This is a genomic window from Ensifer sp. 22460 (assembly GCF_052044935.1).
Classification (GTDB): Bacteria; Pseudomonadota; Alphaproteobacteria; order Rhizobiales; family Rhizobiaceae; genus Ensifer.
Map to the genome: position 1 here is coordinate 55,648 of NZ_JBQENZ010000017.1, position 108,043 is coordinate 163,690.

88 protein-coding genes and 25 pseudogenes (1 of these 113 cut by a window edge) are annotated in these 108,043 nt (G+C 59.0%); 52 read left to right on the forward strand and 61 right to left on the reverse strand.

Annotated elements, in window-relative coordinates; all coding sequences use genetic code 11:
- The 8 genes from ACTJKM_RS20880 to ACTJKM_RS20915 form a co-directional block, all read left to right on the forward strand.
- Positions 1-363, forward strand: partial view of a protein-L-isoaspartate(D-aspartate) O-methyltransferase gene (locus ACTJKM_RS20880; protein WP_058327709.1) — the end only. It extends 384 nt beyond the left edge of the window; the window shows 363 of its 747 coding nt (coding positions 385-747); its start codon lies beyond the left edge, outside the window; it ends in the stop codon at positions 361-363.
- Positions 360-2,804, forward strand: a complete 2,445-nt coding sequence (locus ACTJKM_RS20885; RefSeq protein WP_058327708.1) for a class I SAM-dependent methyltransferase — start codon at positions 360-362, stop codon at positions 2,802-2,804. Before ACTJKM_RS20880 ends, ACTJKM_RS20885 begins: the two co-directional genes overlap by 4 nt.
- Positions 2,805-2,966: 162 nt before the next feature.
- Positions 2,967-3,320, forward strand: a complete 354-nt coding sequence (locus ACTJKM_RS20890) for a hypothetical protein (protein ID WP_440660762.1) — start codon at positions 2,967-2,969, stop codon at positions 3,318-3,320.
- A 96-nt stretch (positions 3,321-3,416) separates the two neighbouring features.
- Positions 3,417-4,070 (forward strand): ABC transporter ATP-binding protein, encoded by a 654-nt coding sequence (locus ACTJKM_RS20895; protein ID WP_058327737.1) that lies wholly within the window; start codon positions 3,417-3,419, stop codon positions 4,068-4,070.
- On the forward strand, positions 4,067-6,478 hold the full coding sequence (locus ACTJKM_RS20900; protein WP_440660764.1) for an FtsX-like permease family protein: 2,412 nt from the start codon (positions 4,067-4,069) through the stop codon (positions 6,476-6,478). The genes ACTJKM_RS20895 and ACTJKM_RS20900 overlap by 4 nt, the downstream gene beginning before the upstream one ends.
- Positions 6,468-7,541, forward strand: coding sequence for a lipocalin-like domain-containing protein (locus tag ACTJKM_RS20905; protein ID WP_058327705.1), 1,074 nt, complete (start codon positions 6,468-6,470; stop codon positions 7,539-7,541). The genes ACTJKM_RS20900 and ACTJKM_RS20905 overlap by 11 nt, the downstream gene beginning before the upstream one ends.
- Positions 7,542-7,749: 208 nt before the next feature.
- Entirely contained in the window at positions 7,750-8,295 is a 546-nt protein-coding gene (locus tag ACTJKM_RS20910; RefSeq protein ID WP_440637386.1) for an ATP-binding protein, read from the forward strand.
- Positions 8,273-10,117: a heavy metal translocating P-type ATPase gene (locus ACTJKM_RS20915; RefSeq protein WP_058327703.1), complete on the forward strand. Its 1,845-nt coding sequence runs from the start codon at positions 8,273-8,275 to the stop codon at positions 10,115-10,117. Before ACTJKM_RS20910 ends, ACTJKM_RS20915 begins: the two co-directional genes overlap by 23 nt.
- A gap of 566 nt (positions 10,118-10,683) precedes the next feature.
- On the opposite strand, the gene ACTJKM_RS20920 is transcribed toward ACTJKM_RS20915, so the two are convergent.
- Together ACTJKM_RS20920 and ACTJKM_RS20925 are read right to left on the reverse strand one after the other, a co-directional pair.
- The gene (locus tag ACTJKM_RS20920) at positions 10,684-11,082 is read right to left on the reverse strand and encodes a GNAT family N-acetyltransferase (RefSeq protein ID WP_440637499.1); all 399 of its coding nucleotides are present in this window, start codon (positions 11,080-11,082) and stop codon (positions 10,684-10,686) included.
- A 186-nt stretch (positions 11,083-11,268) separates the two neighbouring features.
- Positions 11,269-12,300 (reverse strand): annotated as a pseudogene (locus ACTJKM_RS20925) (zinc-dependent alcohol dehydrogenase family protein); the annotation flags it as partial.
- 370 nt (positions 12,301-12,670) lie between these two features.
- Between ACTJKM_RS20925 and ACTJKM_RS20930 the strand changes: the two are divergent.
- The gene (locus ACTJKM_RS20930) at positions 12,671-13,357 is read left to right on the forward strand and encodes a pentapeptide repeat-containing protein (protein WP_156436882.1); all 687 of its coding nucleotides are present in this window, start codon (positions 12,671-12,673) and stop codon (positions 13,355-13,357) included.
- A 322-nt stretch (positions 13,358-13,679) separates the two neighbouring features.
- On the opposite strand, the gene ACTJKM_RS20935 is transcribed toward ACTJKM_RS20930, so the two are convergent.
- The 3 genes and pseudogenes from ACTJKM_RS20935 to ACTJKM_RS20945 all read right to left on the reverse strand — a co-directional run bounded on the left by ACTJKM_RS20935 (position 13,680) and on the right by ACTJKM_RS20945 (position 16,654).
- Positions 13,680-15,032 carry an adenylate/guanylate cyclase domain-containing protein gene (locus tag ACTJKM_RS20935; RefSeq protein ID WP_113514603.1) on the reverse strand — a complete coding sequence of 451 codons (1,353 nt, stop codon included), beginning with the start codon at positions 15,030-15,032 and terminating at the stop codon, positions 13,680-13,682.
- A gap of 813 nt (positions 15,033-15,845) precedes the next feature.
- Positions 15,846-16,100, reverse strand: a pseudogene (locus tag ACTJKM_RS20940) (DUF3604 domain-containing protein); the annotation flags it as partial.
- Between the two features lie 56 nt (positions 16,101-16,156).
- Complete coding sequence (locus ACTJKM_RS20945) at positions 16,157-16,654, reverse strand: universal stress protein (protein WP_440660766.1); 498 nt, start codon at positions 16,652-16,654, stop codon at positions 16,157-16,159.
- Between the two features lie 138 nt (positions 16,655-16,792).
- Between ACTJKM_RS20945 and ACTJKM_RS20950 the strand changes: the two genes are divergently transcribed.
- Positions 16,793-18,043: an MgtC/SapB family protein gene (locus ACTJKM_RS20950; protein ID WP_440637393.1), complete on the forward strand. Its 1,251-nt coding sequence runs from the start codon at positions 16,793-16,795 to the stop codon at positions 18,041-18,043.
- Here the strand turns inward: ACTJKM_RS20950 and ACTJKM_RS20955 are convergent.
- Together ACTJKM_RS20955 and ACTJKM_RS20960 are read right to left on the reverse strand one after the other, a co-directional pair.
- Positions 18,033-20,708: a cation-translocating P-type ATPase gene (locus ACTJKM_RS20955; protein ID WP_440637395.1), complete on the reverse strand. Its 2,676-nt coding sequence runs from the start codon at positions 20,706-20,708 to the stop codon at positions 18,033-18,035. The two genes, ACTJKM_RS20950 and ACTJKM_RS20955, sit on opposite strands and share 11 nt — an antisense overlap.
- Positions 20,709-20,740: 32 nt before the next feature.
- The gene (locus ACTJKM_RS20960) at positions 20,741-21,397 is read right to left on the reverse strand and encodes a BON domain-containing protein (protein ID WP_113514612.1); all 657 of its coding nucleotides are present in this window, start codon (positions 21,395-21,397) and stop codon (positions 20,741-20,743) included.
- Positions 21,398-21,536: 139 nt separating this feature from the next.
- Here ACTJKM_RS20960 and ACTJKM_RS20965 point away from each other — a divergent pair.
- Positions 21,537-21,993 (forward strand): annotated as a pseudogene (locus ACTJKM_RS20965) (pyridoxamine 5'-phosphate oxidase family protein).
- 51 nt (positions 21,994-22,044) lie between these two features.
- On the opposite strand, the gene ACTJKM_RS20970 reads toward ACTJKM_RS20965, so the two are convergent.
- The 3 genes from ACTJKM_RS20970 to ACTJKM_RS20980 all read right to left on the reverse strand — a co-directional run bounded on the left by ACTJKM_RS20970 (position 22,045) and on the right by ACTJKM_RS20980 (position 25,926).
- Entirely contained in the window at positions 22,045-22,878 is an 834-nt protein-coding gene (locus ACTJKM_RS20970) for a universal stress protein (protein WP_113514616.1), read from the reverse strand.
- 400 nt (positions 22,879-23,278) lie between these two features.
- Positions 23,279-25,168, reverse strand: a complete 1,890-nt coding sequence (locus tag ACTJKM_RS20975) for a PAS domain S-box protein (protein WP_440637400.1) — start codon at positions 25,166-25,168, stop codon at positions 23,279-23,281.
- A 17-nt stretch (positions 25,169-25,185) separates the two neighbouring features.
- On the reverse strand, positions 25,186-25,926 hold the full coding sequence (locus tag ACTJKM_RS20980; protein WP_440637402.1) for a helix-turn-helix domain-containing protein: 741 nt from the start codon (positions 25,924-25,926) through the stop codon (positions 25,186-25,188).
- A gap of 122 nt (positions 25,927-26,048) precedes the next feature.
- On the opposite strand from ACTJKM_RS20980, the gene ACTJKM_RS20985 reads away from it, so the two are divergent.
- A complete protein-coding gene (locus ACTJKM_RS20985) occupies positions 26,049-26,789 on the forward strand; it encodes a response regulator (protein WP_440637404.1) in 741 nt (246 codons plus the stop codon).
- A gap of 33 nt (positions 26,790-26,822) precedes the next feature.
- On the opposite strand, the gene ACTJKM_RS20990 is transcribed toward ACTJKM_RS20985, so the two are convergent.
- Complete coding sequence (locus ACTJKM_RS20990; protein ID WP_245296130.1) at positions 26,823-27,428, reverse strand: hypothetical protein; 606 nt, start codon at positions 27,426-27,428, stop codon at positions 26,823-26,825.
- Between the two features lie 54 nt (positions 27,429-27,482).
- Between ACTJKM_RS20990 and argF the strand changes: the two genes are divergently transcribed.
- The 5 genes from argF (at position 27,483) to ACTJKM_RS21015 (ending at position 33,321) form a co-directional block, all read left to right on the forward strand.
- A complete protein-coding gene (gene argF, locus ACTJKM_RS20995) occupies positions 27,483-28,478 on the forward strand; it encodes an ornithine carbamoyltransferase (RefSeq protein ID WP_058327693.1) in 996 nt (331 codons plus the stop codon).
- Positions 28,479-28,567: 89 nt separating this feature from the next.
- Complete coding sequence (locus ACTJKM_RS21000) at positions 28,568-30,163, forward strand: MBL fold metallo-hydrolase (RefSeq protein WP_440637406.1); 1,596 nt, start codon at positions 28,568-28,570, stop codon at positions 30,161-30,163.
- Positions 30,160-30,762, forward strand: coding sequence for a hypothetical protein (locus tag ACTJKM_RS21005; RefSeq protein WP_440637408.1), 603 nt, complete (start codon positions 30,160-30,162; stop codon positions 30,760-30,762). The genes ACTJKM_RS21000 and ACTJKM_RS21005 overlap by 4 nt, the downstream gene beginning before the upstream one ends.
- Before the next feature lie 79 nt (positions 30,763-30,841).
- Entirely contained in the window at positions 30,842-32,164 is a 1,323-nt protein-coding gene (locus tag ACTJKM_RS21010) for a trypsin-like peptidase domain-containing protein (RefSeq protein ID WP_440660767.1), read from the forward strand.
- A gap of 44 nt (positions 32,165-32,208) precedes the next feature.
- A complete protein-coding gene (locus ACTJKM_RS21015) occupies positions 32,209-33,321 on the forward strand; it encodes a site-2 protease family protein (protein ID WP_058327691.1) in 1,113 nt (370 codons plus the stop codon).
- A gap of 19 nt (positions 33,322-33,340) precedes the next feature.
- On the opposite strand, the gene ACTJKM_RS21020 is transcribed toward ACTJKM_RS21015, so the two are convergent.
- From ACTJKM_RS21020 to ACTJKM_RS21050, 7 genes are all read right to left on the reverse strand, one after another.
- Positions 33,341-34,540: an efflux RND transporter periplasmic adaptor subunit gene (locus ACTJKM_RS21020; protein ID WP_058327690.1), complete on the reverse strand. Its 1,200-nt coding sequence runs from the start codon at positions 34,538-34,540 to the stop codon at positions 33,341-33,343.
- 3 nt (positions 34,541-34,543) lie between these two features.
- A complete protein-coding gene (locus ACTJKM_RS21025; protein ID WP_440660769.1) occupies positions 34,544-36,865 on the reverse strand; it encodes an ABC transporter permease in 2,322 nt (773 codons plus the stop codon).
- Positions 36,866-36,916: 51 nt separating this feature from the next.
- Positions 36,917-37,636, reverse strand: a complete 720-nt coding sequence (locus ACTJKM_RS21030; RefSeq protein ID WP_197423463.1) for an ABC transporter ATP-binding protein — start codon at positions 37,634-37,636, stop codon at positions 36,917-36,919.
- 59 nt (positions 37,637-37,695) lie between these two features.
- On the reverse strand, positions 37,696-38,139 hold the full coding sequence (locus ACTJKM_RS21035; protein WP_440637416.1) for a baeRF12 domain-containing protein: 444 nt from the start codon (positions 38,137-38,139) through the stop codon (positions 37,696-37,698).
- Positions 38,140-38,183: 44 nt separating this feature from the next.
- Positions 38,184-39,014 (reverse strand): universal stress protein, encoded by an 831-nt coding sequence (locus ACTJKM_RS21040; RefSeq protein ID WP_440660771.1) that lies wholly within the window; start codon positions 39,012-39,014, stop codon positions 38,184-38,186.
- A 68-nt stretch (positions 39,015-39,082) separates the two neighbouring features.
- Positions 39,083-39,610: an Hsp20/alpha crystallin family protein gene (locus tag ACTJKM_RS21045; RefSeq protein ID WP_058327687.1), complete on the reverse strand. Its 528-nt coding sequence runs from the start codon at positions 39,608-39,610 to the stop codon at positions 39,083-39,085.
- A 513-nt stretch (positions 39,611-40,123) separates the two neighbouring features.
- Positions 40,124-41,080: a glucokinase gene (locus tag ACTJKM_RS21050; protein WP_440660773.1), complete on the reverse strand. Its 957-nt coding sequence runs from the start codon at positions 41,078-41,080 to the stop codon at positions 40,124-40,126.
- A gap of 343 nt (positions 41,081-41,423) precedes the next feature.
- Here ACTJKM_RS21050 and ACTJKM_RS21055 point away from each other — a divergent pair, with 343 nt between their 5' ends.
- Entirely contained in the window at positions 41,424-41,714 is a 291-nt protein-coding gene (locus ACTJKM_RS21055) for a putative PEP-binding protein (RefSeq protein ID WP_440660775.1), read from the forward strand.
- A gap of 28 nt (positions 41,715-41,742) precedes the next feature.
- On the opposite strand, the gene ACTJKM_RS21060 is transcribed toward ACTJKM_RS21055, so the two are convergent.
- Both ACTJKM_RS21060 and groL (ACTJKM_RS21065) read right to left on the reverse strand, forming a co-directional pair.
- Complete coding sequence (locus ACTJKM_RS21060) at positions 41,743-42,060, reverse strand: ATPase inhibitor subunit zeta (protein WP_058327683.1); 318 nt, start codon at positions 42,058-42,060, stop codon at positions 41,743-41,745.
- A 25-nt stretch (positions 42,061-42,085) separates the two neighbouring features.
- On the reverse strand, positions 42,086-43,708 hold the full coding sequence (gene groL / locus ACTJKM_RS21065; protein ID WP_113514628.1) for a chaperonin GroEL: 1,623 nt from the start codon (positions 43,706-43,708) through the stop codon (positions 42,086-42,088).
- 202 nt (positions 43,709-43,910) lie between these two features.
- Between groL (ACTJKM_RS21065) and ACTJKM_RS21070 the strand changes: the two genes are divergently transcribed.
- Positions 43,911-44,684: a universal stress protein gene (locus ACTJKM_RS21070; RefSeq protein WP_245296127.1), complete on the forward strand. Its 774-nt coding sequence runs from the start codon at positions 43,911-43,913 to the stop codon at positions 44,682-44,684.
- Positions 44,685-45,121: 437 nt separating this feature from the next.
- A complete protein-coding gene (locus tag ACTJKM_RS21075; RefSeq protein ID WP_058327729.1) occupies positions 45,122-46,651 on the forward strand; it encodes an AAA family ATPase in 1,530 nt (509 codons plus the stop codon).
- A gap of 1,156 nt (positions 46,652-47,807) precedes the next feature.
- Here ACTJKM_RS21075 and ACTJKM_RS21080 read toward each other — a convergent pair.
- Positions 47,808-47,999: a hypothetical protein gene (locus tag ACTJKM_RS21080; RefSeq protein WP_440637502.1), complete on the reverse strand. Its 192-nt coding sequence runs from the start codon at positions 47,997-47,999 to the stop codon at positions 47,808-47,810.
- A gap of 141 nt (positions 48,000-48,140) precedes the next feature.
- Entirely contained in the window at positions 48,141-48,539 is a 399-nt protein-coding gene (locus ACTJKM_RS21085) for a hypothetical protein (protein WP_156436881.1), read from the reverse strand.
- Positions 48,540-48,802: 263 nt separating this feature from the next.
- On the opposite strand from ACTJKM_RS21085, the gene ACTJKM_RS21090 reads away from it, so the two are divergent.
- The 6 genes from ACTJKM_RS21090 (at position 48,803) to ACTJKM_RS21115 (ending at position 52,051) form a co-directional block, all read left to right on the forward strand.
- Complete coding sequence (locus ACTJKM_RS21090) at positions 48,803-49,492, forward strand: CBS domain-containing protein (protein ID WP_440637422.1); 690 nt, start codon at positions 48,803-48,805, stop codon at positions 49,490-49,492.
- An 83-nt stretch (positions 49,493-49,575) separates the two neighbouring features.
- On the forward strand, positions 49,576-49,794 hold the full coding sequence (locus ACTJKM_RS21095; RefSeq protein WP_113514632.1) for a ChaB family protein: 219 nt from the start codon (positions 49,576-49,578) through the stop codon (positions 49,792-49,794).
- Positions 49,795-49,799: 5 nt separating this feature from the next.
- A complete protein-coding gene (locus ACTJKM_RS21100; protein ID WP_440660777.1) occupies positions 49,800-50,141 on the forward strand; it encodes a DUF5335 family protein in 342 nt (113 codons plus the stop codon).
- A 74-nt stretch (positions 50,142-50,215) separates the two neighbouring features.
- Positions 50,216-51,199, forward strand: coding sequence for a zinc-dependent alcohol dehydrogenase family protein (locus tag ACTJKM_RS21105; protein ID WP_058327678.1), 984 nt, complete (start codon positions 50,216-50,218; stop codon positions 51,197-51,199).
- 106 nt (positions 51,200-51,305) lie between these two features.
- Positions 51,306-51,608 (forward strand): hypothetical protein, encoded by a 303-nt coding sequence (locus ACTJKM_RS21110; protein ID WP_058327677.1) that lies wholly within the window; start codon positions 51,306-51,308, stop codon positions 51,606-51,608.
- Complete coding sequence (locus ACTJKM_RS21115; RefSeq protein ID WP_440637425.1) at positions 51,605-52,051, forward strand: type II toxin-antitoxin system VapC family toxin; 447 nt, start codon at positions 51,605-51,607, stop codon at positions 52,049-52,051. Before ACTJKM_RS21110 ends, ACTJKM_RS21115 begins: the two co-directional genes overlap by 4 nt.
- A gap of 762 nt (positions 52,052-52,813) precedes the next feature.
- Here ACTJKM_RS21115 and ACTJKM_RS21120 read toward each other — a convergent pair.
- Positions 52,814-53,065: pseudogene (locus ACTJKM_RS21120) on the reverse strand (glutaredoxin domain-containing protein); the annotation flags it as partial.
- A gap of 54 nt (positions 53,066-53,119) precedes the next feature.
- On the opposite strand from ACTJKM_RS21120, the gene ACTJKM_RS21125 reads away from it, so the two are divergent.
- Positions 53,120-53,524 (forward strand): MerR family transcriptional regulator, encoded by a 405-nt coding sequence (locus tag ACTJKM_RS21125; protein ID WP_058327675.1) that lies wholly within the window; start codon positions 53,120-53,122, stop codon positions 53,522-53,524.
- An 81-nt stretch (positions 53,525-53,605) separates the two neighbouring features.
- Here ACTJKM_RS21125 and ACTJKM_RS21130 read toward each other — a convergent pair whose 3' ends face one another.
- The 4 genes from ACTJKM_RS21130 to ACTJKM_RS21145 form a co-directional block, all read right to left on the reverse strand.
- Positions 53,606-54,799, reverse strand: coding sequence for an efflux RND transporter periplasmic adaptor subunit (locus ACTJKM_RS21130; RefSeq protein ID WP_348627353.1), 1,194 nt, complete (start codon positions 54,797-54,799; stop codon positions 53,606-53,608).
- Positions 54,800-54,845: 46 nt separating this feature from the next.
- Entirely contained in the window at positions 54,846-57,209 is a 2,364-nt protein-coding gene (locus tag ACTJKM_RS21135; protein ID WP_440637428.1) for an ABC transporter permease, read from the reverse strand.
- A gap of 4 nt (positions 57,210-57,213) precedes the next feature.
- Positions 57,214-57,921 (reverse strand): ABC transporter ATP-binding protein, encoded by a 708-nt coding sequence (locus ACTJKM_RS21140; protein ID WP_058327672.1) that lies wholly within the window; start codon positions 57,919-57,921, stop codon positions 57,214-57,216.
- A gap of 88 nt (positions 57,922-58,009) precedes the next feature.
- Positions 58,010-58,618 (reverse strand): Spy/CpxP family protein refolding chaperone, encoded by a 609-nt coding sequence (locus tag ACTJKM_RS21145; protein WP_058327671.1) that lies wholly within the window; start codon positions 58,616-58,618, stop codon positions 58,010-58,012.
- A 224-nt stretch (positions 58,619-58,842) separates the two neighbouring features.
- On the opposite strand from ACTJKM_RS21145, the gene ACTJKM_RS21150 reads away from it, so the two are divergent.
- Positions 58,843-59,064, forward strand: a complete 222-nt coding sequence (locus tag ACTJKM_RS21150; RefSeq protein ID WP_058327670.1) for a heavy-metal-associated domain-containing protein — start codon at positions 58,843-58,845, stop codon at positions 59,062-59,064.
- A gap of 168 nt (positions 59,065-59,232) precedes the next feature.
- Positions 59,233-59,985: a multicopper oxidase domain-containing protein gene (locus tag ACTJKM_RS21155; RefSeq protein WP_440660779.1), complete on the forward strand. Its 753-nt coding sequence runs from the start codon at positions 59,233-59,235 to the stop codon at positions 59,983-59,985.
- A gap of 37 nt (positions 59,986-60,022) precedes the next feature.
- On the opposite strand, the gene ACTJKM_RS21160 is transcribed toward ACTJKM_RS21155, so the two are convergent.
- Positions 60,023-60,577 carry a cytochrome c gene (locus tag ACTJKM_RS21160; protein WP_440637433.1) on the reverse strand — a complete coding sequence of 185 codons (555 nt, stop codon included), beginning with the start codon at positions 60,575-60,577 and terminating at the stop codon, positions 60,023-60,025.
- A 311-nt stretch (positions 60,578-60,888) separates the two neighbouring features.
- Between ACTJKM_RS21160 and ACTJKM_RS21165 the strand changes: the two are divergent.
- Positions 60,889-61,128: pseudogene (locus ACTJKM_RS21165) on the forward strand (DUF736 domain-containing protein); the annotation flags it as partial.
- Positions 61,129-61,164: 36 nt separating this feature from the next.
- Here ACTJKM_RS21165 and ACTJKM_RS21170 read toward each other — a convergent pair.
- Positions 61,165-63,606: a TOTE conflict system archaeo-eukaryotic primase domain-containing protein gene (locus tag ACTJKM_RS21170; protein WP_440660780.1), complete on the reverse strand. Its 2,442-nt coding sequence runs from the start codon at positions 63,604-63,606 to the stop codon at positions 61,165-61,167.
- A 209-nt stretch (positions 63,607-63,815) separates the two neighbouring features.
- Between ACTJKM_RS21170 and ACTJKM_RS21175 the strand changes: the two are divergent.
- Positions 63,816-63,986 (forward strand): annotated as a pseudogene (locus tag ACTJKM_RS21175) (DUF736 domain-containing protein); the annotation flags it as partial.
- A 96-nt stretch (positions 63,987-64,082) separates the two neighbouring features.
- Here ACTJKM_RS21175 and ACTJKM_RS21180 read toward each other — a convergent pair.
- The 4 genes and pseudogenes from ACTJKM_RS21180 to ACTJKM_RS21195 form a co-directional block, all read right to left on the reverse strand.
- A complete protein-coding gene (locus tag ACTJKM_RS21180; RefSeq protein WP_113513721.1) occupies positions 64,083-64,415 on the reverse strand; it encodes a WGR domain-containing protein in 333 nt (110 codons plus the stop codon).
- A gap of 12 nt (positions 64,416-64,427) precedes the next feature.
- Positions 64,428-64,784: pseudogene (locus ACTJKM_RS21185) on the reverse strand (type IV secretory system conjugative DNA transfer family protein); the annotation flags it as partial.
- A gap of 161 nt (positions 64,785-64,945) precedes the next feature.
- Positions 64,946-65,368: a type II toxin-antitoxin system VapC family toxin gene (locus ACTJKM_RS21190; RefSeq protein WP_058327666.1), complete on the reverse strand. Its 423-nt coding sequence runs from the start codon at positions 65,366-65,368 to the stop codon at positions 64,946-64,948.
- Positions 65,369-65,379: 11 nt separating this feature from the next.
- On the reverse strand, positions 65,380-65,619 hold the full coding sequence (locus tag ACTJKM_RS21195; RefSeq protein ID WP_440637438.1) for a type II toxin-antitoxin system Phd/YefM family antitoxin: 240 nt from the start codon (positions 65,617-65,619) through the stop codon (positions 65,380-65,382).
- Positions 65,620-65,839: 220 nt separating this feature from the next.
- Here ACTJKM_RS21195 and ACTJKM_RS21200 point away from each other — a divergent pair, with 220 nt between their 5' ends.
- From ACTJKM_RS21200 to ACTJKM_RS21225, 6 genes and pseudogenes are all read left to right on the forward strand, one after another.
- Complete coding sequence (locus ACTJKM_RS21200; RefSeq protein ID WP_440660790.1) at positions 65,840-66,346, forward strand: YciE/YciF ferroxidase family protein; 507 nt, start codon at positions 65,840-65,842, stop codon at positions 66,344-66,346.
- A gap of 113 nt (positions 66,347-66,459) precedes the next feature.
- Positions 66,460-68,609, forward strand: a pseudogene (gene catE / locus ACTJKM_RS21205) (catalase C).
- A 467-nt stretch (positions 68,610-69,076) separates the two neighbouring features.
- Positions 69,077-70,300, forward strand: a complete 1,224-nt coding sequence (gene repA / locus ACTJKM_RS21210) for a plasmid partitioning protein RepA (RefSeq protein WP_058327662.1) — start codon at positions 69,077-69,079, stop codon at positions 70,298-70,300.
- The gene (gene repB, locus ACTJKM_RS21215) at positions 70,297-71,313 is read left to right on the forward strand and encodes a plasmid partitioning protein RepB (protein ID WP_113513725.1); all 1,017 of its coding nucleotides are present in this window, start codon (positions 70,297-70,299) and stop codon (positions 71,311-71,313) included. Before repA ends, repB begins: the two co-directional genes overlap by 4 nt.
- Before the next feature lie 207 nt (positions 71,314-71,520).
- Positions 71,521-72,735 carry a plasmid replication protein RepC gene (gene repC, locus ACTJKM_RS21220; RefSeq protein ID WP_058327660.1) on the forward strand — a complete coding sequence of 405 codons (1,215 nt, stop codon included), beginning with the start codon at positions 71,521-71,523 and terminating at the stop codon, positions 72,733-72,735.
- A 770-nt stretch (positions 72,736-73,505) separates the two neighbouring features.
- Positions 73,506-73,775, forward strand: a complete 270-nt coding sequence (locus ACTJKM_RS21225; protein ID WP_156436878.1) for a hypothetical protein — start codon at positions 73,506-73,508, stop codon at positions 73,773-73,775.
- Positions 73,776-73,880: 105 nt separating this feature from the next.
- Here ACTJKM_RS21225 and ACTJKM_RS21230 read toward each other — a convergent pair.
- A pseudogene (locus ACTJKM_RS21230) lies at positions 73,881-74,110 on the reverse strand (plasmid maintenance toxin (PemK-like)); the annotation flags it as partial.
- Positions 74,100-74,378, reverse strand: a pseudogene (locus ACTJKM_RS21235) (type II toxin-antitoxin system prevent-host-death family antitoxin). The pseudogenes ACTJKM_RS21230 and ACTJKM_RS21235, both read right to left, overlap by 11 nt.
- A gap of 33 nt (positions 74,379-74,411) precedes the next feature.
- Here ACTJKM_RS21235 and ACTJKM_RS21240 point away from each other — a divergent pair.
- Positions 74,412-75,288, forward strand: a pseudogene (locus ACTJKM_RS21240) (tyrosine-type recombinase/integrase); the annotation flags it as partial.
- 1,454 nt (positions 75,289-76,742) lie between these two features.
- On the opposite strand, the pseudogene ACTJKM_RS21245 reads toward ACTJKM_RS21240, so the two are convergent.
- The 6 genes and pseudogenes from ACTJKM_RS21245 to ACTJKM_RS21270 all read right to left on the reverse strand — a co-directional run bounded on the left by ACTJKM_RS21245 (position 76,743) and on the right by ACTJKM_RS21270 (position 84,584).
- Positions 76,743-77,707 (reverse strand): annotated as a pseudogene (locus ACTJKM_RS21245) (IS30 family transposase).
- An 879-nt stretch (positions 77,708-78,586) separates the two neighbouring features.
- On the reverse strand, positions 78,587-78,817 hold the full coding sequence (locus ACTJKM_RS21250; RefSeq protein WP_440660791.1) for an AAA family ATPase: 231 nt from the start codon (positions 78,815-78,817) through the stop codon (positions 78,587-78,589).
- Positions 78,818-79,111: 294 nt separating this feature from the next.
- Positions 79,112-79,542, reverse strand: a pseudogene (locus tag ACTJKM_RS21255) (integrase); the annotation flags it as partial.
- Positions 79,543-79,846: 304 nt separating this feature from the next.
- The gene (locus ACTJKM_RS21260) at positions 79,847-80,764 is read right to left on the reverse strand and encodes a recombinase family protein (protein WP_440637443.1); all 918 of its coding nucleotides are present in this window, start codon (positions 80,762-80,764) and stop codon (positions 79,847-79,849) included.
- Positions 80,765-81,404: 640 nt separating this feature from the next.
- Positions 81,405-84,209 (reverse strand): TrlF family AAA-like ATPase, encoded by a 2,805-nt coding sequence (locus tag ACTJKM_RS21265; protein WP_440660782.1) that lies wholly within the window; start codon positions 84,207-84,209, stop codon positions 81,405-81,407.
- 210 nt (positions 84,210-84,419) lie between these two features.
- Positions 84,420-84,584 carry a hypothetical protein gene (locus ACTJKM_RS21270; protein ID WP_192371538.1) on the reverse strand — a complete coding sequence of 55 codons (165 nt, stop codon included), beginning with the start codon at positions 84,582-84,584 and terminating at the stop codon, positions 84,420-84,422.
- A gap of 127 nt (positions 84,585-84,711) precedes the next feature.
- On the opposite strand from ACTJKM_RS21270, the gene ACTJKM_RS21275 reads away from it, so the two are divergent.
- From ACTJKM_RS21275 to ACTJKM_RS21290, 4 genes are all read left to right on the forward strand, one after another.
- On the forward strand, positions 84,712-85,437 hold the full coding sequence (locus ACTJKM_RS21275) for a DUF6602 domain-containing protein (RefSeq protein ID WP_192371539.1): 726 nt from the start codon (positions 84,712-84,714) through the stop codon (positions 85,435-85,437).
- A 155-nt stretch (positions 85,438-85,592) separates the two neighbouring features.
- Positions 85,593-86,717: a dsDNA nuclease domain-containing protein gene (locus ACTJKM_RS21280; protein ID WP_210339627.1), complete on the forward strand. Its 1,125-nt coding sequence runs from the start codon at positions 85,593-85,595 to the stop codon at positions 86,715-86,717.
- 212 nt (positions 86,718-86,929) lie between these two features.
- Positions 86,930-88,450: a hypothetical protein gene (locus ACTJKM_RS21285; RefSeq protein ID WP_440660783.1), complete on the forward strand. Its 1,521-nt coding sequence runs from the start codon at positions 86,930-86,932 to the stop codon at positions 88,448-88,450.
- Between the two features lie 188 nt (positions 88,451-88,638).
- The gene (locus ACTJKM_RS21290; protein WP_440660792.1) at positions 88,639-89,355 is read left to right on the forward strand and encodes an IS6 family transposase; all 717 of its coding nucleotides are present in this window, start codon (positions 88,639-88,641) and stop codon (positions 89,353-89,355) included.
- A 53-nt stretch (positions 89,356-89,408) separates the two neighbouring features.
- Here the strand turns inward: ACTJKM_RS21290 and ACTJKM_RS21295 are convergent.
- The 5 genes and pseudogenes from ACTJKM_RS21295 to ACTJKM_RS21315 form a co-directional block, all read right to left on the reverse strand.
- A pseudogene (locus ACTJKM_RS21295) lies at positions 89,409-89,816 on the reverse strand (IS110 family transposase); the annotation flags it as partial.
- A 136-nt stretch (positions 89,817-89,952) separates the two neighbouring features.
- Positions 89,953-90,756, reverse strand: a pseudogene (locus tag ACTJKM_RS21300) (ISKra4 family transposase); the annotation flags it as partial.
- Positions 90,757-90,877: 121 nt separating this feature from the next.
- A complete protein-coding gene (locus tag ACTJKM_RS21305) occupies positions 90,878-92,218 on the reverse strand; it encodes a Do family serine endopeptidase (protein ID WP_440660784.1) in 1,341 nt (446 codons plus the stop codon).
- Positions 92,219-92,436: 218 nt separating this feature from the next.
- Entirely contained in the window at positions 92,437-94,065 is a 1,629-nt protein-coding gene (gene groL / locus ACTJKM_RS21310) for a chaperonin GroEL (RefSeq protein ID WP_192371542.1), read from the reverse strand.
- 53 nt (positions 94,066-94,118) lie between these two features.
- Complete coding sequence (locus ACTJKM_RS21315; protein WP_058325139.1) at positions 94,119-94,433, reverse strand: co-chaperone GroES; 315 nt, start codon at positions 94,431-94,433, stop codon at positions 94,119-94,121.
- A gap of 341 nt (positions 94,434-94,774) precedes the next feature.
- Here ACTJKM_RS21315 and ACTJKM_RS21320 point away from each other — a divergent pair.
- A pseudogene (locus ACTJKM_RS21320) lies at positions 94,775-95,077 on the forward strand (Hsp20/alpha crystallin family protein); the annotation flags it as partial.
- A gap of 230 nt (positions 95,078-95,307) precedes the next feature.
- Here the strand turns inward: ACTJKM_RS21320 and ACTJKM_RS21325 are convergent.
- The 5 genes and pseudogenes from ACTJKM_RS21325 to ACTJKM_RS21345 all read right to left on the reverse strand — a co-directional run.
- Positions 95,308-95,451 (reverse strand): annotated as a pseudogene (locus ACTJKM_RS21325) (SPW repeat protein); the annotation flags it as partial.
- Positions 95,452-95,674: 223 nt separating this feature from the next.
- Positions 95,675-95,956 carry a hypothetical protein gene (locus tag ACTJKM_RS21330; RefSeq protein WP_192371544.1) on the reverse strand — a complete coding sequence of 94 codons (282 nt, stop codon included), beginning with the start codon at positions 95,954-95,956 and terminating at the stop codon, positions 95,675-95,677.
- Positions 95,957-95,965: 9 nt separating this feature from the next.
- On the reverse strand, positions 95,966-96,265 hold the full coding sequence (locus tag ACTJKM_RS21335) for a DUF982 domain-containing protein (RefSeq protein WP_218685735.1): 300 nt from the start codon (positions 96,263-96,265) through the stop codon (positions 95,966-95,968).
- Positions 96,266-96,333: 68 nt separating this feature from the next.
- Positions 96,334-96,810: an Hsp20 family protein gene (locus ACTJKM_RS21340; RefSeq protein ID WP_192371568.1), complete on the reverse strand. Its 477-nt coding sequence runs from the start codon at positions 96,808-96,810 to the stop codon at positions 96,334-96,336.
- Positions 96,811-96,960: 150 nt separating this feature from the next.
- Positions 96,961-97,074, reverse strand: a pseudogene (locus ACTJKM_RS21345) (protein usg); the annotation flags it as partial.
- Between the two features lie 86 nt (positions 97,075-97,160).
- Here ACTJKM_RS21345 and gatC point away from each other — a divergent pair.
- The 4 genes and pseudogenes from gatC to ACTJKM_RS21365 form a co-directional block, all read left to right on the forward strand.
- A complete protein-coding gene (gene gatC, locus ACTJKM_RS21350; protein ID WP_192371546.1) occupies positions 97,161-97,448 on the forward strand; it encodes an Asp-tRNA(Asn)/Glu-tRNA(Gln) amidotransferase subunit GatC in 288 nt (95 codons plus the stop codon).
- A gap of 246 nt (positions 97,449-97,694) precedes the next feature.
- Positions 97,695-98,197: pseudogene (locus ACTJKM_RS21355) on the forward strand (transposase family protein); the annotation flags it as partial.
- A 67-nt stretch (positions 98,198-98,264) separates the two neighbouring features.
- A pseudogene (locus tag ACTJKM_RS21360) lies at positions 98,265-98,698 on the forward strand (IS3 family transposase); the annotation flags it as partial.
- Between the two features lie 54 nt (positions 98,699-98,752).
- Positions 98,753-99,013: pseudogene (locus tag ACTJKM_RS21365) on the forward strand (transposase); the annotation flags it as partial.
- A 156-nt stretch (positions 99,014-99,169) separates the two neighbouring features.
- Here ACTJKM_RS21365 and ACTJKM_RS21370 read toward each other — a convergent pair.
- Positions 99,170-99,532, reverse strand: a complete 363-nt coding sequence (locus tag ACTJKM_RS21370; RefSeq protein WP_440660793.1) for an SPW repeat protein — start codon at positions 99,530-99,532, stop codon at positions 99,170-99,172.
- 402 nt (positions 99,533-99,934) lie between these two features.
- On the opposite strand from ACTJKM_RS21370, the gene ACTJKM_RS21375 reads away from it, so the two are divergent.
- On the forward strand, positions 99,935-100,237 hold the full coding sequence (locus ACTJKM_RS21375; protein ID WP_440660785.1) for a DUF982 domain-containing protein: 303 nt from the start codon (positions 99,935-99,937) through the stop codon (positions 100,235-100,237).
- Between the two features lie 76 nt (positions 100,238-100,313).
- On the opposite strand, the pseudogene ACTJKM_RS21380 reads toward ACTJKM_RS21375, so the two are convergent.
- Positions 100,314-100,515 (reverse strand): annotated as a pseudogene (locus tag ACTJKM_RS21380) (hypothetical protein); the annotation flags it as partial.
- A 342-nt stretch (positions 100,516-100,857) separates the two neighbouring features.
- A complete protein-coding gene (locus tag ACTJKM_RS21385; RefSeq protein ID WP_246733610.1) occupies positions 100,858-101,160 on the reverse strand; it encodes a DUF982 domain-containing protein in 303 nt (100 codons plus the stop codon).
- Between the two features lie 251 nt (positions 101,161-101,411).
- On the opposite strand from ACTJKM_RS21385, the pseudogene ACTJKM_RS21390 reads away from it, so the two are divergent.
- Positions 101,412-101,525 (forward strand): annotated as a pseudogene (locus ACTJKM_RS21390) (response regulator); the annotation flags it as partial.
- Between the two features lie 409 nt (positions 101,526-101,934).
- Here the strand turns inward: ACTJKM_RS21390 and ACTJKM_RS21395 are convergent.
- Positions 101,935-102,510 (reverse strand): hypothetical protein, encoded by a 576-nt coding sequence (locus ACTJKM_RS21395; protein ID WP_162763503.1) that lies wholly within the window; start codon positions 102,508-102,510, stop codon positions 101,935-101,937.
- A gap of 201 nt (positions 102,511-102,711) precedes the next feature.
- On the opposite strand from ACTJKM_RS21395, the gene ACTJKM_RS21400 reads away from it, so the two are divergent.
- Genes ACTJKM_RS21400 through ACTJKM_RS21410 form a run of 3 tightly spaced genes read left to right on the forward strand, consistent with a single transcriptional unit; the run spans position 102,712 to position 104,261 of the window.
- Positions 102,712-103,320: an Hsp20/alpha crystallin family protein gene (locus ACTJKM_RS21400; protein ID WP_440660786.1), complete on the forward strand. Its 609-nt coding sequence runs from the start codon at positions 102,712-102,714 to the stop codon at positions 103,318-103,320.
- Positions 103,321-103,330: 10 nt separating this feature from the next.
- The gene (locus ACTJKM_RS21405; RefSeq protein ID WP_218685740.1) at positions 103,331-103,735 is read left to right on the forward strand and encodes an Hsp20/alpha crystallin family protein; all 405 of its coding nucleotides are present in this window, start codon (positions 103,331-103,333) and stop codon (positions 103,733-103,735) included.
- Between the two features lie 25 nt (positions 103,736-103,760).
- Entirely contained in the window at positions 103,761-104,261 is a 501-nt protein-coding gene (locus ACTJKM_RS21410; RefSeq protein ID WP_169680753.1) for an Hsp20/alpha crystallin family protein, read from the forward strand.
- A gap of 55 nt (positions 104,262-104,316) precedes the next feature.
- Here ACTJKM_RS21410 and ACTJKM_RS21415 read toward each other — a convergent pair whose 3' ends face one another.
- From ACTJKM_RS21415 to ACTJKM_RS21440, 6 genes and pseudogenes are all read right to left on the reverse strand, one after another.
- Positions 104,317-104,580 (reverse strand): hypothetical protein, encoded by a 264-nt coding sequence (locus tag ACTJKM_RS21415; RefSeq protein WP_218685741.1) that lies wholly within the window; start codon positions 104,578-104,580, stop codon positions 104,317-104,319.
- A gap of 234 nt (positions 104,581-104,814) precedes the next feature.
- A complete protein-coding gene (locus tag ACTJKM_RS21420; protein ID WP_169680755.1) occupies positions 104,815-104,964 on the reverse strand; it encodes a hypothetical protein in 150 nt (49 codons plus the stop codon).
- 16 nt (positions 104,965-104,980) lie between these two features.
- Positions 104,981-105,337, reverse strand: coding sequence for a hypothetical protein (locus ACTJKM_RS21425; protein ID WP_226020876.1), 357 nt, complete (start codon positions 105,335-105,337; stop codon positions 104,981-104,983).
- A gap of 114 nt (positions 105,338-105,451) precedes the next feature.
- Positions 105,452-105,730, reverse strand: a pseudogene (locus ACTJKM_RS21430) (PRC-barrel domain-containing protein); the annotation flags it as partial.
- 47 nt (positions 105,731-105,777) lie between these two features.
- Positions 105,778-106,326, reverse strand: a pseudogene (locus tag ACTJKM_RS21435) (IS6 family transposase); the annotation flags it as partial.
- Between the two features lie 31 nt (positions 106,327-106,357).
- Positions 106,358-107,983: an ISL3 family transposase gene (locus tag ACTJKM_RS21440; RefSeq protein ID WP_246812924.1), complete on the reverse strand. Its 1,626-nt coding sequence runs from the start codon at positions 107,981-107,983 to the stop codon at positions 106,358-106,360.
- Positions 107,984-108,043: the final 60 nt, after the last annotated feature.

A 108,043-nucleotide genomic window follows, 5' to 3' on the forward strand; every position in this document is an offset into this window, starting at 1 on the left:
GTCTTGTCGCCGCTCGCAGCGAAGGTTTACTCGATTGAGATCCTACCGGAGCTGGGCGAAAGGGCGGCCGCCCGATTGGCGGAGCTCCGTTTCGACAATGTCGAGGTGAGGGTGGGAGACGGCTACTATGGTTGGCCTGCCCACGCGCCTTTCGACGGTATCGTGGTGACTGCCGCTGCCAGTCACATCCCGCCACCGCTGGTCGAGCAACTCGCCAAGGGCGGCCGGATGGTCGTCCCCGTTGGAGGCCCCTTTGCGACCCAGTTTCTCATGCTGGTCGAGAAGCGACGGGACGGAAGCATCACGACCCGTCAACTGCTGCCGGTGGCCTTTGTGCCGCTGAGGGGAGGTAGAGCCCAATGAGAGCGGGGCGCCTGCTGCCGGTTGGTCTCATATCGGCGGCAACCCTTGCTCACGAAGTGCTGCTGATGCGGCTCTTTTCGATCATTCAGTGGCATCAATTTGCCTATATGATCATAAGCATAGCACTCCTGGGCTTCGGCGCGAGCGGTACGTTCGTTGCATTGGCCCGCCGCCCTCTGGTGAAACAGTACCCGGCCGCCTTCGCAGCGTCGGCAGCGCTGTTCGGCATCACTGCGGTTGCCAGCTTCGCCGGTGCCGAACGCCTGCCGTTCAACGCGCTCGAGGTCGTCTGGAATCCGGGCCAGCTCGGTTGGCTCGCGGCTAGCTATGCTCTCCTGGTCCTGCCGTTCTTTTTTGGTGCCACCTGTATCGGCCTTGCCTTCAGCCGCCATCCCGGCCAGGTCGGACGCGTCTATGCCTTCGACCTGGTCGGCGCTGGGGTCGGTGCACTGGGCATCGTCGGGCTCATGTTCCTGGTCTTTCCGGCTGCGGCACTGCGCTTCGTCGCGACGTTGGGATTTGCGGCGGCTGCCCTTGCTGCGACGGGCATGGCTCGCCATCGGCGGCTAGCTGCGGGCAGCCTCGGGCTTGCCGCCGCGGTCATCGCGGTGTGGCTGCCACCGTCCTTTACGGCCACCGGCCCGCACATGTCGCAATACAAGGGCCTAAGCATGGCTCTCGACGTCCCCAACGCGCGGGTGGTCGAGGAGCGATCAAGCCCGCTCGGACTACTGACAGTCGTGGAGAGCCCGAGCGTCCCATTCCGGTACGCGCCGGGCCTCAGCCTCGCCAACACCCAAGAGCCGCCCACGCAACTCGCCGTCTTCAGCGATGGCGATAGTGTTACGGCGATGACCGCCTATAGCGGCGATCCGGCGACGGTCGCTTATCTCGACCGGACAACGGCGGCGCTCCCGTACCGCATTCTTGCACGGCCGCGAGTGCTGGTCCTCGGTGCTGGTGGCGGCGAGCAGGTGCTGCTGGCGCTTCGCTCCGGAGCCGAACTCGTGGACGCTGTAGAGGTCAACCCGCAGATGATCGACCTGGCTCGCAATCGCTTCGCGAACTTCGTCGGCGGCATCTTCAGCCGACCGAACGTGCATCTGCATCTAGCCGAGGCGCGCGCCTTCGCTGCGACCGCGGGCGAGCGTTACGACCTGATCCAGATGCCGCTCCTTGACTCCTTCAGCGCGGCCGCGGCCGGCGTGCAAAGCATGCACGAGAATTACACCTATACCGTGGAGGCACTGCGGGCTTACCTGGCGGTACTGAAACCAGATGGCATCGTCGCCATCACGCGATGGCTGCGGGTGCCGCCGCGCGACATCCTTAAGCTGTTCGCCACCGCTACCGCAGCGCTTGAAGCGGATGGCGTGGCCCAGCCCGGCCGGCACTTGGCGCTGATCCGGAGCTGGAATACCGCAACCCTGCTCATCGCCAAGTCGCCGCTCACGGGTGACGACATAGCAGCCATCCGCGGCTTCGCGGCCGAGAATTTCTTCGACATCTCCTGGGTGCCGAGCATCTCCGCGAGCGACGTGAACCGTTACAATCAACTCGACCGGGAATATCTCTACGAGGGAGCCCTCGCTCTCCTCGGCCCTGAACGAGCCGACTTCACGGAGCGCTACAAGTTCGATATTGCGCCGGCCACGGACAATCGGCCCTATTTCTTCGACTTTTTCCGCTGGCGTGCGCTGCCCGAACTCCTGACGCTGCGCACCCAAGGTGGGGCAGCAATGCTCGACTGGGGCTACCTGATCCTGGTGACGACGCTCGTTCAGGCCGCGCTCCTCAGTACCGTCTTGATCCTGCTACCGCTCTGGCTTCGCCGGCGCGCACTCGTGAAAGCCGTACCCCGGCTGCGCTTCGGGCTCTATTTCCTTGCCTTGGGCCTGGCCTTCCTCTTCATCGAGATCGCCTTCATCCAGCGCTTCGTGCTGTTCCTCGGCCATCCGCTCTACGCCGTCTCCGTCGTGCTTGCGGGTTTCCTCGCCTTCGCAGGTCTCGGTAGCGCCTTGGCTGTACGTTGGGTGGCGGCGGTCGGATGCGGATCCGCGGTGCGCGGCATCACCCTCGCTGTCGTGGTAATCGCATTCCTGGCTGGGTCATACCTGCTCGCGCTGCCTTCGATATTCGAACGGCTGCTGGCACTCCCGGATGCCGCGAAGATTGCAATCGCGCTCCTCCTCATAGCACCGCTCGCTGTCTTCATGGGTATGCCCTTCCCCCTCGGCCTCGGCCACGTCGGCGCACGCTCGGAGGAATTTCTTCCCTGGGCGTGGGGGATCAATGGCTGTGCGTCGGTGCTAAGCGCGATCCTCGCCGCACTGCTTGCAATGCATATCGGGTTCACTGGCGTCGTGACGATGGCCGTGATCCTCTATCTTGCCGCGCCGGCCTTACTCGCCGGGTCGCGGGATCACGTCGCAACACGTTAATCCAGATCGGAACTGTTCGCGAGATAGGCGAAACGGGCAATACTGCAATAGATGTCGGCACCCCGTTTGATGTCGATCGCGGCATGCGACAGAACCCGGTGCAAACACGGGGAGGGCGTCCCAAGCAGCCGTGCGGCGTCCAATACATGCGGCGAGGGCGCCGTGCCCCTTTCTTCTCGTCCACCCGCAGCTATTTATCCAAGAACCATCCTGCTCCGACTGGCAGGAGGCGGGGTCCGCCGCCTTTCGGCCGAGAAGAACAGCGAGCGCGTCATGCAAGTTCAGGTCGAAACCTTCGTGGACGACGGTGGTGTCGAAAAGATCCGACGATTTTACCTCAACGGCCGGCAGGTCGAAGTGGTCGAAAACCTCGATCAGTGGCATGGCGCCGACTACCGATACTTCAAGGTCAGGGGCGGCGAGGGTGACGTTTACATTTTGTATCTGGACGTACACCGAACGCAGTGGGCGCTGTATCAACGCTCGCAATCACCGGGCTCCCGCGCCGCCTTGTGACGTTCGACGTCAGTATTCGCATCTCCTCACTGCAGGCCTTTCCAAGCGACTGTGGAGAGTTAAATATGTACCATCGTCCTAATCTTGGCCGCTACGGTGATCGCTCTCCGCAATCTTAGGAAATCCTATGAGACTGCCGAAGGGCGGCTTGAAGTCTTGAGAGGGATCGATCTCGATCTCTGCGCGGGAGACAGAGTTGCCCTGACGGGGGAGTCAGGTAGCGGAAAGAGCACGCTCCTGCATCTCGTAGCCGGCCTCGACCGAGCGGACTCAGGCGAGATCACGATCGGGGGGCGAGACATTTCCAAGCTGAATGACCGGGAACGCGCTGCCTACAGGCGGACAGAAGTCGGCCTCGTATTTCAGCAGTTCAACCTTGTCCCGTCACTAGACGTGGCCGCGAACATTGCTTTCCACGCCAAGCTCGCGGGACGCCACGATCCTCCGTGGGAAAATGAACTCGTGGAGCGCCTCGGAATCGGGTCGTTGCTCACCAGATATCCCGAGCAGCTTTCCATCGGACAACAGCAGCGGGTGGCGATCGGACGAACCCTTGCCGCGCGTCCCGGCTTAGTTCTGGCGGATGAGCCCACAGGAAACCTGGACGAGGCCAACGGAGACGCTGTCCTGGAACTGATGCTCGCGCTATCGAAGGGAAGCGGATCGACACTTCTCCTGGTGACACACTCGCAAAGACTGGCGGATAGGCTCGACCGGCAGGTTTATTTGCGGTGCGGGAAGATCGAATGAAGATGTGGACCGCAGCCACGGCACTTCTGTCCCACTGGCGACGACGACCGCTGCAGCTCGGCGCCCTCTTGTCCGGCCTGGCGCTGGCGACCGCCCTGTGGTCGGGAGTGCAGGCGATCAACGCAGAAGCTCGCGCGAGCTACACCCGCGCCGCGGTTGTGCTCGACCAGAACGGATTGGCGAACCTGGTTTCTCCAAACGGCAGCGCGATTCCTCAGTCCGCGTTCGTGCGGCTCAGACGGGCGGGCTGGAACGTGTCACCAGTTTTGGAGGGAGACTATCGGTTCGGTGTGACCCGGTTAAGGGTGATCGGCATCGAGCCACTGACGATGCCCGCCGAGACTAACACCGTCGACCTGGGAAATGCCGGGGACTTGCTTTCCTTCATCACGCCTCCTGGCATGCTGTTCGTCTCTCCCAGAACAGCGGAAAAAATGCGAGGACAGACGGACCTCGCGCTGCGTGTTTCGGATCGGATGCTGGACGGCGCCGCCTTCATCGACATCGGCTTGGCCCAGAAGCTGTTAAGAAGAGAGGGCGAACTCAGTCGGATTGTGATTGCCGAAAACCAACGTTCCGGTCTGGAGCCGCTTGAAAAGCTTGTTCCAACGCTCTCAGTTCGCGAGCCGAATGCAGAAACCGACGTCGAGCATCTTACCGAGAGCTTCCATCTCAATTTGACAGCCTTCGGTTTTCTCGCCTTCGCGGTGGGGCTGTTCATCGTCTACTCGACGATCGGTCTCGCCTTCGAGCAACGGCGGCCGACCTTCAGAACGCTTCGCTGCCTTGGAGTTTCGTTGAGTGAGCTTGCGGTTCTGCTACTCGCCGAACTTGTCCTTTTCGCCCTCGCCGCCGGGGCGGTCGGCGTCGCGATCGGATATCTGGTCGCGTCGCTGCTGCTGCCCGGAGTGGCCGCAACCCTCGAAGGACTCTACGGAGCCAGCGTGCCCGGCACGCTTTCCCTGCGTCCGGAGTGGTGGGTTTTTGGTTTTGCCATCGCGGTGGCCGGAACATTGGTTTCGTCGGCACAGAGCCTGTTGCGCTTGACGAGGGTGCCTTTGCTCGCGGCGGGCCAACCCCAGACCTGGGGACGATCGTGGCAAGCGGGGCGGCGGTTTCAGGTGCTGGCCGCAGCGGCTTTGCTAGCCGTCTCGGGAGCTCTTCTTCTGTGTGCCGAAGGACTCGAGGCGGGCTTTGGCGTTCTTGGCTGTCTTCTGCTCGGGGCGTCGCTACTTCTCCCTACCGTGCTCTCCGGATTCCTCACCGTCATGCAGCGGACGTCTTCGCGCGCGCTCGTCACGTGGTTCTGGGCCGACGCGCGGCAGCAACTCCCCGGACTTTCCCTAGCGCTCATGGCATTGCTTCTTGCGCTGGCGGCAAATGTCGGCGTCGGAACCATGGTCTCTAGCTTCCGTCTCACGTTCGTCGGCTGGCTCGACCAACGCCTCCCCGCTGAGCTTTACGTCGCTGCCCGGAACGAGGGCGAGGCAGACAGGCTCAGGGCATGGCTCGCAACGAAGGTGGAATCGGTGTTGCCGATCTTGAGCGTGGATGCCGAGATCCGGGGGCAGTCGATGCAGATCTTCGGTGTCGTTGACGATCCCACCTATAGGAAGCACTGGCCCCTGATCGCTGGCATGCCGGACGTCTGGGATCAGGTGGCGTCCGGTCAAGGGGTGCTGGTCAACGAACAGTTTTGGAGGCGGGACCGGCTCCGCATCGGCGATCAGTTGGATCTGCCGGGTGACTGGAAGGCGGCGGTTGTCGGGGTCTATTCGGATTACGGGAACCCAAAGGGCCAGGTCATCGCCGGAATAAATGCTCTGACCTCTCGTTACCCGCAGGTCTCGCGCCTGCGCTACGGTCTCCGGATCCAGCCTGATCAGGTTGCGGATCTACGATCGAGGCTCACGGACGAATTCGGACTACCAGCCGACAACGTCGTCGATCAAGCGACACTGAAGGAACAGTCACGGCGGATCTTCGATCGCACGTTCTTGGTTACTGGCGCGTTGAACATATTCACGCTCGGGGTTGCTGCATTGGCTATGTTCTCAAGCCTCCTCACGTTGTCGGAAATGCGCCTCCCGCAGCTTGCGCCTGTGTGGGCCACGGGGGTCACGAGACGTGATCTCGCTCTTCTTGAGGTTCTAAGGGCGCTCGTGCTCTGGCTGGCGACATTTATCGCCGCTTTGCCCCTCGGCCTGGCGTTGGCGTGGGTGCTTCTCGCGGTGGTGAACGTCGAAGCCTTCGGCTGGCGTCTGCCCATGTATATCTTTCCCTACGAGTGGCTTCGCCTCGGTCTAGTCGCGCTCGGCGCTGCTGTCGTTTCCGTATTCATCCCGCTTCGCCGGCTGGCGGGAGTCACGCCATCGGAACTTCTGAAGGTATTCGCCAATGAGCGTTAGATCGATTGCGATCGCTTTTGCGGTGACGACCATGGCCAGCTTTTCCGGGAGCCAAGCGGCCTCCGAGGGTTTTGGTGGCCTTGGCTCGACGGTCGAAGGGTTTTCGGTGCCGCAGCCTGGCCTGCTGTTCCGTTTCCCCGCCGACCACGGCCCACATCCGGACTTCCGGATAGAGTGGTGGTATCTAACGGCCAATCTTGAAGCCCCCGACGGAACTCAATACGGAGCGCAGTGGACCCTTTTCCGGTCAGCGCTTGCTCCGGGTGAGGCCAACGCGTGGTCGAGCCCACAGCTCTGGATGGGGCACGCAGCCGTCACCACTTCAAAAGACCACTTCGTTGCAGAACGTATTTCACGCGGGGGAGTGGGGCAGGCTGGTGTTGTCGCAGAGCCGTTCTCAGCCTGGATCGATGACTGGCAGATAAAGGGACATGCCGCCCCGGGAACGGATCAGCTGTCTGATCTCAGCCTGACTGCGTCCACAGAGGAATTCGGCTACGAACTCCGCTTAATGGCCACAGGCCCGCTGGTGCCACAGGGCGATAACGGTTATTCGCTGAAATCAGCGAAGGGACAGGCCAGCTACTACTATTCGCAGCCGTTCTATGCGGTGACCGGCTCGCTTTCGCTACCGAGCGGGCATGTAGAGGTGACGGGGAAAGCTTGGCTCGACCGCGAGTGGTCGTCACAGCCGCTCGCGAAGGACCAGACCGGTTGGGATTGGTTCTCGCTGCATCTCGATACAGGGGAGAAGCTCATGGGCTTCCGCCTCAGAGATGAAGGGGAGGGATATACCTCCGCCACCTGGATCACTGCCGACGGGCGACCCGACCCTTTACACGCGACAGCTCTCAAGATCGTTCCCGTGCGAACCGCCAAAGTCGCAGGGCGTCAAATTCCTGTTTCCTGGAACGTCCAGATTCCCAGTCGCGGCTTTGACGTCACGACCCAACCTCTGAACGACCACGCGTGGATGCCAACATCCATCCCCTACTGGGAAGGCCCGATCGTCTTCGAGGGCAGTGTCAGTGGCAGGGGTTATCTGGAGATGACCGGGTACTAGCCCAAACCAAGGGTAGCGGGAAGGTGATGGGGGCAGCTTCTATCGCAACCTGCCTTGCGCCGTCCCGATCGGGTGGTTTCGGGTTGCATTGGGGTCGCAGCCTTCAAAATAGTCCCAAGCGGTTCTTTTTCTGGCTCAATGCCTTGACACTCCGCGAGAAGGGCATAGGTCGAAATCGCTGAATGAACTCGACCATCTGGCCGATACCATGCTCTCCCATGTCGAAGACGAGCTAGCCCGTGCGCGGCTCACCCCGGGCGCTGACCAGCGGGGCGGCGATGCCGACGTCCCAAGGATTGTCGGCGATACGATCCGGCCGCTTCAGCACACCGAGGCAGGCGAGCGCCTTTCATGGGAGGCCGACCTGCAGGAGGGCCTGACGGCGCCGATTGATCCGCATGACTTTCGCGAATTGGTCGGTAACCTTCTCGAAAACGCATCGAAATGTGCCAAGAGCTGTGTGGCTGTCACGGCCGTCCGGTGCGATGGTTTTATCCAGGTAGTGGTCGAGGACAATGGCCCGGGGGTGTCGCCCGAGAGACTGCCGGACCTACTGCGCCGGGGTGTGCGCCTCGATCGCCTGAAGCCTGGCTCGGGCCTGAGTCTGGCGATCGTATCCGAGATCGCCAATGTCTACAATCTGGCCCTAACCTTAGAGAATCGCGTCGAAGGCGGCTTGCGTGCGGCAGTCACCTGCTCCGACCCGCTTCCTTCTCCGGAGACCGGATACCATGGCACATCCGAGCGAAGCTAAACTGAAATATGGCCTTCTGCTTGTAGCGTTAGGCGGGTTGCTGCTTGGGCTCGGCTTACACTTCGCGGGCCGAACGGATGCCGCACGACTTACCTGGACAGTCGCCACCGCTCCGGTTCTGATGGCCCTCCTCGTCGAGATAGCCCGAAGCCTATGGCGTGGGGAAATGGGCCTGGACATAGTCGCTGCGCTGTCGATGTCGGCTGCGCTCATCTTTGGAGAAGCCTTGGCGGCAACGATTGTCGCGCTGATGTATACCGGCGGCACATTCCTCGAAAGCTTCGCGGAGGGGCGCGCGCGCCGCGAGATGCATGACCTGCTCTCCCGCGTGCCGCGGGCCGCGACGCGCTATCTTGACGGCGGCCTGAGCGAGGTTCCTATCGACGACATCCGGCCTGGCGATCGGCTGTTGGTCCGACAGGGCGATATCGTCCCTGTCGACGGGACTGTTGCGAGCGTCCGGGCCTTCCTCAACATGTCCGCATTAACAGGTGAATCGCTTCCCGTTCCATTTGCTGAACATGGAGACGTTTTGAGCGGCTCGACAAATGCAGGCGACGCGTTCGATCTCATTGCTACGCACGAGGCCAAGGACAGCACATATGCTGGCATCGTGCGCCTCGTCGAGGCTGCCCAACGCTCGAAAGCCCCAATGTCGAGGCTTGCAGACAAATGGTCGGTCGGGTTCCTCGCGATGACCGTGCTCATCGCCTTCGCCGCATGGGGGTTCACGGCAGATCCCATTCGCGCCGTCGCGGTACTGGTGGTAGCTACGCCATGTCCATTAATCCTCGCTGTGCCTGTGGCACTCGTTGCAGGCCTGTCGCGCGCGGCGCATTTCGGTGTACTGATCAAGGGCGCACGTCACCTTGAGAATATGGCCCGCATCCACACCCTGGTCCTGGACAAGACAGGGACGTTGACGGTCGGGCGCCCGCAGATCGTATCCATTCAAAGCCCGCTTGGCTACGCCGACGACGAAATTCTAACGCTTGCAGCATCAGTCGATCAGGTGTCGAAACACCCGATCGCGCAGGCTATCGTAGCGGCGGCCCAGCAACGGAATCTCGGCCTTGTCCTGCCCACCGACGTGACGGAAGCAGCGGGCGAGGGCGTCGCGGGATATGTAAATAGGAGGCGGGTTGTTGTCGGCGGCCATGGCTACGTCGAGGCCATCATTGACGGCCCTCCACACGCAATTCCTGAGACGGCCGCCGGGTCGGTCGTCGTTGCCGTCGCCATCGACAACAATCTGGTAGGGCATATCGTGATGGCTGATCCGGTGCGCGCGGAAGCGGCCGAGATGCTCGACGGACTTCGTCGAGAAGGGGTCCGGCGCATCCTTCTAGCGACCGGCGACCGCGCCGCCGTGGCCGAACGCATTGCCGACGGATTGGAGCTCGACGCAGTTCGCTCGGGCCTTTCGCCAGATCAAAAGGTGCTGGTCGTCCTTACGGAGCGGAAGAACGGCCCCGTCATGATGGTCGGCGACGGTGTCAATGACGCCCCGGCGCTCGCGGCGGCCGATGTCGGTGTCGCAATGGGAGCAAGAGGCGCGGCCGCGTCGGCCGAGGCTGCTGATGTCGTCTTGCTGGTCGACCGGATCGACCGCCTGCGCACGGGGATAGAGATCGCCCGAAGGTCACGGAGGATCGCCGTAGAGAGTGTCTTGGTCGGCATCGGTCTTTCGATCTTCGCCATGGTGGCGGCGGCCTTCGGCTACCTGGCCCCCGTCCAGGGCGCGATCCTGCAGGAGGCGATCGATGTGGCGGTCATCTCAAACGCTCTTCGAGCGATCAGGATTTCACCGAAAGTAGCTTGACTGGGGCTCCGCTGACAAGCGTGTTATGTGGGCTAGATGAGTAGGGCGTTTGCGGAATCCCGCCCCTACGCCTCAATACGCGCGGGTAAACCGCCATCGTGCAGGATGTTCAATCCCGTCATATGGTCCGAAAACTGCGAAAGCAATCCCTCGACGACTAAGCGCGATGGCGTTTGCGGAAGCCACCCGCGGATCCGGGCGGCTGGCATAGCGCCGGACGGCCGCAAAAACATCACGCAGAACCGGGGTCATCTCCTTTCGATCGGACGGAGCAAAGTGACTGACATCCCATTCCATGCCGTGTGCATGGCCGAACAGTCTCGCCGTTGCCAGGAACAACTATCGCCATCACCGCATCCAGAGCCCCGCGTAGCGGCCGTAAGTCGCCTCAAAGATTATGCGGACCGCATCGCGGTTAGCATCCATGTTCTGCGACCAATCGAGTGCGGTACGGGCATAATGCTTGCCGACCAAGGCACCGTGCGCTTTAGCCGCTGCGCGGTGCAAACTGCCGAGCTAGCGGGCTCCCGAACTTCTGCCAAGACCCTGGCGTCCGCTTGTGTGCATTAGCCTTGACGCAGATCCTTACGGACGAGGATGAGGGTCGGATCATCCGCATAGGGAACTGCAATGAAACCCTGTTCCCTCTCCAGTTCGATTGCCTCATGGTTTGCGCGGCTTTCGAGCGATTCGAGGGACTTGGCGCCCGAGGCTTCCGCAAAGCGGGCGACATGGCGCAGCATTTCCCAGGCCACACCCATATGTTTGTATTCGGCACGTACGGAGACCGCGACTTCCGCTCTCTTCGTCGACGCGTCGCACGCTACAATGGCGGTGGCGATGATCGTCTCGCTATCCTCGCCAAAAGCGAGGAAGTTCTCGGTGGAGCGGTGATCGACCTTCGTCATAGAGAGAAGACGCTCGCGGCTGACTTCCCGAATGCCGCCCAGAAAGCGGAAACGCATGTCTTGCGGAGTTACATGGGTGAAGAAATCTGCCAGGAGTATATCGTCTTCGGGACGCACGGGACGAACATGAAGGACAAGACCGCTGCGCGTCAGAAGATTGCAGCTCCAGACGTCGGTTGGGGATGAGGCCTTGGTGCCCGGCTCTGTAGCGCCTTGCGCCTGAAGAGGTTGAGCAGCGTCCGTCTCGATTATCACTTTCAGAGCTTTCGTGCTCGCAGCATTGGCAAAAGTTTCATAGGCATCGGCAATCTGCCTGAGGTTGAAACGATGCGTGATCAGGTTTCTTGGGTCTATTTTTCCAGATTGCACGGTCTTTAGCAGCAACGGTGTCGTTACCGCATCCACCAGCCGCGTGGTGATGGCAATGTTGCGCGACCATAGCTTTTCCAGATGCAGGTCGGCCTTGACGCCGTGGACGCCGATGTTGGCGATTACGCCGCCAGGCGCGACGATCTCCTGACACAGCTCGAAGGTGGCGGGGATCCCAACCGCCTCAATCGCGGTGTCGACGCCCTTGCCTCTAGTCTGTGCCAGCACCTGTCGAGAGGCGTCTCCGCCGCCCGCCTGGATCGTCTGCGTCGCACCGAAACGTTTCGCGACGTTGAGCCGGTTCTCGTCGAGATCAATCATGATGAGGTCGGCTGGAGAGTAGAGCTGCGCCGTCAGCAACGCGGCCAGTCCGATTGGGCCGGAACCGACGATGGCGACTGTTCCGCCAGGCTGCACCTTGCCGTTCAGCACGCCGCATTCAAAGCCCGTCGGAAGGATATCGCTCAGCATGACGAGCGCCTCTTCATCTGCGCCTTGTGGGATCGGGTAGAGACTAGTGTCGGCATGGGGGATGCGGACATACTCGGCCTGTGTGCCGTCGATCGTGTTGCCGAGAATCCAGCCACCCGTGGCGCAGTGAGAGTACATTCCGCGCCGGCAATTGCTGCACTTGCCGCAGGACGAGATGCAGGAAATCAGGACATGGTCGCCTTTTGCGAACTGGGTCACCCCAGTTCCCGTTTCCACCACGATGCCCACGCCCTCATGGCCGAGGATACGACCGGCTGTGCAGGTTGGAACGTCACCCTTGAGGATATGCAGATCGGTCCCGCAGATCGTGGTCCTCGTGATCTTAACGATGGCGTCGGTCGTCGCAGCGATCGCGGGTATCGGGCGCTCCGTCAGCGACTTGAGCCCCGGTCCTTCATAGACGAGCGCCTTCATCGATTCTCTCCTCCGCAAGGTTCGTTATCTGCCGCGAACAATGGCAATTGTGCACGCGCCTCCGCGAACCTGCTTTGACGCGGGTCAAAGATCCGGTGAAGCGCGCGCATTGCGCGGGGGGCGACTCTGGCGCTCATGGCCAATCGGGCCCATTGATCCTCGTCAATGTCTGAGCGAACGAAGCTCGGTAACAATAAAAAGCAAAATTGGTTTTGAATTATCCGGTCGATTGAAGGGCGCGGGATGTGGCAAGAGTCACGGGATTGGAATCGTGATGCGACACAATGACTTCAAGATCAAAACCACGCCCACTCGCTGCGTCGGAATAACGCCGGGGCGCATCTTAAGAACGCGCCGGGGCTTGATGCCAATGTCACTCACCTTGATGCTCGGGATGGTAATGGTGGCTCTTGTTTCCAGGGACTCTGCACAGGCCTCGCACTGCAAGAGCTGGCCGATGCCCGGTTTGAACTGGAGCGGCTGCAATAAGAGTCACCTCATGCTCGAAGGAGCCGATCTGGAGGGCGCAAACCTATCAGGCACTGACTTTAGCCTGACCGATCTTCGTGGTGCCAACTTAAGCAGAGCCAATCTTGAGAAGGCGAAGCTCGCGCGAGCTTCACTCGCCGGGGCCACCGCGAAGACAGCAAACTTTACGCGCGTGGAAGGCCACCGCGCGAGCTTCGTTCGCTTTTCAGCTGAACGTACCTCATTTGCCAGCTCCGAATTGCAGCGCACTGATTTCAGCCTCGCGCGGCTGATCGATGTCAACTTCGAGAAAGCAGAGCTTGGTCGCGCCAGATTCACCGGCGCGAAACTCGAAAACGTTCGATTTTCGCTCGCAAACCTGTCTAGAGTCGACTTTACCGGTACATCGTTCGCGGGATCGACAGCATTCGACCGTGCTGTTCTCTTCCTGACGCGAATTGAGGGGAGCGACTTGTCACGAGCAACCGGTTTGCGGCAATCTCAAATCGACATAGCTTGCGGCGACGCCTCCACGAAGCTGCCGCACGGCCTTTCCGCGCCGGCGAGTTGGCCTTGCATGTTCCGTTGACGTTTGGGCTTTCGAATGTCCCGGGGTGAGCGCGGGCAGCGGTTCTATAGCTATCGGTCGCAGCTTCTATGCGTCCTAATCGTGGTGGCAGCTACGCCGACCACCCCGGCTCGTCTCCGCGCCTGATCATGTTCTGCTGACTGAAAGCGCGGCCGCGGCCAAGCCTGCCCATATCCCGTCTCGCAAACAGGCAATCGTGTGTGAGCCAAATGCTCCCGACGCAAATCGGGGGCGGCGCCGTCGGGAACGCCGCGTCTCGCAACATGGGTTTGAGCAAGGAAGATATTGCCGCCTTAACTCTGCGAGCTAGTTACCTTAAGCTTCATTTGTGTGGCTTGGTCCCCGAGAACGCATAAAGTGCCACATGCTCGCCACGTCCGCCCAATGGCTCTCGGCTTACCGCGACCCAGTCATGTTGTCGTCCTGCCTGCATCACGACCGTCTCGGAGGCAAGCAGCGTGGCATCGAAACGTTTGGTAGCCTGTTCTATCTTCGCAGCGACGTTGACTGTGTCGCCAAGCACCGTGAACTCAAGGCGATGTTCGTCACCGACAAGTCCGTAATACATCTCGCCGCTGTGGATGCCGATCCCGACGCGGATCGGCGGATCGAATCCGCGCTTGGTATTCCATTGGTCGACCAGCGAAAGAATGCTTTGAGCGCAGGTTATAGCGCGAGCGCAATCATCTTTCCGTGGTTCTGGGATGCCGAAGACTATAAGAGCGCCGTCACCTATAAATTTGTCGATCACACCTCCTGACGCCTCGGTTGCCCGCATCACTCGTCGCCGAAACGAGGAGATGAAGACGGACAGTCTCGCGGGATCCAGTTTTTCTGCATAAGCGGTAAACCCGCGTATATCGACAAACAGGATCGTGCCCTGCTGCCGGCGGCCTTGCCGCCACGTAGTAAGATCATTGTCCCCCACCAATGGCACGATTTCCGCTGGCAGGAAGCGAGCAAGGTTTGCGCGCTTGGCTGTCTCGCGCGCTATACGGATCAGAAGGCGGCGAGAACGCGCCATTGCCAACGCCGTTACTAGACCCATCAGCATCAGCATAACCGCGCGCATGATATAGGGAGGAAGCGAAAGAAGACGGCTTACCCCCTGCGCCTCAGCGGGGTTCGCATTGCCTGTCAGGCTAAAGCCAAGCCCCGCCGCAACGCTGACCACGGCAATCATTGTTGCCGACGTGGCCCATAATTGAACGAGTGGCCTGTATCGAAGCGCGCCGACCGCGAGAAGTAAGGGCACGGCCCAGAGAGTTGGTAGGATCACCACCCAATTGCCCGCCAGGCCGATGTCGTTCAGGGCAAAATAGAGACTGGCTCCTATAATCAATGCGTCGCCGGTAACGAGCGCAAAGGCCATCCAAGGCCTGAACTGACGGCTGATCACGAGCAGGAATGACGTGATACCAAGGGCCAGAAAGGCTGCAACGGTAGTCAGCGCCGTTGCGCGAAGTTGGGTCAAGTTGTACTCTTGGGCGAAGCCGGCGGTTTCAGAGGAGACGAGGAAACCACTCACAAACAAGGCAAGACCCACTGTGATCCGAACCCATCCGATCGTGTATTCGGCTTCGTGCTCCGATTCCCAGAACGCGCTTTCGACGGACGTGCTCGTGAGGTCAGACCGGTGTGGATCAGAGCGAAATGCATGTTGAAACTTCCACATGAATTATATCCTTCGCAGGGCTTACCTCGCCGCAACGTGGCTGGAGCGGTCGCCCATATTAGCTCGGCAGAACCGATTGCGTGAGGGGCGCAATTTTCGGCGAGATTTGCCCGACGAACTCAACCGCGACAGTTGCGGGGTTGGGTTTGCATCGCCGCAATTACCAGCACCTTCTCCACACAGCCCGGTGGGGCCCACGACGCAGGCCGCAGCGTCGATTGATCTAATGTCGACAAAACAAAACGACAACGAGCCGGCTGTCACACTGGGCCCTGACGGAGTAATTTTGTTCGGCGTCAAGGAGGAGGTTGCTCGACTATGTGATTGTTGAGAGCGGGTAGTCGGTCTTTCGCGAAGCGGGCGTGCCGTACGGAGGGGAAAGCGTTGAGAAACAAGTCTGCCAAATTGATCCTTGCAAGCATTCTGAGCTTTGGTCCGGCGCTCCCGGCAGCCGCACAGGAACATAGCGACACCGGCACGCTGAACACAGCCAAGGCCGAAAAGGCCTTTGCCGCCAAGCCGCTCTATTCGCCCTATGCCGGTCGCAATTTCCGACCCGTCCGCTGTCCGAAGTGCAAATATTTAATGCCCGCTCAAGAGCCATGTTCCTCAAATGGTCAACGCAGTCATGGAATGAAGAAGGATGGCGCGAAACGCGCGCTTGTCGCGGTGAGCGCGGCCTCGCTGCGGGTGCGCTTGCTTGGCTCGCGGACCGTCCGGACCTCAGCTCGTGGATAAGGGGAGTGGGAACGGCAATCCTTGAAGCCTGGTCACGGAGATCGGAACCAGCCCGGGAAGAGGCGAATCCGGGCTGATCATTTCGTACCAGGTCTTGGCCTGCGGATCGGAGATGACCTCCGGCTTGCCGGCAAAGAGGTCCGGGAACATGCCCATGTTGTCGGAATGGTCGGCGACCACCAGGAAGTTTCGTGGGCGCGACAGCTTTGCGGCTGGCCGCTCGACGCCATGATCTCTTCGCCGCGGGCGAAGCGATAGGCATCGCGCGGGGTCAGCCGCGTCCCAAACGCGCCGGCGTCGAATGAGGACTCCGGTGTGAAGATGCGTGTCGGTAGGCTCGCAGAGTGTCCTTTGCGGTTCAGCCCAACCGTTCTTCTTCGCAGGCCTCAGCGTACGATAAGGACCGAACAGTGCGCGTTCTGGACCACCTTCTTTGACACGCTCCCGAGAAGCATCCCCTTTAGGCGCCCAAGGTCTCGGCTTCCAACGACGATCAAGCTTGCGCTGATCTCCGTTGCAGTCTCAAGAACGGTTTCGGCGCAATCGCCCATTTCCAGTCTAGCAGAGACATTCTCGACGCCGAGCCCGCGTGCCTCGTTGCGAGCTTGCTCCACAACTCTCTTGCCGACCGCCAGGGCACTCTCGTCGATGCCATCACCTGGCACATGTGAGAGTTCTGTCGGCCTCGACATTCCCGGGATCATGTTGCCGATGGGAAAGACGCGCCCGGAACCGGGAAGGCGGTTCGTTGCGCCTGCAAAACCAGGTGGAACGACATGTAGAACGGTCAGGGGAGTGTCAGTCGCCTTGGCAAGCTTTGCGGCCATCATCACAGCGTCGCGCCCTTTGTCGGATCCATCGGTTGCGACAAGGATATGGTCCATGGAAAAAATCCTCCCCAAACAGCCTCATCCATTATCAATCCGCAAGCATTGATCGTCGTCAAAGACAGGATCGAAGTTCGCTGTCCAAAAGTGAGACGGGTCAATCTCAGAGGGATAGGACCCTTGGAGCAGTGCAAAATGGAAACGCTTATCCTTCGTCTGGGGCTCGCACTGGCAATTGGACTCCTCGTCGGGTTGGAGCGGGGATGGCGCGAGAGGGATGCGCCGGAAGGCAGCCGAACTGCCGGCATTCGAACCTTCGGGATTTCCGGCCTGCTTGGCGGTATCATTGCGGCCGTGTCGGAAACCCAGCAGAACCCGTTCGCTTTTGCTGCGGGTCTGCTGGGTTTCACGATGAGCTTGACCTGGTTCAAGTTACGTGAGGCTCGGCGCGATGAAGATTTCAGCGTGACCAGTGTCGTCGCCGGATTGTGCGTTTTTTCCCTGGGCGGGCTGGCGGTTGCGGGCGACTACAAGGCAGCAGCTGCCGGGGGAGCCGCACTTGCAGCGGTACTTGCAAGCAGAGAGCTTCTTCACAATCTCCTCAAGCGCCTAACCTGGCCGGAACTGCGTTCCGCTCTCGTTCTTGCGGTGATGACTGCCATCGTATTGCCGCTTCTGCCGAACCAGACGATCGACCCCTGGGGCGGCTTCAATCCCCGCGAGGTGTGGTTTCTCACGGTTCTGAGCGCCACTATCTCCTTCGCTGGATATGTTGCAACTCGCTTACTGGGATCGACGCGCGGGCTTCTTGTCAGCGGTCTTACGGGCGCGATTGTCTCCTCTACTGCTGTCACGGCAAGCTTTGGACAGAAAGTGCGCGCCGGGGAGCCGGCTCGCCCGCTGGCAGGCGCGGCAAGTGTCGCTGCGGCTATTTCATTGTTGCGCGTACTCGTTATCGTCCTTGCACTATCACCGCGGCTTCTTCCGCTCGTAGTGCTGCCGTTGCTGACGGCAGGTGTCGTATTCGTCGTGTGCGGGAGCCTTTTGATGATAAAAAGGGCGCCCGATGCAGGTAAAGACGTCGATGCACGAAATCCCTTTGAACTTATGCCGCTCCTTATCTTTGCCAGTCTTTTTGCCGCCACGGCGACACTTGGCGCCGCAGTGGTGGCGAGGATTGGCAACAACAGCCTGATTGGCATTTCGGCGGCATCTGGCATCTTCGACGTCGACGTTGCCGTACTGACCGCATTACGCTCCGTTGGCGGAGCAATGCCCTTGCCAACTGTCGGCGCCGCCGTGCTGGCAGCCGCGCTCGTCAATGCCGGGGGCCGAATATTCGTGGCGATCCTATCCGGTACAGCAGGATACTGGGTGCCACTCGGCCTCGTCTCGCTTGTTGCCGCAGCAGCCGGCGTAAGCGCCTATTTCTTGACTATGCAGTAGATTTGCCACGGAGCCGCCATTTGTCGAATTCCATGGTGAAAAGGACAGAAGAGGCGGCAGTGAGAAGTATCGCCCACTCAGCCGGTTCCATCGGCGAAACCTGAAGGGTAATACTGACAAGCGGAACATGCATGGCGATGATGTGGAGACCCAAGGCTGCGGCAATGCAGAAGAGCAGGAGCGGGTTGCCAAATACGCCGAGCGCGAGCACGGATTTTCGTTCCGATCGGCTTGCAAAGGTCTGGAAATTCTCGAAGAGAACAAGCAGTAGCAAGAGCATGTTGCGGGCATCGCTTTCACTGTGGCCTTGTTGGAGAGCGAGGTAGAACATCGCGAAACCTCCGCCTCCCATGACAAGCGTTGTCTGGCAGAGACGGCGGATCATCACCCAATCGAATATTGGCTCATTCGGCCTGCGCGGGGCGCGTGAGAGTTCGTCGCCCTCAGGTCCTTCGCTTGCAAGAGCGACGTCCTGGATGCCGTTCGTGACAAGATTGAGCCAGAGGAGTTGCACCGGGAGGAGCGGCATCGGCAGTGCCAGGGCGGCGGCCAAAAGAAACAGCACGAGTTCCGCCGATCCCGTGGAAGCGAGCATGAAGATGACTTTGCGGATATTGGCGTAGGCGACGCGACCTTCCTTGATGGCACTGACAATTGACGCGAAATTGTCGTCCGTGATGATAATATCGGCGCTCTCCTTGGCGACGTCCGTGCCCTTGCGCCCCATTGCCACACCGATATGCGCGTGCTTCAGTGCAGGCGCATCGTTGACCCCGTCACCCGTGACGGCGACGAAGTGTCCGTTGCGCGAAAGCGCGCGAACGATCGCCAGTTTCTGCGAGGGAGCGATGCGTGCATAGATGCGGCCCCGGCGGGCGAGCGCGTCGAGGCTTGCGTACCCTCGCTCCTCGGCCAGGCTTACCTCTTCGCCAGTGACGACCTGATCTATCGTGAAGGTGAGGCCCGCATCAGCGGCGATCGCCGAGGCGGTCTTAGGATCGTCACCGGTGAGCATGACCACCTGAACGCCTGCGCCTTGGCAGTTGCGGATGGCTTCGGGCACTTCCGGTCTGATTGGATCCCGCATGCCGACGAGCCCCAGAAAGACCAGATCGACAAGGAGATGGCGGCCGAATCCGCCACTATCTTCCATGGCGGTTGCGCCTTCTGCAAAAGCCAGTACACGCAGACCCCGGGCCGCCATTTCTTCCTTCTGATGCAAGAGCCTGTCGCGGTCGATCGTTACCGCGCGGCCGTTCATCTCCATTCGGTCCGACATTGCGATGAGGGTTTCGGCCGCTCCCTTCACGAAGATGCGCAGCACGTCGCCATGTCGATGAAATGATGCGGCATATTTGATCTCCGGCTCATAGGGGATTCGGGCAACCAGAGGATAGTTATCCTCAATTGACTCTCGCGGCAGGCCCGCCTTGTGTGCGGCGGCCAGCAGCGCGACATCGACCGTGTCGCCAACAGTGGTCCACCCATCTTCACCTCTTACGAGCGATCCTTCATTCGGCAGCGAGGCAGCTCGAAGAAGGGCGGTCGCCCGATCACGCGCCTGGTCCGGGGACGTGTCTTTCCCGCGGATGTGACAGGACTCGATATCGGCATGCGTGTCACAGAAAAGGTCGGTTCCATCGGGTAGGCGAATGTCGGTGACCGTCAACTCATTAAGCGTCAGTGTTCCGGTCTTGTCGGTTGCGATTATCGTGCATGACCCAAGTGCTTCCACGGCGGGCATGCGGCGAATGATGACGTGTTTCTTGGCCATCCGACGCATGCTGATCGCCAAGGCGACCGAGATCGCGATCGGGAGGCCCTCGGGGATTGCGCTCACGGCCAGCCCGACGGCCATCATGAACAGATCGCTCAGCGGCATGTCGCGGGCGGCCCCGACAAGTATCAGCAAGACCACGACGATTGCGACGACCAAGGCAATGAGTTTCGAAAAGCCCTCAAGCCGGATCAGCAACGGCGATTTCGCAAGGGGCGCCTTCCCGATGTCGCTTGCGATCTTGCCGATCTCGCTGTTCTTGCCCGTCGCGTCGACCACGCCACGTGCGCGGCCGCGTGTGACGAGGGTACCAGCGTATACCATGTGGCGTCGTTGCTCGTCGCCTGTGATGGAAACCGGAGCTGGCGACTTTCTAACTGGCGACGACTCGCCTGTTAACAAGGACTCATCACAAAATAGACCGTCAACCACGGTTAGTCGCATGTCTGCTGGCACGCGTCCGCCGGATTCCAGAGCGACCAGGTCGCCCGGCACGATCAGTCGTGTGTCGAGCTCGACCAAATGCCCGTCTCGCACAACGCTGGCTTTCCGTTGCTCGAGTTTGCGCAACGCCAATGCTGCCTGGCCGGCAGAGTGTTCCTGAATGGTCCCGACGATGGCGTTTGCAACAAGTACGATCCCAATAAAGAAAGCGTCCCTCAAATCGCCTAGAAGAAGCGACACCAACACCGCGGCCAACAGAATGTAGATCAGTGGACTACGGAACTGGCGCACGAAAGTTACGGCCAGCGACCCTGCCCTCGGTTCGGGCAGGGCGTTTGAGCCGTATTTTGACAATCGGGTGTGGGCTTCCCCGCTCGTCAGCCCGGTATAGACGCTGGCATCCTCCTCATGCCGAGCGAGGCTCGGGGGCATCGTATCGGACATCATGGACCCCTTTTGGCAAAAATCGAAGGATCCTATTTATCGGAAACTGTCAGGTAGTCCGTTACGCCGCTCACTCCTTTTGCGGACCAGGCAGCCTGCTCGGCCGTGATGCGCTCACGCGGGCTTTGGACTTTCCCCCGCAAGGTCACGTGGCTACCGGAGACTTCGACCTCTATGTCTTCGGACTCGATTTCGGCATTGCGCCTCAAGGCCTCCTTGATGCCATGCCGGATGTCGACGACATCCATCATCGGTCGAATTCTCAACTGATTATCGATGCCCGTTATACCGGAGAGTTGGTGTATAGAGTGTTCGGCCGCAGAGCGTTGGAAATGCCAGTCAACGGTGCCGACAAGAGTGACGAACCCCTGCTCCACCTTGACCTTTATATCGTTCGGTTCGGAAATAGCCGCGCCCCAGTCGAGAATTTTCAAGACACGGCTTGCGATTTCGTCATCGGCGGCCTTCTTGTGCGCGGGCAGCCGCACGGCGATTTCCTCCGCAATCGCGCGTACGCCCTTAACTCGTTGAGCAACGTGCTCAGCGGCGTGCTTTTCGGCAAAGCTGTGGACATGACCGGTCAGGGTCACGATCCCTTTCTCAACCGTTACGCCGATGTTTGCGGCGTCAATGCTGGGCTCATACTCGAGTTCGTCGAGAATATCCTGTCGTAAACTGATGTCGCTCATGGGGGTCACCTCCAAAGGTCTCCTCGTCCGGTTTGCGCCAAGAGTGTGCTCCATCATCAACCATCGGTCTTTGAGGGGCGTCAAAGCGCGGCGACACTCGAAGACTTAATTTCGAGAGATGGGTTCAAGGAGGTGGATCATGATCGTCAAGGAAATGTCCCGCCACGACTGCAGCAGTGTCGTTCAGGAAGGCCATGTGGCGTGCCTTGCCTGTTGCCTGGACGACAAGCCCTACGTTCCCAATCACATATGCCTACTCCGGGAACTGCCTCTACGCATTTTCTATGCCCGGACGAAAGATCGACTGGATGCGCAAGAATTCCAATGTCTGCTTGCAGATAGATGCAAGTTCGGAAGGCGAATGGAAGAGCGTCGTGATCTACGGGCGTTATCAGGAACTTGCCCCGACCGGTCAGTGGCACCGGGAGTACCTGCACGCCTGGTCGCTTCTCGAAAAGAGAGTAAACTGGTGGGAGCCAGGCGGCCTGAAGCCGGCTCCGCAAGAAGTGTCCGGCCACTACCCGCACCTCTTCTTCAGTATCGATATACTCGAAATGACTGGGAGGGCGTGTTGTGCAAGTGAGACTTGCAACTGAAAAGGTGCGCCGCTCGAGGCGGCGCACGTGTTGTTTTTCTGTTTTAGTGGCTCAATGAACCATCAACACCGGCACTGCCGGGGACTCGATCATGGCCTTGGTAACGCCCCCGAACATGCGTTCGCGAACACGTGAATGGCCATAGGCGCCCATGACGATGAGGTCCGCCGCGGTGTCCAGCGCATGCTGCAACAGCACCACGTTGACCTGGCGCCCGGCGCTCGGAAGCCTGTCCACGGTGACCTTGATGCCATGCCTAGCAAGGTAGGTCGCAACATCCGCCCCCGGTTCTTCCCCGTTCCTCGCCGGCACAGCCTTGGGATCGACCAGCACAACGTTGACGCTGTCGGCGGTCTTCATCATTTCGAGCGCTTCGCGTGCGGCTCTTGTGGCCTCGATAGTGGAGTTCCATGCAAGGAGGATCCTTTTCGGTGCAAGCGTCACCGATTGGCGGTTGCCAGATAGAAGGACCGGGTGGCCCGAGCGAAATAGCGCACCCTCAATCGCGTGCGAGCGAAGCCGCGAACTCGCCTTGAGGCTTGTCCCGATCAACGTCACGTCAGCGTACCGTGCCCGCTCTCCGATCTCATCCTCCGCCCACGCTTCCTCAGGGTAGCTCCCGTGGACATCAAACGAGATGCCAAGTGCTTCCAGAGTTGCGCGGGAACTCATAACGGCGTCGCCGAGTTTCTCGGTATCGCCGGCGCGCACGTCCAGCCACGCGACCGACATCGCCGCGAAGTCACCGAGGGGCACAGGGGCGGCAAGCTTCACAAGAAAAACGGACAGGTGCGCGTTCCCTGCCACGCAAAGATCTGCCGCGGTTCTCAGATCGATATCATAGTTTTCGGCATCAGCAACCAGTAGGACAGTCTTGTATGTCATTGCTCGATCTCCCGAATTGATGTTTGGGCTATCAGCCAATCTACGCACGGTCTTACAAACGGCATTGACGGCAATCAAAGACCCATTCTCGGGAACTCAGCATTTCGCGACCATCGTCTGCCGCTGGCGCGGCTAGTTCGGATGGGCTGGATCGAGGTCGAAACAGTGCAATACCGCAGGATAGCTGTTCGGCCAAAGCCTCGCGCATTTCGAAAAGTGGAAAATTTCCATGAAGGGGACGATGCAGGAACAGGTCGTGGATCATTTCCACGTAGTGAGGATTGCGAACCGTCACCGCGGCGATCTCCTGTCTCCTCCCTCCATCCACAATACCGTGACTTGTGCCGCATGCAGACAGATCAGCCTGGTTTGCTGAACGTACGAGATCCAGGCGACGGCATCAGTCGAGCAGTTCGCGAAGTCGCTTTGCGAGTTTTCTCGCCGTATAGGGTTTAAGCAGCCACGAAGCACCTTCGGGCAGCCTTTCTTCTGCGAGGCTCGGGGCCGCGTAACCCGACGTTACGAGTATCTTCATCTCCGGGCGGAATCTGCGAACGTGCTGGGCGAGCTCGTTACCGGTCATCCCGCCAGGCATGACCATGTCCGTAAACACAAGGGAAATCTCCGGGTGGTCTGCGAGGAGCTGAAGGGCTTCGGCGCCTGTCTCGGCCTCGACGACCCCATAACCGGCGTTTAAAAGACGCGCTACCACAACGCGGCGGACGCGGGCGTCGTCCTCGACTACGAGAATGGTCTCGTGTCCGTGTGGTATGGGCTCGGCTTGAGGATCCTTCGGCCAGTTTTCCTCGTCGGCCGGCGATATTCCTTTCGCCGCCGGTAAGAAAAGCCGTACGCTGGTGCCGTGGCCAGGTTCGCTGTAAAGTTGGACATGGCCGCCTGACTGCTTGACGAAGCCATAAACCATGCTGAGACCGAGCCCGCTTCCCGCTCCGGTCGCTTTGGTCGTAAAAAAGGGCTCAAATGCGCGGCGTCTGACATCTTCCGACATGCCGACCCCCGTATCACTGACGGTAACGAGGATATAGTGTCCCATCCGGGCATCTGGAAACATAAGCACGTAGTCCTGATCGAGGCTCGTCTTCGACACCTCGATCGTGAGCCGTCCGCCCCCTCGCATTGCATCGCGCGCATTCAGCGCAAGGTTCAGAAGAGTGTTTTGAAGTTGCGGGACATCGACGAGTACAATGTTGTCAGAGCCACGAACCAATGTCGACAGTTCCACCGTTTCGCCCAGCGTTCGCCCCAGAAGATTCGCGAAATTGCCGATGAGACCGCCCACGTCGACGAGTTTTGGAGCAAGGGGTTGACGCCGGCCAAAGGCGAGCAGTTGCGCTGTGAGCTTTGCGCCGTCGTCGGTTGCGGCCTGTGCTTCTTGCAAAAGCTGCCTAAGGTCTTGATCCTCGAGGCGCGCCTCGATCATCTCGAGGTTGCCGGTTATGACCGTCAGCAGATTGTTAAAGTCGTGCGCGAGTCCGCCGGTAAGTTGCCCGACCGCCTCCATTTTCTGTGCCTGACGCAACTCCTCATCAATACGTTGGCGGCTGGTCAGGTCCCGAATGAAGCCGGTAAAGATCCGGCCCCCGGCTGACCGGGCTTCTCCGACGGACAATTCCATAGGGAAGGTTGTACCGTCCTTGCGCCTGCCCGTCACAACTCGCCCTATTCCGATGATCCGACGCTCGCCGGTGCGCAGATAGTTATTCAAGTAGCGATCGTGCGCGTCACGGTGCGGAGACGGCATCAGCATCTTCACGTTCGCGCCGCGCACCTCGCTCTCGGTGAAGCCGAACAATCGTTCCGCCGCCGCGCTGAAAGAAGTGATCAGCCCCGTCTCGTCAATCACCACCATTGCTTCGGGCACCGTCTCAAGGATCGACCGAAGATGGGCCTCTCGCGAAACAAGATCGGCCTGGGCGTGTTTCAAGTTGGTGATATCGCTGTCTATCTGCACGATAAGATCGCTTTCACCGTTTGGAAGACCGACCCAGCGGCTCGCAACGAAGACCTTGCTTCCATCCTTGCGCTTTTGTGCCAGTTCGCCGGACCATGACCCGTGTCGTTCAACCTTCTTGCGGATGTTTTTGACGGGCTCTGGAAATGTCGTGGCGAGCAGGTGGTGGATCAGTTCACCTTGCGCTTCAGCCCGTGGCCAACCGTATAGTCGCTCGCAGCCTTTGCTCCAGTGACTGATCTTTCCGCTAGTCTCATGCACGATCAGGTTCGCGTCCTCAAGGAGACTAACGATTTTGCCGACCGTCGTTTGCGTCATCATCAACCGCCACGTGCTCAAGCGAAGCAGCTTCGCCCCATCCTGTTAGACATCGCAGCCGGACGAAGATCGCAATCCTCACCATCCGCGATCGATTGAAGCATATGCTTTTTCAAGACTATGATCGAGCGCCGGTCGGGCGCAGCGATGACACCGTTGCTCGCGAATTTCGTTATGGTGCGAGATACCGTCTCGATGGTCATGTTCAAGTAATCGGCAATGTCGAGCCGGGTCATCGGTAGATCGACGTGATCGGTCCGTTCGGCGTCTCGGTCTCTCGCCATCATGAGCAGGAAGTTGGCGACCTTCTCGTCGGCGCTGCGTCGCGACAGCAACACCGCGTGGTCCTGGGCCGCAGTCATTTCGTCGCATAGCTTGGAAAAGAGTTGCGCTCGAAGGTGCGGTTGGCGTGCCACTTCGTCTTCAAAGCGACGACGGGGATATCGCCGCAATCTCACTTCGGTAATCGCTTCGACCGTATAGACGTAGCGGTCTTTAAGAGACACACCCAGGAGATCGCCGGGACGCAGAAAGCCTACGATAACCCTACGGCCATCGGCAAGCAGGCGCAATGCGCGCAGCATACCGTGTTCAACCTGAAAAACGAATTTGGCATCATCCCCTTCCCAGAACAGTGCTTGGCCCGGCACAGCCGCGATGATCGGTTGGAAACTGAAGACCGAGGATAGCTCCGGCGGAGGAAGAGAGCACTCCAATGCTCCAGGACCGCCCTGCATAGCAACTGATTGAAGGGTCATCGCGCATCCTCCATCCGACGCTGAGTGGGGGATTTCAACATATGTGCGTGACCCGGCATCGACGCGCCTGCAACGATTGGTGCTATAGTGTGACGGAATGTAACAGCACTTCGGGGAAGGTTATGGCAAACGCTCGAAACGAGCCGGAGCTTGTTCTTATCGTGGATGACGATCCACGTATAAGGCAGATGTTGTCACGCTATTTCGAAGGGGAAGGCTATCGCGTCACCCTTGCCGGCGATGGTCGGGAAATGCGCAACAAGCTTGAGAAGGCTCATGTGGATATCGTTTTGCTCGATCTGGGGCTTCCCGGAGAAGATGGGCTGTCACTGGCCCGCGAGCTTCGTGCCCATTCCGACATCCCCATCATCATGTTGACCGGCCGGGACGACGTGGTCGATCGTGTGGTGGGCCTTGAAATCGGAGCTGATGACTATGTCACGAAGCCCTTCCACCTTCGCGAAGTTCTTGCGCGCGTGAGGAGCGCGCTTCGCCGTCGGCGGCCGCCTCCCGCATCGGTTCCTGAAGTCCAAACGAGCGAGACCTTTTGTTTCGAAGGTTTGCGTCTCGACGTCGCCTGTCGTCGGTTGACATCTAAGGACGGCGGGGAGATCGCCTTGACGACGGCGGAGTTCGACATGCTCTGCACCTTGGTGAGACATGCCGGCCGCGTCCTTAAACGCGACGTGTTGATGGACTTGACACGTGGCAGGTCACTGGAGGCTTATGACCGTGTGATCGACGCCCAGATAGCGAGATTGCGACGGAAGATCGAAAGGGATCCGCGCCGCCCCGAACTGATCAAGTCCGTCCGCGGAGTGGGCTATGTGTTCAGTGCGCACACCATGAAACAGGACGCTTAGGCTACCCGTCTCCATCGATCGCTCGCGCAGATTTCAGCGCAGCGGGATAACTATCCCGTCGGGCTCCTCATCACAGCTTCCGTTGGCAACCGGCCATCGATCCGGCGCAAGAGTTGCGACACGAATGGCGCCGCAATGTCTATCGAACGCCATTGCGCTCAAGTATCGGAGCAGGGAACCGCAGACGCCACGCGTGTCGCCGGCGCTAGCTATGACAAAAACCGGAACGGAGAGGTATCGTCCCAGTCGCTCATGATGACTCACCTGTAGAATGGCGATACCTTTGACGTAACCGAGCGAATTTTCGGCAACTGCAATCTCCTCGACAAAGGGGGAGGAGTACTTTCGCGCGAGAGCCGCCGCGCAGATTTGCCGCCATGCATCAAGGCCGATGTCGTAGCCCGCGGCGTCGATGAGACAGTAGGCCCGTTCGACCTGTGCTGCTTTGATTGGGGCGACGACATAGGCGGAAGCCATGATATCCTTCCCGATGAGTGGATCGGATTGAACCAACCCGCGGCCCCAGACCTTTTTGCCGTGCGATTGCAGGCTCTTCTCCAGGATGGTGGCGCGGTTCACAATGAGGGCAGTTTTCCTGTGAACCGGGAAGCCGTCATTGACGAGCATCAATGCCGGCAACTGATTTCTGTCTTTTATTTGGCTGAAATAGCGCCTCAATAGGGAGTATGAGCCATGTCGGTCGATCTGCGCGGTCGCAGCTTGCTCACCCTTGGTGACCTAACCCCCGAGGAAATCCATTTCCTGCTTCGGCTCGCCACTGATCTGAAGGAAAAGAAGCGGATTGGCACCGAGGTCAGGCAATTGAGCACCAAGAACGTCGCGCTCGTCTGCGAGCGAGATTCGATCCACGCGCGCGCCGCCTTTGAAGTTGCAGCCCACGACCAAGGTGCGAATGTTACGTTGATTGGACCGTCAACCGGTTATACGCGACATCGGGAGTCGACCAAGGACAACGCTCGTTTTCTCGGTCGGCTGTATGATGCAATCGGATATATCGGGCATTCCCAAGCTGCCGTAGAAGAGGTCGCCAAATGGGCGCGCGTGCCTGTCTTCAATGGAATGACGGACGAGTCACACCCCATGCAAACTTTGGCCGACCTTGTGACAATGAAGCAATGCAGCGACAAGCCTCTCAATGACATGATCGTGGCCTTCCTTGGGGATGGACGCAGCAACGTCGCACGATCTCTGGCAGTGGCGTCCTCAAAGCTCGGCATCGACCTTCGCATCGTTTCGCCACCGAGTTTCTGGCCGGAAGCACCCTTCGTCGAACGTGTGACTTCGGTGGCAAGGGATAGTGGCGGCCAGATAACCGTGCTGGAGCACGTCGGTACCGGCATTCTCGGGGCCGACTTTATTTGCACCGCTCCCTGGTTTGCCGAGGGAGACGTTCGTTGGGCCGAGCGGGTGAGGCAGCTTGCGCCCTTTGCCGTTAGAGAGAATGTAATGGAAGCAACCGACAACCCGCACACAAAGCTGATGCACAGTCTACCCGCCTGGCACTGGCGGGAAGATGGGGCCGGCGCCCGTATCGCCAAACGTTTCGGCGTCGAGTGCATGGAGGTGTGTGATGGTGTCTTCGAATCCAAATCCTCGATCGTGTTCGATCAGGCAGAGAACCGCATGCCCGCAATCAAGGCACTTCTCGTGGCTACGCTTGCCGATTGATCGCGCCACGGTGCGAGCAGAGAGCTTGCGGTTGAAGCAACGAGTTCCCGGGGGCCTCGGGCCCGACGACCAAAATGAGGCTTGTGCAGATGATCACTCAACCGCTCATTCGCTTTCATGGAGCCGCAGGCACCGTGACCGGTTCCTGCCAACTGATTGAGTTCGGCGCGACAAGAGTTCTTATTGATTGCGGGCTGTTCCAAGGATCCAAAACGGAAAAAGAGCTCAACTATCGTCCGTTTCCCTTCGATGTCGACAGCATCGACGCCGTGATCCTGACGCATGCCCATATCGACCACTCCGGTCTCTTGCCGAAGCTCGCCAAACTTGGGTACGGGGGTCCGATTTTCGCAACCCCGGGAACGACCGATCTGTGCTCTGTCATGCTGCCCGACTCTGCCCATATCCAGGAAAGCGAAGTCGATCAACTCAACCGCCGGAACCTCCGGCGTGGGCGGCAACCGGTGACGCCGATTTACAGCGCTCGTGATGCAGCTGTCGCGGTCACGCTATTCAGGCAGGTGCGCCTCGGTACATGGGAGAGGGCGGCTGACGGAGTACGCTTTCGGTTCTGGAACGCTGGGCACCTCCTCGGTTCAGCGTCAGTCGAAGTCGAGTTGGACACCTCCCCGGGCCCCCTCAGATTGCTTTTTTCAGGCGACATCGGTCCCCGACACAAGCTTCTTCAATATGACGCGGCCGCACCGACCGGCTGGGACTATGTCGTTTGCGAAAGCACCTACGGCGACGTCGAACGGGAGGACGCCACCGACGAAATCAGGCGGAGCATTTTGCGCTCGAAAGTGCTGGAAGCCGCCGATCCAAATGGCGCGTTGATCGTGCCATCCTTCGCGGTAGAACGAACCCAGGAGCTTCTCACCGATCTCGTCTACCTGATGGACACGGGCAAGATCGAAAAATGTCCAATCATCATCGACTCGCCTTTAGCGACCCGCGCGAGCGAAGTCTTTCGACGGCACGCGCGGGAACTCGAGAACGGCGATCTGCTTGCCAAGGCTTTGCAAGCAAAGAACGTGCGCTTCACGGAGACCGCCGAGCAATCGAAAGCAATCGATTTCATGAAGGGCTTTCACATTGTCATTGCTGCAAGTGGAATGTGCGAGGCCGGTCGCATAAGGCATCGCCTGAGGAACTGGCTTTGGCGGGACGAGGGAACGGTACTCCTCGTCGGCTACCAGGCCGCCGGCACGTTGGGGCGTATTCTTGCGGACGGTGCCTCCGTAGTGCGCATCCAAGGCGAGGACATTCGCGTGCGCGCACGCATCAGGAAGCTGGACATCTATAGCGGGCATGCCGATGGCAGGGAGCTTGCAGAATGGGTCCGGTCGCGCGAGCCGATCGGCGCCGGCGTATTCCTGGTGCACGGTGAAGATGCGGCTCTGGAGGGGCTGAGGCAACGGCTCCAGACATTCCTGCCGGGTGACAAGGTGGTACGTCCGCGTTTGGATGCTGCATTCCGTGTAGAGGCGAAGGGAGCGGTCGAAGTATCCGAAGGCATCGCCCCACCACGCATCGATCCACTTCGCACGGGGCGGATGGACTGGAACAACGATTTTCAATCGCTGGTACTCGACTTGCAAGCGGAATTGGCCAAGGCAGCCGACGACAAAGCGCGAGGCGTGGTCATTCGCCGCGTGCGGCGGGCACTGAACGAGGACGCTTGAGCCGCCGCGCTGCCAGCGACCAAGTGAATCGACCTGGAGCAGGCACGTTGGACGCGATATCATCAACCGGCGAGCGCCATACGATCCTGATCCGCATCGATCAGTTGGCTCGGCTCTTCAATTCGCTTGATCCTACACCCTTCCATGAGCGGGACCTGGACGAGGATGCCGAGCGCTTCATTGTCGAATGGGCTGAGGAGGCTCCAAAAGATCGAGCAATTGCAATCGTCGTGCAGTTGCCCCCGGGGGAAGTCGACACGGCGGTCACACGTGTCGTCCAGGACGCGATGCGCTACAATTTTGAAAGCCGCGCCAAGCAAGCCAGTCGCGAGTTGCGTCAACTTCTGAGGGAGGGCCGGCGAGCCTTGTTCATCGGCGTCCCGATCCTCGCATTCAGCTTGATCGCAGGTCAGCTCGTGACCAATATCTCGGGCGAAGGCGCATTCTCGCGTGTCGCCAGCGAAAGCCTCGTCATTTTCGGTTGGGTGGCAAACTGGCGGGCGGTTGAGATATTTCTCTACGACTGGTGGCCGATCATGCGAAGGCGTCGGCTCTATCGTCGTCTGGCTGAAGCGGAAGTCCGGGTGTCGTCGTTCTGACATCCTGTTTTCCTTGATGCGCGTCAATGCGCAGGCTTGGATAGGTGAGATCCTGACATCGTTACCAGGAGTGCAGGATATGCAGAATTTCCTGAGGTTCTTGCTTGCCGCCGCGATCTGCGTCGCCGCTTCGTCGGCCCCAGCAAGTGGATTTGACGCCGGCTTCTCTGACAGCCTGGCGCGAGTAAGGTCTGCGGTTGTCGGTATCAGCAGCACTGCCAGCCGCATATTGACGAACGACTTTCTGGACGATGCGAACGTGCGAAAGATTCTGGGCCTTCCGGATGGTGTTCTCATTGTGCAAAGCGGCGCCATCGTCACAGGCTCCGGTGTAATCATCGACAGCGAGCACGGTTACATCGTTACAAACAGTCATGTGATCGCCGATGCCGACGAGATCGAGGTGACCCTAAACGATGGCCGCGTTCTGCAGGCCGAAGTTGTGGGCAGTGATGGGCCAACTGATCTTGCCGTGATCAAGATAAGTGCACCGGGTCTAGTCGCTCTTGACTGGGGGCGTTCGTCCGATCTGAAGGTTGGCCATTTCGTGGCAGCCGTAGGCAGTCCGCTCGGCTTGGAGCAGACCGCAACTTTCGGGATCGTCAGTGGTCTGGGGCGATCCGGTTTAGGTATCGACGAGTACGAGGACTATATCCAGACTGACGCAGCACTCAACCCCGGAAACTCTGGCGGCGCGCTTGTCAACGCAGCAGGCGAGCTTCTGGGCGTGGTACGCGGGGTGCCCCCGCCGAATGAAGGCGCCCAGGGTATTGGTTTTGTCATTCCATCCGAGTTCGCGTCCAAAATCGTTCGCGCTCTCATCAAGGACGGGGAAATCCGACGCGGATGGCTTGGTGTTTCAGTCACCCTTTCGCAGGTAGGTATCGACGCGACGCAAGATCTGGTGGTTGACCGGCTCTCCTGCAATTCGACGGCCGAGAGGCAAGGGGTGAAGCTCGGCGATGCCGTGACGGCACTCAACGGCCACGCGGTCCCGACAGAGGCCGCTTTTAAGAATGCAGTCAGCCTGCTGGCGCCCGATGCGCAGGTCGTTCTTGATATCCTGCGTGAAGGAAGGACGCTAAGATTGAAACTGACGCTTGCCGATGCCGCCAGTGTTCGAAGTGCTCCGGTCCATCGCGCCCTGGACACCGTGACCCTTGCTTTTCCGGTTTCATCGGCTTCGCGCGCGTGTACGCCAAACGGGCCGGTTCTCTTGGAGGTGCCGTCCGACAGCATAGCATATGCAGCTGGGCTCAGAGCGGGTGACTATCTGACATCGATCAACGGAGAGCCGGCCGTCTCGTCGCCTCGTATTCAAGACCTGTTGGACGCCGCAGATGGCAAAGTTTCTTTCGATATCTTGCGCGCCGGCATCGCTTATCGAATTGAGGTTCCGTAAGCGCATTCATTCGACGTATCGTAAAATCAGAGCGAGAGAACGTCATGAAATGGTCCTTAAAACTGGGCTCCGTCGCGGGGACCGAAATCCGCGTGCACGTAACATTCGCCCTGCTGCTCATTTGGATCTGGGTCATGCACTACCGGATCGGTGGCCCGCCGGCTGCCTGGGAGGGCATTGCCTTCGTCATCAGCGTTTTTCTCTGTGTGGTGCTTCATGAATTCGGGCACATTGCAGCTGCTCGCCACTTTGGCATTAAGACACCAGACATCACTCTTCTGCCGATCGGAGGGCTGGCGCGGTTGGAGCGCAACCCCAACAAGCCGCTTGAGGAGTTTGTGATTGCCATCGCAGGGCCGCTCGTCAATGTCTTGATCGCCGGTCTCGTCGTCATGGCCATCGGAGGCACCCTCGGCTGGGACCAACTGGTCGCACCTCAGGATCCCCGTGTTGACTTCCTGGCCCGGCTCGCGGGCGTGAATATCTTCCTGGTCGTATTCAACATGATCCCCGCGTTCCCGATGGATGGCGGGCGCGTCCTCAGGGCAGTGCTCGCCTGGCACTTGCCGTGGGCGCGGGCCACCACACTTGCGGCCCGGACCGGACAAGTCATCGCCATAGCAATGGGAGTCTTGGGCATCTTCTTCAACCCATTGCTCATTCTGATTGCCATCTTCGTCTATTTCGCCGCGGAGACTGAAGCGCAAGGCAGCGAACTTCAGGCAATCTCCGCCGGCACGAGCGTCTCTGACGTGATGATTACCGACTTTGCGACGCTCGGTCCCCAGGCGTGTGTCGGCGAGGCCGTCGAGCTATTGCTGGCAACTAGCCAGAGCGAGTTTCCTGTTTTGAACGAGGTCGGCCGGTTCGAAGGACTGATCACGCGCGAAAGCATCGTCCAGGCGATGAAAGATGGGGGTGCTAACGCGCCCGTGATCACGGTGATGCGTCGCGACATCCCTACGGTCGATGAACAAAGCCCAATCGACGTGACTCTGAGGCTCATGCAGGAGGCAAGCGCGCCTGCTGTGCCCATAGTCGATCGCAGCCAGCGCGTTGTCGGCCTCATGAATTACGAGACCATCGGGGAATTGCTGATGCTTCGCAACGCCGATGGGCGCTTTCAACCGGGCATCCGTGTTCGCCGTTCGAGCTAGGCATATAGCCAATAGCTGTCTATCGCTCAACGACCGCGGCCCCCTCGGCGATACGGTCACTTGGGTAGAGAATGACCCGCTCTCCGGGGAGCAACCCATCCCGGATCTCCACCTCCAGGTTGTTACGGTGACCGACGACGACGGACCGCAATCGCGCGTGGCCTTTCACGATGGTGAAAACGCTCCATTGGTCCTTCTGCCGAAACAACGCGCCCAGGGGCAACTTGAGGACCTGCCCCTCGAAAAGGATGATCTGAACATCGGCGCGATAGCCGTGGCCGAGCGCGCGCCAACGAACTGGTGGATCCGCGAAATCGAGGACAACATCGACACGCTGTTCCTCGATGCCGAGCGCCGACACCTCCGTCTGGCCAAATGGCTCGATCCGACGCACGATTGCATTGAGATCTTCCCCACCCCAATTGGTCACGAACGCCTTTTGACCTGGTTTGAGCTTGACGGCGTCCTCCGAGAGAAGATTGACGAGGATCTCCATGTCATCTGGATCGCCGATCTCCAGCAAGGGGGTGCCCGCGTCGACAACGCCTTCGCTCCGGCGCATGACCCTTAGGACGACACCATTCACGGGCGCAATCAACGAAACACACTCGCAAGGTCCGCTCCGGCTCCTGATTTCCTGGCGCGACAGTAGCCGTGAGCGTGCCTGGCTAAGCTCATGGCGTCTGACGTTGAGCGCTGCCTCCGCCGTGGCTAAGTTGGCCTGGGCTACGTTGTAGATGCGCTCCGCATCGTCAAGAGTCCGCTTCGAGATCGTGTTGCGCGCCATGAGCTGGCGCGCGCGGCCCCGTTCTGCCTCCGCAAAGGCGAGGTCCGCCTTCGCCTTGTTGAGCTCGGCGGCCGCGAGATTATAGGCGGCGCCTGCGGCTTCCACCGCTGCTCGTTGCTCCGCTTCCGTTCTCACGTCCAAAAATGCTGGCGCTGCAGGCTCGATCTGACCGAGCAAGGTTTCTCCTGCCTTGACATGATCGCCAGCTTCGGCGGTTATGCGCTGCAGTTGGCCGCGAAGGGGCGCATGAAGTGTGTAAACTTCGCGCACGCGAGTTTCCCCTTCCTCGTCGACCGTCACACGCATCGGGCCGGTCTTCACTGTCGCAAGGTCCACCGGAACCGGTTGGGGTCGCAGCGCATAGACGAGGCCGACTACCAGCAGTACCGCCAGACTTCCCCAGATTGCCAGTCGCTTTCGTGCCGTGCGCACCTTCTACTCCCTCGATTTCAACGCGCCGATCAAATCCAATTGATCGAGCCTCCGGCGTGCGACTGCGGCGCAGACCAATGCCGAGACAAGCATGATGATGGCGGCTTTGCCGTAAGTTGCATCGTGAAGAACGAGCGGCACACGGTAAAGTTCTGTCTCGAAGGCGCTCGTCATCCACCACGCCAGGCCAAAGCCGATCGCGGCGCCAAGCGGAACGGCGAGCCATGTGAGTAAACCGACTTCTCCAAGAAGGATGTAGGAGATCTCCCAGCGCGTGAAACCGAGTATGCGCAGTGTTGCAAGCTCCTGCGCTCGCTCGGAGAGGGCGATGCGGATTGAATTGTAGGTTACTCCGACGGAGAGCGTCATCGAAAACACAATGAAGAAGCCAATGAAGATGAAGATCGTTTCGCCCATCGTTTTGTAGAAAGTATCGATGGCAGCGCGGCGAAACTGAATGGAGGCTATGTCAGGCATGTCCTTGAGTGCTGCCATGAGGCCGGATCGGTCAGCCGTGTCGATGCGGATGTGCAGACCGCTTGCAACACGGCCGTCTCCGGCAAGGCGATTGAGCGCGCTTATGTCCATGTAGGCGGGCTTGCCGATGTAGGTCTCGAACACTTGAACCACGCGCATGCTGACTTGAGCTTGGCGCCCCTCCAGGAGCTTGATGATGACGCTATCGCCGATCTCAAGTTGGAGCAGTTCGGCGAGCTTGCGAGAGACGACCAGTCCGCCAGGTGGGACTTCGAGGCGCCCGCGCAAAACGTCGAAGACGGGACTAAGGAGAGCGTCACCCGGTACGCCGATTATGCCCTGGCGCTCGGCACGATGCCCGTGGCTGATGCGAGCGGACACGTAACGATAGGGCTCGGCCGAAAGCACGCCATGGAGGTTCTCGAAGTCCCCGACGGTCTTGAGAGGGTGGGGTTCGTTGAAGGCGATCGTCGCATCCTGGTGTTGCCCGCGTTCGAATACGGTTTCGGCAAGAGAGTCGATTGCGTCCACCCATTGGAGAGCCATGATCATGACCGCCGTCGACATCGCAAGTCCAATGCTTGTGAGCAATGCACGCCCCGGCCATCTAATGATCCGACGCAGGATCATGCGGGTCGGCTCGTCGATTGTTCCGGCGAGCGCGGTACGCGATGCGAACATGCGCCGATAAACCGCCGGCGAGGGGGGCTTCATGGCCTCAGCCGGCGGAAGCCGAACGGCACGATAGGTCGCCGTGAGGCTGCCTGCGAACGCTGCGGCCACACTGATTGTACCGGACACGACGAATCCAGCCGGGCCAGGACGATAGAGCAGGAAGGGAAAGCGGTAGAATTTGGTGTAGAGTTCGGTGTTCCAGTGGCCAAGCCATGCGCCGACGAGCGAACCGATCAGGATATCTGCAGTTCCTATTGCGAGCACGAGTTTGAAGTAATGCGATCCGATCGTCCAGTTCGTGTAGCCGAGGGCCTTCAGCAGGCCGATTTCCCGGCGCTCGGTATCGACGAGGCGTGCCATCACCAGATTCGTTAGGAAGGCGGCCACGGCAAGGAATACGGTCGGCATGACCCGGGACAGGTTCCTCTGTTGCGCGATTTCACTTTCGAGGAACCAGTTTGAAGTCTGGTCGGCCCGACTGTAGGCCCCGACGCCACCGTTTGGCCCAAGAATGGCATCGAGCCGTCGAATGATATCGTTGACATCAGCACCTGGCAGCAGGCTGAGCGCAACGCTATTGAAGGAGGCCTTGAGGTCGAAAGCGGCGGCCAAGGCGTCCCGGCCCATCCAAAGAATGCCGAAGCGCTCGTCATCCGGCATCAGTCCCCCCGGAGCGATCGCGTACACGAATTCAGGGCTGAGCGCGGTTCCCACGATCTGCAGTGTGCGCTTGCGACCTCGCAAGATGGCATCGAAACTGTCGCCGGGCTTCAACCGATGGGCTTCTGCAAAGGGCTCGCTGACGACAACCTCGTCAGGTCGGGTGGGGTCGACCAAACGTCCCGAACGGAGCACGAGCGCATTTAAGAGCTGGGGCCCTCGGTCGGGCAGGGAGATCACTTGCGCAACGACTGGCTCGAGATACCCGGCAACGTTGAGGATGGCGCGCTCGTCGATCCGTGTTTCCACAAGCCTGACACCGGGGATCTCCGTGATGTCCCGGCTGCGGTATTCGGGCACCCGTTTGGCATGAGCGAAAATATCGGCAAAGCGGGTCCGCTCATAGTAGGCGGTTGTCGTTTCCTCAAGTGCTTCGATGGTTGTCAGCGACATGATCAGCAGTGCCGTGCCTGAGGCGATCACCAACGCGATTGCCAGAAGTTGAACCTTCATTCTCCAGAGCTGTCGTAGTAGCTTTCGATCGAGGCTCGTCATGGCCGCCACTCACCAGGTGAGTTCGCCGGGCGCGCGTTGCGTTGTGTTGCATCGCGTTTCAACGATGCGCCCATCCGCAAAATAAAGGACGCGATTGGCGATTTCGGCGATCACGGCATTGTGGGTGATGAGCGCGGTGGTAGTGCCCAGCTCCCGATTGATCGTTAGGATGGCCTCGAGCACGAGAATTCCGGTCTTGCTGTCGAGAGCACCGGTTGGTTCGTCGCAAAGCAGCAAGTCGGGTCGCTTCGCGATCGCTCGGGCGATCGCGACCCGTTGCTGTTCGCCACCGGAAAGCTGCGCCGGAAAATGGTCAAGGCGATCGCGCAGCCCGACAAGTGTCAATGCGTCGGCGGGGGGCATGGGATCCCTTGCGATCTCCGTCACGAGAGCGACATTTTCGCGCGCAGTCAAACTCGGTATCAGATTATAGAATTGAAAGACGAATCCAACGTGGTCTCGTCTGTATTGATTGAGCGCACGTTCGCTGTCCATCGCGAGCGGCTCATCGCCAAAGCAGACTTGACCACGGGTGGGTTTGTCGAGACCGCCAAGGATATTGAGCAGGGTGGACTTGCCGCTTCCGGACGGTCCGAGCAGCACAACCAGTTCTGCCTTATAAAGGTCGACATCAACGCCGCGAAGGGCAGGAACCTCAACGGCGCCCATCCGATAGACCTTTGTGAGGCGGCGCGCCGAAAGGGCGACGGCCATCTTTTCGTCTTCCACCGATCACCCCTTTTGCTGCGCAGCGATTGGACGCGATCCTGACGCCAGCCGTTCAAGCTTCAACCGGAAAGGTATTTCTCGATATCCGAGACTTCGAATTTGACGAGGTCCTTTGCCAATTCCGCGCTGACTACGGACCATGCACGAGGGCCGAGCTGCTTGCGCAACTGGCCAAGCACGCGCCGGGGGCGCAACAAGCACGAGATTTTTGATGTCTTCGTCGCGTGCGAGAGCCGACAGTTTGCCTGCAACGTTGGCGACAAATCGCTCTTCGGCCTATTCGTGCCAGTCAGTCTGCTCAACCTTGCTTCGCGCAGCGCCGACCGACCGGTAGACCCTGCCCTCACGATCGCTTCCGAGCATTCGCGTCGGTGGTCAAGGTTTACGATGGAATCCATCGCAATAAAGTTGAGGAGTTCAGCATCCCCCGCATTGCGCATGTCAAGGGCGCAGCCCCCGTCGCATGCCAAAAACCAGCAATCGTGCGGAACTCTCGGTTTCATGGCTATGCCCCTTCTACCTGCGAACGTCTGGGACATCCATCCGTTCAATGCGCCATCAGGATTGGCAAATTTGCCTCCTTGAGCATGGATTTCGTGACGCCTCCGAGGATGAGTTCCAGCAGTTTGGAATGTCCATAAGCGCCCATGACAATCAGATCGGCGTTGATGTCCAATGCATGCCTTAACAGAGTGTCGGTCACGAAGTGGCCGGAGCTCGGCAAGGTCTCGACCGAGACGTTGATGCCGTGGCGCGCGAGATAGGTCGCGATGTCGGCTCCCGGCTCATCACCGCTCACTCTCGACGCAGCAACTGGGTCGACCATTGTGACGTGAACGGACTGAGCCATTTTCATCATTTCGAGCGCTTCCCTTGCGGCATGAGCCGCACTTGGGCGCGAATCCCACGCCAGCAATATCGTCTTCGGTCCCAATGTCGCGTTCGCGTCGCGCGGGACGAATATGACGGGTCGCCCCGCTTGGAAAAGCCCGCCGCTGACAACCTGCGACTTCAAGTCGTCGTTCGCAAAGACGCCGGGCCCGGCCACGACCAAGTCTGCGTAAATGGCTCGTTCACCGATGTCGTAGGCGGGGCCAGCGACGTCCGCGTATACACTGTCGACATCAAACGATAAATCGGTCGTTGCGAGGCGCTGCCGGAACTTGGTAACGCGTTCGGAAAGCTTCTCCAGGTTGCGCTCGCGAACTTCCAGCCAGCTGGGTGACAAGGTCTGATAGCGGCCAGTCGGCACGGGCGCCATGGTTACGAAAAGGGTGCTGAGATGAGCTCCCACCTCTCCGGCGAGCTTCGTCGCGACCTGGAGATCCTCGTCAGCTCGATCCTCGCCGAGCACATTCAGAATGGTTTTGTACGGCATGATTTCCTCCCGTTAGGCCGGCGCTCCGCTCTCGCAAGCGCCGCTTGCGAGAGCGGAGCGCTTGATTGTTAAGCGGATTTCACCTGGATTTTGCGATCGTTCTGTCTGGCCTCGTTGCTCTTGGGCAAAGTGACGGTCAAAACGCCTTTCGAAAAGGTGGCCGAAATGTCATCGGCTTTGACGCCTTCAGGCATTTTGAAAGTGCGCTGGAACGAGCCGTAGCGTCGCTCCGACAGTACGTATTCCTTGTCCTTTTCTTCTTTTGATTCCTGCTTTTCGCCGCGGATCGTCAGGTTCCCGTTGGAAACCTTCACCTCGATGTCCTTTTCTTCGATGCCTGGCAACTCGGCAGTGATCTCGTAGCTTGCCTCTTTTTCCACGAGATCGACGGCCGGCGCGATAGCCCAGGTCGGCATAAGAGATGCTCGCTGAATGTTCGTCGGGGAAAAGGAACGACGCCACAAGCTCGGGGTGAAGTCATCGAACAAACGGTCGATTTCGGTCCGAAGGCCTTCAAAAGGCAACCACGATTCCGGACGGGCCCGGGTTGCTTTTTCTTCTTCCTTGACGGGAAGTTTGGTTTCTGTCTCAGCCATGACTGCTTTCTCCTTTGGATGGACGTGGCGCGCGTGGTCGGCGACATGTGCGACAGAGGGGGCGGATCGACTTGGTTGCCGTCCCTTTGCTGACTGCTGCCGCCTGGCCAGCAGACGTCGCAATTAGACTGCGTTCGCGAAGGGAGCGCATTGACGGCCGTCAAAGCAGGAGTGTTGCTGCTTTTGATGAAGCGCAACGCCAGGCGCCGCCTCTCATGCCATGATTTCAATCGTGGTGGGCACTACGGGAATGGCAAGCCGGGATACACTGCATAAGATACAGGCGGCCCTGTTGAATTGGCTGCTGCTGATGCTGATCCTTTTCATGATCGCGTCACTCTTCAGCGTTCTCCTGATAAAGGGAGTTCTTCCGAAGGACAGGCAAGTGAACGTCGAGCCGTCTAGGGCTATGGCAGCAGCCTGCTGCGATTTGCCATTCTCAGGCCCGAAATCCTGACCCTTTGAGTTCGACCGTCTTGGAGCTTGGCCGATATTCGGCAAAGAGCAGGCGGCTCAGCCCAAATGACGTGCGAGCGCGACCGCCGCGCCTTTCAAGACCGCCTCGTCGCTGCGGATGAGGAGTATCGGTATTTGGGCAAGCCAGGACGAGCGTCGCCCCTTTGCTTCGAAAGCTGCCCGGAACAACTCCGCCTTTAGCCTTCTCTCCATTCTTCGTGGAATGGGGCCCCAGAGATAGATGCCACCCCGGGCATCATAGAGGAGAGCGATGTCACCTACAAACCTCGCCAGCCATGTGGCGAAACTGTCCGCGGCCTTCGCGGCCGCCGCGTCGCTCCCGTTTAGGGCCGCATCGATGATGTCGGAAGCCGACAAGCCGCGGATAGCCTGTCCAGCGCTTTCGAGCAGCAGTTCGTAGAGATGGGAAAGACCGGCATCCGACAGGAGGTTCTCGACCGAGACATAGTCCGTATCGCAGCGGATGCGCTCGAGAATTTCGAACTCCCAGCGCGTCTGGGGGGCAAAGGAGATGCTTCCCGCGTGAGTGCGATGCGTGCTCCACGTGCCATCGGCTGGGGTCAGAGATGTCACGCCCAGCGCCTGTCCGATGCTGATGATCGCCTTCGGCCATTTCGCTTCGACCTTTTGTCCGCTGATGACCTTGGTGTCGTGTGAAGTCAGATGCGGGAGAGCCAATGCCAGCGCGTCGAGGGCTTCGACCTTCAAAACAGGTACCGGTGAAGGCCCCCAATCGAGTTGTTTTGCCAAGTCGTGCTGAAGATGATCTTGGTCGGAAACCGGAGCGCCGTTAATTACCGCGATGCCGATTGCAGAGGAAGCCACGGGTATCGATCGGACGTAGGCCGCCACCGCGTCTGTCACGCAGGAGAAGGCGTTGTTCTCGAACTGTACGTAGTGATCGATCGATAGTCGGTCATAATCCGTGACCGCGAGGCGTGTGTGTGTCTCGCCTATGTCCGCGACGATTGCCTGACGTGCCAACTTGCCCACCGCTGATCCCTCCTGTGTCGTTCTCAACATTTTGCCTAAAGTCCGCCGGATGCGCTTTGATGGCCGTCAAGGTCAGAGCCCTTTACTATTCACCCCGTTATCGGGATGGGTTCGTGCTGGAATGTCGTGCCATAAGACGGATTCGAGAGAAGATGGGCTTTGAAAATGTCGCGCAAATGATCCTTCTGTCGCTCCCCGCAAGAGGCAGAATAGGTGCTGGACGCAATGGCTGAGAACGGGTTGAAGCGCGGTAATGGGCTTGAAATCTACGTTATGTGCGTAATCCCTTCCAATGTCATTCTGGCTGCGGAGTTTGCACGACTGCGATGGGTTTTCGATCGGGTTGAACGATCTGACCCAATTGACGCTTGGCATCGACAGGGACTGCGAGGGTCTTGCAGCCGTCTTTGATGAACAGGATCCAGCGGTAAGGTGGATGATCCGCAAGGTCATCGGCGACGCCAAGGCGGTAGGTGCCAAGATTGGCCTTTGCGCACAGGCACCCAGCGATCATCCCGGTTTCGCCGCCTTTCTCGTCGAGTGCGGCATCGACTCGATCTCGCTTACGCCCGACAGTTTCATTACTGTAAAACGCACGGTTGCGGCCGCGGAAGCGAAACGAGAAAAAAGGTAGAGGGTCGAGGTGAATGGAGCGTCTAGCTTCATCCCTCAGCTTCCAGCTGTTCGGCTGCCACAAACAGAAGCGCGCGCATTTTCTCCTGCAGCATCATCTTGTCGGCCACCACGTTGGCTGCACGCAGGTCGCCGAGTACCTTCAGCAACACGTCATCATCTCCCGGTTCGGTTTGACCGGCCGTGATTACCTCTTCGACATAGGCCGATGCGTCTGCGCGTCCGATAACCTGGGCCGCCCATTTTGCCAGAATGCGATTGCGTCGATCTCGAACCCTGATCGCCCTTTCGAAATCAAGGAAATACTTCTCTTCAAGAGCCTTTTGGCGTTCGTTCAATGCGGTCATCATGATGCTCCGACATGTTCTGGGGCTATGCTTGCATGCCGGCTTCGACAAGGCCGTCCTTTGCCGGCTCCGGTATTTCCGTTATGGTGGCTTCGGTCAACAATAGAACGCTTGCGACTGACACCGCATTTTCAAGCGCTACGCGGACGACCTTGGTGGGGTCGATTATGCCGGCAGACATCAGGTCGACATATTCCTTCCGTCCGGCGTCGAAGCCGTAGTTACCTTCCCCCTCCATCATCTTCGCCACTACAACGCCGCCATCGGTGGAGGAGTTTTCCGCGATCTGGCGCGCTGGAACTTCGAGGGCGCGCTTCAGGATCTGCACCCCCGTGCGCTCGTCGCCTTCACATGCCCCTTCCTCATCGGCAACGGCGTTCATGCATCGCAAGAGCGCAAGGCCGCCTCCTGGTAGAATACCTTCGGCTACCGCCGCCTTGGTTGCGCTGATGGCGTCGTCAAGCGCCTCCTTCTTCGACTTGAGTTCGGCTTCCGTGGCCGCGCCCACCTTTATGACGGCCACCCCGCCCGAGAGCTTTGCCAGCCGCTCCTCCAGTTTCTCGCGGTCGTAGTCGCTGGTCGTCGTGGAGATTTCCCGCCTGATCTGTTCGGAGCGGGCGTGAATTGCCTTCGTGTCTCCCGCCCCGCCGATGATCGTCGTTGTATCCTTCGTGATGACCACCCGTTCCGCACGACCAAGTTGTTCAGTTGTCACCGTTTCAAGCTTGATGCCCAATTCTTCGGAGATCAGCTGACCACCAGTGAGTATCGCTATGTCTTGAAGCAGCGCCTTTCTCCGGTCGCCGAAACCGGGTGTCTTTACGGCGCAGTTTCGAAGCGTTCCTCGCATCTGGTTGACGATGAGGGTGGCAAGCGCTTCCGTCTCGACGTCCTCGGCGATTATCAGTAAGGGGGTACCGGATTTGGCGATGCCCTCGAGTAGGCCGACACAATCCTTCAGCGACGTGATCTTGCGATCGAAAAGCAGAACAACAGGATTGTCGAGAGCCACTTCCATTCGCTCCATGTCAGTGACGAAGTAGGGCGAAAGATAGCCTCGATCGAACTGCATGCCTTCGAGTACATCAAGGACCGTCTCAGTTGATTTCGACTCCTCGACGCTGATGACCCCTTCGTCGCCGACCCGCTCCATTGCTTCCCCGATAAGGGTGCCGATGTGAGTGTCGTTGTGGGCCGAGATGGTTGCGACCTGCTCCTTTTCGCGCTTCGAAGACACAGGGCGCGAATTGCGCTTCAGTTCGGCAACCGCGCGCTTGAGCGCTCGGTCAAGACCTCGCTTGATATCGATCGCGCTTGCGCCGGCCACAACGTTGCGCAGGCCGTCGGCAAAGATCGCATGGGCAAGAATGGTCGATGTAGTCGTTCCGTCGCCGACGATTTCGCCGGTCTTTTCTGCCGCCTGCCGCAGCATCCGCGCGCCGAGATTTTCCTCGGGGTCTTTGAGATCGAATTCCTTGGCGATCGTCACGCCGTCATTGCAAACGATCGGTGAACCCCACTTTCTCTCAATCAACACGGCCTTGGATCGAGGTCCGAGTGTAACCCGAACCGCATCGGCAAGCTGAGCCGTTCCCTTCAGGATCTTCTCGCGCGCGGCCGAGTGGAAAAGGACTTGCTTGTGCGCCATGGCTCCGATCCTCCGTTCACGAATATCTAGCATGGACGGGGACGTGCGACCTTGATGGGCGTCAAAGACATCTTCATTCGCGCCGCCGCACCTTTGACGGTGGTCAAGGCGAGACCAATCGATTGGTGCTTTGATGAAGCGATCGAAGTCCCAACGTGGGGTCGTAGCGATGATTTACAATACGATAATGGTAAGCTTGAGCATGCACGAAAGTGTTGCACGGCAGCTAAGATTTTCGCGTGACGTGGCGTCGCGCTTCGAAGCAACACTCATCGGTTTCGCAGCCGGCGACATTCGCATCATAACGGCAGCTCCCCCCGGCGTGGTCATGGACGATGAATTCATGCGTCTCGAAGCGATCGACATCGAACGCCGTCTCGAAGTTCTTCGGAGAGAATGCGAAGCGGAAGGTGGAGGCATGGATTTGCTACGAACGAGCGTTGGCAATCCAACGAAAGAGCTCGCTGCTGCCGCGCGCTTGGCGGACCTGGTTATAGCAGGCCTGTGGCAAGTCAGGAGCGAGCACGTTGATATCGGTGAACTGATCCATTCGGCCGGTCGCCCTGTCCTAATCCCCAGAGCCGATCTTGACCCGCTCGGCGCGCACAAGGTCGTCGTTGCCTGGAAGGATACGCGCGAGGCTCGGCGCGCAGTGGTCGATGCGATGCCGTTCCTCGTTCATGCTCGTGAGGTCCTTGTCGCATCAGTCGAGGAACAAGGGAAGCAACAGGTGTCGGAAACACTGAATGATGTCGTCGGCCATCTGATCCAGCACGGTGCGAAAGCCCGCGGAGAGATCTTCAGCTGCGATGCTCCTTCAGATGGCGAGGCCCTCATCAATATTACCAAGCAGTTTGGTGCAGATCTGATCGTTTCCGGAGCCTACGGCCACAGTCGCCTGCGCGAGTGGCTGGTGGGAGGCGTCACCCGATCCCTGCTGCGCGAAACCTCTCTCCATCGCTTGATGTCGTCCTGAGCCAAGCGCCAAGCGGTTCGCGCGAACGTTATCAGAAAGGGGGAAAACAGTGAGTTCGGTGCCCGCCCTGGATGCGAAAGCTCGCTTTCCCAGCAACCGGGCATCATATCCTGATTGGCCATCGAGGATCGAAGCCAGGGAGACGCATATGTCGTGGCGTCGAATTCGCGCGCCTTGATGATGAGATAGCAAACTGTATCGGGCGAGATCGACAGGTTCCTCGCTCATCTGAATTCTCCAAGCTTTCAGATTTGCCCCGCTCTCGTTTTGCCACAATAAAGGGCGCTCAATTCCGCGGGCCGTACACGCCCACCCTCTTGTTCATCGTCGCAGAATTGATCAGCGTCAACGCGACAACGGCGGATGGCGAGCATGATAGCGATGCTCTGATGGCGCGGATCCCCGGCCGCCGCCATTCGCCACTCAAGCGAGGCAACATGCTCGTTCAGGACCAGACCAATGCCATAGCATTCTTGGGCGACCGGCATACGCACGGAAGCGATGAGATCGAACACATCGAGACTCATATCTCGCATATTTTTCTCGCTCACGATCGAGCTTTCAAGATGAAACGCGCCGTCAAGCTTCCGTACGTTGATTTTTCTACGCCGGAGTTGCGGCTGGAAGCCTGCAAACGGGAGGTTCGCCTGAATGGGGTCACGGCTCCCAGCCTATATCTTGGCGTCCGAACGATCTCGCGCGACCAGGCGGGCAAGCTTCACTTTGGGGACGGCGAGCTTGTCGAGCCGGTTGTCGAGATGGTTCGCTTTAATCAAGACGCGCTGTTCGATCGTATGGCCATGGAGGGACGACTGAACGCGAAAATAATGACCCAAGCGGCGCGCATGATCGCCCGTTACCACCAGGGCGCGCCTGTCGTTCATGGGAGTTCGGGATCTGCAAACATTGGCGCAGTGCTCGCCATCAACAGAGCTGGCTTTGCCACCAGCCGTGTCTTCGACGAAACCGAAGTCGCAACGATCACTCAGCGCTTCGAAGAAATACTGAAAGAGAATGCGTCGCTTCTTGATGGCCGAGAGGCATCCGGCAAAGTCAGGCTTTGCCATGGGGATCTACACCTGCGCAACATATGTCTCATTGGGGGTGAACCTTGCTTATTCGATTGCATCGAGTTCAATGATCAGATTGCTACAGTCGACACGCTCTATGATCTGGCGTTCCTTTTGATGGACTTGTGGCACAGAGGGTTCCCGCAATTTGCCAACCTGGTCATGAATCGCTACCTCGATGAAACGGACGACGATGACGGGTTTGTGCTTTTGCCCTTCTTCATGGCCATAAGGGCGGCCGTCAGGGCCCACGTGATCGCCACCCATGTTGCCGAGGGCGGAAACGCAGCCGATCTCGAGTCCGACGCACGTTCATATTTTGAGTTGGCCCGCTCGCTCCTCACAAAGGTTCAACCGCGCCTCATCGTGATCGGTGGCTTCAGCGGCTCGGGTAAGACGACCGTAGCGGATGCGCTGGCCGCGCTGCTTGGCGCCCCTCCTGGCGCTCGTATTATCGAGAGTGACCGCATTCGCAAGGCGTTGCACGGTGTTTCAGCCGAGGTGCATCTCGATGCGGATGCCTATCGGCCAGATGTCTCCGACAAGGTATATTCAGAGATAGTTCGCCGCAGTCTCGCGATAACAAAGGCCGGCGGGTCTGTTGTCGCTGATGCCGTGTTCGACCGTCTGGAAAACCGCCAGCTTATCGAGGTTGCGTCTACGGCCGCAGGCAACCGGTGCGAGCCTGTCTGGCTGCAAGCCGACGTGCGGGTCTTGCAGCAGCGCGTTTCCAGCAGGCACGAGGGGCCTTCCGACGCGGATCTGCGCGTTCTGGCTCGGCAGTTGTCCGGTGGGCAAACGCCACCTGCTTGGCGCGTGATCGATGCGCAACAGCAGGTTGGCGAGATTGTTCGGGAGATCCTCGAACCTGGAAAGGTCGGGCGGGCTTGGGGATGACCGACATGCTTGCCGCGTCAGTTGAAGACAAATTCCCGCCTGTGGTTGGGCCATGAAGATCGCATTTCTTGCCTCCCCGAGACCAGTTGCACAGGAGGCGCTTGAGCAATTCGTCAGCATACGGTCAGAACACGATTTCAGATGCCGACTATGTCGTAACGATAGGGGGCGACGGTACCAATGCGGACGAAAGGCTCGATTGGATTTCTTTGCAATCCGTTGCAGCTGTCCGATCTGGTGAACCGGATGAGCAACGCCATCCCCCTTGATCTGCCGGTGCGAGCCGATGTCACCCGATTGGGAGGCCAGCGAACGACTGTCTTTGCAATCAACGAGATTGTGCTTACTTACAGCGCCTGCAACAGGGGCGTGTCAAACTGACTGTGGACGGAGAGAGTTCCACAGCGAGGATTGCCGGCGATGGTTTGGCGCTGGTAACGCCACTCGGAAGCACGGGCTATAACCAATCGCTTGGCGGTCCACGCCTGCCTCTCGGCTCACATCTTTTGGCGTTGACGGGCATCGCGCTTACACCCGGATCCCGTGGCATCGCTCGATCTTGCACGAGCACATCATCCTCGACATAGAGGTCGTCGAACCCGAGCATCATCCCGTTCAAGTCGAGACCGTTATTGAAACCGTACCCGACATCTGTCGGGCGCGCCTCGGTTGCAGCGGCCACTGCAAGACCACTCTTCTGCTGGATAGGGACGTGTTGAGTTCGCTAACGGCACTTCACGGCCACCATCGCTGAGCTGAAACCCTTTCTTCAGTCCTGTTCGACTGAACGCGTCGAAATTGGTCCGTTGACAGCAACATTTTCATTCAGGGCGCGTCTTTAGCCGGTACCGCTAAGCGGCTTGCGTTTGACGCGCCCACTTCGACGTCAAGAAGCGCAATGTGGAGATCGAGGCACGACGCATCAAGGTGGATGTCCTTGATGGAGGCAGGGTCATGTTGGCGGGGCAAGACTATTCCTGGTGCGAGCGAAGAGCCGCGGAACGCGCCATGGGCCGCCGCAGGCGTAAACGGGGTCGATGACCGACCTAACTGTCGGTTCGCACTGTCTTCGGCCACCGGTCTACGCCAGAGTGGTGAACGAAGAACATAGGCCGCTCTCCGCGTTCTGGTCGCTTGCTCTCGGCCCTCACAGTCGCTATCGCTGCGACTTGATGTAGGCGGCCAGATCAGCAATTTCGGCGCGTGTTAATGAGAGATCGGGCATCCGCGAGTGCTGAGGCGCCGACAGGAATGCCGACAAACGTGCAATATCGAATTTCTCCGATTTCTTGATTTCGGAGAATGTCGGAACGTTATCTGATCCGCGTTGCTGTCCGGGAGCTATCACGTGACATTCACTGCACCATCGACTGGCGATGGCGCGACCGCGCGCAAGATCGGCCGCGCCGCTTTGATTGCTGTGCAGCAACAAGAAGACGGCGGCAACCTGTAAGGTCCTGGTTCGCGCCCATGGTGAGGCCGCCGGCACTTACATTACCCCCTGGGCGGCCATGTTTTCGACGAGACGTTTCTCGTCGCCGTGAAGACGTGTGACCGTCTTCCGTAGGGAGGTCGAGCCCATCTCCGCGAAGCGCGCTCCTCCTTTCACGTAGTCGAATAGCGCGTCTTGCCAGAAGGTGCACCATACGTCGAACAGGTCGCTTTGGTGATCGGGCGATTGACAATCTTCTATCAAGCGCAAGTCGCTGTTGAGACGGTTTTGCAGGAACTTCAACGCCTCAATCTGGCAGCGAAGGGTGGCCTCAATGGCCGCTGTCTGCATATGCCCGAGCGACCACAAGGAACCGGCCGCTTCGATCGAGGGGATTGCGGGTGAGGGAACGAACCAAAAAGGCGCGCTTGATTGATGCTGATTTGTTCGTTGCAAGTTCATCGCTCCAGTTGCTTTAACCTTTGCAAACCTTGGTCAAAAAGCCCAATTCCGGTGGCGGAGCAGGACGCCAAAACGGTCGGGACCTTCATCAGTAAGCTATCGAAGCCCACCACCCTCGTCCTTGATACCGATCAAAGCTTATTCATGTGGTGATGGTCGAATCTTCGGAAGGTTCGCTCTCTCTTGATCGGCGTCAATCTTTGATGCCAGCCGTTGAGTTATACTGCGTGGGTCCTGATATTCTTACGGGGTCGCAAATGCATGCTGCGGACATCATGACTCGAAGGGTCTTAACCACAAGCCCCGAGCATAGTGTGCGGTATGCCGCGCGACTGATGCTCGACAATCGGCTTAGCGGCTTGCCAGTCTGCGATAACGAGGGAAACCTCGTCGGTATCTTGTCCGAGGGGGATTTGCTGCGCCGCTGCGAGTTGGTATCGGCAACGATTAGAGAAACAGGCAACGGTCCTCAACAGGATCCCGAAACTTACTTCAAGGCACACAGCTGGCGCGTCGGAGACGTGATGACCAAAGACCCGGTAACGGTAGAGGCGGACGCATCGGTGGGCGAAATTGCAGCGCTGATGGCGGCCCGCTCCATTAAGCGTGTGCCGATTGTTCAACTGGGCCGCCTGATTGGGATTGTTAGCCGTCGCGACATTCTCGAGGTTGCACTTTCGGCCAAGCCCGAGAGATTTGCCGCCGGTGACGAAGCCATCAAGCGCGCGGTGCTGGCGCGTCTCTCATCCGATCTCAATCTTGATGCAGGCGCTATCGACGTAAAAGTGAAGAGCGGCGTCGTTGTCTTGTGCGGCAGTGTCGAAAGCGGCGTCAAACGTCTGGCTGCTCGTGTTGCTGCAGAAGCGGTGTGCGGAATGGGGTGCGTGAGAAATGAACTGCGCGTCACCAACGATGCCGACTGTAAAGTTTCCGGGCCTGGAGGGTGAAACGATGCCCCGTTCGTGCGATAGCACTCAACCCAATGTGAACCGACATTTTCGGCCGTAAATGACAGGTAGAGTGGCGGCCAATGCCCTATGCTTCCAACCTCGACCTGCCGGCATCACTGTGGCGCGTCTTGCCAGGCCATGCACCCGAGGCATTCAATCACGCCTTTGTCTCTCACCAAGACGATCCGCGCAAGGAAGAGACCTCGCATCGAACAGCTTGGGGCGCCGTGAAACGGCGATATGTGAAGGTCGGGGATGGCTCGCTTGCGCGCACCCCGGCCGCTGACCAAAAGGAGTGATGAACATGACCAGTCGCATCTTGGATCGGTCCGAGTGGCATATCTTTTTTGATCGCATGGCAAAGGCCCTTCGAGGGAAGCGTGCGCAGGTCGAGATTACCGGCCTTCGACTGGGTGACCAAATCCAGACGAAATTTGTTCCGTTGTTGGGCATCACCTTCGATCCCAAGGGTGATCTGCTCGAGATTGCTATGGAGGGATTGGATCATCTCATTCACAAGCCCACCAGCATCGCTATCCTCGAAGAGGTCGATGGGCTTAGTGGTCTGGAGATCGTGGATTCAGAAGAGCACCGCCAAATTGTCACCCTGACGAGCCCGCTTAGGCTTTCCGCGCCACGGGATTGAGCAGGAGGATACGATCTTGCCCCGAATGCGGCCAGGAGGTCTTGGCCCGTCTTGAGGAGGAGTTGAGGTGGGCGATGAAGGCGATGGTACTTGAAAAGCCTGGGACACCCCTGGTCATGAAGACCCTTGCCGACCCGCGCCCAGGTCCTGGCGAAATCCGCATACGTGTGGAGGCTTGCGCCGTTTGTCGCACCGACCTCCACGTGGTCGACGGAGAACTCGATCATCCGAAACTTCCCCTGATACCCGGACATGAAATCGTCGGAGTTGTCGAAACTATCGGCGCCAATGCCGATCGGACTCTTCTTGGAAGGCGAATTGGCGTGCCGTGGCTGGGCTTTACCTGCGGACATTGCTGCTATTGCCGTGCCGGCCTGGAGAACCTGTGCGACAAGCCGCTCTTCACGGGGTTTACCCGCGATGGCGGGTTTGCCACCCACGTTGTTGCCGACCAACGGTTTTCCTTCAAGCTTGAGCTTGCGGAAGACCCGGTGGCTGCTGCGCCGCTTCTCTGTGCCGGCCTTATTGGCTGGAGGTCGCTTAAAAAGACTGGAAGCGCAAAGCGCATCGGTCTTTTTGGCTTTGGTGCTGCTGCCCACATCATTACCCAGATCTCAATATGGCAGGGGCGCGAAATATATGCCTTCACCCGGCCCGGTGATGTTTCGACCCAACGCTTCGCGATCGGTCTCGGCGCAATCTGGGCCGGTGGTTCGGACGAGGCGCGTGACGGGTCGCTTGACGCCGCCATCATCTTCGCGCCAGTGGGCGATCTCGTGCCGACGGCGCTGCGTGCAGTGCGCAAGGGAGGGCGCGTAGTGTGTGGTGGCATACATATGAGCGATATCCCTCAAATGTCCTATTCGCTTCTTTGGGGTGAACGTGAAGTCGTTTCGATCGCAAACTTGACGCGGGCAGATGCGCTCGAGTTCTTTCCTGTCGCTGAAAGAGCTCGGGTGAAGACCCACACGGTTGTCTATCCCCTCGAAAAAGCGAACAAAGCCCTCGAGGATCTTCGCCGCGGCAGACTGAACGGGGCAGCCGTCCTAGTTCCGTAAACTGGAATGAAGAGCGGGGAGGGCCGTCCGCCTGCGCCATCGCTGACATCCCTTGCTTGCAAGGCCGATATCGGATATATATCCTGATATAACACGGAGGCTGGCCATGAGCAATGCCGCACAGAAGAGAGCGATCCAGAATTACCGCGCGCGCTTGACGCAGCGCGGCTACAAGCGCTTCGAGGTCATGGCGCTCGAATCCGACCGCGAGCTGATCCGATCCCTTGCACGGCAACTGGCCGAGGAGGGACCTAAAGCGGATCAGGCGAGGCAGGCAGTGAAGGCTCTCGTTGCAGGTGAGCCGCCGAAAGTCGGTGGTGTCCTGTCGGCGCTCCGACGCTCGCCACTTGTCGGCGCTGATCTCGATCTGTCTCGTCCGCGCGAGGAAGGGCGCAAGGTCGATTTGTGACACGTTATCTCCTCGACACGAACATCTTCAGCAATATCGTCAAGCCGCGACCTTCGGAACTGCTGCTCGCTTGGTGGGCTGAGCAGCGCGACGAAGATCTGTTCGTCGCCTCGCTGACAATTGCCGAAATTCGACGCGGCATTCTGGAAAAGCCCCGCGGCAAGAAGCGGGACGTGCTTGATGCCTGGTTCTCTGGGCCGGAAGGCCCGCAGGAATTGTTCGCCAATCGTACCCTTCCGTTCGACGACAAAGCAGCCCTGATCTGGGCGCGATTGATGGCCGAAGGCAAAGCCACAGGTCGTCCGCGCAGCGCGCTTGACATGATCATCGCTGCCGTCGCGGGGGCCAACGATTGTGTGGTGGTCACGGACAACGAAAAGGACTTCAAGGGGCTCCAGATCGTCAACCCTTTGCGACTTGGAGCCGGAGGGGAAGAGAAATGACGGCGACTGCGCCTGCTCCGACAGTATACGAACTCATGGGTCTCACCGAAAGCGGCGGCGTTGGCGATCTGCTGGCTGACCTTGATCAAAAGTAGGGGCGCATCCGGCTTCAAGCGTTGATCTCCGAATGGCGTCGTGTTGACCGGATCGGGAACCTCGGTTTCCGCCGGCGGAAAAACCATGGCCAATCTCGAGGTTGCGGTCTTCGAGACCATTGAAGCATTTTCCGATCGGCCCACCTCGATCACTCCTATCATCGAGACAGATTGCGGACCGTCATGTCCTCGATCATCCGGCGGCGAAGAGGGCTAAGCTCAGCCATCTGGACCTCTTGTCTGAAGGGTGGGTTGCAACACCACCATCCAATCAGTCAGGAGGCTCCGCTCAAAGTCGGCCCCATTCGCCGCGATAGCGGCTTAGTTCAATCCCAAAAATCGCCCGCTCGCTAAAATCTGCCAAAGTAGTGCTAGACTAGTGCTACACCTCAAAGTTCCATAATATAGATTACGCGATAATGGCCACATGGCCCCGGCATTTTAGAGATGCGACACATAGGCCAGTTAGAGATGCGACAGTCGTCGCCTCTTGGGATGCTGGTCGAAGGTCAGCGTTGGGGAGCAGATCAGCGACTTGCATCGTGGCCAAGGCCATCTGTGTTCGGAGTCGTCATGTCTTGTTTGATCGTCATGTCGCAGAAAGAATTGCATCGCCTTGAACTCATTCAGCGGATTCGCGGTGGCAGCCTGAGTGTCGTCGAGGCGGCCGAGTTGCTTCGTCGTAACCGCCGACCCTGTTTTCCCCTATGAAGACCTGCGGTGTGGTCGCCACGCCATGCTGCGCCTTGAAAGTGTCCGTCTCTTCGCGCGTCGTCAAATGACGGTCGTCCACTTCGTAGCCCGACCGCTGCAATAGGTCCTTCGCCTTCAATCCGTACGGGCAGGTATGCTCCGCCATCACCATGCGATAGAGCACGGCCTTCTTGGAGAGATTTCCGGGGTTTGTCCTGTCCAACATTTCACGTCTCCTTGTCTCTTGTGAAACTGTTGGCACGACAATACGTTCCGTACTATGGTACGGAGCCAAGAGCCCATGGAAATGACAATCGGAAAACTTGCGGCAGCCGGAGGCGTAGGCGTGGAGACGATCCGCTACTATCAGCGGCGGGGCTTGTTGGACACGCCACGAGGGTCGCAGGGAGTCCGCCGCTACAGGGACCAGGATCGACGGCGGCTGCTGTTTATCAGACAGGCACAGACGGCTGGTTTCACGCTTGAGGAGATCAAGGAGCTTCTCGATCTGGATTCCGGCGAAGACAGGGATCGAGCGCGGAACCTCGCGAGGAACCGCATCGATGCTCTGGACACCAGGATCGCCGAACTTCAGCGCGCGCGGGAAGCATTGCAGCGACTCGTCGGGGAGTGCGCGGCGGACAAGTCTGGTCCCTGCCCGATCCTTGGATCGTTTGATTTGTAGTGCCGAGCTCTTTCCATCCTCAGTTCACCGAGGTGACCAGCTCGGACCCGAGCGCTCTGGAGCGGTGCGGACCCGGTGTCGTCAGCGGGGCTCCCGATCCGCGACCGCCGTGCCGTCGACTACGCGGTCGCTCGGATGCAACACGACCCGATCACCCGGCGAAAGCCCGGATAGCACCTCCACCAGTTTGCTGTTTCGCTGCCCAGTGCGCACGACCGTGGCACGGGCACGACCGTCCTTGACCGCAAAGACGGCCCAGTCGTCCCCTCGCCGGAACAGGGCACTCACAGGTAATGTAAGTGAATCTTTGGATTCCCAGATGGCCACGTGAACGATGACGCGGAAGTCGTGACCCAGCCGTGCCCAGGATTCGGGTGGATCGACGAGATCGATCACAGTGCCGACGCGCTGTTCCTCGATCCCGAGAGCGGAGACTTTGGCGAAGCCGGCTGGGTCGACGCGTATCACGCGGCCGCGCAGGACCGGTCCACCCCAGCCATCAATGGTGACCGCAGCGCCGGCCCTGATCTGGACGGCCTCGGTGGAGAGGAAATCCGCGACGATCTCGAGATCCCTCGGATCGCCGATCTGAACGAGTGGCGCTCCAGCCTGAACAACCGCTTCGTCCTCCTGGACGATCCTGAGCACACGGCCGCTTTCGGGCGCGCTGATCTTAACGCAGCAGTCCTGACTGGTGCCGGTATCCGTTCCTGACTCGAGAAGGCGCGCCGACGCCACCGCCTGCTCCCGACGTCGCACCTCGAGCTGTGCCTTCGCCGTCGCGAGCTGGGCCTCGATCGTCTCAAGATCAAACCTCGCCTTTTCCAGATCCCGTTCGGGAATCGTGTTGCTGCGTGCGAGCCCCTCCGCGCGCGCAAACTCAGTACGAGCGAAGCTGACCGCTGCGTCGATGCGACGTATCTCCGCCTCAGCCAAGGTTACGACGGCGTTTGCGGCGATGAGCGCAGCATCCAGTTCCGCGCGAGAGCGGACATCGAGCAGACCGGGAGCCATCGGCTGCATGACCGCGACGATCGTCCTGCCCCGGACCACTTCGTCGCCGACGTGGAGAGAAGTCCCATCATGGCCATCAGGCCGGGATATCCGCAGAACCCTTCCGGCCACCGGCGCGGAGACGGTGTAGACATGCCGGACGCTTGTTCTTGCCTCCTCGTCAGCCGTCACCGCCATCGGGCCCCTCGCCGCCCGTGCGGTGTCGACGGGAATCGGGCGCGGCCAGGCGAGCCACGCGACAGCGACCGCCGCCACGCCCATCGCTCCAAGCCACCCGACCCGTTTCACCCAGTTCCGCTGCATGGTCCTATTCCCGAGATTTGAGGACAGACACAAGGTCGAGCGCGTAGACCCGACGACCGACGACAAGCGCCGAGATCAGCGCCGCCACAAAAATGATCACGGTCGCCAGCACGTAGGTAAGACTCTCGACGACAAGGGGTACGCGCATAAGTTCCCCGGCAAGCTGATTGTCCATGAGCCATGAAAGGCCGTAGCCGATCGCCCAGCCCGGCGGCTGAGCAAGGGCGACAATGACAGATAGTTCGAGAAGCAGGATGCGCATCGTCTCACCCTGACTGAAGCCAAGGACTCGCAGCGTCGCGAGTTCCCGTGCGTGCTCTGAAAGCGAGATGCGTGCGCTGTTGTAGACAACGCCGAAGGCGATCACGATGGACAGCCCTGTGTAGATGCCAGCCATTGTCGTCACGATAATCGCGAGGCTCCGACGGAAGTTCACGAGGGACACACGCTGCAGCGCCACGCCGGCAACGGTCGGCATCTGCTTTATGGCCTCGTAGAGCAGGTCAAGTTTACCGTCGTCCACGCTGAGATGGACACCGTTCGCGACCGGAGCCTCGCGCACCAGCCGGGACAGGGTCCGACCGTCCATCATTGCGGCAATACCGAAGTAGTCCTCCACCAGGGCGGCTACCGTCAGCTCGACGGTCCGCCGCCGCCCGTCGAGCAGGTCCACTTCGACGGTGTCACCCACGCGCGCATCGAGAAGACGTCCGAGGTAGGCGGAAATCGCCACCCCGGTCTCCGGCAGGCTGACAGTGCGCAGGTCGACATCGATAATACGGCTGAGATCGGCTCCGGGTGGCCTGCCTGAGAGCAGCGTCCTGCGTTCCCGGCTTCCCTTTCGAATGCGGATGGGGACCTGCCGATAGGGCTCGGCGGCAAGCACACCGGGCAGCCTGCTCACGTCGAACAGAACCGTCTCCGGCCGCTTCTCCACAAAGCTGATCGTCGCATCCTGGCGGTCGGCCATGAAATACGTGACGTCGACCAACTCCTCCATCGCATTGCCGATAAACAGCGAGACCACGAGAATGGCAGTCGCAAACGCCATGCCGAGGGCCGCCAGTGCCGCCCGGATCGGCTTCCGCGCCATGCCCCTGACCATCATCATCGTGCGTTGAGACAGCAGAGAGCCAAGCTCCATCCGGCCGAACAGCGTGCGCTGGACCGACGGAGGAGCCGGAGGCTGCATCGCGATCGCCGCGGCCAGCGAGACGATCTCTCGAAGGGACCGGAAAGCACCTCCGAGAGCAGCGAATACGCTGAGGAATGCAGCGAGGAGATAGACGTCGGGATTGTCGGCGAAGACGAGGAATGGGAAACGGTAATAGTCGCCGAAGAGCCTTGTCACGTAAACGCCGAGCCAGGTTCCCGCCACGCTGCCGATGACTATTCCAATCAGGGCGACGACGGCGACGAGTTTCACATAGTGGGCGACAATGCTGGCGTCGAAGTACCCGAGTGCCTTGAGCAAACCAATCTGCTCGCGTTCAAGCGCGACCAGTCGGCTAAGTGTCAGGTTGACGAGGAAGGCGCTGACGACGAGGAAGATCGGCGGAAGCGTCCGGCTCATGTTTCGGAGCATGTCGAGCCCGTGCTCAAGATAGGCATGCGAGGTCTGGTCCTTGCGTCCGTAGGCAGCGCCACCGCCGTAAGCCTCGAGCATTTCGTCGAGCGCATCGATGACTTCCGTCTCCACGGCATCCGGCATCAGCTTGAGGCTCACCGAGGAGAACGCGCCCTCCAAACCGAAGACCTCGGCCAGAGCGCGCTCCGACATCCAGATTACCGCAAAGCGGCGATCATCGGGCATCCGGTCGCCGGGGCCGATCGCATAGACATACTCCGGCGACAATGCGATGCCGACGATCGTCAGCTCATGCTTGCGGCCGTTGAGCGTGGCGGAGAAACGGTCACCTGGCTCGAAGCCGTGCGCCTTCGCAAAGCTCTCGTTGACCACGACCTCCTCCAGGTCGTTCGCGCCAGGCAGACGTCCGTCTCGCATGTAGAGCCGATTGAGCAGAGGGGAGCCGCTTTCGGGAAGCGAGATGAAGCGCCCGGTCGCAGGTTCGGGGAACTCCGGGATGTCGAGAAGCGCAAGTTTGGCGATCCGGGCTTCGACCACGGCGACGCCCGAAATCTCGGCGATGCGCGTGACGAGCGTCTTCGGAGCTCGTGTCACCTCCGCGAAGATGTCAGCGAACTGGTAGCGCTCGTAGTAGGCGGTGCGCGTCTCATCCAGCGACCTGAACGATCCGGTCGACAGCACAAGGGATGCGACGCCGCCGGCGATCACCAGGGCGATGGCAAAGACCTGTCCCCAGAGCCGCTGCAGGTCCCGCCTCAGTTTGGTGTCCAGCGTAGTCATTGTCTCACCAGGTCAGTGCGGCGGCTGAGAGCCGCCGTTCATTCACCTGAATCTTTGAAATCGATCCGTCGGCAAAGAAGAGCACGCGGTCGGCGACGGCGTGGATGCTGGTGTTGTGGGTGATGATCAGCGTCGTGGTCCCGAGCTGGGTGTTGACGTTGACCAGCGCGTCAATCACGCGGATGCCCGTCTTGGAGTCCAGCGCTCCCGTTGGTTCGTCGCAGAGCAACACCTCCGGGCGTTTTGCAATCGCCCGAGCGATGGCCACCCGCTGTTGTTCTCCTCCCGAGAGCTGCGCAGGGAAATGGTTCCGCCGCGGTTCGAGCCCGACAAGCGCCAGCGCCTCGTCGGGCCGCATGGGATTGGCCGATATCTCGGTGACCAACGCGACGTTCTCGTAGGCGGTCAGGCTCGGTATGAGATTATAGAACTGGAAGACGACGCCGACGTGCTCACGTCGGTAGAAGGTGAGACCGCGTTCCGGGAGGGTCATCAGCTCGGTGTTTCGGAAGAAGAGTTGCCCGCTCGTCGGGCGATCGAGACCGCCCATTATGTTCAGCAACGTCGACTTGCCGCTTCCTGACGGCCCCAGCATGACGACCAGTTCACCCGCTTGTATGTCGAGACTGACATCGCGCAGGGCATGTACGGCGACTTCGCCGGTCAGGTAGGTTCTGGTGAGGTACCGGGCACGAAATATCGTCTCCGTCATCGGCTCCTCCAAGGCGAATGGGGTCTAGCCTTGCTTACGCTAAACCGCCGGTGGGCAGTTCAGCGTTTCTCGGGTGCATGCGCGATCCCTACATCATACCCATCATCGGAGGCAGGAGCAGCTTGTCGGCCATCTGCTTCTGCTCTGCCCCGAACAATTGATAGAGAGGCTCAAGGGCGGCTTTCAATTTCCGCACGCCTCCGAGGCGGCTGTTCAACAGGCTCTCCCGACGTTCGAGACGCTGCAACGGAGTCCCTACGGCCCCGCCCGGCGTGCCCATGGCGTCTGGCATTTGCATCATGCCATCCTTCATGCCGCCGGCATTGGCACGCAGAATATCGGCGAAGGCGTTCCATGACGCCTCCTGCTCCGACGTTATCTTGAGTTCCGTCTTCAGGAACGCGATCCGTCCCTCGACATGTTCGGGAGCCATCATCTCGGCCATCGGCCCCATACCCGGCGGTCTCATTCGTCCCGGTCCGCCAGCCATCATCCGCATCATGTTGCCCATCATATCACCGGACATCATGCCGCAGGACATCATGGAACTCGGTTCCGCCGCGGAATCCAACGGTTGGGCCATTTGTTCGCTCGTTTGCTCTGCAGAGGTCTCGGGGTGATGCGCGTCTTCCGCAAAGGCTGGCGTTGAGAGCATGAGTACCGTACCCGCCAGCAGGATTGTCCGCAGTGTCGTCATTTCGCTTCTCCTAAGCTCCGATAAACGACTGGTATCGAGGGTACGCCGGCTGAGACAGTTCACATTGACGCAGATCAAGCTCAAATCAGAAGACGCAACGGCGGGCGAGACCAAGAAGAACAATCAAAGCAGCGCAGGAGAGATATTCTGTCGATGGCTATTGACCTTGCCATCGTTGGAAGCACCACATTCGACCATATCAATCCTTCACGAGGAGTTCTCGAATGTACCATCTCAACATCCCCGACATGACCTGCGGACACTGTGCTGGCGCAGTGGAAAAAGCGGTGAAGTCGGTCGACCCCAACGCCAAAGTCGCCGTCGATCTCGATGCCAAGACCGCATCGATCGACTCTCCGGTGGCCTTCGACGCATTTGTTTCTGCGATCGAGGAAGCGGGATACCAGGCCGCCTTCAAGAAGTCCTGCTGCAGCCACGTGGCTTGAAGCATAGGGGTACGCCGCCGACATGCCGGAACACGCCGCTCAGGCGCCGTGAAGAACGACAGTTCGGCCGCAGATATTGGCGGCGTATCGCATTGCGGCAGCTCAAAGATCGGATGACCGGGTAGGTCTTGACTGTTTTTAGAACAAGCATTGCTCAGGAGCTTCCCCATGAGACGTTCACCCGGGCCTTCAAATGCAATATGGGTACTTGCAATCCTGGCTGCGACCGTGACGTCCGCTATTGCTGCAGGGTCCCACGATCATCCGACAGAGAACGGCAGCGCCGAGGCTCCGCTCGATGTCGTCCGTCCTGCGCGTGACTTGGCGCCCCCGATTGCAAGAACCGAGCCTGCGACGGTCGCGGTAAAACTGGACACGGTCGAGGTGACGGGCGGTCTGCCGCCGGTCGACCACGAGTTCTACGTGACGCAAGGCGAGGTCTATACATCGCAGCCATACGGCTCCAAGGGGAAGCTGACGGAGAGCGTCGAACGGCTGCTCGATGAAGAGCCGGAATACTACGTCTTCAACGGGGCCGCCAACGCGCTTGCGGGCGACAATGCCCTGACGGCGAAGGTCGGCGAGACAGTCCGCATCTACTTCGGTGTCGACGGCCCGAACAAGACATCCAGCTTCCATGTGATCGGAGAAATCTTTGACAAGGTCTACCAGTTGGCCTCGTTGACGACGGAGCCTCTATCCGATGTCCAGACGATCACCGTGCCTCCCGGAGGCGCGGCCGCGGTCGACATGAAGCTGGATGTTCCCGGCGAATACGTCCTCGTGGATCACGCCTTGTCGCGGGCGGCACGCGGGCTGGTGGGCAAGTTGGTCGTGAGCGGTGAGAACCGCGCCGAGCTGTTCCAGAGCGCCACGCCTGCTACGGCCGAAGGGGAGCACAGCGCTCACCGATTGGATTGAGCCTCGGCCCCGTGCACCAGTTCGGCCACGACGACCGCTACTCCCCCTTTGCTCTAAACTTGGCGTGGCAGGAGGTGCAGATCTGCAGCATCATGTGGAAGGCGTGCTCGGCAGGCATTTTCACCGGGTCCGGAGCTGCCGCCTTCCTCTTGGCGAGCGGCCCGCCCATTGTCACGTCGCCGCCCTTCATTCGCATCTCGGGAGCGAGAACAGCCGGATTGCGGTCGGCTGCGACAACAAGCGCCGACGCATAGACGCCAAGTTCGGCCGCCAGCTTGTCGAACGTTGGCCGATCGGCCTCGATATTGGTGCTGGCCTTGGACGCTTCGGCGAGGACCGGAGCTTCGAACAGCGCCGAGAGCTTATGCCCGGAATGGATCCGGATGGTCTCGGCGGCCGCTTTGAAAGCCCTTGAATCGTATGGCGAGGTGTCTTTGAACATGGCGTCGATGATCTTGGCCGCACCTGCCATCGCCTTCATGTCCTGCTGTCGCTCGGCCACCTTCGGCGACTTCGACTGTCCCGTCGCTGCGGAGATCGCCATGGTGAAGACGGCAGCTGACAGTACCAGTGCTCTCACCTTCAATCTCATGCTCTCCCAGTTTAGTCCAACGCCGCGTAGCCGAGTCTTCGCGGACAGCGTCGATTGATCAAGGTCAGGGCGATGCCTACACGAACGTGCATTATGCTCGAAGACAGTACAGGGTGTCGAACCAAACCATGATCGCCGCCAGTCACATCGTCCGGAAACGTGCAAGGGAATTGCTGCCATCATCCCGCCAATCGTTGTGAAATAACCGTGCCTATCGGGTCGGTTGGAGGGGGCCGAGGGACTTTGCCCTTCTCTCCCCCAAACAGCCTTCCGCCCGCCTTCCTTCGCTTCCGCTTTCGTGCAGGCGGTTCAAGACCCTCACCCTCAACGTCAAGGCCACCATCAAGCCCTGCGACCGCGACAACGACCGCGCCCCAGACTTCCGCGTCACCGCAGGGGGTGTCGAGTTCGGAGCAGGCTGGCCCCGCACAGCCCGCGAAACGGGTGCCGAAATCTCGCTCAAGCTCGACGATCCGTCCTTCACGGCGCCGGTCTACGCCTCTCTCGTCCAGGGCGACAAGGGCGAGCACAAGCTCATCTGGTCCCGCTAAACAGGCCAACTGCGCTCCGCTCAAAGCGGGGCGCCATCATTCGATGACATAGCCCAGCGCGCGATAGCCCATACGGCGCTTTGCGGCCATCCGGGCCAGGACCGGAACCGTGCCATCGACATAATCGACGACGAGGACGTCCTTCTTGCCATCATGCAGGCGATGCAGGCGGCCGACATACTGCGCCAAAGTTCCCTTCCACGCGATCGGCATGGTCAGGAACAACGTGTCGAGCCGGACGTCATCGAAGCCTTCCCCGATGTAGCGGCCGATCGCAAGTATGAGGCGCTCAGCATCGTCGGCGACATTCAATGCCGTATTAGCTTGCTTGCGATCCTTCGCCGACATGCCACCGCGCAGCACCACCAGATTTTTTACAAACGGGGAGAACTTCTGCTGGAGATAATCGAGGTGGTCCTTCCGCTCGGTCAGAACGATCGGTGAGCGCTTGGCTTCAAGCGATTTCAACACGTCATCGAAGATAAGTTCATTTCGCCCGTGGTCCTGCGCAAGGGCTGCATAGATCGCGGGCATTGACGGGCGCTCGGTCGACGCCAGAGCCTCTGGCAACTCAAACTTCGTCGAACGGTCACGGGCACGGTGGCGAATACCACGCTCGGCAGCTTGTACTCTTGCATCGACCCGATGGCGAACGGGGCCGCATTGCATGAAGATGATTGGATGATGTCCGTCTTTTCGGGCGACCGTCGCTGAAAGGCCAACGACGTATCGCGCCTTGGATCTGCGAGCGACAAGTTCAAAACTAGCAGCGGACAGATGGTGGCACTCATCGACAATCAGATGACCGTAATTGCCGACAATGTCGTCGACCTCGCCATTCCGTACCAGGCTTTGGATTAGCGCCACATCGATGATCCCAGTTGGCTTTCTTTTCCCGCCCCCAATGACGCCGATCTGCTTTGGGTCAATGGACAGAAAGGAACTCAGGCGCTCCACCCATTGGGTGAGAAGCTCCCTGCGATGGACAAGAACTAACGCGTTGCGCGCCCGATGTGCGATAAGCGCGGCTGCGACAACCGTCTTACCAAAGGCCGTCGTCGCGGCAAGCACACCGGCGTGATGGGCAACAAGAGCATCAAAGGCCCTCGGCTGGGGCCGCCGCAGTTCGCCCTGGAACGCAATGCTGGCAAGTAGCGCAGCCCCATCTTCGCGATGATCGTCTAAAACGGCGGTCGAACCATGCCTCTCGATGAGCTCGATTGCTTCGTCGAAACAGCCTCGCGGTAGAGCGACATGGCGTGGATGAAGTTCGGCGCATGAGATGATCCGCGGCTTGCCGAATGTCGGCAGTCGCATTGCTTGCGCGCGATAGAATTCCGGATTTTGGAACGCTGCCAGACGCAGGAACTGTGCGATCAGCGCAGGCGGAAGCTCTGTCCTATCGATGTAGACCTGATCGGCGATCACGACCCTAATGCTTTGCGGGATCACAGCTTCTATTGGCCGTGGCGCGCTACGACGTGATGGCAACATTTTCCACGGCTCGTCGGCATGTTCGTCATCAACCGGCATCCGGACGCCCAAGACCCGCCCCGCCAATTCAGCTTCGTCGGCGATTCTGAAGACTTCGTCGGCCGATAGCCTGTTCAACGACGACAGGTACGCCCACTGGTCATCGTAAGGTCTCAAGTCACCATCGACAAAAACGCTGTTGCCATTTTCATGGGCTTTCCTTTGAAGGGGAAGCGCGATCAGATTGCCGAAGCCGCCAAGTGGCATCGTATCCTGGTTGGGAAAGAAACGGTCGTAAGACGTGAAGCCGATCTCGGGACGGTTCTCCATCGTCTCTGTTATCAGCGCGGCACCAAGTTGTCGGGCGATCTTCGCGGGAACGGGTTCGGAGAAGAATATCCAGACATGGCCTCCGTTTCCCGACCTCGACCGTTCGAGGGCTGCGGCAATTCCTTTTGCACGACAGGTTGCCAGCAAAGCTCTGGTATCATCCGCCCAGCTTTCCTTGTCGAAGTCAGCAGCAAGGAACCAGCATGTTTCGTCTTGCAGCAATGGATATACGCCGGCAACAAAGTCGCTTGAGCGGGCATCGCCGCCGCGAAGGTGCTTTTCGATGATGTCCTCGGAATATGGGATAAAGGCCTGATGCGGGCAGTCCCCGCATTTTACCTTCGGCTTGCCGCAGATTCCTTTCGCCCATTCGTTGGAACAGGCTGGCGAATAGCCGGAGCGTCCATCCTTTCTGTTTTCCCATCGAGCCGGAAAAACATCTGGACGCCCCGCAAAAAGCTGCCGGAACAACTCCACCTTCTCCATCGACGGTGAGCTGTTCGTGACAGGTGCATCCGCGAAGGATGGCGTCTCTGTCATAGCGCGGCTATCGAAAATGACCTGTTGCTCAAACGCTTCAAGTTCACGCTCAAGCTCCATCCGCTCATCATTCAGATCGGCTAACCGCCGTCGAATGCGCGCGATGTTTTCCCAAGAATCATTCTTTTCCGCCAACTTTCCAGCTTTCGCCTAAATGACCATACGGATCAGCATAGGCCAAAGACGCTCGTGTTTTAAGACGGACTACGCATCAGCACGTGGGGAGGCATCAGGGATTATGCGGACCGAAATCCGCCGAAATCACCGGCAAATCCGGCCTTCAGCGACCGACACACTGCATAATCACGTTCTCAGCATAATCAACGTTTTGCGGTGCACCGCAAAACGTCGAATTCGGTGTGGCCTGGCAGAAGAGCTCCGAGCAGACTGGCCGCGACTACCTCTCGGTCAAGCTAGACGACCCGAGCCTCCCCGCTCCGATCTACGCGACGCTTGCGGAAATCGAAGGCGAAGACGGCTACCAGCTGATCTGGTCCCGCTCCAACAGGGACTGAGGCAACTGGGCCCGGGGGCCACCTCTCGTGGTTCGCCCAAGCGATTACGACCACCGTTCGCGGCCGCATCGGTTCTCGCTGCGTGCGGCGGACACGTCACTTCGAGGGGCGTTTTACCGCCGGCTGATATCCCCGGGTGCGCTTCTTCCTGAGAACATCGAGAAACAAGGCGACCGCCTCTTGCTCGCTGTCGAAGTGATGGACCATCGATTGGCCCCTTTGACCGATCCTTCCCCAGCGCCGCGTCAGGCAGGCCTGTCCAAACAGCGTCCGCTCGATCGACAGGGCATAGAACCGGGCCATGTTCCTGCTTGCGTCGGTTCGTTCGACATAGAGATGGTAGGGCTGACTGAGCATGGGAGCAGCATCGCCGATGCCCCGAATCCCGTCCAACGAGTGTTTTGAATCGATCCGGCCTGATCGATTCATGATTGTGATGGATCAGGTGGGCTCTGGGCGGGGCATGAGACTTTTCTGCTTGACGCAGCCTCGCATGTCGTCCCGTCTGAACCATATGGCGCGACCGCATCTGAGGCGCAGTCCCGCTGTAAACGCGATCTGTTCGTCAGCGGGCATGCGCAGCACTTCGTCCGGTTGGATGAGCGGTCGCGCCGCAATCTGCTTCGAGCGTGTACGTGACGACCCCCTCGATTGGAGACTGCGGCTCAGCTGATCGACTTCGACGGTCGTCGCGCCGCAGCGCCTTGAAACGCACTCGGCCGTCTCAGGATCGTTGATGCCGGCAAAGGAAATCCAGCTAGCGCTCTCGAACCATTTGCTCGTGGCGTCGCGGCCGCCGACGCGCGGTGCCCAAGTCCAAAAGCGATGAGCCCTCGTTGGCGTCAGGCGAAAGTGCCCTACCGGCATCAACTCAGCCGATATGCGGATCCATCTATCGTGGATCAGGTTATATGCACCCGGCGCGCCGGTTCGGTAGATCGATGGCCGGGGTGGGCGGGCTAGGCTTGCCACGGATCAACCACGACAACACCTGTCCCCCAAAAATCCTTTGTGTTGCGTGTCACGACGATCATGTCGTGGACCAGAGCGGTTGCCGCAATCAGCGCATCGGCCTCATTGCGCCGGCCGGGAACATGGAGATGCGCGCACCGTGTCGCGATCGAATCGTCAATCGGAAGGATGCGGCTTGCAAATTCTGGAAGCACGCGAGTGTCGAGCCAGGTCCGGAGCCGAGCGCCCTGCGCGGCGTCGCGGCGCTGTACGCCCAGAACACCTCGCTCAAGTTCAAGGATTGTAATCGCTGAAATGAAAAGCTCACGCGCGTCCTCTGCGCCAATCCAGGCCACCACGTTTGCGTCAGCCTTGCCGTCCCCGACCTTGCGCAACTCTGAAATGACATTCGTATCCAGCAGGTACTTCAAGACAGATCTACCTAGCGGGGCGCGATTTGAGCCCGCTGCGGCTCGAAGTCGATTGCAGAAAGCCCGGGCATGGCGAGTGCTTCGACAAGGTTTCGGTGCTTGCCGCTCAGGCGTTCGAACTCATCGTAGGTCATCAGGACGTGGGACGGCTTGCCGCGGTCCGTGATGATGACTGGGCCGCTTTTTGCAGCCTTCTTGGCGCTGCTCACGTCATGATTGAGCTCTCGGCTGGAAAGGGTAGTAACGCCCATCTCGCACCTCTTTGTAGGTAATTACCTACATATAGCATGCGTGGGCGGCATAACAAGGCCGATAGGGCACGGCGCGAGGCAATGCCTACGCCAGCTGAATTGATGGCCCTAGGACAATCCTAGCGCCGTGGCGCTCTCAGCTATTATTTTCTCACCCACGGAACGTCCTTCTTCCTTGATGGTTGGGCGACTTCATCCCTCAAGAAATCGGAATCGCGAAATGCCCACTGAGAAGACATTGAACGACCTCTTCCTTGACACGCTGAAGGACATCTTCTTTGCCGAAAAGCAGATTCTGAAGGCCCTTCCCAAAATGGCCCGCGCTGCCCGGTCGGACGAAGCCAAGGCTGGCTTTCTGCAGCATCGCGATGAGACGCAAGAACAGATCGTGCGTCTCGAGCAGGTGTTTGAAATTGTTGGCAAACCCGCCCGCGGCAAGACGTGCGAGGCTATTCAGGGAATCATAGCCGAAGGCGAAGAATTCATGGAAGAATACAAGGGCACCGCCGCCCTTGATGCCGGCCTCATCTCGTCGGCCCAGACCGTCGAACACTATGAAATTGCCCGCTACAGCACGCTCAAATCATGGGCCGCGCAGCTTGGTCTCGATGGAGCCGTCCGCCTCCTCGACGCCAATCTCCAGGAGGAGATCGCCACGGATCAGAGGTTGGCGGCCCTTGGCGAAGCTGCGGCAAATCCAAAGGCGTCCAAGCAGGCCGCCGAGTAGTCCCACTTCAATATCGAGAAGCCGCCATGACAGGCGGCTTTTTCATTCCGGCACGGTCAAGAGCGCTCGCGCGCCGACCTCGACCAAGAAATCAGGACATCGGAGTTCGCCCCATGGCTAAGAAATCGCTCGAAAAAAAGTCGACCTCGAAAGAACGAGACACCGTGACCATTCATGATCAAAAGGTGCGCAGGGGAGAAGGTGGCGAGCTTCATCAGATAGCAAAAGACAATACGCCTGTGCTGACCACTGCGCAGGGTGGGCCTATTGCAGACGACCAAAATTCGCTGCGTGTTGGGCCACGCGGCCCCCTTGTCATCGACGACTTTCATTTCCGCGAGAAGATTTTCCACTTTGACCATGAGCGGATCCCCGAGCGGGTAGTCCACGCCCGAGGTTATGGAGCCCACGGCTATTTCGAAACCTATGACTCCCTTGCCGCTTATACACGGGCCGATGTTTTTCAAAGAGCAGGTGAGAGGACGCCAGCTTTTGTCCGCTTCTCCACAGTTGCCGGCAGCAAGGGATCTTCGATCTTGCCCGGGATGTCCGCGGTTTCGCGGTAAAGATTTACACAAATGAGGGTAACTGGGACCTGGTTGGCAACAACATTCCCGTCTTCTTCATCCAGGACGCGATCAAGTTCCCCGACATTATTCACGCGGTGAAGCCCGAGCCGGACCGGGCCTTTCCCCAGGCACAATCCGCCCACGATACATTCTGGGACTTTATCAGCCTGACGCCGGAAAGCATGCACATGATCATGTGGGTGATGTCGGATCGCGCCATCCCTCGCTCGTTCCGCTTCATGGAAGGTTTTGGCGTTCACACCTTCCGTTTCGTCAATGCCAAGGACGAGTCGACCTTCGTGAAGTTTCACTGGAAGCCGAAGCTGGGCCTCCAGTCCGTCGCCTGGAACGAGGCGGTGAAAATCAATGGCGCCGACCCGGACTTCCACCGCCGTGATCTCTGGCAAGCAATCCAGTCGGGCAATTTCCCGGAATGGGAATTGCGGGTTCAGCTTTTCGATCAGGAGTTTGCCGACAGCTTCGATTTCGACGTGCTTGATCCGACGAAGATCATTCCCGAGGAGATCCTGGTGCCCCAACCGGTTGGACGACTCGTTCTTGATCGCATGCCCGACAACTTCTTTGCCGAGACCGAGCAGGTGGCGTTCATGACGCAGAATGTTCCGCCTGGCATCGATTTCAGCAACGATCCTCTTTTACAGGGTCGTAACTTCTCCTATCTCGATACGCAGCTGAAACGTCTCGGCAGCTCCAACTTCACCCATCTTCCGATCAATGCGCCGAAGTGTCCCTTCGCGCATTTTCAGCAGGATGGCCACATGGCGATGCGCAATCCGGTGGGCAGAGTGAACTACCAGCCGAATTCCTTCGACGAAGGGCCACGGGAATCGCCGATGAGCGGCTACCGCCACTTCCCCGCCGAAGAGACTGGCACCAAGGCGCGGCTGCGGCCGGAGAGCTTTGCCGACCATTACAGCCAGGCTCGACAGTTCTACATCAGCCAGACCGCGCCCGAGCAACGCCATATCGCTGCAGCTCTGACATTTGAGCTGAGCAAGGTGGACACGCCAGCTATCCGCGAGCGGATGGTCTCCCATCTCCTGAACATTGACGAGACGCTGGCAGCCACGATCGCCCAGAAGCTTGGTTTCCATTCGATGCCGAGCCCGGCTGATGCGGCCATGCCAACCCGCCAGGATCTTGAACCCTCCCCGGCACTCAGCATCGTTGAACGCGGACCGAAACGTTTCGAGGGCCGCAAGCTCGGCATCCTGGTCACCGATGGTCTGGATGTAGCCTTGTTAAACGGTTTGACGGCGGCGATTGCCAAGGAAAAGGCTGTCTGCGAACTCGTCGCGCCGAAGGTCAGTGGCGTTGCCGCGTCGGACGGAACCTGGATCGAAGCGCATCACATGATTGATGGAGGACCTTCCGTCCTCTTCGACGCTGTCGTCTTGCTGACCTCGGCTGAGGCGATTGATGATCTGGTGAAGGAAGCCACCGCCCGCGATTTCGTTGCCGATGCCTTCCAGCACTGCAAGTTCATTGGATACGCCCCCTCGGCGATGCCGCTGATCGAAAAAGCCGGTATCGCCGATGGCCTCGATGAGGGCACGATCGAGCTTCCAGGCGAAGAGGGGATATCCGACTTTGTCTCCAAGCTCGGCAAACTGCGCGTCTGGGCCCGAGAACCGTCGGTGAAGCTCGGCAAAGCGTCGGCGCCGCTAGATTAAGTGGCGTCGATACGCCTGACCGGACAAAGAAGCGACCTGGACTTCGCGAGGACGCGCTGCAGTGCCACCACCGAGGAAAACAGCCTGATTGTTCGTCGGGGGTAAGGTTCATCCAGCAACTCTCCCAAGGCAAGCAACGCATGGAGATGTGCACGGCTCGGGAAACCGGATCTACTCGCATAAGGGATAGTGGTGATTCTCTCTGCGAAGCCCGATGGCAGGTGGATCGAAGCCGACTGCGGAGGCCAGTTCACTATCAAAAGTGTTAGTAACGTGCTCGGCCGCGTGGACTGACGCCAAAGGAAAAGACAGCGAATCCAGTGGTGTAGCGCCCATCACCGCCTCATTTCACTTTTCATCATTTACCTTCTGTTAACCCTATTGTTCTGGACGCTCTGAGAGAATCGTGTTCTAGCTCTTGGCGGGCAATGGTCGGTAAACCGGCTTTAGGCCGCCAAGAGGGAAAAATGGCGATAGCTAGACGCGCAGAAACTGACGTTCAACTCAAGGAAGACGCTGCCGCCAAGATCTTGCGGCACGCCGGTCTTTTGTCGAGCCAGCTGCAGCAGCTGCGGACCCGCATGTACCCGCCGAAATCCGAGAAGACCTTGAGGTCATTTCTCACCAACGAAGTTTCGAAGCTGACATCCATACCGGATTCGACCCTGAAGCTGATGTCATCCGAGGGGCGCGGGCCGACGCCAAGCCGCCTTGAGAACAATCACCGGGTCTATACGCTCGCCCAGATCAACGAGCTTCGGGAGCTGTTTGCCAAGCAGAAGCCTGCCGAGGCTCTGCGCTTTTTGCCCCGCCGACGCCCCGGCGAGCACTTGCAGGTCCTCGCGATCGCGAACTTCAAGGGCGGAAGCGCCAAGACGACGACCTGTGTTCATCTCGCGCACTATCTCGCTTTGCAAGGCTATCGCGTTCTCGCACTCGACCTCGATCCCCAGGCATCGCTCTCCGCGATGTTCGGCGCACAGCCGGAAATCGATGTCGGTGCCAACGAAACGATCTATGCGGCGCTCCGCTACGACGTCGCTGAGCGGCGACCGATCCGGGACATCATCCGCAAGACCTACTTTGATGGCGTCGATCTCGTTCCGGGCAACCTCGAAGTCATGGAGTACGAGCACGAGACCCCCCGCGTCCTGGCGAATAGGTCGAGCTCCGGTGCGATCTTTTTCGAGCGTCTGAAGCTTGCCCTAGCGGAAGTCGAACAAGACTACGACATCGTCCTTCTCGATACGCCGCCATCCCTTGGCTTTCTGACGCTCAGCGCGATCTATGCTGCCACAAGCATGGTCATCACGGTTCACCCCGCCATGCTGGATGTGGCGTCCATGAGCCAGTTCCTCCTGATGATGGGCGATCTGATCAGCGTATTGAATGAAAGCGGCGCTCAACTCGATCAGGACTTCATCCGATATCTCGTGACGCGGCATGACCCGAACGATGCCCCCCAATCGCAAGTCGTTGCGATGCTGCGGCATATGTTCGGGACAGACGTCCTCCTGCCCACTGCCATCGAAAGCACAGCCGTAGAGGCGGCCGGCCTGGCGAAGCGTTCGATCTACGAGCTCGAAATGGGCCAGATTGGCCGTGATACCCATAAGCGCGCGCGTGAAGCCGTCGATGCGGTCAATGAAGCGATCATCCGCCTTGTCAACGATAGCTGGGGGCGGCCATGAGCAAGTCTTCTCGCAAGTCGATTGTCGCGAGCTTCGGTTTGCTGTCTCAAGAACTGGAGAACAAGCTCGCAGATGACCCGCAACCTGCGGCCCCTGCCCCGTCACCGCGTGTCGGCGCGGGCGTTGTCGGTGCTGCCCATCGCGCTATCGATGACATCAGGGCCGAGAGGGACCGTTTGAAGGCGATCGTCGAGGCGGGCGCGGGGACGATCCTAGATCTGGATCCCGCGTTCATTGACCCTTCCCCCTATCCCGACCGGCTACCGGACGACGACGCGGGCGATTTTGAGACGTTCAAGCGTTCGATCGAGTCCGAAGGGCAAAAGGTTCCGATTCAGGTTCGGCGCCACCCGTCGTCCTCCGGGCGCTATCAGATTGTTTATGGCCACAGGCGCTGGCGCGCTGCCAGGGAACTCGGGCGCGCGGTTCGCGCGCTTGAAGTTGAGATATCGGACCTGGATCTCGTCGTCGCCCAAGGCATCGAGAACGCCAGCCGGCAGGACCTAACGTGGATCGAGCGGACGCTTTTTGCATCGCGTATGGATAATGCCGGCATTAAAGCGCGGAACATCTATGCGGCACTATCGATTGCGGACGCAGAACTTGCCCGAATGCGCAGCGTCTATCGGGCGGTCCCTGCCGATGTGATCGAAGCGATCGGGCGGGCTCCCAAGGTGGGTCGGCCGCGCTGGTTAGAGTTCGCAAAAACGATAGCAAGTGATTCAGGATCTCTAGCTGTGGTTCGGCAGGTGCTCACGGATGCGGGTGACGGCGTCTCGGTGTCGGATCAACGCTTCCAGCGGGCTTTCGAGGCAATAAAGCCGTCGGCCCCGTCGCGAGAGAACCGCACTGAACTATCGAACAGTGCTGGCAAGAAACTTGGGGCCTGGAAGGTTTCACCCAAGGAGCTTCGAATCTCCGTGGATGGTCCTGTCGGCCAGGAGTTTGTGAAGTTCGTCGGGCAGGAGTTACCGGCCCTCGTTGAACGCTTCTTTCGTGAGCGTGACAATTAGAAGCCCTGACCACTGTCAGAGGGTCTCATTCGACAAGGGAATACGGAAGGAACACCGCAAAAGAAAAAGGCCCCCAAACGTTGCCGTAGTGGAAGCCTCTCTCATATCTGGACAATCTGAGAATCGCATTTCCACGAATCCCCGTCAAGAGTGATTGGCACCGAATTTGGTGAGCGGACTTCTTTTGCCTTTTGAGAGGTGAAGGAAATGCAGAGTGGAAGTGTAACGACGCCCTTCGGGCGGCGGCCGATGACGCTTGCGCTGGTAAAGCGGCAGGTGGCATCCACCGAGATCAGTTCGAACAAAACGGCTGACAAATGGAAAGTGTTTCGTGACGCCTGCGAAGCCAGGACGCTTCTCGGCCTACAGGATCGTGCACTTGCCGTCCTTGACGCGCTCTTGAGCTTCTATCCTGAGACCGATCTGCGCCAGGGAGCGTCTCTAATCGTCTTTCCGTCGAATGCTCAGTTGTCGGTCCGTGCGCACGGTATCGCCGGCGCCACGTTGCGGCGACACTTGGCGACGCTTGTTGAGGCCGGCCTAATTGTTCGCAAAGATAGTGCAAATGGGAAGCGCTATGTCCGTAAGGACAGGGCTGGCGACATCGAGGATGCGTTCGGATTCGATCTTTCCCCGCTCCTTGCCCGTTCGGAGGAGCTCGCGCAGATGGCCCAGCAGATGGCGGCAGAGCGCGCGCTGTTTCGCCGGACCAAGGAGGCGCTTACCATTCGCCGGCGCGATGCCCGCAAGCTCATCTCGGCAGCGATCGAAGAAGGCGCGAGTGGCGATTGGGGCAAGATTGAAGATGTGTATTTGGCGCTTGTTGCCCGGATACCTCGATCCCCAACCATCCACGACCTAGCATCGATCCTCGAAGAGATGGACCTCCTCTGTGCAGAGATAGTCAATCAGTTGGATGATTTGGATATTTCTGAAAATATGAGCAGCAATGATGCTCATAGTGAGCGTCACATACAGAATTCAAAAACCGAATCCACCGATGAACTTGAACCTAGCTCTCGAAACGAGCCGGGGGCGAAGGCTGAGCCAGAAAAGCAGCCGCTGAGGGAGCCGCTGAAGGCGTTCCCGTTGAGTATGGTGATGCGGGCCTGCCCTGAGATCACGATGTACGGACAAGGCGGGACCATATCGAACTGGCGCGACTTGATGGCGGCCGCTGTGGTGGTGCGTTCGATGCTGGGGGTGAGCCCGACCGCTTACCAGGATGCTTGCGACGTGATGGGGCCTGAAAATGCGGCGGTTGCCATGGCTTGTATGCTCGAGCGGGCAGGACACATTAACTCGGCCGGAGGTTACCTGCGCGATCTGACGGCAAAGGCGCGGCGCGGCGAATTTTCACTTGGCCCAATGCTAATGGCCCTGTTGAGAGCGAATGGAAGCCCCGACCGGCAGGTTGGGTAGACGATTTCCACCCCGGTACTCGATTTTCGTTCCTGGCGGAACCGGGCGCGACAGTGGCGACCCGTGCAGTGCGACCGATCCTGAGAGGAGAGCACATTGGCTTCTTCTGACGTGCGGCCGACAAAGTCGGACCGTTCGCGTGGCCTCCCTCTTGAGGCATGCGCTTCTCGATGGTGGACAGTTTCTGTGGCCGAGCTCAAGCAAGCTTCCGAGAAGATCCGGCGCCGCCGTCTATGCACCATCGGTGTAGAAGAAGACCTATGAGATAATTTCGGCCGAGTTGACTCTACGCCCCTCGAACTCGAAAACTCATTGTCGGCGACCAGGAACGGTCGCGACTCACCGGTCAACCGTTTTCGAAGGTCGTGGAGACCAAGACGAGCGCGTTGGGATCAGTCTCTGCGGCGATGACTTGGAGCTCTTTGGCGTGTTGGGAATTGTGAACCATTCGTTCCACGATCAGGTTGTTCCTTCCCCCTCCCCTTCCCTGTCTGTCTGATTTCGCCGTTGCCATCCTTGTTTCCATCTTGCGCGCTGCCAGAGAGTGCGAGTTCTAAGCACATCACCGACCGGGTGAAGTTTTCGCAGACGGGTAGACCCGCCCTTCCCTATCGGCAACCCCCGGCTGGCTCGTTGCCGACCGTCCGTGTGGAGCGCGCCGGAGGTTGATCCCTCCCCTCGGCAATCTGCGCAAAGAAATGGGAGCCCTCGTCCAGCCGCAGTCACGGCCAGAGGTGGTGGCAGTTCCGTAATCTATGGGATCGACGTTGATGGCCGCGTTCACGATGGTTAACGAAGAGTTGCTGCAGAGCGATCCGTCATTAGCCCCTCCGCTTTCTACCAATTGGCTAGAGCGCGAGAAATCGGCGACGCGCTGGGGCGGCGAGCCTGTATTGCTGATCGGGCGGCGGACAAGGCAGGTGTTTGATGCAGTAGTGGGCCTGTTCGATTCCGCACGCTTTGCGTCGGTGGTCCAGGCGTCGCTTCCGTTCTCACCCATGATCGCGTACCTTAGCGTTGCTGTTCGGCATGTCGATTGACATCCCTCTACGCCAGGACACATCCGCTTGCCATTCGGGTTTTCCTTCTTATGGCCGTGGTATCGCTCTTGAGTAGGCGGCCGACATAGTTGCCGTTGATCAGGACTCCTCATCTAGCCCCAAACGACGCTTTGTCGCCGGCGGAATCTCGACTGTCTCGGCCGGGTCGGAGGGCGGCGTCTGCGTGATCGGAAGTACGCCACCGGCGCCCATCTTCCAAGGTGGCAACGATGGCAAGAACGAGCGCCGGGCGATCCTTTTTACCCTCTTCTCGTCCCTCCAAATGTTGCCAAGGAATAGCGGGAGACCCAGCCGACCTTCGGCTCAGTCGGCAGCGTTCTTGTCCTTCGTCAATTCGGCATTGAGATGGTCAAGTCCAGGATCGATCGTGGATTTTTCGACTGCAGCGAGCTCGTCCGCGTCCAACGCGCTCGTCAACTCGACTCGGCGCTCGCGCCGCATCAAGCGAAGTTAGTCCTCATAGGCGATCAGAACGGTGCGCGGTCGGCCGTTCTTGGTGATAGTCAACGGCTCGCGCACGGCTGCGTCCTGATAGGTTCCAAAATTCTTGGAGACCGCAGCGGCGGTAACGGTGGATGTTATCATGCACCTCCATTTCTCCGTAAAATACGTACTTTACGAAAATTCGTCGCCCATCATCTCTGTGGGACCCCGTCAAACGCACGGAAGATCCAAACCATGGCATGCCGGTGGAGGGCGGGCCGCCTGCTTCGGGCAAAAGGTCCGCATGCCCCCGAGACCGTCCGGCGCCGCAACTGGTTGATCCTGACCCGTTGGCGAGGCCTGACAGGCGCCTTCGATGGGCCGTCGCTCAAATCGGCGCTGCGGCTTGCGGTCCGCGCCAGCGCCCGACCGCGGCAACGAAAGAGCAAAAAGGCGATGACGGGCGATGTGCTGGCAAAGCTTCTGCAGGCCTGCGCGGGAGAATAGCCCGTCGATCTGTGCGATCGGGCACTGCTTCTGACGGCGTTCGCCGCCAGCGGCCGCTGGCGGTCGGAAGTGGCGGCGCTGCGTGGCGAGGATCTGACCGACGACGACCCCGTGCAGACCGATCCGGCAGATCCGGCCTCCCCTCCCCTCCCGTGCCTGACGATCCGCGTGGGTCGCACGAAAACGACGACGAGTGACGACGACGAACGGGTGGTCCTCATCGGCCGGCCGGTGGTGGCGTTGCGATGCTGGCTCGAGGTAGCCGATATCAAGGACGGCCCCGGGTTTCGGCGCATCGATCAGGGGAAACGTCGATCGGCGCGCGCTCACGCCGCAGTCGGTCAATCTCATCCTGAAAAGCCGTTGCAAGCAAGCCGGGCTCGACCCGACCTTGCTTTCGGCGCATGGATTGCGATCAGGCTACCTGACCGAGGCGGCCAATCGCGGCATGCCGCTGCCTGAAGCCATGCAGCAGTCTTTGCACAAATGGGTGTCGCAGGCGGCGCGCTACTACAACGATGCGGAGCGAAAACAAGGGCGGGCTGCGCGATTGGTTACCTAGCGCCCTCGCCTTCGCCGGCAGACCAGTCGTTTAAATCCTTCCTCACACGACGATTGGCTGTCAGGTCATCGGAGGCGTGGGTGCTATTCGTCCGTGTCCATCGAGGAGAACAACTCTTCGATGTCGCGATGCCCTTCGATGATATTGACCACCTCGAAACGATCGTCGACGTAGCAGGACCCTTGAACGCAGTGCTGCGCACATCGGGGCGCAACTCCGGCCTTGCCCGGCAGAGGGTCCCCGGGAGATCGGCCAGGGTCCGGCACTTCTGCCGAAGTTCCCCGACGAACCGACGGCCCACCACCAAGCTGCCGCTCTGTCGGGTGATGTATTCGAAAATATTTCTGAAATTGCCCTCACGACCACGACATGAGCGTATTGGATATCGCCCAGGTCCAAAGTGGCGGACATCGAACAGGCGTCCGCCCTCCCCCCGAAACTTGAAAGCACGAAAGCGATGCCAGAAGCAAGCCAAGGAAACTCACATCTGGACTCCATTGCTGCGATCGACATTCGTCAACCTGGAAATCTAATCGCGGCGAAAGGATGACCTTGGCATCTGCCCACCGCTGACACGCGGGTCGCCTTTCTGCTTCAGCCCGAGCGCGACTTCGCAGTCCTAATCCGGTAGCCGTTGAACAATCTGGACAATGTCTCGCGTGCGTCTCGCCCGATCGCCCCATACGGCATCGAATTTGTTTCCAGGGGATGAATGGCAGCGTCCACCGCCGCTAAGCTGGAGAATTCATAGAAGGCGGTGTGCTTCGAAGGATCGGTTCGGCTCCAGGTGCGCTAGGCGCGGATTGCCCCAAACTCGCGCTATGCGTGTGGCATTTGGCCATCGTATCACCGTTCGAAGGGACTCAGTCCGCTTCCGGCACGCACCATAGGCGGCGCTTGCGCGTACATTTTACGCCTCGCCTCGGATCAAATGGGATGAGGGGCCCGATAAGCATGCAGGGGTTCGGCAAGGTTCACGACAGGGCAGCGCAGATTAGCTGCCGGACTTGGAGCAGGGGAATCCCGATCGTGCAGATACGTACCTCACTGGAATTCGTCATGTGACATCATTGAAAGCCGCCTGATTGGGTACGATGGCTGTGCGATGCACTGATGTGCGCAGTTGATGAAGCGGAGCTCACTTGAGCGCGTACCCGCTGAAATGACAAAACCCTGACAGCTGTCAGGGTTTTGTAGTGAGCCCCCGCTGCAGAAGCGCGCCGGCACTGCGCTTCTTCTTCATCTCACGCGGGCAGCCGGATAGTCGTCGCGTTGGAAGCGTTGAGCTGCCATGCGCTCCGACCGCAGCTCCCTGTCTGGTCTTCGGGGCGCATTCTCGCACGGCGACTACGATTGGCGGAGATGGGGGAAAAAACCCTGACAGCTGTCAGGGTTTTGGGTGAGATTGGGAGATCCTAACTGAAGTGCAACACGCCGGTTTTCAGGGTAGGGGTTCAGCCTCCCTCTCGCAAATGTGCCCGGAACACTTCGGTCGGGGTTGAGATGGCGAGCAAGCTGGATGAGCTTGCGTTGCGGCACGCCTGCAAGGTCGGTATCGCCTGGCATGAAGCGGCGGATGCGCTTGTTGGTGTTTTCCACCGCACCCTTCTGCCACGGTGCACTGGGGTCGCAGAACCAGCTGCGCGCGCCGATGCCATCTTCCAAAGCCCTGAATCCGGCGAACTCCGTGCCGCGATCAAAGGTGAAGCTCTGCCGGGCAAAGGCTGGCAAGGGAGAGAACGTTTCGATTATCTTGTCTATGATCGGTCGTGAGTGCCGGCTGGGGTTCTTGATCATGACGGTGTAGCGGCTCTTGCGTTCAACCAAGGACGTGAGGTTGGCGTTGCCCAAGTCACGTTGGAAGATCAACAAGTCGCCTTCCCAATGGCCGAACTGCGAACGATCATCAATGAAATCAGGACGTTGTGATATCCTGCAGGCAGCAGGAAAAGTGCCGTCGCGGGGTTTCCTCGAGCCGCGGGGGCGGCGTTTGCGGCGGCCTTCCGCCAGATGCTGATAGAGCTCCAGCGCCTGATCTTCCTTGCCGTAGATGAAGCGATAGATCGTCTCGGTGCAGACCCGCACGGCGCTCACGCCATCGGCGAGCAGACGACCGGCGATCTGTTGCGCGGACCGCCTTCAGCTGCTCGATCACCAGTTCGCGCAATTGCGGGTGCCGCACCAGCTTCCTCAAACGCTGCCGCCGCTCTTTGCGGATCTCGTCTGCAACCGTTGGGAAGTAGCCGCTATAGTCGGGCAGCTCGCGATCGTGGAAGGTCTTGCGCCGGATCTCACGATAGATCGTCGATCGATGACGACCGAGTTCGCGCGCCATTTCTTTGATCGGCAGCTTGCGTTCGACAAAGTGGAAGAGGCGGCGTCGATCGGCCAGATTCAGTTGCGAATTGCGTCGGGCCATGCCAAAATATCCAAGGGAAACCATTGAAATCATTGGCATGTTGTACTTCAGATTAGAATGTACCATTGCGCACGGTTACGATGCATTAATGGGCGGCTCTATTAGGTCTGGGAACCTTCAAGCAACGCACCAGTCAGTGTGGAGTTCCGCGAGCCGGCGGAGTGAGTTGAGACGATCCAGGCGAAATGCACGCCCATGCCGGAGGCGCATTTGTGAGCCTGAAGGATGTTTCGTATGGCAACGACAGCGTTCGGATTGGTCAAAACCCTGACAGCTGTCAGGGTTTTAGGTGAGATTTCCGCTCAGGCGTGGATGTATAAAAGAGCGGCTCAATTGCATATCTGAGGCCTCCGGTAATCCGCTAGGCACGTGTGGATATCTGCAAGAGAGAAGTGCGGGTCGAGAACATCAACGCGAACTACGACGCGTATGCTGGCGGCGGATCTGTGAGCCGGAAGGATACTCCCTATGGCAACGGCGGGCCCATTCGATCAAAACCCTGACAGCTGTCAGGGTTTTTTAGAGAGCGCCTGGCTTGGAAGCGCGCCGCCCACCTTGCTCCATCTCCGTCTCATTACTCGCACAGACGGATGGCCGCTGCGTCGGCAGTTTTGAAATGCCTCGGACTGTGACGGCGGCTGGTTGTCTGAGATTCGAGCATCCTTACATGGCGGTTACGATTTAGCGGCGTTTAGGGGACCCGATTAATGATGCGCAAGCATCATTCAGTACCGTCTAACGGTTTTGGCCGGGATTCGAGGGCCGAACTGGGGGATGCTCCATTGAGAGCTGGCGCGTTCATTGACGGCGAGAAAGCTGTCTGGGAAGCCTCCTCGGACCCAGAGAGAGTTGATGTCCTTTTCCGCTACCTCGAAGCTATCAATCGGTCTCAAGATTAGCGATGCGGGTGGCAAGAGTTTCGCCGGACTGCTTCAGCAGGTCGATAGACGCTGAGCTCAGCATGAGAAACTGCGCCGATCGTTTGCCTGTTCGGCGACCGCGATCGATCGGGTCACGCAAGTTTGGAAAGGGGTTGGTCAGTCGATGAACTTCGTCAAGGATGGCGAGCTTGTCTGTGTGTTGTTCGATGTAAAGCTCTGGCTCACTCAGTTTGGCTCAATCACGGATTGGAGATCAAGATAGATCGATTGGCGCTGCTACGCGATTGCAAGCGTTGCTTGCCCAACCTGGCGCGGTCCAATGAGCGGGACGGCGGGGTTGCTATCAATGAATTCCTTTAACATGGTCGCTATTATTTGGCGCTCAGTCATCCTTGCATTTATGGAGTTCAGTTCCAGAAATGCAAGGTAAAGTAGGTGCCGAACGCGTTCTGTAGCTTCCTGTCAGTAAAAAGATGAACGTCCGCGAATCCTCAGACCTGCCAATTGCGCGCTCGTCGCAGTATCGTTCGGTCTCGTTATAGTAGCGCGCTGCTTGGGTGACGGACTTGTGTAGCGACTGCTGCATTGCCTCCGGCAAGGAATGCCACGGTTGGCGGCCTATTTGAGATAGCCAAACAGCAATCCGCGCGCAAAACAAGGTCGAGCCCCGCCAATTTGCAGCGTGTATTCAGTATTCGGTTGACCAATCGCGGTCTGAGGGCTCGCCGGTCGATGCTTCCCCACTGGTCTGTGCGGCGGAAGACCGGGCCATCCTTGATACCGGCTACCTCGAGCCAGCGTTTCAACGTGACCACTGGCCGGCCGATGATGACCACCCGCGCGGCCCACGCGGATCGAAAGGCAGAGGAGGGGAGGGGAAGCCGGATGCGCCGGCTCTGCCCGCACAGGGTGCTTGTCGGATATGTCCTCGACAAGCAGCGCTGCCACTTCCGACGGCCACCGTCGGCAGATGCGAATCCATCAGAACCAGTGCGCGATCGCGGTCAGAGAATGGCGGCGGGAGGCTGTTCTGCAAGCCAATCTACAAACGTGGGCTCGGGAACAGGCGGTAGCAGTTCGATATGATATTCGTGTCGAGAACGATCATGTGGGGAGAAATCCGGACGGATTGGAATTAATTGAGCAAGAGCAGCCTGGCCACATTTCTGTCCGGCTCTTGGCGGACTTTGCCAGATACAGCGGATTTTTCGTCACCGGAAAAGCAACCGTGCCATCGGTCGCTTGATGAACCGTGCTGTCAGCGGCGGATGAGGCCAAATCGGTGGGCTTCGTCCAGCAGGTCGCGGACGGAGGAGGGCTGCCATTTCTTGCCGCCGCGTGCAGGCCGTTCTCCCATTTGGTCCAGTTGCGCGCCAATGTCGCGAAGCGATAGGTCGGGATCGGCAATGGCGATCGCCGCCACCAGCTTCATCAGATGGTCCTCGGGGGCGCGGCGAGGGGACCGGACCAGGAGGTCTTTTTCCGCGAGCTTTTCGCGGACCAGGCGATGAACGGCGCGACGCAGGCGCTCGACGGTCCAGTCGTGACCGCGGCGATTGAGCACCCGCACGACATTGTCCCAACTGTGCTGGGGCCGGAGTTGCCGTACCATCGGCAACCACGTCGGCGCCGACGCAATGAGCTCATCGAGATAGAGTTTCTTGCGTGCCTGCGAGACGGCCTTGATTGCCTCCGGTCGCCGTTCTCGCAGGCCGGGGTTTCCCGGAAGCTTGCCGCGGGCCTTGGCCGCCTTGATGCCGGCTTTGGTGCGTTCGGCGATCAGCGCCCGCTCGAGCTGGGCGACCGCGCCAAGGACCTGGAGGGAAAACATGCCCTGTGGCGTCGAGGTGTCGATCGGATCGCGGATCGACCGGAAATGCACGCCGCGCTCTTCTAGATCCTCAATCACCTGCAGCAGGTGGCTCACGGATCTGGCCAGCCGATCGAGGCGGACGACGACGAGGACGTCGCCCGCGGTGAGTTCGCCAAGCAATTTGGTCAAGACTGGGCGAGCGCGCGATGCCCCGGAGCCATGCTCCTGATAGATCCGATCGCAGCCGGCGGCGCGCAGCTCGTCGATTTGGGCATCGTGGACCTGGTCGTCCGTCGAGACGCGGGCGTAGCCGATCAGCCGCTTGAGAGGCTGTTGGACGTTAACGGATTGTCGCTTCGCCATCGCTTTTAACGGCCTCGTTTCAAAAGGCTTTGTACAGATAAGGAATGCGTGAGAAATTGGTCAGTTGCAAGCGTGTTTTATGCATCAAATTGAAGCCCGCCAGACTCAAATCGTTACCCGGGATGAGCAACGGGGCGTCCACAGTGGCAAACGCGCGTCAGCGGGCTTCTGTGGCCGAAACGCCGGAAAAATAGCGGTTTCGGAGATGGCCCACGAGAGAAGGGGCTGCTGAAACGCATCGGAGCTCAAATCCGGTAAAGGGGACGGGCCATGTGCGCCGCCGCCGCGCGGCGAGTTCCGTCTTGGGGAGTCCGGTCATCCCGGGCTAACGCACCCTGGAAGCCCGGAAAACCAGGGGTTTCCGGTTATCCCGGACGACCGACATCAGGCGATTTGCGCCTGCAAATCCATCAGTATCGATACTTGAAACCTATCGATAGTGATGCGCTTCGGAAAATGGCGTCCGGATGACGGAAATATGAAGCCGCTTGACTTCCGTTTATGAAATTTCAGACGTTAATTCATATGGTTAATGATCAACTAAGAGATGCTGCATCGAAAACCCGGCGCCGGGGTTCCGTGAGGCCGCGCGGCGGCGGTGATCGCACGAGTGGTGTTCACACCGCCGCAAGAGTGAACGCTAGAAACCATACTTTTCCCGGCGGAGACGGAAGGCTGCTTCACCGCCTTCCATGATCTGTTTGATGGCCGCGCGTGTGTCTTCGACGTCAATGGCACCAACCCCCTGAATGGTTCCTCGAGACTGGTCGTCAGAAGTTCGGTACCCGAACCAAGCCACCAGTTCGGCGTCGCCATTGACCACCAGATTGGCGTTATGGCTTGCAAAGGTGATTTGTCGCAGCTGTTTCGCATCCCAGAGCTGGTTGACGATTTCCAGCATAACAGGGTTGTCGAGGTCTTCCTCGGGCTGGTCGATGATCAGCGGTGGCCCGGCCTGGTTGAGAAGGGTTTTGAGGAGCGCTGTTGCTTGTTGCCCTGCGGAGGCATTCTTGAAGGATATGTACTCTCCCTCCCGCGCGCGGAATTCGTACACGGGAACGGACTCGACGGAGACAAGCGAAAGTGTCAGCCAGTCTTCTGGCGTCAATGTGTTGGCGATGCGCTCGCAGTCTGCACTCGAGAGCCCGAAACCGAGCAACAGCGGCGTGTGCGGCCGCGGTTCGCCTTGAGCCTGGTTGATATCGAAATTGGCGAGCGTTTCGAGCTCAGTCAGCGCTGAAAACCAGATCTTGGTTGGATCACTGGCAGTGGTGATGGCTTCCCCAATTGCGTCGATCTTTGCGCTCTGGACCCGGGAGCCCTTGAGGGACTGTGCCAACACCTCGACAAATGCCGTCGCATTTGCATGCCGCCGAACACGAACTTTAATGAGGCCGCCGGATCGTTCGGTGAGCGCTGCACATTCGCGGTCGATAAGATCGTCGCGCTCAGCCTGTGCGCCTAGCCATTCGGCACGGGCGGTTTGATAGCCGGCCTCGGCGTCAGCGAGTGTCGCCAGCGTTTCCTGAACCCGCGTCGTTTCCTCGCTCAACTCGGCGATCTTGGCCTCGAGACTGCGGAGTTGTTGAAGCTTCTCGGTATGCGAGGACGACCGCTGCATGGCCTCTGAATAGCGGGTGAGGAACATCGCATGGGCGTCGTCCCATGCTTTCCAGGGTCCGGCAACCTTGTCACTCTCGATGGTGCTAATTGCGTCGGCTGCTAGTGCCAGCTTGCCCAGCGCCGCTTCTGCATCGCCCAACAACGAAGCGTAGGCAGCCTGGGCCTCAGCCATCGTCTGCTTTAGCTCGTCGGGGCCTTCCATTGAGGGCTGAAGCGCCGCTTTCTGGGAGGACACCAAGCGGTGAAGCTCCTTTGCCTTGTTGGCCACCGTGCCCGCGCCAGCACGCCATGAGGCCACGAGGGCATTGGCAGAGTTGAAGATTTTACCTTGGTCGAGCAACGCACGGTCTGGCTCGGTTAGACCTGTCAACGAATCCCGGATGGCATTGGCCTGAGCTAGAATGGAACGCTCTTCGAGCATGCGGTTGTGTAGGAGGCGCGAAAGACTTCGGAAACGCTGACGTGTGGCGTAGGTTTCCCGGATATGGTTCGCGCGGTCGGCCATCTTACGATCGAGGCGATCGATATTGCCCTTGATCGGCGCCGTGATAAAGCGCGTCAACTCGTCAACCCGAACGCTCACATCACTAAGCTGCTTCTGGCTGTAGGCTTGGATTGGCAGCAGTGCCCTCACCTCATCTTCGGTACAGGGAGCCAAGTCCCCCTTACCGATTTTCATCTGGACGCTACCGTCAGCTGCAGCGCGCCGCACGAGGTGCGGTACGCCATTAAGGACGTACACGACCTGCACACTGGCTCCGAGCGCTTTGAGCGTGCCGTCAATAAGCCGACCACGACGGGCCTGATAATTCGGAGTGTCTTCGTCATCACCGGCTGGTGGCTGATCGCAAAGGGCCCAACGGATATACTCGAGAAGGGTCGACTTGCCGGTACCCCGACCGCCGATCAAGGCGTTGTATTGGGGGTTCAAATCAAGGTCGAGTGGCCCCAGGAAGGATGAGTTACCGACACTGACGTGGGCGATGTAGGTTTCCGGAACGCGTGGTGTTTCAAGGGCAATGCGCGATTCCTGGGCCAGGCAGGCTTGGCGTAAAGCCTCGGCGGTAGGGGTTGCCCATTTGATCCAGGTCGACGGTTCACCGAGCGTAGTATGATCGTCGCGCCGCGAATCGGATGTCTGGATACAGGCAATTCGCTTATTGCCCCACGCCCGATCCTTGCCGGCAAGAATGTTTTTCTTGCCCTCTTTCAGCTTGGCAAATTCGCCGTCGGTATACCCACCAACCCACGGCATCTCCGCGTATTTGCCGTGCTGGCCCGTACGTAGAAGGGAAAACTGCCCTTCACCCGTGACATTGGGCAGCACAATATAGCGGTCACGAAGATACGAATGCTTGTCCAGCTCGTCTTTCAGCTGCTTCATACTCAGAATATGAGCAAGCTGTTGGGTTTCGCAGGTTTTAGCCTCGTCGTCTTTGTTTTGCGTGATTGTCAGCGCGTTCAACGCCAACTGGAACATGTCATCTGGGAAATCTGCATCAAAGATGAGGAGGGCCTGGCAGGGTACGCCGAGCGTCAGTTCCATTCCGGGAAACACTACTAGTCGGTCATTTGCCGGTAACTCGCTGCCATCCGCAGCCGTCTCTTCGCTAGCCGCGCGGCGAATAAAGGGAAGGAACGTCATGTCGTGGTGGTCGGTTACCGCAATCGCCTGAATGCCCCGCTCACGGCACGCTTGTATGAGCTTTCGGCCATAGGCCAGTCGCTCTTCCTCCGTTATTGCATTCGGGCCCGACCAACGCAGGTCCCGCGGCGTATGGACCTGAAAATCACAGCGGTGAAAATGAGCACCCTTGTCCAAGGCCCCTCCCGTAAGTTTATTTATTAGGTGACACCACTATACCGAGCGTTCTGTCAACTTGGGAAGATGGGATCAAGCAAGGACGACCGAAAGTCCGATCGCCGCGAGGATCCCGAGGATTCACGAGTCGTCGAATGGCGGAGACTCGCTGTGGAGTTCCCTGGAGCCGCGGGCGGCGATAGGGCTGACGCACAGGGCGGTGCCCGCAATCTACATGACCAGAATCGGGTTCTTCAAGTTTCCGACAATGATCGGAACGGCCGGATACGTCGCCTGAAACCGGCAATACTGGTTTGACCATGTAAGGGCGTTGACCGACAGCCACCCGAGGATCTCGCAGAGTTCCTGATGCACCTTGCCGAGCGTCAATCTCATAACGGTCACCCAGTTCTAAACGGAATATCAATACAGCGATTGTATACGGCGCATATTTAAACCCTGGATTATAGAAGCAGTGCCAAGACGTAGTACCCGCTCTCCCAGCAAAATATTTGCAAATGTGTTGGCTCAAGCTGAAAAGAGGCTACTCCTCGACGCAGAGAAGGCCGAGAATTTTGGCCATAAAGGATTGAAAGGAAATGAAAGAGCTGCGGCGCTCAAGGGGTTCCTGGAGGAGCATCTCCCGGCGATCTTCGCGGTCGGGAGCGGCGAGGCGATAGACTTTCGTGATCATAGCACAGGCGAACTTGACCTGTTCATCTATGATCGGTCAACCGCCGCACCTATACAGAATTCGACGGAAAGTACCCTCGTTCCTGCCGAATCTCTTTATGCTGTAATTGAAGTAAAAACCACCTTGAGCCAAGATGAGCTGAATAAATGGTTCAATGCAGCAGCGCGAGTTAGAAAACTTAAACCGTTCAAAACTAATTTCCGCCCAGCAGCAACCGACGGACAGGTTTTTGAGAATCATTACCGGTGTCCTTACTATATTTTTTCTTATCATAGCAATCTTTCGGAACAAAATTGGGCAGAAAAAGAACTTCAGAGAGTGATCAGCGCCGCCAAGTCCGAAGGATGCTCGTTGGACTTTGTCGATCAATTGTTTGTACTAGATAGAGGGTGCATTTTACCCAGCAAGGCTGTGGCGCTAGAGGATTCCGAGAAAGGCGTCTTCCTTGATTTCTATGTTCATCTCTTGAATTTTTTAACGCGAGAGCGAGCGCGCCGTCCCAACATTGACTGGACAGCCTACACGTCTCGGAGAACGTGGAAGAAGTTAATCTGAACGGAAGTGTGGGTGAAGCGATCCGCCGCTTTTCTGTCGCTCACTGCTTTTCGATGAAACGGCTCCACCTATCTGTTGAAGTCCTTCCGCACCATGTCGCGTTTTTATTTCGAACACGTTTAAGATGCATTATTCATCCTGATTCGGGACTGCCCTTGGACATCATCGAAGATCTTCTGAAAGAGCCGCAGCGCGAGACGGGCGGAAAGATAGGCGTGGAGCGTTTCGAGTATCAGGCCGCGTGGGGCCTCTCGCGTATCCTCGAGCTGTACAAGAGCGGATCCGATTTCGCCTTAGCCTTCGAGTTTCACGACGACGTCCTCGAACTCGACAGCATGGCGAGTCCGACTAAGGTAACATTCTACCAAGTGAAGACCCAGGCCACCGGGAGTTGGACGCTGAACAGCATATCCGCTCCGGACGGGAAGATGCCCAAGAAAAACAAGAAGGCACCCGGCGACCCGCCTCAGGCAAAGGATGCGAATCTCGGCGAGCCGACCTTGGAGAAGAAGCTGTCATTCGCCGGCAAGATGTACGACAACTACAAGCGCTTCCCCGCAAATACCGACAAGCTCGTTTTCGTCACCAACCAAATGTGCGCCGATCTGGCGGCCGCCGGTCATATGGAGACGCAATTCGAAACAGCGGCAGCCACGAAAATCGAGTCCTTCCGCAAGCGGCTGAGGGAGCAGGACCCGTCCTTCAAGGATGAGCATTCGAAGCTCTTCCATTTTTGCTGCTCCAGCATGACTCTTGCGAGCTTCAGCGACACAATCATGGGGGCCGTGCAGAGTTTTGTGATCGACCAGACCGGGATTACCGAGACGAGCACGTACGCGTTTTCCCTGATGCTGCTCGAGGAGTGCCGCCGCAGAGAGCGAATGGAAGTCGACTTCGCAAGTCTGAAGACGATGTCCCAGTCTTTCGTGACCCCGAAGTTGATCTCGGACCGGCTGGACGAGTTCAAGAAGAAGCGGCAGGACAGCGTGCAGTGGTTGGAGATCGTATCATCAATAACGAACATCGTCCGGCGACGTGACATCGGTGCGGCGTGGCGCCTCTACATGAATGACCGAAAAACCCGCTACGGTCCTGGGCCACAGAAGTTCCAGCGCGACGTCAAGGAGGCCATTAAGCCCCATGTGCTCGGGCAGGGAGACCTTCTTGCGGAAGTCGACGCTGCTCTGCCGGCAGTCCGCCAGCTGGCGCCGCTGTGGGACAAGACAGTGAGCGACGACTATCTGCGCGCCGTGGCCCTGTACGAGTTTTACGATGTCTAGCACCGACCGCTATCAACAGCTCATCAGAAATCTCAGATTGAAAAATTATGCGAAACTTGCGCTTCGAGAAGTTAGAACTCCTGTCGAACCTGGAGCGCAAGGCCAGGACGATCGAGTTCCACCCCCGCCTGACGGTGATCAAGGGCGAGAATGACGTCGGCAAGTCGTCCGTCATCAAGAGCCTTTACTGGACGTTCGGATCGCCAGTACGCATGCATCCGGAATGGGTGAAGGCGAAGGTCAAGGCTCGCGTCACCTTCACCATCGACGGAACGCGTTTCGCGATGGTCCGTGACGGAACGTCGTTCGGGCTCTTCAATGAAGCCGGCGAACTCCTGATCGCGACGAGAAAGATTACGTCCGAGCTCGGGCCGTACTTGGCGAAGATGCTCGATTTCGGTCTGGTGCTTCCGAACAAGTCGTCCGGGGAGCCGGAGACGCCACCGCCTGCCTACGCATTTTTGCCATTCTATGTCGACCAGGATCTAGGCTGGAAGCAGGCGCTCGAATCCTTCGAAGTCGGTGCGCAGTACAAGAATCCCCGCAAGGCGGTGATTGAATTCCACTCGGGCATCCGACCGAACCGCTACTACGAACTCCAGGCTCGAAAGGCGGCGCTGCAATCCGGTATCGCGGATCTTGGCCGCGACCGGCAGGTCCTCGAAAAGGCCGTCGGAAAGCTTAGTCTGCAACCAGCCTTCACAGGTACGGAATTCACCGAGCTCGAACATAGAGAATCGGTGAACCGTCTCCTGAGTGAGCTGCGGAACCTCAGGTCCGCAAGGCTTCACGTCGCCGCGGAGCTCGCCAGCCTAGTCGATGAGCGGGAGCTGTTGACGGAGCAGATGAAGATCGCGCGGCTGGCGATGCGCGAACTGGGCAAAGACTTCACGCAAGCGCTGGAGGAGGGCCAGGAGATCTTCTGTCCGACCTGTGGCACGTTGCACGAGAACGACTTCGGTCAGAAGTTCTCGATACTTGACGACCGCGAAGCATGCGCCCAATTCGTCAGGGACCAGCACGAGCAGCTCGTAGCTATTCGCCGAAAAGCGGAGAAGGCGGAAGCCGAACTGAAAAAGACGGATGTTTTAATCGACCGAGTAGGCGGGACCCTTGCCGAGAGGGAAGGAGAGCTCACGCTGAAGGAAGTTATCGAGAACGCAGGCGCGAACATGGCCCGCGGCTTGTTCGATAATCAACTCGAAGAGATACGCGCGGCGGTCGAGAAACTGGCAGGCGAGATCGTCGAGATCGATCGCGAGGTGAAAGGTCTCGAAGACAAGAAGAGGAAGGCAGACATTGAGTCCTTCTATGCGAAGAAGAGGACTTCCTTCCTTCGAGCGCTCAACGTGAAGAACATCGACTTCGACAGCGCGACCAAGATCACGAAGAAAGTCAACGACACCGGTAGCGATCAGCCGCGTGCGGTGCTGGCATATTACCTTGCCTTTATGTTGACCGTATTTGAATACTCCTCCGCATTGACTGCGCCGATGATCATTGACAGTCCGAACCAGCAGGATCAGGACGCAACGAACGTCGCTGCCATGATCGACCTGATCTTTAGCACGAGACCAGATGAGGGGCAGACGATCCTCGGCACGGTAAACCTTCACGATCAGGTCGTGAAGGACGGTAAGATCATAGAGCTTGTCGACGAGCTTTCGGTCATGTCGTCGACCGTCTACGACGATGTCCTCGCCACAATGACGCCTGCCCTCGACCGGATCTAGGGTCGGACTACGCACTCTCGTGTTGTGTTCGACCGGCACGATGAATCGCAGAAGTCTTGCCCCCTTGTCGGTAGAGGCGCCAGATCGTGCGAATGGCGTCCGCCGCCTGCCGAGGGGCAATGAGTGTAGCCTTCTAGCTGGCACCGTAAACTTAACGAAGTACCGATCAAAATGTGGGATCTGGCGGCATGACCCGATCTGCCCGTGATCCTCTTTATCGCCGCCACCGATTTCCAGCAGAAGTAATCGCCCAAGCGGTTTGGCTTTACTTCCGGTTTCCGCTCAGTCTGCGCATGGTCGAGGATATGCTGGCAGCCCGTGGCGTCACCGTCTCTCACCAGACTGTGAAACTGTGGGCGGAGAAATTCGGCAGGCACTTTGCCAAGGATATCCGTAAGCGATCAGCCGGCAGGCTCGGCGACAAATGGCACCTCGACGAGGCCGTCATCACCATCAGGGGAAAGAAACACTGGCTCTGGCGCGCCGTCGATCAGGACGGTTTTGTTCTCGACGTGCTGGTGCAAAGCCACCGCAGTACCAAGGCTGCAAAACGCCTGATGCGAAAGCTGCTGAAAGGACAAGGCCATTCGCCCCGTGTGATGATCACCGACAAGCTTCGATCCTATGGTGCAGCGAAGCGGGAGATCATGCCCGGCGTCGAGCATCGTTCGCATAAGGGCCTCAACAATCGGGCGGAGAATTCTCATCAGCCGATCCGACGACGGGAAAAGATCATGAAGCGCTTCAAGTCAGCGCGACAGCTTCAGCGTTTCGTTTCCATACACGACCCGATTGCCAACCTCTTTCACCTTCCCCGTCACCACACTCCATCTGCCCATCATCGCGAATTGCGCGGCGAAGTAATGGAAACTTGGCGCAATATCGCACGCCTTCACGCCGCTTGAACAAACCTTATATGCACTGTCGCTGGCCGCAGAGCGTTAAGTTTACAGTGCCCGTTCACCAATTCTGTTCGCTGATGAACAATACGCTCACGCGCCCGGAACAGGACCGCCCGAGCTTGCTGATCAGCGGTCTTTGGCTCGACAAAGCGCATTTAAGGTTGACGAGCCGCAATGACGATTGCCTCGGTATCGGTTGCGTCGTTCTTCTGCCGTTTCACGAACGGGCGCACATATTGCGGCGCGATCAGCTTGACTGCATGGCCCAACTTCACCAACTCACGCGCCCAGTAATGGGCGCTCCCACAGGCCTCCATAACAACAAGTGCCGGTGACTGCTCTGACATGAATCGGAAAAACTGCCCGCGAGACAGTTTCTTGCGATACTTCACATCACCTGTCATCGACGCACCGTGTAGCTGGAAAACATTCTTTGCCAGATCCACCCCGATCATATCGCTCATCTGCCAAACCTCTCTCTTTTATGGCTTGCACCACATCACCTTGGCATATTGCGATGCCGTCGGGGGAGGACGGCAACCACCCCATCTTAAACGTAAGAATGCGGCCGTTTCTTTGGGAGCGGGAAAAAGCTGGGGGTTAGGCTGCGAGGTCGAGCTTTGCCTGTTTGAGACGGCCGTCCGCGACGGCGGCTCGGACTTGAAGAACCCGGTGAGCGCCGATCGGTGTCCAACGCATTTGCCGCTTCTTATTCATACGGGCATTGACGAGGCTGTTGGCGGCACTTTCAGCCGGCGAACTGGATATCGGCTGACCGGACCAGTATCGCCGACAGTAGTTGACGATCGAAGCTGCGCTCTGCCCCAGGTAGGTGCCAAGATTGTTGATCAGCGCGTATAGGCGCCTGAGTTTGCCGGGGGCGTCGCGAAATCCGGGATGCTGATCCAATTGGGCGAGCATCTGCTTTACGGCTTCGCTTGCCTCTCGGACATATCCGCTCCAGAGGAGATGCCGAAGCCTGGGCACATGGACCGCAACGTTTTGCAGATAGACATCCAGATTTTGCAGATGCCTGATGCCCTTCCAGGCCTGCTCAATGTGCCGCAGCCGCATCGATAGATGAAACCAGTCGAGGATATGCGTGACGGGCTGGCGTGTTGCGCTGAGGACGATGCTCTTCAGCCCGACCTCTCCGTCGCTAAAGACAGTGACGTCTCGGCCAGGCAGCCATCCTTGCGCGCGCATCGCGGCGCGAACGATATCGTGTTTGCCGGTAGCGATATTCGGCGCACCGGCAAACTGACGCGGTGCTCGGCCTTGCGCAACAACGCGTCCCATCGCGATCTCGAAATGCCGGCTTTGATAGCCGGGAACCGCGCGAATATAGGCGCCATCAATGAAAACGGAAACGGGAGACTTGCCGGCGCGACTCGCTTGCTGCGGCCGCTGGGCAACCGCTTCAGCACACGCAAACGTCGCTGCTACAGCCAGGGCTGTAATCCATCGAGCAGATTTCCTCATCTCCTTCTCCCATCGATGTTAACGTCATGCGTCGGGCAACCACCTACCGGATCACCAGCAAGTGTTTCGACCCGGCGCGAAACAGATCGAGCACTATCGTGCCACTGGCGTTCTTTAACGCTGTCTCGAGTTCCGCCACGGTCGCGATAGGCCGGCGATTGGCAGCAACGATCACATCGCCCATGCGCAGACCGGCTCGGGCCGCAGCACTTCCATCTTCAACGCTGGAAACAACCACGTTGCCGGCCGCATCCTGGAACTCAGCGCCCTCAAGGCGAGCGGGCATGGCTCCAGGCTTGGCAATTGCCTCGTCCGGCTCGATGCGCATTGACACCGTTTTGCGAACCCGATCGCGCAGAAATTCGATTTCGACTTCCGATCCGACCTGAGCCAGGCCGACACGATTGCGGAGATCTGCCGAGCCCGTGATTTTCCGATTGTTGACGGCGATGATGACATCGCCAGCTCGAAGGCCCGCCTGTTCCGCGGGGGAATCTGTCTCAACGTTGCCGACGACGGCGCCGTAGCTTTCCTCGATGCTGAGCGCTTCGGCCAGGTCGGGAGTCAGGTCCTGGACGGAGATGCCGATCCGGCCGCGCCGCACTTCGCCATGCTCGATCAGTTGCTCCATCACGGCCGACGCCATCGCGATCGGAACCGCAAAGCCGATGCCGACATTGCCGCCGGCGGGCGCGATGATTGCGGTGTTGACGCCGACCAGCAGCCCGTCTGTCGTCACCAGTGCGCCTCCCGAGTTGCCGGGATTGATCGAAGCATCCGTCTGGATGAAATCCTCATAGCCCTCGACATTGATGCCGCCGCGGCCAAGGGCGCTGACGATGCCGGAGGTGACGGTCTGGCCAAGCCCGAACGGATTGCCGATCGCAACAACGGGGTCGCCGACCCGCAGGGCACCGGAATCGCCGAACGAGAGCGCCGTCAGCTTGTCGGCGTCGATCTTCAGCAACGCTATATCGGTTGCCTTGTCGCTGCCGACCAGTTCGGCCGTGAAGCGGCGGCGGTCCTTCAGGGTTACCGCAATCTCGCCGGCGTCCGCGACGACATGGTGATTGGTGAGGATATAGCCTTTGGCGGCGTCAACGATGACGCCGGAGCCCGCGCTTAGCCGCTGCTGCTGCTCAGGCAGATTGAAATAGCGGCGGAAGAAGGGATCGTTGTAAAGAGGATTGGTTTCGGCGGAAGCGCGAGACCTTACTGCAATGTTGACGACTGCCGGCGTGACGTCCTCCAAGACATCGGCGAGCGACGGTTGAGTGCTTGCCGAAATCGCCGACTGCGGCTGCGCCGCCGGTAACGGCGCAGGTACCAGGATGAGGACGAGTGCGGCGAATACGCCAACATATTTCGACGAACGCGTGGTCATTTTTGGCCCCGAATTCTTCAGATCCTCCTTCGGTGCAGGGGGCGGGCCCTCGGGGCCAGCCTCATCGGAGCCACGATTTTGGCTCCTGCCAAACCAGCACCAGTCCGATCACCAGTCCGATATCGAAACGCCGCTCCGATTCAGGCGCAAAGCATCTCTTACTTCACAAGTCTACCCAAAGCCCGCGCCCCGTCGGGGGCGCGGACTTATCATTGCAGTCAGAAGTCCATGCCACCTCCCGGCATCGGCGGGAGCGGTGCATCCTTCTTCGGCTTCTCGGCGACCATTGCCTCGGTGGTGATCAGCAGGCCGGCGACCGAGGCGGCGTCCTGCAGCGCGGTGCGAACGACCTTGACCGGGTCGATCACGCCCTGAGCGTAAAGATCCCCGAACTCGTTGGTCTGGGCGTTCCAGCCATAACCAAAATCGGTCTTCTCGCGCAGCTTGCCGACAATGATCGAGCCTTCGGCACCCGCGTTCTCGGCGATCTGGCGCACCGGCGCTTCGATCGCACGGCGAACGAGGTCGATGCCGTGCCTCTGGTCGGCATTCTCGGTCTGAGCGTTGTCCAGTGCTTTGACGGCTCTCAGCAAAGCGACGCCTCCGCCGGGCAGCACGCCCTCCTCGACGGCCGCCCGCGTGGCGTGCATGGCGTCGTCGACGCGGTCCTTGCGTTCCTTCACCTCAACCTCGGTTGAGCCGCCGACGCGGATGACGGCAACGCCGCCGGCAAGCTTGGCCAGCCGCTCCTGCAACTTCTCGCGATCGTAGTCCGACGTGGTTTCCTCGATCTGCGCCTTGATCTGCGCGACGCGGCCCTCAATCTCCGTCTTCGAGCCAGCGCCGTCGACGATCGTCGTGTTATCTTTTTCGACGACGACCTTCTTGGCGCGGCCAAGCATATTGAGGGTCACGTTCTCGAGCTTGATACCGAGATCTTCAGAGATCGCGGTTCCGCCAGTGAGGATCGCTATGTCCTCCAGCATCGCTTTGCGGCGGTCGCCGAAGCCCGGCGCTTTGACGGCAGCGACCTTCAGGCCGCCGCGCAGCTTGTTGACGACGAGGGTTGCGAGTGCCTCGCCTTCGACATCCTCGGCGATAATCAGCAGCGGCTTGCCGGATTGAACGACCGCTTCGAGAACCGGCAGCAATGTCTGCAGGTTCGAGAGCTTCTTTTCGTGGATCAGGATGTAGGGTTCCTCGAACTCAACCCGCATCTTCTCGGGGTTGGTGACGAAATACGGCGAGAGATAACCGCGATCGAACTGCATGCCTTCGACGACTTCCAGCTCCGTCACTGCGGTCTTGGCTTCCTCGACGGTGATCACCCCTTCGTTGCCGACCTTTTCCATCGCTTCTGCGAGGAAGCGGCCAATCTCGGTGTCGCCATTGGCCGAGATGGTGCCAACCTGGGCGATCTCGTCGTTCCTGGTGACTTTACGGGCGTTCCGCCGCAGTTCCTCGACCACAGCTTCGACTGCTTTGTCGATACCGCGCTTGAGGTCCATCGGGTTCATGCCCGACGCCACAGCCTTCGCACCTTCCTTGACGATCGCCTGGGCGAGAACAGTCGCGGTGGTGGTGCCGTCACCAGCGATGTCGCTTGTCTTCGAGGCAACCTCCCGCACCATTTGGGCGCCCATATTCTCGAACTTGTCCTCAAGCTCGATCTCCTTGGCGACGGTCACGCCGTCCTTGGTGATGCGGGGCGCGCCATAGGACTTGTCGATCACCACGTTACGGCCCTTGGGACCGAGCGTAACCTTGACGGCATTGGCGAGGATGTCGACGCCGCGCAGCATCCTTTCGCGGGCGTCGGAATGAAATTTCACTTCCTTGGCAGCCATTTTTCTACTCCTTCCTCAGGCAGCATTCCTTGTCTGGCAAGTCCGGATCGGCACTAGGCTGCGTTTCTCGCTACGGCGTCGATCTCGACCACGCCCATCACGTCCGATTCCTTCATAATCAGCAGATCCTCGCCATTGAGCTTGATCTCGGTGCCCGACCATTTGCCGAACAGAATGCGATCACCCACTTTCACATCGAGCGGTCGCAACTGCCCGCTGTCGTCGCGCGCACCCGGGCCGGCGGCAACGACCTCACCTTCCTGTGGTTTTTCCTTCGCCGTATCTGGGATGATGATGCCGCCGGCCGTCTTTTCCTCGGCCTCGATGCGGCGAACCAGGATACGATCATGCAAGGGACGGAACGTCATTTCGCTCTCCTCATCGACAAACAGATTTTTCAACGGGTCCTCGGCGCCGCATTCGGAGCGAACCGACGCGGGGCGCGCCGACCCTTTCGGCATCGCGCGCAAATCGATCTGGTTTTTGTCTTTTCGAGTTTCAAGAGGGAACTAGAAATTTTTTAGCACTCTACCCCATCGAGTGCTACCGGCATGAATTCATGAGACTATTTCACGTCGCTGGTGGTTGGAGGGTGTGGCTGCCTCTTGACGCAAGGCATCATGATCCCCACCTCATTCTCATCGACGCCGAGGTGGGTCGACACCAGTCCGGGAGCCCCAAGCTTCTTGGCGCTCCCTCGTACCTATGTTTCGACGAAGTCTTCCGCGGCTTCGGCCCGCCATCGTTGCTCGGTGGCACGTCGCCCTTCAATGGTTCGTGGCCGCACGTGGAAATCGAGGAGAATGACAACGAAATCCGCCTGATCGCGGAGGTACCAGGCGTCGATCCAGACAACATCGAGGTGCTGCTGGAAGATGGCGTGCTTACGCTTCGCGGCGAGAACAAATCGGAGACTGAGGACAAGGATCGCCGGTTCAGCGAGCGCTACTACGGGCGCTTCAAACGGCGGCTGTCCCTTGGTCGCCAAGTCGATGAGGACAAGGTCGCCGCTTTGAACTGCATTTCCCAATCCGCGATGCCGCCATTGCCTACGCAAAGCGACAGAAACTGAATTGCACCGTCGTAGACGACAGGAGCCGCCGTCCCTAGTTTTCGTTGATATTCGCCGGCAAGCTCTACCATTCAATCCCCGTTGCTGCGCGATCGGCGCATCGATCGGCATCGCCAATTTTCGGAGGAGCCCGCCGCTGAAGCGGCGGGCCGTACTCTCCTTTTTCTCGATCATACATGTGCATGCGGGTTCCGCCGATAGTCCCAGAGTGCCCAGGCTGACACGGCGGTGACGAGCACGCCGAGGACCACATGGGTCCACATCGCGTTCATGTTCGCCGCGAATTGAAGCAGCCAAGGCGAGACCATCAGCCAGGAGAAGATGCCTCAACCGCACCACCGCCTACCGCTCCTCCAGGCCTAAAAGCGGCCGCCGGAACATTAATGAAAAGCGAAAGCTGGCACCGTGCCGTCTGAAGAAGGCATTCTTTCGATGGGAACTGAATTCCCAGTCCGTATATCTTTGACGGGCCGCCTCATATGAGAATCGCCCGTCGGAAAGCTGGCAAGGCTTTGAAGCAGGCGCCAGATAACTCCGTCAGATATCGTACCGCGAATCGAGCTCTCGCAGGGCAGACCGAACCTCATCGATTGAAACCGGCTCAGGCGTTCCTGGTATATGACGGAGAGCTGGCTTCGAATCTATCGCGTAAAAGTCCGAAGACCACGCGGCGAGAATGGCCCGTTTATCATCGACAGAAAGTGCAGGAGCCTTCACCACATCCATTGGACGTCGAAACGGCGACCAGTGAGATGCTAGAACTTCCGGTCCGATGTTCACGGCAGTTGCGGCAATCTGCTTAAACATATCGTCCATCATCGGTTCACCTCAGCTTAGGTGCGGCTTCCTGCTCCACCTCGCATGAGACGCCATGACGAGGTCAGTTTCCGGCGCCAGCAGATCGTGCTTTTCCGCGAAGGCGGCAAACAAGCCGCGTGCGGTCTCAGCTTCGATCTCGCCGCACAAGGCAGCACGGCATGCCTTGAGCGCAACCGAATGCGGACCATCCCTGAGCGATATCGGCCACTCGACCAGATGTCGGTAAGCGTCCATCACGCTTCTCACTTCCGTCGGGAATCCAAGACCGACGAGAATTCGCACAGGGTTCTTGAACATATCGGGTTTCATAACTCTCTCCTTTCCAACCCGGTGTGTCCATGGGCGCCATCGAAACGGCGCCCATCCGATGTTTTCGTTTACGCCGCGCTCTGGGCTTCGATCTGCGGCGCGGCGTCCAACCTTCCAAGAACGGAACCGCTTTGAATACTGACCTTGCGCGGTTTCAATGCCTCCGGAATTTCCCGGACGAGATCGATGGTCAGCAGACCATTGCTCAGTCCCGCTCCACGCACCGTGACATGGTCGGCGAGCTCGAAACGATGTTCGAACGGGCGGTGGGCGATGCCTCGGTGCAGATAGGCTTCGGACGGAGAATCCTGCTTCTTGCCAATAACGGTGAGAAGATTGGTCTGGAACGTTAGGTCCAGGTCGCCTTCGGCGAAGCCGGCAACCGCAATCGAGATGCGGTAGCTGTCGTCACCCGTCTTGACAATGTCATAGGGCGGCCAATCGCTGGTCGAACGGTCGCGCTGGGCGTTTTCCAGAAGATTGAAGAGCCGGTCGAAGCCAACGCTCGATCGGAAGAGAGGCGTGTAGTCGTAAGATGTTGCCATAGCCATATCCTCCTGAAAGCAACATGGATATGGAGCGCCGAAAGACGGCGCTTCCAGCATTGCCAGCCCTGTTGTCAGCGGCTGGCGGCAAATAATCTGGTATTTGTGAAATCCGGCTTCAAGTGCCGCCTTGGAGAATTTTCGCAAATCTCAGTGCAGCTTGAACTCACCTCCAATACGGCGCCATTCGTTCGGCCGGATCAGGCACTAATGCGTATAGCGAACGGAATGCAGCGGGCCGTCGAGATTGACTTGCCAGATTTCTGGTAGGCAGTCAGTGTGAGCGGCAGAAGGCTCAGATCGGCAAAATCTTGCGCAAGCGACGGAAGCCATTAAATCGGACGGAGCCTATGTCGATAGATATCGCGACCATTAGACGTATTGCCCGCCTTGCCCGTCTCGCACTCAGCGAAGACGAGGCTGAAAAAATGTGTGGCGAGCTGAACGAAATTCTGACCTTCATCGAGCAACTTTTGGAGGTTGATGTCGAAGGCATCCCTCCGATGACCTCGGTTGTGCCAACAACCATGAAAATGCGCCAGGACGTCGTGACCGAAAGCAATCATGCCGAAGAGATCGTGGCGAATGCTCCTCTCAGTGAGCGCAACTTCTTCCTGGTCCCCAAGATTCTCGAGTAAGCACAGACAGCCGCAGGCTTTGGAGCATTTCACGGCCGGCGATCGCAACAAACGATGCGCCCCTTTGCGTGGCGCGTGTTGGCGGCTTGAGATTTCCGGCCCACATCCGATGCTTCGAAAGCTTGCCGATCTCGTTTGTGATCGAATGATGTGTCATGGCGAAGGTCCTGTCGTTTTGCACTTAATCAGGTTCTTCCTCAAATTGTGGTTCACTCACCGTTAGACATGATGCCGCTATGGGCGGGGATGCACACGAACACGAAATGGTCGCCCGGCCCAGGTGCAAAAGTTCTGGGTGTCGCGCCCACTGCCTGATGACAGTTGGGTTGTTTCCGCTGCCTGTCCAGGGTTCGGCATTTGCCCTGATTGCGGCCGGAGGACTCGAAATCGGCATGGCTGGTCCAACCGGAGCCTTCAGGATCTGCCGGTCCAAGGAAAGGCAGTAACGGTTAAGCTTCGGTTGAGCCGCTGGCGGTGCGCACACCCGAACTGTCAACGACAAACGTTTACCGATCGACTTCCGACGAATGCTCCCCCTTATGCGCGCCGGACAACGGAGGGTCTCAGAGATTGTCGGTCTGCTCGGCCACAGTGCCGGCGGTCGTCCTGGCGAGCACTTGATGCGAAGGCTCGGCGGCATGGCTGTCAGCGATGCCGCGCTCGCGCGTTGCGACGCCACGATCCGGGTCGTTGGCATAGGGAGCTGGCGGCGATCCTGGCGCTACGGGGCCGGGTGCGGCACGCTCATCGACAATCACAGCAGAGGGTGTTCGATGCCGTGCATGCCTTGCACAAGGAGGGTCTGTCCTGTTCGGAGAAGGCGAAATTCTCAAGGAAGCGCTCGAAATTGCCACCGGCCCAAAAAAACATCTGTTGCGCTCGCTGTCATTGCCGAAGCACTTCGCGGTGACGGCGGTGTGCGAGACTTTGGGTGTTGCCCGGTCAAACATGGCAGAACGTGCAAGGCAGATCCCTTCCAAAGCCCGTGGACGGCCGCCGCTTGCTGATCGGGGACTGGTTGAAGGGATCAAAGCGATCATCGCCGACATGCCGACCTGCGGCTATCGCCGGGTTCACGCTATTTTGCTCGAAACGCCACCAACGAGGGGCGTGCCTGGCCAAATGCCAAGGGCGTTTATCGAGTGATCAAGCTGCATGGGCTGCTTCTTCAGCGCCATACCGGTGCTATCGATGCCCGCCGCCATGATGGCCGTGTTGCGGTCGAAGTGTCGAACCTTCGGTGGTGCTCAGTGCGCATTCCGGTGAAGTCGGCCGCTGATTCCGAAACGAAGCCGGCCACCTATTCCGATCGCACCGGCTATCGCCACTATCGCTCCGACCCGGCGATCTGCCGCGACTGCCCGTTGTTGGCCGCCTGCACATCAAACGCCGCTGCGACCCGCACCGTCACCCGTCATGTCTGGGCCGATGCCCGCGAGCGCACCGATGCCAACCGCCTGACGTCCTGGGGCAAGGCGATCTACAAACGCCGCAAGGAGACGGTCGAGCGCTCGTTTGCCGACGCCAAGCAGCTTCACGATCATCGCTATGGTCCTGACCAGGGCCCCACCCAAGGCCCGGCGCGCCGCGACGACACATACAAGCCGCCGCAATCCACTCGACAGCGCAAACCCCAAAACAAAAACCCGCCGAAAATATCGACGGGCTTGTCAGCAGTCTGAGCCCGCCGCTGAGGCGGCGGGCCATACTCCAATTCTCTATCATGCATGAGCATGCGGGTTCTGCCGATTGTCCCAAAGCGCCCAGGCCGACACGGCGGCGACGAGCGCTCCAAGGACCACGTGGGTCCACATCGCATTCATGTTCGCCGCGAATTGAAGCAGCCAGGGCGAGACGATCAGCCAGACCCCGAGCACCAGGCTCGACCACTCTTCCCACTCAGCAAACGCCGACAGCGCGGCGACCGCCAGAGCGGCGAGCAAGATTCCGACAATCCATGCGTTCCACGCCGGTATGGTTTCGCTGGCGTAGCCGAGCACCCAAGTTGAAACGAACAGGGCGACTGCGAGAACCAGATTCAGCCAATCCTGTGCTTTCTTGCTTTCCATCAGTCCATTTTCCATGACAACCTCCACGAATGAAGCTTGATCGACGGTGTTCTCGCGTGCTGTGCACGCTGCGCGAAACGATGTAATTTTGCGAAATACGATCTTCAAGAGCCCGATTATCTCCGTGGGCTGCAGCTACCACGACTAAGGCGATTGTGATCGACTGCCTTCCCAGATCGACGATCTTTGCGTAGGCGAACAGTGGCGGAACACCCTTGGAGGAAAGCCCGGGACGAAAGAGCGCGGCCATGCTCTCGAACCCGCGGTCCGCCCCGGACCTTTGAGTTTGCATATAAGCGTGGATGCATAATGCACACTCCACCCCTTGAACTCGCCAAGCCGCGAGAATAAATCTTCGACGGGCGCCATCCAAGAGCGCTTTCCTTGTTGAAAACCAACGAATTCAGTGAGGTGGAAATGCACACGAAGATGTTTGACCGACCAGTTTACCTGCGTGAAAGGAAGGATCTGGTCCTCGAAATCACGAACCTGGAAGACGCGATCGATTTCCTCGAGGAGTGGTCCAAAGGAGATCGCGATATCATTCATGACGCGACGCTGAAGACCTGCTACCTGGCACATGACGGCCACAAACCAGTTCAGGTGGCGCGCGACGCGCTCCGCTCCTTTGCGCACAAGAAGGGCATCCTTGTGAAAGCTCCTGCGGTGTTGCCGTGGATGATCAAGGCCAAGCCGGGCGGCGGTCGAGTACACCCGTAAACCGGCTTTCTGGAGTGGGGGGCCGCGCTCGCGGCCTCTCTAGCGAGCGCGGTAAGCAGCGCTTGTTGCGTGGTTTTCAAGGTTGGCTGGCGCGGGCGGCAGTGAGCCTGCCTCCGAAACCGCTTTCCTCCCGTGGAAGCCATCGATAGCGCAGAGCTTCAACCAGCAGCAGCAGCGCGAAGGCAGGCGATGCCAAGCGGCGGCTCGGATAGTAGAGGTGATCTCCAGGACGAGGGACACCAGTCCGCTAGTGCCTGGATCAACCGTCCTTTCTTCACGAGCGGACCCAGGTGGTCGCACGGCAGGCAGGTAGGCCGCACCCGTCGAGGGCGGCGTCGAAACGACGTATTTTTGCGGAAACTGATCTTCAAGAGCCCGATTGTCACTGTGATGGGGCAGCCAACCATGAGTGACGAGATCTACGCCCCGCACCCTCCGTCCGCACGGTGGCCCAGGGGCCGTAAAGGCGAACGTGGGCCTGACACGATCAACCGAACTGCCCGGACATCGCGTCTGGCGGCTCTATCAGAACGCTTTAAGGGTGATGGCGAATTGCTCCGGTGCGCCGGAGCGAATGCTCGAAAGGCTGGGGCACTAAGAAGTGCCCCAGCCCAGCCATTCTAGGTAAGCGAGCGTTGACCGCCGGTACCTGTTTTCGCCCCGGGCGGTCCATCCGCGCCTATCGACATGCCCGCGTCTCGGCAGGCGTCCATAAACGCTTCGCGCGCGATGGCGACTGGCGTCATTCGGTTTAGAGCACGGCGGCACGTTTGAACCGCCCGATTGTATTTTCTGCCGCGATAGATGGCCCAATCCCCTTCGAGGAAATCGAGCACGTCGTTGACAGAAGCGAAGACCTGGGACGCCCCGTCCTTCATGTGAACGGTGACGGGCGTCATCCAAACCAATTCCGGGTTGAGCATGATGTCCTCCTTTCGCATTCAAGCCGGATGAAAAAGAAGTGAAGAAAATATCGTCGCAGACAGAGCGGATTTCAAGACTTCCAAACACCTACCGCACGATCGACGTCGACTGACCATCCGAAAGCAGATCGACGCCTGCCTCAACACACTGGGTTCACGGCGTAGGCGCGGGGTATCCTTTCCACCGCCTTGACAGTCGACGATCTTCGCACAGAAGAACCGGTCGGGAGGAACCCTGACGAAGGAGGCCCACCATGACCACCACGGACGATCAGCGCGAAATCCAACGTTGCTATGATCTTGGCGCAAACGTCTACATCACCAAGCCCGTCGACTACGACGGTTTCGCCCATGCGATCCGCTAGCTCGGCTTGTTCTTTTCGGTGATGCAGGTTCCAAGGCCGTCTCGCTTGGTGTTGTTGTGACCGAACTTGTGACCAACGCATTCAAGTATGCCTACGAATCGCGAGCCGTTGGCGAAAACGGGTTCGCCTCGTTCGAAGGGAGGACAACGCCGTGCTGGTCGTCGAGGACGACGGGATAGGCTGGAATGGCGAAGGAGATGCGAAGGGGACCGGCTGGCCAGCAAGATCGTTCGCGCGATGGCGACGAATCTTGGAAGCATCGTGCGCTACGAGCCCTTATCCGCTGGCACGCGCGCAAGCCTTGAATTTCCCCTTGATTGATCTCGTTCCGGGGTGGACTCGGCCCCGGCACTCGTCTCGCTCACACGTCTTCACACGGCATGACGGCCATATTTGTTGGAGGCTGGCATCACGACAGGGAACCGGTCTTCAAGTGGACCGTCTGCTCTTCCAAGCCCCTCGCGGCTCCTGTGACTTTCGATGCCGTCATGGATGCGCTTCGCAGGCTCGATGAAATCTGGGCCCCGAGGCCTCGACCGACCTCTTTCAAACGAGAAGCGTCGATGACGAAGCCTCTGACTCGAAACGAGGAGACGAACCTTAGCCAGTTGAATTGTTGGCTGGCGGCGAACGCCAACCTTCCAATGAGGTTTCCCGCCAATCGGGCATCGCTGAGGGGGGTGAATTTCGGCACGAACTTTCCGGCCTGGCGCTCCGTCATGACTTCGGCTCGCGTCGGCAACCGAGGCGGCTGTTGTTTGAACGCGCCCTTCTTTAACCCTTGGTCGGCTACACAGGAGGAGATCGTACGCTGGTCCAGGTCGAGCTTAAATTCCCCTGACGGGAGGCGGCCATAGCCTTCGCCGAGAGGCAAGAGCCCGAACGGCGCATCCACCAGAACGGCCTCGCCCGAGCGCTCGATCACGTCCCCGCGAGCCACGGAGAAGCTGATCGAGGCACTGCCCAGTAAGCGATCAAAGCGCAAAAGCCAGGCCGCTCGTTTCGGTGAGATCAGAGGCCGCCCGAGCAAAGAATGATCTATTCTCAAGCAACGTCGGCCCTTGAAACGCGCATTTTGCTCACCTACCTCATTTTTGCTGGATGCCCCACTCGGGTCCTGGCACGGGAACGATGGTCCACTCATGCGTTGGACCGGGTTCGGTTCATATCGCTTCGCAAGGAGGATATGGTCCGGCGTCTGCCCGACCCCCGCCTTCTTGCGTTAGCGCGCTGCGCGATCGACCGTCTCGGTCTTCTCATCGTCTCGTCCCGACCGCCTCCGATCCATTCGGCCTCCGGCATGCACGTGCTTGGCACGTCGCAAACAACATGGCTGATTAGGAAACGAAGGAGGATGCACATGCTGGTATCGGATTTTGGCCGCATCGGGTTCGACCCGTTTCTGGAAATGCGGCGCATGCAGCAGGAAATGAATCAGCGCTTGTCCGACATGACAGCCAAAGCCGCCCAGGAGTTTCCACCCGTCAACCTCTGGATGGGTGAAGACAGCGTGGCGGTGACTGCTGAATTGCCTGGGATCGCGCCTGACGATGTCGATCTCACGGTTCGCGAGAACACGTTGACATTGGCGGGCGAACGCGGATCCCCGGCGGAGGACGAGAAATCCGTCTGGCACCGGCTCGAGCGAGTGTACGGAAGCTTCTCACGAACGGTGCAATTGCCTTTCCGCGTCGATCCGGAACAGGTCGAGGCGCGTTTCGCCAACGGGCTACTCGAAGTCGAACTGCACCGGCCTGAGACGGATCGGCCGAAGAAGATCCAGATCAAAGGATAAGGAGGCAAACATGGCTCAAGAACTGAAAACGACCGAGCGCCGGGTCCCAAGCAAGCTTGACGGTGGCGAACCGACCCGTTCGCGCCCGGTGTTTGTCCCGCGCACCGATATCTATGAGACAGAGGACAATGTCGTTGTTCTCGTCGACATGCCCGGCGTCGCCTCGGAGGGTGTCGACATCACCCTCGAGAAGCGGACGCTGGCGATTCGCGGCTACGCGACGGACCAGCAGCATGACAACTATCGCCAAATTTACGCCGAATATGGCGCGGGCAATTATGAGCGCGTCTTCACGCTGTCCGAGGATATCGATCGGGACGGTATCGAGGCATCGCAGAAGAACGGCGTCCTGCGGCTGGTCCTGCCGAAGGCCGCGCCGGCCAAGGCGAGAAAGATCCAGTTGAAGATGGCGTAGTTCGTCCGGAGAAAGGAGGTTGACCATGCAGATTAGAGATCTGATCCCCTGGGGCAACAACAAGGGAAGCGAAATTGCGAAGTCAGACGATGGAAACCCCGTCTTTTCTTTGCAGCGCGATGTGAACCGTATCTTCGAGGACTTCTGGAAGCGGTTCGATCAACCGTTCGGCGCTTTCGGGCGCTGGGATACCGGTGGGCCGCGAACGGACATCGCCGAAACCGAGAGTGCGCTCGAGGTTTCGGTGGAACTTCCTGGAATCGATCAGAAGGACGTCGATGTCTCCCTGACGGACAGCGCGCTCACGATCAAGGGAGAAAAGAAGAGTGAGCAGGAAGAGAGCAAGAAGGGGTATCACTTGTTGGAACGCTCATACGGGTCGTTCTACCGCTCGATCCCGCTCCCGTCGGGCGTCGATACGGACAAGGCCGCCGCGCAATTCAAGAATGGTGTCCTGACTGTGACGCTCCCAAAAACGGAGGAAGCGCTGTCGCGCGTGAGGAAGATCGAGGTGAAGGCGACCTGACATCGACTTCACGGTCGTGAGATGCGGCGGACGAAATCCGTCGCATCTCTTACGATTACTGGATGCGTCTCGTCCGGGGATACGCCATGAGCGAAGCGCGGGCGCGGGCGACATCTTCGCGGGCGACGGTCAACATCGCGTCTGCCGTATCCAGAGCCGCGAAAGCAGCCGCAGTCGGATTGGGCCGTTCCGCAGTGATGCGAACCCAGGCGCGATCGATTTCAGCAAGAGCCGCGTGAACATTCGCGATCGCTCGTTCAATGGCATCGTAGAGAGCAATCTCCTCTTCGGAGACTATTCGCGAATTGTCACCGGTCATCGATCTTTTTCCGGCCACACCGGTCCATTGTGCATGCTCGAATGGCAAAACTACCACCAAGAGCGCTCATTTTAAACAGTCAGCGTGGCAACGATGGGATCGAAAATGGGTGAGAAACGCCGAACCGGTGGGCGCCGGTGGACGTGTGCTCGAGGCATCAAGGGTGATAGTCGCGGCCATGGAAACGGCTCATGAACGGTGGTTCACTGCCAATTCTCCCCTCTGCCTTCAACATCAGTTTTCCTGAACGGACACGCCATTCTGGTCAAGCGGGACTTCAACGCCGGCCGGCTTCGTTTCCTCGCGATAGAGGTAGACGCCGAGGACTATGACGGCGACAACCAGGCCGCCGATGATCAGGTCGAGGGTGTTGTTTTGCTGCATGAGAGCAATTTTGCCTCTAATAGGTGAAGGGAGGAGCGGTTATCCGACACAAGTTTTGATGAGCTGGCATCAATATCAACGGCGACACGGATCCGAAAAAGTCAGCCCAACAACCACCCCAAAAGGAAAACTGAGTATGCCGACCCCGCCAAGCAAAGCCGCCCGGGCCTGCGTGCCCATTTGCTGCGCCGTCCCGCCCGCCGATTTCGACACGTCCGTCGTAAACATCGGATACCCGCTCGCGCGCTTGATCCAACACGCCGGTCGTTCGATTGATCTTTGCCACTTCACGGCGAAGCGTCGCGATCTGCTTTCCTAATGCGTCGTGGGTATCGCCGACCGCCGGAGCGGCGGGTTTTGAAATCTTGGCCATCAACACGTCCCTAAAAAGGCCTTGTCCAATCCACGTGTTCCGTATCAATTCTTGGTCCCTTGCGAGTGAAAAGGTCCCGTTCCAGAACCTTTCCATATTTGGTCGTCGCCCGGATTAGCGTTGCCAGCGGCCTTCGTACTTGAACTCAGGGGCTGCCTTGAGCTGATCCTTGGTCGCATCCATCACCGCCGTCCACTTCTTGTCGTTTTCGACATAGGTGATTTTAACGGCCTTCGGGCTCACGATCACGTAGCGATCGCCCATCCCGAGAAACCCGCCAACCGACGCGATGTAACCCGTCAGCTGATCCTCAGACAGGATCAGATCCTTGATCTCGCCGATCGTCTCGTTGGCATTGTTTGTGACATTGAGATTGATGAGGTTGTAGCGGAGATGTCAGGTTAACTTCGTTGGGCCGAGATTTGGGACAACTTCGGCGCTCATGCAGTAGTGACACCGGCAATCGAATGCCAGTGCGCGATCGCTCTGACGCGATGCAGATGAATGGCCATGGCGGTGCGTTTCGAGCGCGGCGGAACGAAGAGATTTCGCACAGCCGAGAAGACGGCCAAGAAGCTCTGTAATCCTCGGGCTGAGCGAAATCCCTGCATCACCCGTTCGCGTTTTCGCAACGGCAGATGCGAGTTTTCGGCGCGATTGTTCAGCCCCTTGTGCGATCGATGTTCGACATCGGGCATGATCTGACGGTGTGCCGCGCCATAGGAACGCAGCTTGTCGGTGACGATCCGCTTCGGCAGGCATCCCTGTTTCTTCATCAGGCGGATCAGGAGGCGCTTGGCCGCCTTGGTGTTGCGGCGCTTCTGGACGATTTCATCGAGAACATAGCCGTCCTGGTCGACCGCCCGCCACAGCCAGTGCTTCTCGCCGGCGATTGTGACGACGACCTCGTCAAGATGCCAGACGTCGCTGGCCCTCGGTGCCTTCCGCCGCAGTCGGCGCGCATAGTCCGGCCCGAATTTCCTTGCCCAGCCGTCGTTTGGCACTTGAAAGGGTTCATCCTCAATTTCTGTGATTCAGTGGCAGCATTCTCGCCCTCATCAGTTGTGGGCCGGCGCGACCGTACATTGCTCGCTTCAGCATCTTGAGGCGGTTGATCTGCCCTTCGGCTTGACCGTTGCTCCACGGGAGTTCGATTGCATTTTTGACGGCATCAATATCCCGGCGCAAAACGCTGGCGAAACGCATGATTGCCGTGAGCTCGGTGTCGATGGCATCGTCGATCCATTCATCCAGCGCGTCCGGGCTCCTGCTGCGCAAGATGCCGTTGAAGCGCATGGCCAAGCCACGCATTATGGCGAACGCTCGAGAGCCCTGCTTCAATGCATCGACGTTTCTGGCCTGGCGATCTGTCAGCAAGCCGCGCGGCTTTATGCACAAAGCGGCTGCCACCACAGACGAGATCATATGGCCCGTGTCAGGATCGCGGACGGGTTCTGAAACATCCGTCTCCGGAAGCGGCTCGTCGGGTTGAATGTTTTCGACCTCACGCCACACCTTCAACAGGCGCTCCAGATTGGAGCGGCTGCCCGTGTAGCCGCGGTTCTTGATGTCGTAAAACAGATGGCGCCCAATGCGGTTTCCATTCCTCCAGCATTCAGCCAGAAATGTTTCAAAATACAGTGGCGATGTCGGATTCAATGTCGCTCGGTTTCTGTCTCGAGGCGCATTGGAAGTAAGCCAATTCGCGATGCTGCGGCGCTCGTATCCGGTCCGCCTTGCAATCTCGCTGTAGGTGAGGCCCTGCTGCCGCAAAGCTTGAAACGTGTCGAATATTTCCTGACGAGATTGCCTGTGCGCCAAGCGGGCACGGCGCTGCTGTGACCTGGCGCTGGCGATAGCATCTTCAGAGAGAATGGGTCTAACATTGGCGTGACCGTACACGCTCATCTGTTCCTTGATCGCCTCCCTGAGATTTTGGACCAGATGAAAACGGTCAGCCACCTGGAGGGCCTGCGGGGCGCCCTCTCGGGCTGCCTGAGCATACAAACCACAGCGATCTCGGCTCACGACCTCGATCGTCGGACGTTCTTGCAACCAAGATTTTGCGCTCTCGACGCTGCGGTCCTCCAAAACATCGACGACCGAATGACGCTCAAGATCGACCATGATCGTCCCGTACCGCGAGGAATGCCGCCAGCTCCAATCATCGATGCCCACAACCCGAATAGTGTCTTTTTGCGTGGACGCCGGATTATCGCGCTTCAATTGCCGCAAGATCGTGTCGTCGCTGACCGGCATGCCAAGCCGATGCAGCAAGTGCTCACCTGGGCGACCGCCCATCCTGTGGCCAATCAAGCCCACAATCTCAGCCATCCGTTCAGTTCGTCGCATGTAGGGTGAAGCAATCTCAGGCAACCTGTCGGTGAAGGTTCGTCGCCCGCATTTCCGGTGTCTGCACTGCCACCGGTTCAGTGCGAGCTCGATTTTCACAACTTGACCTTGAACAGGCAAGTCCTGGAGGCGGCGGTTGTGCCAGCCGTGGCGATGCCGGCTTTGCGTTCCACAATCCGGGCAGATACCGACAGGTTTCGCAGCGGCAGAAACAACCCAGTTTTCTTCATCTTGAACGGTAATACCCAGAACCTTGACCCCTGGGCCGGGTGACCATTTCAATTGCGCTCGCATCCCCGCAGATAGCAGTCGAGGCGCTAACACTCTGTTAACCACAGAAATTGAGGAAGAACC

What these genes read in the sequence shown, in the direction of transcription:
- ACTJKM_RS20885 (WP_058327708.1), top strand. Translation starts at nt 360, where the DNA reads ATGAGAGCGGGGCGCCTGCTGCCGGTTGGTCTCATATCGGCGGCAACC.
- ACTJKM_RS20900 (WP_440660764.1), top strand. Translation starts at nt 4,067, where the DNA reads ATGAAGATGTGGACCGCAGCCACGGCACTTCTGTCCCACTGGCGACGA.
- ACTJKM_RS20905 (WP_058327705.1), top strand. Translation starts at nt 6,468, where the DNA reads ATGAGCGTTAGATCGATTGCGATCGCTTTTGCGGTGACGACCATGGCC.
- ACTJKM_RS20910 (WP_440637386.1), top strand. Translation starts at nt 7,750, where the DNA reads ATGCTCTCCCATGTCGAAGACGAGCTAGCCCGTGCGCGGCTCACCCCG.
- ACTJKM_RS20915 (WP_058327703.1), top strand. Translation starts at nt 8,273, where the DNA reads ATGGCACATCCGAGCGAAGCTAAACTGAAATATGGCCTTCTGCTTGTA.
- ACTJKM_RS20920 (WP_440637499.1), bottom strand. Translation starts at nt 11,082, where the DNA reads ATGCGTTTCCGCTTTCTGGGCGGCATTCGGGAAGTCAGCCGCGAGCGT.
- ACTJKM_RS20930 (WP_156436882.1), top strand. Translation starts at nt 12,671, where the DNA reads ATGTCACTCACCTTGATGCTCGGGATGGTAATGGTGGCTCTTGTTTCC.
- ACTJKM_RS20935 (WP_113514603.1), bottom strand. Translation starts at nt 15,032, where the DNA reads ATGTGGAAGTTTCAACATGCATTTCGCTCTGATCCACACCGGTCTGAC.
- ACTJKM_RS20945 (WP_440660766.1), bottom strand. Translation starts at nt 16,654, where the DNA reads ATGGACCATATCCTTGTCGCAACCGATGGATCCGACAAAGGGCGCGAC.
- ACTJKM_RS20950 (WP_440637393.1), top strand. Translation starts at nt 16,793, where the DNA reads ATGGAAACGCTTATCCTTCGTCTGGGGCTCGCACTGGCAATTGGACTC.
- ACTJKM_RS20955 (WP_440637395.1), bottom strand. Translation starts at nt 20,708, where the DNA reads ATGTCCGATACGATGCCCCCGAGCCTCGCTCGGCATGAGGAGGATGCC.
- ACTJKM_RS20960 (WP_113514612.1), bottom strand. Translation starts at nt 21,397, where the DNA reads ATGAGCGACATCAGTTTACGACAGGATATTCTCGACGAACTCGAGTAT.
- ACTJKM_RS20970 (WP_113514616.1), bottom strand. Translation starts at nt 22,878, where the DNA reads ATGACATACAAGACTGTCCTACTGGTTGCTGATGCCGAAAACTATGAT.
- ACTJKM_RS20975 (WP_440637400.1), bottom strand. Translation starts at nt 25,168, where the DNA reads ATGACGCAAACGACGGTCGGCAAAATCGTTAGTCTCCTTGAGGACGCG.
- ACTJKM_RS20980 (WP_440637402.1), bottom strand. Translation starts at nt 25,926, where the DNA reads ATGACCCTTCAATCAGTTGCTATGCAGGGCGGTCCTGGAGCATTGGAG.
- ACTJKM_RS20985 (WP_440637404.1), top strand. Translation starts at nt 26,049, where the DNA reads ATGGCAAACGCTCGAAACGAGCCGGAGCTTGTTCTTATCGTGGATGAC.
- argF (WP_058327693.1), top strand. Translation starts at nt 27,483, where the DNA reads ATGTCGGTCGATCTGCGCGGTCGCAGCTTGCTCACCCTTGGTGACCTA.
- ACTJKM_RS21000 (WP_440637406.1), top strand. Translation starts at nt 28,568, where the DNA reads ATGATCACTCAACCGCTCATTCGCTTTCATGGAGCCGCAGGCACCGTG.
- ACTJKM_RS21010 (WP_440660767.1), top strand. Translation starts at nt 30,842, where the DNA reads ATGCAGAATTTCCTGAGGTTCTTGCTTGCCGCCGCGATCTGCGTCGCC.
- ACTJKM_RS21015 (WP_058327691.1), top strand. Translation starts at nt 32,209, where the DNA reads ATGAAATGGTCCTTAAAACTGGGCTCCGTCGCGGGGACCGAAATCCGC.
- ACTJKM_RS21025 (WP_440660769.1), bottom strand. Translation starts at nt 36,865, where the DNA reads ATGAAGGTTCAACTTCTGGCAATCGCGTTGGTGATCGCCTCAGGCACG.
- ACTJKM_RS21035 (WP_440637416.1), bottom strand. Translation starts at nt 38,139, where the DNA reads ATGAAACCGAGAGTTCCGCACGATTGCTGGTTTTTGGCATGCGACGGG.
- ACTJKM_RS21040 (WP_440660771.1), bottom strand. Translation starts at nt 39,014, where the DNA reads ATGCCGTACAAAACCATTCTGAATGTGCTCGGCGAGGATCGAGCTGAC.
- ACTJKM_RS21045 (WP_058327687.1), bottom strand. Translation starts at nt 39,610, where the DNA reads ATGGCTGAGACAGAAACCAAACTTCCCGTCAAGGAAGAAGAAAAAGCA.
- ACTJKM_RS21060 (WP_058327683.1), bottom strand. Translation starts at nt 42,060, where the DNA reads ATGACCGCATTGAACGAACGCCAAAAGGCTCTTGAAGAGAAGTATTTC.
- groL (WP_113514628.1), bottom strand. Translation starts at nt 43,708, where the DNA reads ATGGCGCACAAGCAAGTCCTTTTCCACTCGGCCGCGCGCGAGAAGATC.
- ACTJKM_RS21070 (WP_245296127.1), top strand. Translation starts at nt 43,911, where the DNA reads ATGCACGAAAGTGTTGCACGGCAGCTAAGATTTTCGCGTGACGTGGCG.
- ACTJKM_RS21075 (WP_058327729.1), top strand. Translation starts at nt 45,122, where the DNA reads ATGCTCGTTCAGGACCAGACCAATGCCATAGCATTCTTGGGCGACCGG.
- ACTJKM_RS21090 (WP_440637422.1), top strand. Translation starts at nt 48,803, where the DNA reads ATGCATGCTGCGGACATCATGACTCGAAGGGTCTTAACCACAAGCCCC.
- ACTJKM_RS21095 (WP_113514632.1), top strand. Translation starts at nt 49,576, where the DNA reads ATGCCCTATGCTTCCAACCTCGACCTGCCGGCATCACTGTGGCGCGTC.
- ACTJKM_RS21100 (WP_440660777.1), top strand. Translation starts at nt 49,800, where the DNA reads ATGACCAGTCGCATCTTGGATCGGTCCGAGTGGCATATCTTTTTTGAT.
- ACTJKM_RS21105 (WP_058327678.1), top strand. Translation starts at nt 50,216, where the DNA reads ATGAAGGCGATGGTACTTGAAAAGCCTGGGACACCCCTGGTCATGAAG.
- ACTJKM_RS21110 (WP_058327677.1), top strand. Translation starts at nt 51,306, where the DNA reads ATGAGCAATGCCGCACAGAAGAGAGCGATCCAGAATTACCGCGCGCGC.
- ACTJKM_RS21125 (WP_058327675.1), top strand. Translation starts at nt 53,120, where the DNA reads ATGGTACGGAGCCAAGAGCCCATGGAAATGACAATCGGAAAACTTGCG.
- ACTJKM_RS21130 (WP_348627353.1), bottom strand. Translation starts at nt 54,799, where the DNA reads ATGGGCGTGGCGGCGGTCGCTGTCGCGTGGCTCGCCTGGCCGCGCCCG.
- ACTJKM_RS21135 (WP_440637428.1), bottom strand. Translation starts at nt 57,209, where the DNA reads ATGACTACGCTGGACACCAAACTGAGGCGGGACCTGCAGCGGCTCTGG.
- ACTJKM_RS21140 (WP_058327672.1), bottom strand. Translation starts at nt 57,921, where the DNA reads ATGACGGAGACGATATTTCGTGCCCGGTACCTCACCAGAACCTACCTG.
- ACTJKM_RS21145 (WP_058327671.1), bottom strand. Translation starts at nt 58,618, where the DNA reads ATGACGACACTGCGGACAATCCTGCTGGCGGGTACGGTACTCATGCTC.
- ACTJKM_RS21150 (WP_058327670.1), top strand. Translation starts at nt 58,843, where the DNA reads ATGTACCATCTCAACATCCCCGACATGACCTGCGGACACTGTGCTGGC.
- ACTJKM_RS21155 (WP_440660779.1), top strand. Translation starts at nt 59,233, where the DNA reads ATGAGACGTTCACCCGGGCCTTCAAATGCAATATGGGTACTTGCAATC.
- ACTJKM_RS21160 (WP_440637433.1), bottom strand. Translation starts at nt 60,577, where the DNA reads ATGAGATTGAAGGTGAGAGCACTGGTACTGTCAGCTGCCGTCTTCACC.
- ACTJKM_RS21180 (WP_113513721.1), bottom strand. Translation starts at nt 64,415, where the DNA reads ATGAATCGATCAGGCCGGATCGATTCAAAACACTCGTTGGACGGGATT.
- ACTJKM_RS21195 (WP_440637438.1), bottom strand. Translation starts at nt 65,619, where the DNA reads ATGGGCGTTACTACCCTTTCCAGCCGAGAGCTCAATCATGACGTGAGC.
- ACTJKM_RS21200 (WP_440660790.1), top strand. Translation starts at nt 65,840, where the DNA reads ATGCCCACTGAGAAGACATTGAACGACCTCTTCCTTGACACGCTGAAG.
- repA (WP_058327662.1), top strand. Translation starts at nt 69,077, where the DNA reads ATGGCGATAGCTAGACGCGCAGAAACTGACGTTCAACTCAAGGAAGAC.
- repB (WP_113513725.1), top strand. Translation starts at nt 70,297, where the DNA reads ATGAGCAAGTCTTCTCGCAAGTCGATTGTCGCGAGCTTCGGTTTGCTG.
- repC (WP_058327660.1), top strand. Translation starts at nt 71,521, where the DNA reads ATGCAGAGTGGAAGTGTAACGACGCCCTTCGGGCGGCGGCCGATGACG.
- ACTJKM_RS21225 (WP_156436878.1), top strand. Translation starts at nt 73,506, where the DNA reads ATGGCCGCGTTCACGATGGTTAACGAAGAGTTGCTGCAGAGCGATCCG.
- ACTJKM_RS21260 (WP_440637443.1), bottom strand. Translation starts at nt 80,764, where the DNA reads ATGGCGAAGCGACAATCCGTTAACGTCCAACAGCCTCTCAAGCGGCTG.
- ACTJKM_RS21270 (WP_192371538.1), bottom strand. Translation starts at nt 84,584, where the DNA reads ATGAGATTGACGCTCGGCAAGGTGCATCAGGAACTCTGCGAGATCCTC.
- ACTJKM_RS21285 (WP_440660783.1), top strand. Translation starts at nt 86,930, where the DNA reads ATGCATCCGGAATGGGTGAAGGCGAAGGTCAAGGCTCGCGTCACCTTC.
- ACTJKM_RS21290 (WP_440660792.1), top strand. Translation starts at nt 88,639, where the DNA reads ATGACCCGATCTGCCCGTGATCCTCTTTATCGCCGCCACCGATTTCCA.
- ACTJKM_RS21305 (WP_440660784.1), bottom strand. Translation starts at nt 92,218, where the DNA reads ATGACCACGCGTTCGTCGAAATATGTTGGCGTATTCGCCGCACTCGTC.
- groL (WP_192371542.1), bottom strand. Translation starts at nt 94,065, where the DNA reads ATGGCTGCCAAGGAAGTGAAATTTCATTCCGACGCCCGCGAAAGGATG.
- ACTJKM_RS21315 (WP_058325139.1), bottom strand. Translation starts at nt 94,433, where the DNA reads ATGACGTTCCGTCCCTTGCATGATCGTATCCTGGTTCGCCGCATCGAG.
- ACTJKM_RS21330 (WP_192371544.1), bottom strand. Translation starts at nt 95,956, where the DNA reads ATGATGGACGATATGTTTAAGCAGATTGCCGCAACTGCCGTGAACATC.
- ACTJKM_RS21335 (WP_218685735.1), bottom strand. Translation starts at nt 96,265, where the DNA reads ATGAAACCCGATATGTTCAAGAACCCTGTGCGAATTCTCGTCGGTCTT.
- ACTJKM_RS21340 (WP_192371568.1), bottom strand. Translation starts at nt 96,810, where the DNA reads ATGGCAACATCTTACGACTACACGCCTCTCTTCCGATCGAGCGTTGGC.
- gatC (WP_192371546.1), top strand. Translation starts at nt 97,161, where the DNA reads ATGTCGATAGATATCGCGACCATTAGACGTATTGCCCGCCTTGCCCGT.
- ACTJKM_RS21370 (WP_440660793.1), bottom strand. Translation starts at nt 99,532, where the DNA reads ATGGAAAATGGACTGATGGAAAGCAAGAAAGCACAGGATTGGCTGAAT.
- ACTJKM_RS21375 (WP_440660785.1), top strand. Translation starts at nt 99,935, where the DNA reads ATGCACACGAAGATGTTTGACCGACCAGTTTACCTGCGTGAAAGGAAG.
- ACTJKM_RS21385 (WP_246733610.1), bottom strand. Translation starts at nt 101,160, where the DNA reads ATGCTCAACCCGGAATTGGTTTGGATGACGCCCGTCACCGTTCACATG.
- ACTJKM_RS21400 (WP_440660786.1), top strand. Translation starts at nt 102,712, where the DNA reads ATGGTCCGGCGTCTGCCCGACCCCCGCCTTCTTGCGTTAGCGCGCTGC.
- ACTJKM_RS21405 (WP_218685740.1), top strand. Translation starts at nt 103,331, where the DNA reads ATGGCTCAAGAACTGAAAACGACCGAGCGCCGGGTCCCAAGCAAGCTT.
- ACTJKM_RS21410 (WP_169680753.1), top strand. Translation starts at nt 103,761, where the DNA reads ATGCAGATTAGAGATCTGATCCCCTGGGGCAACAACAAGGGAAGCGAA.
- ACTJKM_RS21415 (WP_218685741.1), bottom strand. Translation starts at nt 104,580, where the DNA reads ATGACCGGTGACAATTCGCGAATAGTCTCCGAAGAGGAGATTGCTCTC.
- ACTJKM_RS21420 (WP_169680755.1), bottom strand. Translation starts at nt 104,964, where the DNA reads ATGCAGCAAAACAACACCCTCGACCTGATCATCGGCGGCCTGGTTGTC.
- ACTJKM_RS21425 (WP_226020876.1), bottom strand. Translation starts at nt 105,337, where the DNA reads ATGGCCAAGATTTCAAAACCCGCCGCTCCGGCGGTCGGCGATACCCAC.
- ACTJKM_RS21440 (WP_246812924.1), bottom strand. Translation starts at nt 107,983, where the DNA reads ATGCGAGCGCAATTGAAATGGTCACCCGGCCCAGGGGTCAAGGTTCTG.